92 protein-coding genes, 1 tRNA gene and 2 pseudogenes (1 of these 95 only partly in view) are annotated in these 113,223 nt (G+C 72.5%); 38 read left to right on the forward strand and 57 right to left on the reverse strand.

Annotated elements, in window-relative coordinates; genetic code table 11:
* Positions 1–115: 115 nt before the first annotated feature.
* Entirely contained in the window at positions 116–967 is an 852-nt protein-coding gene (locus ACZ6C1_RS16225) for a hypothetical protein (protein WP_469241488.1), read from the reverse strand.
* A gap of 5 nt (positions 968–972) precedes the next feature.
* Complete coding sequence (locus tag ACZ6C1_RS16230; protein ID WP_469241490.1) at positions 973–1,578, reverse strand: papain-like cysteine protease family protein; 606 nt, start codon at positions 1,576–1,578, stop codon at positions 973–975.
* A gap of 223 nt (positions 1,579–1,801) precedes the next feature.
* On the opposite strand from ACZ6C1_RS16230, the gene ACZ6C1_RS16235 reads away from it, so the two are divergent.
* On the forward strand, positions 1,802–2,740 hold the full coding sequence (locus ACZ6C1_RS16235) for a hypothetical protein (RefSeq protein ID WP_469241492.1): 939 nt from the start codon (positions 1,802–1,804) through the stop codon (positions 2,738–2,740).
* Between the two features lie 108 nt (positions 2,741–2,848).
* Here ACZ6C1_RS16235 and ACZ6C1_RS16240 read toward each other — a convergent pair whose 3' ends face one another.
* Positions 2,849–3,277 (reverse strand): Rieske (2Fe-2S) protein, encoded by a 429-nt coding sequence (locus ACZ6C1_RS16240; RefSeq protein ID WP_469241494.1) that lies wholly within the window; start codon positions 3,275–3,277, stop codon positions 2,849–2,851.
* A 666-nt stretch (positions 3,278–3,943) separates the two neighbouring features.
* Between ACZ6C1_RS16240 and ACZ6C1_RS16245 the strand changes: the two genes are divergently transcribed.
* Positions 3,944–5,206, forward strand: a complete 1,263-nt coding sequence (locus tag ACZ6C1_RS16245) for a PfkB family carbohydrate kinase (RefSeq protein WP_469241496.1) — start codon at positions 3,944–3,946, stop codon at positions 5,204–5,206.
* Positions 5,207–5,436: 230 nt separating this feature from the next.
* Here ACZ6C1_RS16245 and uvrA read toward each other — a convergent pair whose 3' ends face one another.
* Positions 5,437–8,433, reverse strand: coding sequence for an excinuclease ABC subunit UvrA (uvrA, locus tag ACZ6C1_RS16250; protein ID WP_469241498.1), 2,997 nt, complete (start codon positions 8,431–8,433; stop codon positions 5,437–5,439).
* 191 nt (positions 8,434–8,624) lie between these two features.
* On the opposite strand from uvrA, the gene ACZ6C1_RS16255 reads away from it, so the two are divergent.
* The 3 genes from ACZ6C1_RS16255 to ACZ6C1_RS16265 all read left to right on the forward strand — a co-directional run bounded on the left by ACZ6C1_RS16255 (position 8,625) and on the right by ACZ6C1_RS16265 (position 11,366).
* Positions 8,625–9,308 carry a maleylpyruvate isomerase family mycothiol-dependent enzyme gene (locus ACZ6C1_RS16255; RefSeq protein WP_469241500.1) on the forward strand — a complete coding sequence of 228 codons (684 nt, stop codon included), beginning with the start codon at positions 8,625–8,627 and terminating at the stop codon, positions 9,306–9,308.
* Positions 9,309–9,317: 9 nt separating this feature from the next.
* Positions 9,318–9,974, forward strand: a complete 657-nt coding sequence (locus ACZ6C1_RS16260) for an MBL fold metallo-hydrolase (protein WP_469241502.1) — start codon at positions 9,318–9,320, stop codon at positions 9,972–9,974.
* A 108-nt stretch (positions 9,975–10,082) separates the two neighbouring features.
* Positions 10,083–11,366, forward strand: coding sequence for an MFS transporter (locus ACZ6C1_RS16265; protein WP_469241910.1), 1,284 nt, complete (start codon positions 10,083–10,085; stop codon positions 11,364–11,366).
* A gap of 12 nt (positions 11,367–11,378) precedes the next feature.
* On the opposite strand, the gene ACZ6C1_RS16270 is transcribed toward ACZ6C1_RS16265, so the two are convergent.
* From ACZ6C1_RS16270 to ACZ6C1_RS16295, 6 genes are all read right to left on the reverse strand, one after another.
* On the reverse strand, positions 11,379–11,681 hold the full coding sequence (locus tag ACZ6C1_RS16270; protein ID WP_469241504.1) for a hypothetical protein: 303 nt from the start codon (positions 11,679–11,681) through the stop codon (positions 11,379–11,381).
* A 140-nt stretch (positions 11,682–11,821) separates the two neighbouring features.
* Positions 11,822–12,820, reverse strand: a complete 999-nt coding sequence (locus ACZ6C1_RS16275) for a TerC family protein (RefSeq protein ID WP_469241506.1) — start codon at positions 12,818–12,820, stop codon at positions 11,822–11,824.
* A gap of 245 nt (positions 12,821–13,065) precedes the next feature.
* Entirely contained in the window at positions 13,066–15,054 is a 1,989-nt protein-coding gene (locus tag ACZ6C1_RS16280) for a TerD family protein (RefSeq protein ID WP_469241508.1), read from the reverse strand.
* A gap of 107 nt (positions 15,055–15,161) precedes the next feature.
* Positions 15,162–15,740: a TerD family protein gene (locus ACZ6C1_RS16285; protein ID WP_469241510.1), complete on the reverse strand. Its 579-nt coding sequence runs from the start codon at positions 15,738–15,740 to the stop codon at positions 15,162–15,164.
* Positions 15,741–15,877: 137 nt separating this feature from the next.
* The gene (gene uvrB, locus ACZ6C1_RS16290; protein ID WP_469241512.1) at positions 15,878–18,028 is read right to left on the reverse strand and encodes an excinuclease ABC subunit UvrB; all 2,151 of its coding nucleotides are present in this window, start codon (positions 18,026–18,028) and stop codon (positions 15,878–15,880) included.
* A gap of 79 nt (positions 18,029–18,107) precedes the next feature.
* The gene (locus ACZ6C1_RS16295) at positions 18,108–18,980 is read right to left on the reverse strand and encodes an MHYT domain-containing protein (protein WP_469241514.1); all 873 of its coding nucleotides are present in this window, start codon (positions 18,978–18,980) and stop codon (positions 18,108–18,110) included.
* Positions 18,981–19,242: 262 nt separating this feature from the next.
* Here ACZ6C1_RS16295 and ACZ6C1_RS16300 point away from each other — a divergent pair, with 262 nt between their 5' ends.
* Positions 19,243–19,785 (forward strand): methylated-DNA--[protein]-cysteine S-methyltransferase, encoded by a 543-nt coding sequence (locus tag ACZ6C1_RS16300; RefSeq protein ID WP_469241516.1) that lies wholly within the window; start codon positions 19,243–19,245, stop codon positions 19,783–19,785.
* 89 nt (positions 19,786–19,874) lie between these two features.
* Positions 19,875–21,158 (forward strand): MFS transporter, encoded by a 1,284-nt coding sequence (locus ACZ6C1_RS16305; protein ID WP_469241912.1) that lies wholly within the window; start codon positions 19,875–19,877, stop codon positions 21,156–21,158.
* Between the two features lie 74 nt (positions 21,159–21,232).
* Here the strand turns inward: ACZ6C1_RS16305 and ACZ6C1_RS16310 are convergent, their stop codons facing one another.
* On the reverse strand, positions 21,233–21,589 hold the full coding sequence (locus tag ACZ6C1_RS16310; RefSeq protein ID WP_469241518.1) for a cupin domain-containing protein: 357 nt from the start codon (positions 21,587–21,589) through the stop codon (positions 21,233–21,235).
* 335 nt (positions 21,590–21,924) lie between these two features.
* Here ACZ6C1_RS16310 and ACZ6C1_RS16315 point away from each other — a divergent pair, with 335 nt between their 5' ends.
* Both ACZ6C1_RS16315 and ACZ6C1_RS16320 read left to right on the forward strand, forming a co-directional pair.
* Positions 21,925–22,833 carry a pseudouridine-5'-phosphate glycosidase gene (locus tag ACZ6C1_RS16315; protein WP_469241520.1) on the forward strand — a complete coding sequence of 303 codons (909 nt, stop codon included), beginning with the start codon at positions 21,925–21,927 and terminating at the stop codon, positions 22,831–22,833.
* On the forward strand, positions 22,830–23,798 hold the full coding sequence (locus ACZ6C1_RS16320; RefSeq protein WP_469241522.1) for a carbohydrate kinase family protein: 969 nt from the start codon (positions 22,830–22,832) through the stop codon (positions 23,796–23,798). Before ACZ6C1_RS16315 ends, ACZ6C1_RS16320 begins: the two co-directional genes overlap by 4 nt.
* Here ACZ6C1_RS16320 and ACZ6C1_RS16325 read toward each other — a convergent pair.
* From ACZ6C1_RS16325 to ACZ6C1_RS16335, 3 genes are all read right to left on the reverse strand, one after another.
* Positions 23,795–24,427 carry a nucleoside/nucleotide kinase family protein gene (locus ACZ6C1_RS16325; protein ID WP_469241524.1) on the reverse strand — a complete coding sequence of 211 codons (633 nt, stop codon included), beginning with the start codon at positions 24,425–24,427 and terminating at the stop codon, positions 23,795–23,797. The two genes, ACZ6C1_RS16320 and ACZ6C1_RS16325, sit on opposite strands and share 4 nt — an antisense overlap.
* A gap of 156 nt (positions 24,428–24,583) precedes the next feature.
* Complete coding sequence (locus ACZ6C1_RS16330; protein WP_469241526.1) at positions 24,584–25,075, reverse strand: cupin domain-containing protein; 492 nt, start codon at positions 25,073–25,075, stop codon at positions 24,584–24,586.
* 107 nt (positions 25,076–25,182) lie between these two features.
* Positions 25,183–25,836 carry a winged helix-turn-helix transcriptional regulator gene (locus ACZ6C1_RS16335; protein WP_469241528.1) on the reverse strand — a complete coding sequence of 218 codons (654 nt, stop codon included), beginning with the start codon at positions 25,834–25,836 and terminating at the stop codon, positions 25,183–25,185.
* 85 nt (positions 25,837–25,921) lie between these two features.
* Between ACZ6C1_RS16335 and ACZ6C1_RS16340 the strand changes: the two genes are divergently transcribed.
* Positions 25,922–27,133: a pyridoxal phosphate-dependent aminotransferase gene (locus tag ACZ6C1_RS16340; RefSeq protein WP_469241530.1), complete on the forward strand. Its 1,212-nt coding sequence runs from the start codon at positions 25,922–25,924 to the stop codon at positions 27,131–27,133.
* A gap of 361 nt (positions 27,134–27,494) precedes the next feature.
* Here ACZ6C1_RS16340 and ACZ6C1_RS16345 read toward each other — a convergent pair whose 3' ends face one another.
* Positions 27,495–28,232, reverse strand: a complete 738-nt coding sequence (locus tag ACZ6C1_RS16345; protein ID WP_469241532.1) for a DUF7873 family protein — start codon at positions 28,230–28,232, stop codon at positions 27,495–27,497.
* A 69-nt stretch (positions 28,233–28,301) separates the two neighbouring features.
* Here ACZ6C1_RS16345 and ACZ6C1_RS16350 point away from each other — a divergent pair, with 69 nt between their 5' ends.
* Positions 28,302–28,451, forward strand: a complete 150-nt coding sequence (locus tag ACZ6C1_RS16350) for a hypothetical protein (RefSeq protein WP_469241534.1) — start codon at positions 28,302–28,304, stop codon at positions 28,449–28,451.
* A 1-nt stretch (position 28,452) separates the two neighbouring features.
* Positions 28,453–29,121: a DUF2293 domain-containing protein gene (locus tag ACZ6C1_RS16355; protein ID WP_469241536.1), complete on the forward strand. Its 669-nt coding sequence runs from the start codon at positions 28,453–28,455 to the stop codon at positions 29,119–29,121.
* 16 nt (positions 29,122–29,137) lie between these two features.
* Here the strand turns inward: ACZ6C1_RS16355 and ACZ6C1_RS16360 are convergent, their stop codons facing one another.
* The 5 genes from ACZ6C1_RS16360 to ACZ6C1_RS16380 all read right to left on the reverse strand — a co-directional run bounded on the left by ACZ6C1_RS16360 (position 29,138) and on the right by ACZ6C1_RS16380 (position 36,570).
* The gene (locus tag ACZ6C1_RS16360) at positions 29,138–29,911 is read right to left on the reverse strand and encodes a chaplin (protein WP_469241538.1); all 774 of its coding nucleotides are present in this window, start codon (positions 29,909–29,911) and stop codon (positions 29,138–29,140) included.
* A 197-nt stretch (positions 29,912–30,108) separates the two neighbouring features.
* A complete protein-coding gene (locus ACZ6C1_RS16365; protein ID WP_469241540.1) occupies positions 30,109–31,383 on the reverse strand; it encodes an SWIM zinc finger family protein in 1,275 nt (424 codons plus the stop codon).
* The gene (locus ACZ6C1_RS16370) at positions 31,380–34,211 is read right to left on the reverse strand and encodes a DEAD/DEAH box helicase (protein WP_469241542.1); all 2,832 of its coding nucleotides are present in this window, start codon (positions 34,209–34,211) and stop codon (positions 31,380–31,382) included. The genes ACZ6C1_RS16365 and ACZ6C1_RS16370 overlap by 4 nt, the downstream gene beginning before the upstream one ends.
* 158 nt (positions 34,212–34,369) lie before the next feature.
* Entirely contained in the window at positions 34,370–35,752 is a 1,383-nt protein-coding gene (locus ACZ6C1_RS16375; protein WP_469241544.1) for a carboxylesterase/lipase family protein, read from the reverse strand.
* Positions 35,753–35,874: 122 nt separating this feature from the next.
* Entirely contained in the window at positions 35,875–36,570 is a 696-nt protein-coding gene (locus ACZ6C1_RS16380; RefSeq protein WP_469241546.1) for a class I SAM-dependent methyltransferase, read from the reverse strand.
* A gap of 117 nt (positions 36,571–36,687) precedes the next feature.
* Here ACZ6C1_RS16380 and ACZ6C1_RS16385 point away from each other — a divergent pair, with 117 nt between their 5' ends.
* Positions 36,688–36,954 (forward strand): DUF6343 family protein, encoded by a 267-nt coding sequence (locus tag ACZ6C1_RS16385; protein ID WP_469241548.1) that lies wholly within the window; start codon positions 36,688–36,690, stop codon positions 36,952–36,954.
* A gap of 29 nt (positions 36,955–36,983) precedes the next feature.
* Here ACZ6C1_RS16385 and ACZ6C1_RS16390 read toward each other — a convergent pair whose 3' ends face one another.
* The 4 genes from ACZ6C1_RS16390 to rpsA all read right to left on the reverse strand — a co-directional run bounded on the left by ACZ6C1_RS16390 (position 36,984) and on the right by rpsA (position 40,956).
* On the reverse strand, positions 36,984–37,376 hold the full coding sequence (locus ACZ6C1_RS16390) for a tetratricopeptide repeat protein (RefSeq protein WP_469241550.1): 393 nt from the start codon (positions 37,374–37,376) through the stop codon (positions 36,984–36,986).
* Between the two features lie 131 nt (positions 37,377–37,507).
* Positions 37,508–38,131 carry a dephospho-CoA kinase gene (coaE, locus tag ACZ6C1_RS16395; protein ID WP_469241551.1) on the reverse strand — a complete coding sequence of 208 codons (624 nt, stop codon included), beginning with the start codon at positions 38,129–38,131 and terminating at the stop codon, positions 37,508–37,510.
* A 31-nt stretch (positions 38,132–38,162) separates the two neighbouring features.
* On the reverse strand, positions 38,163–39,101 hold the full coding sequence (locus ACZ6C1_RS16400; RefSeq protein ID WP_469241553.1) for a PAC2 family protein: 939 nt from the start codon (positions 39,099–39,101) through the stop codon (positions 38,163–38,165).
* Positions 39,102–39,453: 352 nt separating this feature from the next.
* Entirely contained in the window at positions 39,454–40,956 is a 1,503-nt protein-coding gene (gene rpsA / locus ACZ6C1_RS16405; protein WP_392714135.1) for a 30S ribosomal protein S1, read from the reverse strand.
* 351 nt (positions 40,957–41,307) lie between these two features.
* Between rpsA and ACZ6C1_RS16410 the strand changes: the two genes are divergently transcribed.
* On the forward strand, positions 41,308–42,102 hold the full coding sequence (locus tag ACZ6C1_RS16410; protein WP_469241555.1) for a class I SAM-dependent methyltransferase: 795 nt from the start codon (positions 41,308–41,310) through the stop codon (positions 42,100–42,102).
* The gene (gene hrpB / locus ACZ6C1_RS16415; RefSeq protein WP_469241914.1) at positions 42,102–44,579 is read left to right on the forward strand and encodes an ATP-dependent helicase HrpB; all 2,478 of its coding nucleotides are present in this window, start codon (positions 42,102–42,104) and stop codon (positions 44,577–44,579) included. The genes ACZ6C1_RS16410 and hrpB overlap by 1 nt, the downstream gene beginning before the upstream one ends.
* Here the strand turns inward: hrpB and pgfA are convergent.
* The 3 genes and pseudogenes from pgfA to ACZ6C1_RS16430 all read right to left on the reverse strand — a co-directional run.
* Positions 44,572–45,531 (reverse strand): annotated as a pseudogene (pgfA, locus tag ACZ6C1_RS16420) (cell envelope lipid trafficking protein PgfA); the annotation flags it as partial. The gene hrpB and the pseudogene pgfA sit on opposite strands and share 8 nt — an antisense overlap.
* 14 nt (positions 45,532–45,545) lie before the next feature.
* Positions 45,546–45,686, reverse strand: coding sequence for an SPW_0924 family protein (locus ACZ6C1_RS16425; RefSeq protein WP_469241557.1), 141 nt, complete (start codon positions 45,684–45,686; stop codon positions 45,546–45,548).
* Between the two features lie 146 nt (positions 45,687–45,832).
* Entirely contained in the window at positions 45,833–47,557 is a 1,725-nt protein-coding gene (locus ACZ6C1_RS16430; RefSeq protein WP_469241559.1) for a lytic transglycosylase domain-containing protein, read from the reverse strand.
* Positions 47,558–47,762: 205 nt separating this feature from the next.
* Between ACZ6C1_RS16430 and ACZ6C1_RS16435 the strand changes: the two genes are divergently transcribed.
* Positions 47,763–48,587, forward strand: a complete 825-nt coding sequence (locus ACZ6C1_RS16435) for a DUF4184 family protein (protein WP_469241561.1) — start codon at positions 47,763–47,765, stop codon at positions 48,585–48,587.
* An 85-nt stretch (positions 48,588–48,672) separates the two neighbouring features.
* Here the strand turns inward: ACZ6C1_RS16435 and polA are convergent, their stop codons facing one another.
* The gene (polA, locus tag ACZ6C1_RS16440) at positions 48,673–51,327 is read right to left on the reverse strand and encodes a DNA polymerase I (protein WP_469241916.1); all 2,655 of its coding nucleotides are present in this window, start codon (positions 51,325–51,327) and stop codon (positions 48,673–48,675) included.
* A 191-nt stretch (positions 51,328–51,518) separates the two neighbouring features.
* Between polA and ACZ6C1_RS16445 the strand changes: the two genes are divergently transcribed.
* The 8 genes from ACZ6C1_RS16445 (at position 51,519) to ACZ6C1_RS16480 (ending at position 62,323) form a co-directional block, all read left to right on the forward strand.
* Positions 51,519–53,801: an FdhF/YdeP family oxidoreductase gene (locus ACZ6C1_RS16445; RefSeq protein ID WP_469241563.1), complete on the forward strand. Its 2,283-nt coding sequence runs from the start codon at positions 51,519–51,521 to the stop codon at positions 53,799–53,801.
* A gap of 63 nt (positions 53,802–53,864) precedes the next feature.
* A complete protein-coding gene (locus ACZ6C1_RS16450; protein ID WP_469241918.1) occupies positions 53,865–54,371 on the forward strand; it encodes a PaaI family thioesterase in 507 nt (168 codons plus the stop codon).
* Positions 54,372–55,753: 1,382 nt separating this feature from the next.
* On the forward strand, positions 55,754–55,933 hold the full coding sequence (locus tag ACZ6C1_RS16455; protein WP_469241565.1) for a hypothetical protein: 180 nt from the start codon (positions 55,754–55,756) through the stop codon (positions 55,931–55,933).
* Positions 55,934–56,368: 435 nt separating this feature from the next.
* Entirely contained in the window at positions 56,369–57,601 is a 1,233-nt protein-coding gene (locus ACZ6C1_RS16460) for a branched-chain amino acid ABC transporter substrate-binding protein (protein ID WP_469241567.1), read from the forward strand.
* Positions 57,602–57,695: 94 nt separating this feature from the next.
* Positions 57,696–58,625, forward strand: a complete 930-nt coding sequence (locus tag ACZ6C1_RS16465) for a branched-chain amino acid ABC transporter permease (RefSeq protein WP_469241569.1) — start codon at positions 57,696–57,698, stop codon at positions 58,623–58,625.
* Between the two features lie 7 nt (positions 58,626–58,632).
* Positions 58,633–60,459, forward strand: coding sequence for a branched-chain amino acid ABC transporter permease (locus ACZ6C1_RS16470; protein ID WP_469241571.1), 1,827 nt, complete (start codon positions 58,633–58,635; stop codon positions 60,457–60,459).
* On the forward strand, positions 60,456–61,610 hold the full coding sequence (locus ACZ6C1_RS16475; RefSeq protein WP_469241920.1) for an ABC transporter ATP-binding protein: 1,155 nt from the start codon (positions 60,456–60,458) through the stop codon (positions 61,608–61,610). The genes ACZ6C1_RS16470 and ACZ6C1_RS16475 overlap by 4 nt, the downstream gene beginning before the upstream one ends.
* Positions 61,607–62,323 carry an ABC transporter ATP-binding protein gene (locus ACZ6C1_RS16480; protein ID WP_064073040.1) on the forward strand — a complete coding sequence of 239 codons (717 nt, stop codon included), beginning with the start codon at positions 61,607–61,609 and terminating at the stop codon, positions 62,321–62,323. The genes ACZ6C1_RS16475 and ACZ6C1_RS16480 overlap by 4 nt, the downstream gene beginning before the upstream one ends.
* A 57-nt stretch (positions 62,324–62,380) precedes the next feature.
* Here ACZ6C1_RS16480 and ACZ6C1_RS16485 read toward each other — a convergent pair whose 3' ends face one another.
* Positions 62,381–63,037 carry an ANTAR domain-containing response regulator gene (locus ACZ6C1_RS16485; RefSeq protein ID WP_469241573.1) on the reverse strand — a complete coding sequence of 219 codons (657 nt, stop codon included), beginning with the start codon at positions 63,035–63,037 and terminating at the stop codon, positions 62,381–62,383.
* Positions 63,038–63,131: 94 nt separating this feature from the next.
* Here ACZ6C1_RS16485 and ACZ6C1_RS16490 point away from each other — a divergent pair.
* Positions 63,132–63,214: transfer RNA gene (locus tag ACZ6C1_RS16490), tRNA-Leu, on the forward strand.
* Between the two features lie 85 nt (positions 63,215–63,299).
* Positions 63,300–64,012 (forward strand): annotated as a pseudogene (locus ACZ6C1_RS16495) (helix-turn-helix domain-containing protein).
* Between the two features lie 8 nt (positions 64,013–64,020).
* On the opposite strand, the gene pyk reads toward ACZ6C1_RS16495, so the two are convergent.
* Both pyk and ACZ6C1_RS16505 read right to left on the reverse strand, forming a co-directional pair.
* Positions 64,021–65,451, reverse strand: coding sequence for a pyruvate kinase (gene pyk / locus ACZ6C1_RS16500; protein WP_469241575.1), 1,431 nt, complete (start codon positions 65,449–65,451; stop codon positions 64,021–64,023).
* Between the two features lie 120 nt (positions 65,452–65,571).
* A complete protein-coding gene (locus ACZ6C1_RS16505) occupies positions 65,572–66,273 on the reverse strand; it encodes an SIMPL domain-containing protein (protein ID WP_469241577.1) in 702 nt (233 codons plus the stop codon).
* Between the two features lie 132 nt (positions 66,274–66,405).
* Here ACZ6C1_RS16505 and ACZ6C1_RS16510 point away from each other — a divergent pair, with 132 nt between their 5' ends.
* Positions 66,406–68,193 carry a 5'-nucleotidase C-terminal domain-containing protein gene (locus ACZ6C1_RS16510; protein ID WP_469241579.1) on the forward strand — a complete coding sequence of 596 codons (1,788 nt, stop codon included), beginning with the start codon at positions 66,406–66,408 and terminating at the stop codon, positions 68,191–68,193.
* Here ACZ6C1_RS16510 and ACZ6C1_RS16515 read toward each other — a convergent pair.
* The 5 genes from ACZ6C1_RS16515 to ACZ6C1_RS16535 all read right to left on the reverse strand — a co-directional run bounded on the left by ACZ6C1_RS16515 (position 68,190) and on the right by ACZ6C1_RS16535 (position 75,317).
* Complete coding sequence (locus ACZ6C1_RS16515) at positions 68,190–69,623, reverse strand: lysine N(6)-hydroxylase/L-ornithine N(5)-oxygenase family protein (RefSeq protein WP_469241581.1); 1,434 nt, start codon at positions 69,621–69,623, stop codon at positions 68,190–68,192. The two genes, ACZ6C1_RS16510 and ACZ6C1_RS16515, sit on opposite strands and share 4 nt — an antisense overlap.
* Positions 69,620–71,122: a pyridoxal phosphate-dependent decarboxylase family protein gene (locus ACZ6C1_RS16520; protein WP_469241583.1), complete on the reverse strand. Its 1,503-nt coding sequence runs from the start codon at positions 71,120–71,122 to the stop codon at positions 69,620–69,622. Before ACZ6C1_RS16520 ends, ACZ6C1_RS16515 begins: the two co-directional genes overlap by 4 nt.
* A gap of 260 nt (positions 71,123–71,382) precedes the next feature.
* The gene (pepN, locus tag ACZ6C1_RS16525) at positions 71,383–73,866 is read right to left on the reverse strand and encodes an aminopeptidase N (RefSeq protein ID WP_469241585.1); all 2,484 of its coding nucleotides are present in this window, start codon (positions 73,864–73,866) and stop codon (positions 71,383–71,385) included.
* A 234-nt stretch (positions 73,867–74,100) separates the two neighbouring features.
* A complete protein-coding gene (locus ACZ6C1_RS16530) occupies positions 74,101–74,418 on the reverse strand; it encodes a chorismate mutase (protein WP_469241587.1) in 318 nt (105 codons plus the stop codon).
* Between the two features lie 11 nt (positions 74,419–74,429).
* Entirely contained in the window at positions 74,430–75,317 is an 888-nt protein-coding gene (locus ACZ6C1_RS16535) for a helix-turn-helix domain-containing protein (RefSeq protein WP_469241589.1), read from the reverse strand.
* 129 nt (positions 75,318–75,446) lie between these two features.
* Between ACZ6C1_RS16535 and ACZ6C1_RS16540 the strand changes: the two genes are divergently transcribed.
* Positions 75,447–77,189, forward strand: coding sequence for a glycoside hydrolase family 35 protein (locus tag ACZ6C1_RS16540; RefSeq protein WP_469241591.1), 1,743 nt, complete (start codon positions 75,447–75,449; stop codon positions 77,187–77,189).
* Positions 77,190–77,229: 40 nt separating this feature from the next.
* On the opposite strand, the gene ACZ6C1_RS16545 is transcribed toward ACZ6C1_RS16540, so the two are convergent.
* On the reverse strand, positions 77,230–78,033 hold the full coding sequence (locus tag ACZ6C1_RS16545) for a S1 family peptidase (protein ID WP_469241593.1): 804 nt from the start codon (positions 78,031–78,033) through the stop codon (positions 77,230–77,232).
* 428 nt (positions 78,034–78,461) lie between these two features.
* Between ACZ6C1_RS16545 and ACZ6C1_RS16550 the strand changes: the two genes are divergently transcribed.
* Both ACZ6C1_RS16550 and ACZ6C1_RS16555 read left to right on the forward strand, forming a co-directional pair.
* The gene (locus ACZ6C1_RS16550) at positions 78,462–79,355 is read left to right on the forward strand and encodes a hypothetical protein (protein ID WP_469241595.1); all 894 of its coding nucleotides are present in this window, start codon (positions 78,462–78,464) and stop codon (positions 79,353–79,355) included.
* A gap of 57 nt (positions 79,356–79,412) precedes the next feature.
* Complete coding sequence (locus ACZ6C1_RS16555) at positions 79,413–80,891, forward strand: ankyrin repeat domain-containing protein (protein WP_469241597.1); 1,479 nt, start codon at positions 79,413–79,415, stop codon at positions 80,889–80,891.
* A 199-nt stretch (positions 80,892–81,090) separates the two neighbouring features.
* On the opposite strand, the gene ACZ6C1_RS16560 is transcribed toward ACZ6C1_RS16555, so the two are convergent.
* The 3 genes from ACZ6C1_RS16560 to ACZ6C1_RS16570 form a co-directional block, all read right to left on the reverse strand.
* The gene (locus ACZ6C1_RS16560) at positions 81,091–81,372 is read right to left on the reverse strand and encodes a barstar family protein (protein WP_469241599.1); all 282 of its coding nucleotides are present in this window, start codon (positions 81,370–81,372) and stop codon (positions 81,091–81,093) included.
* Positions 81,373–81,382: 10 nt separating this feature from the next.
* The gene (locus tag ACZ6C1_RS16565) at positions 81,383–81,769 is read right to left on the reverse strand and encodes a guanyl-specific ribonuclease (protein WP_469241601.1); all 387 of its coding nucleotides are present in this window, start codon (positions 81,767–81,769) and stop codon (positions 81,383–81,385) included.
* An 80-nt stretch (positions 81,770–81,849) separates the two neighbouring features.
* Positions 81,850–82,935 carry an ArsR/SmtB family transcription factor gene (locus ACZ6C1_RS16570; protein WP_469241603.1) on the reverse strand — a complete coding sequence of 362 codons (1,086 nt, stop codon included), beginning with the start codon at positions 82,933–82,935 and terminating at the stop codon, positions 81,850–81,852.
* A gap of 120 nt (positions 82,936–83,055) precedes the next feature.
* On the opposite strand from ACZ6C1_RS16570, the gene ACZ6C1_RS16575 reads away from it, so the two are divergent.
* Positions 83,056–84,294, forward strand: a complete 1,239-nt coding sequence (locus ACZ6C1_RS16575; protein WP_469241605.1) for an alpha/beta hydrolase family protein — start codon at positions 83,056–83,058, stop codon at positions 84,292–84,294.
* On the opposite strand, the gene ACZ6C1_RS16580 is transcribed toward ACZ6C1_RS16575, so the two are convergent.
* On the reverse strand, positions 84,291–85,259 hold the full coding sequence (locus ACZ6C1_RS16580; protein WP_469241922.1) for an SDR family oxidoreductase: 969 nt from the start codon (positions 85,257–85,259) through the stop codon (positions 84,291–84,293). The genes ACZ6C1_RS16575 and ACZ6C1_RS16580 overlap by 4 nt on opposite strands.
* A gap of 196 nt (positions 85,260–85,455) precedes the next feature.
* Positions 85,456–86,220, reverse strand: coding sequence for an SDR family oxidoreductase (locus ACZ6C1_RS16585; RefSeq protein WP_469241607.1), 765 nt, complete (start codon positions 86,218–86,220; stop codon positions 85,456–85,458).
* A gap of 63 nt (positions 86,221–86,283) precedes the next feature.
* Here ACZ6C1_RS16585 and ACZ6C1_RS16590 point away from each other — a divergent pair, with 63 nt between their 5' ends.
* From ACZ6C1_RS16590 to ACZ6C1_RS16605, 4 genes are read left to right on the forward strand one after another with little or no spacing between them, the layout of a single operon-like run.
* The gene (locus tag ACZ6C1_RS16590; protein ID WP_469241609.1) at positions 86,284–87,045 is read left to right on the forward strand and encodes an enoyl-CoA hydratase family protein; all 762 of its coding nucleotides are present in this window, start codon (positions 86,284–86,286) and stop codon (positions 87,043–87,045) included.
* Positions 87,042–87,893: a CoA transferase subunit A gene (locus ACZ6C1_RS16595; protein WP_469241610.1), complete on the forward strand. Its 852-nt coding sequence runs from the start codon at positions 87,042–87,044 to the stop codon at positions 87,891–87,893. Before ACZ6C1_RS16590 ends, ACZ6C1_RS16595 begins: the two co-directional genes overlap by 4 nt.
* Positions 87,872–88,612, forward strand: a complete 741-nt coding sequence (locus ACZ6C1_RS16600) for a CoA-transferase subunit beta (protein WP_469241612.1) — start codon at positions 87,872–87,874, stop codon at positions 88,610–88,612. The genes ACZ6C1_RS16595 and ACZ6C1_RS16600 overlap by 22 nt, the downstream gene beginning before the upstream one ends.
* A complete protein-coding gene (locus ACZ6C1_RS16605; protein WP_469241614.1) occupies positions 88,612–89,673 on the forward strand; it encodes an NAD(P)H-dependent flavin oxidoreductase in 1,062 nt (353 codons plus the stop codon). The genes ACZ6C1_RS16600 and ACZ6C1_RS16605 overlap by 1 nt, the downstream gene beginning before the upstream one ends.
* 228 nt (positions 89,674–89,901) lie before the next feature.
* Here ACZ6C1_RS16605 and ACZ6C1_RS16610 read toward each other — a convergent pair whose 3' ends face one another.
* From ACZ6C1_RS16610 to ACZ6C1_RS16630, 5 genes are all read right to left on the reverse strand, one after another.
* Positions 89,902–91,503: a DEAD/DEAH box helicase gene (locus ACZ6C1_RS16610; protein WP_469241615.1), complete on the reverse strand. Its 1,602-nt coding sequence runs from the start codon at positions 91,501–91,503 to the stop codon at positions 89,902–89,904.
* A gap of 105 nt (positions 91,504–91,608) precedes the next feature.
* Positions 91,609–91,812: a cold-shock protein gene (locus tag ACZ6C1_RS16615; protein ID WP_005318814.1), complete on the reverse strand. Its 204-nt coding sequence runs from the start codon at positions 91,810–91,812 to the stop codon at positions 91,609–91,611.
* Positions 91,813–91,987: 175 nt separating this feature from the next.
* On the reverse strand, positions 91,988–93,145 hold the full coding sequence (locus ACZ6C1_RS16620) for an acetyl-CoA C-acetyltransferase (protein ID WP_469241617.1): 1,158 nt from the start codon (positions 93,143–93,145) through the stop codon (positions 91,988–91,990).
* 10 nt (positions 93,146–93,155) lie between these two features.
* Complete coding sequence (locus ACZ6C1_RS16625) at positions 93,156–93,773, reverse strand: TetR/AcrR family transcriptional regulator (protein ID WP_469241619.1); 618 nt, start codon at positions 93,771–93,773, stop codon at positions 93,156–93,158.
* 15 nt (positions 93,774–93,788) lie between these two features.
* Positions 93,789–94,571 carry an SDR family oxidoreductase gene (locus tag ACZ6C1_RS16630; RefSeq protein ID WP_469241621.1) on the reverse strand — a complete coding sequence of 261 codons (783 nt, stop codon included), beginning with the start codon at positions 94,569–94,571 and terminating at the stop codon, positions 93,789–93,791.
* A 46-nt stretch (positions 94,572–94,617) separates the two neighbouring features.
* Here ACZ6C1_RS16630 and ACZ6C1_RS16635 point away from each other — a divergent pair, with 46 nt between their 5' ends.
* Both ACZ6C1_RS16635 and ACZ6C1_RS16640 read left to right on the forward strand, forming a co-directional pair.
* A complete protein-coding gene (locus ACZ6C1_RS16635; RefSeq protein WP_469241622.1) occupies positions 94,618–95,733 on the forward strand; it encodes an acyl-CoA dehydrogenase family protein in 1,116 nt (371 codons plus the stop codon).
* Positions 95,733–96,725 (forward strand): acyl-CoA dehydrogenase family protein, encoded by a 993-nt coding sequence (locus ACZ6C1_RS16640; protein ID WP_469241624.1) that lies wholly within the window; start codon positions 95,733–95,735, stop codon positions 96,723–96,725. The genes ACZ6C1_RS16635 and ACZ6C1_RS16640 overlap by 1 nt, the downstream gene beginning before the upstream one ends.
* Positions 96,726–96,787: 62 nt before the next feature.
* Here ACZ6C1_RS16640 and ACZ6C1_RS16645 read toward each other — a convergent pair whose 3' ends face one another.
* The 5 genes from ACZ6C1_RS16645 to ACZ6C1_RS16665 form a co-directional block, all read right to left on the reverse strand.
* Positions 96,788–97,264: a pyridoxamine 5'-phosphate oxidase family protein gene (locus tag ACZ6C1_RS16645; RefSeq protein ID WP_469241626.1), complete on the reverse strand. Its 477-nt coding sequence runs from the start codon at positions 97,262–97,264 to the stop codon at positions 96,788–96,790.
* Positions 97,265–97,319: 55 nt separating this feature from the next.
* The gene (locus ACZ6C1_RS16650; protein ID WP_469241628.1) at positions 97,320–97,754 is read right to left on the reverse strand and encodes a hypothetical protein; all 435 of its coding nucleotides are present in this window, start codon (positions 97,752–97,754) and stop codon (positions 97,320–97,322) included.
* 94 nt (positions 97,755–97,848) lie between these two features.
* On the reverse strand, positions 97,849–98,406 hold the full coding sequence (locus tag ACZ6C1_RS16655) for a HutD/Ves family protein (protein ID WP_469241630.1): 558 nt from the start codon (positions 98,404–98,406) through the stop codon (positions 97,849–97,851).
* Positions 98,403–99,119: a vWA domain-containing protein gene (locus tag ACZ6C1_RS16660; protein ID WP_469241632.1), complete on the reverse strand. Its 717-nt coding sequence runs from the start codon at positions 99,117–99,119 to the stop codon at positions 98,403–98,405. Before ACZ6C1_RS16660 ends, ACZ6C1_RS16655 begins: the two co-directional genes overlap by 4 nt.
* A 23-nt stretch (positions 99,120–99,142) precedes the next feature.
* Positions 99,143–104,971 carry a WD40 domain-containing protein gene (locus ACZ6C1_RS16665; protein ID WP_469241634.1) on the reverse strand — a complete coding sequence of 1,943 codons (5,829 nt, stop codon included), beginning with the start codon at positions 104,969–104,971 and terminating at the stop codon, positions 99,143–99,145.
* Positions 104,972–105,018: 47 nt separating this feature from the next.
* On the opposite strand from ACZ6C1_RS16665, the gene ACZ6C1_RS16670 reads away from it, so the two are divergent.
* Positions 105,019–106,221, forward strand: coding sequence for an SLC13 family permease (locus tag ACZ6C1_RS16670; RefSeq protein ID WP_469241635.1), 1,203 nt, complete (start codon positions 105,019–105,021; stop codon positions 106,219–106,221).
* Positions 106,222–106,261: 40 nt separating this feature from the next.
* On the opposite strand, the gene ACZ6C1_RS16675 is transcribed toward ACZ6C1_RS16670, so the two are convergent.
* The 5 genes from ACZ6C1_RS16675 to gltB form a co-directional block, all read right to left on the reverse strand.
* Entirely contained in the window at positions 106,262–107,113 is an 852-nt protein-coding gene (locus tag ACZ6C1_RS16675) for an inositol monophosphatase family protein (RefSeq protein WP_469241637.1), read from the reverse strand.
* Positions 107,094–107,714 carry a hypothetical protein gene (locus ACZ6C1_RS16680; protein ID WP_469241639.1) on the reverse strand — a complete coding sequence of 207 codons (621 nt, stop codon included), beginning with the start codon at positions 107,712–107,714 and terminating at the stop codon, positions 107,094–107,096. Before ACZ6C1_RS16680 ends, ACZ6C1_RS16675 begins: the two co-directional genes overlap by 20 nt.
* 10 nt (positions 107,715–107,724) lie before the next feature.
* Complete coding sequence (locus tag ACZ6C1_RS16685) at positions 107,725–108,678, reverse strand: hypothetical protein (protein WP_469241640.1); 954 nt, start codon at positions 108,676–108,678, stop codon at positions 107,725–107,727.
* A 534-nt stretch (positions 108,679–109,212) separates the two neighbouring features.
* Entirely contained in the window at positions 109,213–110,673 is a 1,461-nt protein-coding gene (locus tag ACZ6C1_RS16690; RefSeq protein ID WP_469241641.1) for a glutamate synthase subunit beta, read from the reverse strand.
* Positions 110,666–113,223, reverse strand: the 3' portion of a protein-coding gene (gltB, locus tag ACZ6C1_RS16695; protein ID WP_469241642.1) for a glutamate synthase large subunit. 2,002 nt of this gene lie beyond the right edge of the window; only the last 2,558 of its 4,560 coding nucleotides appear in the window; its start codon lies beyond the right edge, outside the window — the gene reads right to left on this strand; the stop codon is at positions 110,666–110,668. The genes ACZ6C1_RS16690 and gltB overlap by 8 nt, the downstream gene beginning before the upstream one ends.

Consider the following 113,223-nt stretch of genomic DNA (forward strand, 5'->3'; position numbering starts at 1 on the left):
TCCCCCCCCCCACCCCCCCCGCGCCCCCCCCCCCCGCCCCCCCTCCGCCCCCCCCCCCCCCCCCCCCCGGGGTGGGTGGCCCGGCCGGACACCGGGCCCGCGGGTGGGGTGGGGCTCAGCCCCGGCGGCGACGCAGCCGCAGGGCGCCGGTCAACGCGAGGGCCGCGGCGGCCAGGGCGGCGGCCCGGACGGTCCCGGCGGTTCCGCCGGTCCCGGCCGCCCAGACGGCCCCTCCGGCCCCTCCGGCCCCGGGGTGCGGTGCCCGGGCGGGCGCCGGGGCCCCGGCGAGGGCCGGGCCGGCGGACGCGGGCGGGCCGGGTGCGTCCGGTACCGCGCCGGCGGGCCCTCCGTACCCGCCGGCGCCGCCCTTGTGCGCGTACGCCGTGCCGGGGATCTTGTCCCCGTACGCCGCCGCCACCCTGTCCCGGTAGGCGGCGAGCGTGGTGCCTCGGGAGCCCACCGCGCGTACCGCGTCCTCGTCCAGCGGGAGAACCTCGCCGCCCTTGTGGACGTACCAGGCGTCGATCTGGGGTTCCCGGAACACCGTCCCGCCGGCCAGGCGGCGGGCGCCCTCCTTCGCGTACCGGACCTCGTCGTCGCCGGTCGCGATGTTCACCACCTGCCAGCCCTTCGCGCCCTGGCGGGCGGTCCACACCGACGCCTTCTGTCCGTCCGAGGACACCGCCCCGGCGGCGTGGAACTCGACGCGGGCGACCGGCGCCCCCTTCCTGCCCGCCACGAAGTCCGGCGACAGGACGCGTACCGGGACCGTGGGGCCCTCGATACGGGGCTGGGCGGCGGCCCGCGTCACGGCGCCGTCGCGGGCGAAGAACCGGGAGAGCGTGTCGAGGGTGGCGGGTGCGGTGACCGCCGCCCCCGGGGTGTCGGCGGCGGTGGCCGTGGGGGCGGCCAGAAGCAGCAGGGCGGGGGTGAGCGCGGCTGCTGCCAGGAGACGGCGTGGGGTCATGGCGCTCACGCCCCTATCCGGTAGAGCGAGTGCGTCCAGGAGAAGGAGTCGTTGTCGACGTACCAGGCGTGCGACGCCCAGTTGTAGCGGTCGCTGGAGGGCCATGGATCGCCCCAGTACACCCAGCTGTTGGCGTCGTCGTACCCGTGGATGACATGCATGTGTCCACCGCCGCTCGCCCACTGGATACGGGTTTCGACGGGACGGTTCGCGTTGATCTCGGTCTGGACGGTGGAATAGCGCAGCCAGCCGTCGACGTACGAGCCCGGGCTGACGCCGGCCCAGCGCAGCCCGTTCTGGACGTTGCCGAGAGTCGCCTGCCAGTTCGGGCAGTCGTAGCCCTGCTGCCGGTTGAAGGCGGCGTTGCAGAACTGGTTCTGGGAGTAGGAGCGGCCGAACCAGGTGGCGATGGTGTTGCCACCGGCGGCCCAGCACCAGTTGGTCTTCGCCTGCGCCTGCATGGTGATGTTCAGGCGCTTGGCGGCGAGTGCCGTCGCGGAGTGGTCCTCGGCGGTGGCGGCGGTCACCGGGAGGAGGGTGGTCGTGGCGGCGAGGAGCACCCCGAGGACGAACTGCCTTGTCCGTCCCGGGGAGTTGTTCGGGTTGCGCATCGCGTTCCTCCGACTGGGGATGTGGGGAGGGAGGATCGCGTCCGGACGCTGCTGGGAGCATCGATCGTTGTCGGTGGCAGGTCAACACGCTTCAATGCGGGGTGACACCGCGCTGTGAACGCCACTGGTTGACGAGTGAACGGATCCCCGCCCCCACCAGCCCGCCCGTCGCCACCGGCCCGGAGTCGTACCGCCCCGTCGTGAACGTTCACCGAGGACTCCCATGGCACACACCGAGACCGACCTGGCGCAGATCCTGCACACCGGCCCGTTCCACCTGGCGCTGCGCGCGGCCCTGGCGGTGCGCGGGCTGCCGCTCCAGCGGGTGCAGCACCATCTGGCGCACCGCGGTATCAAGGTCGGCGTGACCAGCCTCTGCTACTGGCAGCAGGGTGCCCGCCGTCCACAGCGGCCGGAGTCACTGAAGGCGGTGCGGGCCCTGGAGGAGCTGCTCCAGCTGCCCGGCGAGTCGCTGATCCGGCTGCTCGGCGACCCGGTCGCGGGCACGGAGGGACCGGCTGCTCGGGCACGGCCGGCGGCCCGTTCGTACCGCTCCCTGCTGGAGGTCTCCGGCGCGGTGGAGCAGCTGATCGCGGAACTGGAGGCGCCCGCGGACGGCGGGCTGCACACGGTGGGGCACCAGGAGCGGGTACGGATAGGCGCCCGGCGGGAGCTGGTCGGGCGGGAGTCGCAGCAGGTGGTACGGGCGCACCGGGACGGCGTCGACCGCTACCTGGCCATCCACCACGGGGACCCCGGCTGCGACCCGGAGCGGGTGGTCGTGCGAGCGGGCGAGAACTGCCGTACGGGACGGGTGCGGCGGCACGGGGGCACCGGCGTGGTGGTCGCGGAGCTGCTGTTCGACGCGCGGCTGCGGGCGGGCGAGACGTACCTCTTCGGGTACGGCTTCGAGGACGGCACCGGCGGGGTCAGCGGCGAGTACGTGCGCGGCTTCAGCTTCGCGGGCGGGCAGTACGTCCTCCAGGTGCGGTTCCACGAGGACGCCCTGCCGGTACGGTGCCGGCGTTTCGCGCAGACGGCGGCGGGCGCGCCGCGCGGTGCCCGCAGCGACCTGACGCTGAGCGGGCGCCACCGTACCGTTCACTTCGTGGAGCAGGGCGTCCGGCCGGGGATCCTGGGGATCGACTGGGACTGGGACTGATCGACTGGGTCTGAGACTGATCGACTGGGCCTGGGCCGGGGCCTTCCGGGGCCTGGGCCGGGGACTGGGCCGGGACAGGGGCCTACGGGGGCCTGGGACTGAGCGGGACTACGCGTCCGGGCCCGCGACCAGCCTGCCGCCGGTCACCCTGACCGGCACCTCGGGGAGAGCGGCGGTGGCCGGCCCCTTGAGGGCCTGGCCGGTGGTCACGTCGAAGCGGCTGCCGTGGCAGGGGCAGTTGCCCTCGGTTCCCTCGACCTTGTCGAACACGCAGCCGGCGTGGGTGCACTGGGCGCTGAACGCCTTGTACTGGCCCTTGGCGGGGCAACTCACCACGAGGCGCTGCTCACGGTAGAGCTTGGCGCCGCCGACGGGTACCGCGTCCGCGGCACCGAGGTCGACGGGAGCGGTCGGGGTGGGAGCCTTCGCGTGGCCGAGCTTCGACTCGGTGGAGCAGGCGGCAGCGCCGAGCCCGGCGGCACCGGCGAGTGCGGCACCTTTCAGCACGGTACGGCGGGCGGTCGGCTGGCCGGGCATGGGGGCTCCACGGTGGGCTGGGGGGTATCGGTGACGGAACCGACGATACCGGCGTAGATCGGCGGCCTTTCGCCGGGGTTCGGGGTGGGGGTGAGGGGCGAGTGCGGGTGTGGGGTTCGGAGGGCGGGGGTCGGGGGGCGGGGCGAGGGTGGGGTGCCTGGCGGGGCCTGGCGGGTGCGGGGCCGGGGGCCCGGTGCGGTTCGGGGGCGAGGGGTCGGGGTCGGGGCGAGGGCGGGGTGCCTGGCGGTGCGGGGGGGTTCAGGGCGGGGCGGGGGTCCGGCCGGGTCCGGCCGGGAGGCCTGGCGGGTGCGGGGCCGGGGTGCCCGGTGCGGTTCGGGGGGTGCCTGGCTGGTGCCGACCCGGGGCCGGTGGCGGGGGCGTGGCGGCGGGATCGGACCCAGGGGCCGGGGCGTACCCGGCGGGCGCGGGGGGCCGGCGGAGGCGAGCGTTCGGGCGCGGGGTGCCTGGCGGAGCGATCGGAGCCGGGGGTGGGGCCTGCCCGGCGGGCGGGCGGGCGGCCGGCCCGGGGCCTTGGGGGTACCTGGCGGGGGCGGGGCGTGGCCGGCGGAGGGCTCGGGCATGGGGGCGCGGGGGCAACGCGCGGGGCGGGGTTCGGCAGGGTTCCGGGGTGTCGTGGGGCGGGGCGCATGGGTTACGTTCGGGCTCGTGATCGTCGCCGCCGGAGAGTCCCTGATCGACCTCGTCCCCGACGCGCCGCCGGGGGCCGGGCCGCTGTCGGCCCTGGTCCCGCGCCGGGGAGGCGGCCCGTACAACACGGCGGTGGCACTGGGCCGGCTCGGCGCCGAGGCCGCCTTCTGTTCCCGGGTCTCCACGGACGCGTTCGGTGAGGCGCTGCTGGACGGGTTGCGGGCGGCGGGTGTCGCGACGGGGCTCGTACAGCGAGGCACCGAGCCGACGACGCTGGCGGTGGCCTCGGTCGGGGCGGACGGCTCGGCGGGGTACTCCTTCTACGCCGAGGGCACGGCCGACCGGCTCTTCGAGCTGCCCGAGCGGCTGCCCCTCGCGGTCCGGGCCATCGCCTTCGGCACCTGCTCGCTGGTGCTGGAGCCCGGCGCCGGCGCGTACGACGCGCTGCTGCGGCGGGAGGCGGGGCGCGGGGTGCTCACGCTGCTGGACCCGAACGTCCGGGCGGGGCTCATCCCGGACGCGGATGCCTACCGGGAGCGGTTCGTCGGCCGGCTGCCCCATGTGTCGGTACTGAAGCTCTCCGAGGAGGACGCCCGGTGGCTGGGCGGTTCGCCGGAGGAGTGGCTGGCGAAGGGGCCGTCCGCGGTGGTGCTGACCCGGGGCGCGGAGGGGCTGACGGTGTTCACGGGCGAGCTGACCGTGTCGGTGCCCGCGGTCCCGGTGGCGGTCGCCGACACCATCGGCGCGGGCGACACGGTGAACGCGGCGCTGCTGCACGGTCTGGGTTCCCGCGCTCCGTCCGACCTGGACGCCGCCGCCTGGACGGACCTGCTGTCCTTCGCGGCCCGCGCGGCGGCCGTCACCTGCTCCCGTCCGGGGGCGGAGCCGCCGTACGCCGCGGAGCTGGTGACGGCGGATTCCGTGGTGCCGTTGCACGGTGTCCCGACGCTCGTCTGCGTGCCCGACGGCCCGCCGCTGGACGGTCGGCAGGCCGCACTGGACCTGATCGGTGAGGCTCTGGGCCGGGCGGCGGAACTGGTCGCCGTGCCGGTGGAGCGGCTCGGTAAGGACTTCTTCTCGCTCGGCACGGGCCTGGCGGGCGAGGTCGCGCAGAAGTTCGCGGACTACCGGCTGCGGCTGGCGGTCATCGGGGACGTCTCCTCCCATGTGGCGGGGAGCACGTCGCTACGGGACTTCGTCCGTGAGGCCAACCGCGGCACCCACATCTGGTTCGCCGACACGTTCCCCACCCTCGCGGCCCGCCTGGCTCCCCGCCCCTAGGGCCACAGGGCAGCCGCGCCTCTGACGCCGTCCCCGTCGGCACGGGCGGTGCCCCAGGCCGCGACGCCGGGCCGGGGGCGTCCTCACGTGCGGCACACCGGGGCCGTCCGGCCGAGGTACCGCGCCCGCCGCGCGCCCGCCCGGTCCCCGGCCGCAGAATCGCACCGCCCCGGGCGTGAACCCGGGGCGGTGCGATGCCGGAGGCAGCCGGGACGGCCGGCCGTGACCGGTCAGGACTTGGCGGCGCGGGCCGTCTGCTTCTTCGGCTTCGTCGTCTTGGCCGTGGCCGTCTTGCGGGCCACGCCGTCCGCCGCCGAAACGGTCTTCTTGGCGGTCGTCCGCTTGCGCGCCGCCGGAACCGCCGGGGCCGCGTCGCTGATGCGGTCCGCGCCGAGGATGTCCCGGAGGAACTTGCCGGTGTGGCTGGCCGGGACGGCCGCGACCTGCTCGGGCGTGCCCTCGGCGACCACCAGGCCACCGCCGCTGCCGCCCTCGGGGCCCATGTCCACGACCCAGTCGGCCGTCTTGATGACATCCAGGTTGTGCTCGATGACGATCACCGAGTTGCCCTTGTCGACCAGGTTGGACAGAACCGTGATCAGCTTCGAGATGTCCTCGAAGTGGAGACCGGTGGTCGGCTCGTCCAGGACGTACACCGTGCGGCCCGTGGACCGCTTCTGCAGCTCGGACGCCAGCTTCACACGCTGCGCCTCACCACCGGAGAGCGTCGGCGCGGGCTGGCCGAGCCGGACGTACCCGAGGCCGACCTCGGTGAGGGTGCGCAGGTGGCGTGCGATCGTCGGGACGGCCTCGAAGAAGTCCAGGGCCTCCTCGATCGGCATGTCCAGCACCTCGGCGATGGACTTGCCCTTGTAGTGGACGTCCAGCGTCTCCCGGTTGTAGCGCGCCCCGTGACAGACCTCGCACGGGACGTACACGTCCGGCAGGAAGTTCATCTCGATCTTGATGGTGCCGTCACCGGCGCAGTTCTCGCACCGGCCGCCCTTGACGTTGAAGGAGAACCGGCCCGGAAGGTATCCCCGGACCTTCGCCTCCATCGTCTCGGCGAACAGCTTGCGGACGTGGTCGAAGACACCGGTGTACGTCGCCGGGTTGGAGCGTGGCGTGCGGCCGATGGGCGACTGGTCGACGTGGACGACCTTGTCGACCAGGTCGTCGCCGTCCACGCGCGTGTGCCGCCCGGGCACGGACTTGGCGCCGTTGAGCTCACGCGCCAGGTGGGTGTACAGGATGTCGTTGACCAGGGTCGACTTGCCCGAGCCGGACACACCGGTGACCGCCGTGAGGACACCGAGCGGGAAGGAGACGTCGATGTCCCGCAGGTTGTTCTCGCGGGCGCCGTGCACGGTCAGCCGGCGCGACGGGTCCACCGGGCGGCGGACGTCCGGGGTCGGGATGGACCGCTTCCCGGCCAGGTACTGACCGGTGATGGAGTCCTTGTTGGCCAGCAGCTGCTTCAACGGGCCGGAGTGCACGACCTTGCCGCCGTGCTCGCCCGCGCCGGGGCCGATGTCGACGACCCAGTCGGCCACCTTGATGGTGTCCTCGTCGTGCTCCACGACGATGAGCGTGTTGCCCATGTCACGCAGCCGAACCAGGGTCTCGATCAGCCGGTGGTTGTCGCGCTGGTGCAGGCCGATGGACGGCTCGTCCAGCACGTACAGCACACCTACCAGACCGGAGCCGATCTGGGTGGCCAGCCGGATGCGCTGGGCCTCGCCACCGGAGAGCGTGCCGGCGGCGCGGTTCAGCGACAGGTAGTCCAGGCCGACGTCGACCAGGAAGCGCAGCCGCTCGTTGACCTCCTTCAGCACCCGCTCGGCGATCTTCTTGTCGCGGGCGTTCAGCTTCAGCTCGCCGAGGAAGTCGGCGCACTCGCTGATGGACATCGCGGAGACCTCCGCGATGGACTTCTCCATGACCGTGACCGCGAGGACGATCGGCTTCAGGCGCGTGCCCTCACAGGTGGGGCAGGGCACCTCGCGCATATAGCCCTCGAAGCGCTCCCTGCTGGAGTCGCTCTCGGCCTCGCTGTGCCGCCGCTTGACGAAGGAGACGGCGCCTTCGAAGGCGGGGGTGGTGTACGCCCGCTCGCGGCCGTACCGGTTGCGGTAGCGGACCTCGACCTGGGTCTTGTGCCCGTACAGCAGCGCCTTCTTGGCGCGGGCGGGCAGCCCGGCCCAGGGGATGTCGGTGCGGAACCCGAGGGCCTGGGAGAGCCCGCCGATCAGCCGCCCGAAGTACTCCTTGGTGTGGCCGTGCGACCAGGGGTGGATGGCGCCCTCGTCGAGGGACCGCTCCTCGTCGGGGACGACCAGCTCCGGGTCGACCTCCATACGCGTGCCGATGCCGGTGCAGTCGGGGCAGGCGCCGAAGGGCGAGTTGAAGGAGAAGGAGCGGGGCTCCAGCTCCTCGAAGGACAGGTCGTCGTACGGGCAGTACAGGTGCTCCGAGTACATCCGCTCGCGCTCGGGGTCGTCCTCGGGGAGGTCGACGAAGTCGAGCACGACCATGCCGCCGGACAGGCCCAGCGCGGTCTCGACGGAGTCGGTCAGCCGCCGCTTGGCGCTGTCCTTGACCGTGAGGCGGTCGACGACCACCTCGATGGTGTGCTTCTCCTGCTTCTTCAGCGTGGGCGGCTCGGCCAGCTGGATGGTCTTCCCGTCCACCCGCGCCCGGCTGTAGCCCTTGGTCTGGAGGTCGGAGAACAGGTCGACGAACTCGCCCTTGCGCTCGCGCACCAGCGGCGAGAGCACCTGGAAACGGCTGCCCTCGGGCAGCTCCAGCACCCTGTCGACGATGGCCTGCGGCGACTGGCGGGAGATGGGCCGGTGGCACTCCGGGCAGTGCGGCTTGCCGATGCGCGCGAAGAGGAGACGCAGGTAGTCGTAGACCTCGGTGATGGTGCCGACCGTGGAGCGCGGGTTGCGCGAGGTGGACTTCTGGTCGATCGAGACGGCCGGGGAGAGGCCCTCGATGAAGTCCACGTCCGGCTTGTCCATCTGGCCGAGGAACTGCCGGGCGTAGGAGGAGAGCGACTCGACGTACCGGCGCTGCCCCTCGGCGAAGATCGTGTCGAACGCGAGGGAGGACTTGCCCGACCCGGAGAGCCCGGTGAAGACGATGAGGGAGTCACGCGGGAGGTCGAGCGAGACGTTCTTCAGATTGTGCTCGCGCGCGCCACGGACGATGAGACGGTCGGCCACGCCGGTCCGCACCTTTCTTGAGAGAAGCGGGGGCACAGCCCCCGTCCCAGACTGTTCAAGCCTACGGGGGGCCGCCAAATGGATGTCTGTCTTTCAAGGATGCCTCCACCGAGCGTATAGCACGCGCATTCGATTTCCGGCCTCGCGCTGCCACCTTCACCCGATCGTGTGGCGGCGCTAGGGTCAGCAGCATGATCGACCATGCGCATGACCTGGCCTCTGTACGTGAGGCGACCGACCGGCTGCTCACCGCCGCCGCCAAACTCGACGACGCCGCCGTCGCCGCGCCGTCCCGGCTGCCGGGCTGGACCCGTGGTCACGTCCTGGCCCACCTCTCACGTAACGCCGACGCCCTCGTGAATGTTCTCCGGGGTCGCCCGATGTATCCCAGCGCGGAGGCGCGCGACGCCGACATCGAGCGCGACGCCCCCCGGCCCCTGGCCGCCCAGCTCGACGACGTCCGGGACAGCGCCGCCCGGTTCCAGGCCGAGGGCGACGCGCCGGCCGACTGGGACCGCACCGTGGAGCTGCGCAACGGAGTGACGGACCGGGCCGCACGGGTACCCTTCCGCCGTCTCGTCGAGGTGGAGCTGCACCACGTCGACCTGGGCATCGGCTATGAGCTGGAGGACCTGCCGCAGGAGTTCACGGAGCGCGAGATCGCGTTCCTGGCGGACCGCTTCACCGGCCATCCCACCGTGCCCCCGACCCGCCTCCTGGCCGCCGGCAAGGAGTGGCGCACGGGCGGCGGCGAGGGCGCCGAGGTGACCGTCTCCGGCCCGGCGCCGGACCTCGTCGGCTGGCTCGCGGGCCGCCGCGACGGGGCGGCCCTGGAGGTCACCGGCGGCCCCCTTCCCGTACTGCCCCCGCTATAGGCTGGGTTCATGACGTACAGCGGAGCGGTGAAGGTCGGCGGGCCCGCCGATGTGCACGAGCTGACGGACCTGATGGTCTCCAAGGTCGCGGTCGGGCCGATGGACAACAACTCCTACCTGCTGCGCTGCCGGGCCACCGGCGAACAGCTGCTGATCGACGCGGCGAACGAGCCCGCGACACTGCTCCGCCTGATCGGTGACGACGGCATCGCGTCCGTCGTCACCACCCACCGGCACCGCGACCACTGGGACGCGCTGGCCGAGGTGGTGGCGGCCACCGGGGCCCGTACGTACGCCGGGAAGTACGACGCCGAGGGCATCGACGTCACCACGGACGTCCCCGTCGACGACGGGGACACGATCCGGGTCGGCCGGGTGGAGCTCACCGCACGGCGGATGGTGGGGCACACCCCCGGTTCCATCGTGCTGATCTACGACGACCCGCACGGCCATCCGCACGTCTTCACCGGCGACTGCCTCTTCCCCGGCGGAGTCGGCAACACGTGGAAGGACCCCGACGCCTTCGCCAGCCTGATCCTGGACGTCGAGACCAAGCTGTTCGACGTCCTGCCGGACGAGACCTGGATCTACCCCGGCCACGGCAAGGACACCACGCTGGGCCAGGAGCGCCCGAAGCTTCCCGAGTGGCGCGAGCGCGGCTGGTAGACACTCCCGTACGCCTCCCCCGCGCCCCCGTAACCCAGGGGCGCGATGGGTAGTTGGCGCGGCATGCGCCACAGTCTTCATCCGGATACGCCCGCGCGTACCCCCTCCATGGTGCGGCTCGCCGCCGCCTCCCTCGCCGGCACGGCCGTCGAGTTCTACGACTTCTTCGTCTACGGGACCGCTGCCGCGCTGGTCCTGGGCCCGCTGTTCTTCCCGACCTTCTCGCCGCTCGCCGGAACGCTGGCGGCTTTCGGGACGTTCGCGGTCGGCTTCCTCTCCCGTCCGCTCGGGTCGGCGCTCTTCGGGCACATCGGTGACCGGTACGGGCGGCGTCCGGTGATGTTCGCCTCCCTGATCCTGACCGGCTCGGCGACCGTCGCGGTGGGGTGCGTGCCGTCGTACGCGACGCTCGGCGTGGCCGCTCCCGTGCTGCTGCTGGTGCTGAGGTTCCTCCAGGGGCTGGGGCTCGGCGGGGAGTGGGGCGGGGCGGTGCTGCTGACGGCGGAGCACGCGCCCGCGCGGCGGCGCGCGCTGTGGGCGAGCTTTCCGCAGATCGGCCCCTCGGTCGGGTTCCTGCTGGCGAACGGGGTGATGCTGGCGCTGTCGGCGGGGCTGAGCGACGCCCAGTTCCGGGAGTGGGGGTGGCGCGTGCCGTTCTGGGCGGCGGGGCTCCTGGCGGCCGGTGGGCTGCTGCTGCGCACCTCGCTGACGGAGACGCCCCAGTTCCGCGAGCTCGCCGAGAGCGGGAAGCGCGCGGCCTCCCCGCTGGTGGAGGTGGCGCGGGACCACTGGCGGCTGGTGCTGCTGACGGCGGGCGCGCTGGCGGTCGGGTACGCGATCTTCTACGCGGTGTCCACGTGGGCGCTGGCGTACGGCACCGAACAGCTCGGCGTGAGCCGCACGGTGATGCTCGGCTGCATCATGGCGGCGGTGGCGATCAAGGGGGTGGTCACCCCGTTCGCCGCGATGCTGGGCGACCGTTACGGGCGGCGGCCGATGTGCCTGATCGGCTGCGCGGCCGCCGCTCTGTGGATGTTCCCGATGGTGGGGCTGCTCCACACGGCGCGGCCACTGCTGATGTTCCTGGGCTTCACGGGCGCGCTGCTGGCGTTCATCACGATGTTCGCCGTGGTCGCCGCGTACCTGCCGGAGCTGTACGAGCCGAGGGTGCGCTGCACCGGCGCGGCCGTCGGCTACAACCTGGCGGGCGTCGTGGGTGGAGCGCTGACACCCCTCGTGGCGACGGCCTCGGCAGACGGCTCGGGGCCGCCATGGGGCGTTGCCGCGTACCTGACGGCGATCGCCCTGCTCAGTCTGGGCTGCTTCGCCCTGCTGCCGGAGACACTGCCCGAACCGGCCGTCGAACCGGCGAGGGAGTCGGCAGCCGTATGAGAGGTCCGGCAGTCAGCGCAGGCTGTCCTGCGCCACGAGGTCGCAATTGGTGAAGGACGGCGCTCGGGTGCAGAGGGCGGCGATCCGTTCGGCCATGTCCGTGGTCTCGGGGTCTTCGCTGTTACGCATGGCCTCCTCGTAGGAGTCGAACTGGATGACCACGAGGTAGCGGTCGGCGTTGTCCCGGTCCCGCAGCAGGAGGCGGTGGGTGGGACCGCCGGGCCGGCCCGACATGTCGGCCCTGCGCTGCTCCAGCAGCGCCTCCATGTCGTCGATGCGTTCGGTCTCGAAGTCGATGATCTGCGCGAACTTCATGCCGTTCTCCGCGTGCGCCGGGCCCCGGGGGTCGGGGCGCTCACCGTCAAAGCAAGCACCGGCCGGGGCGGCCCGCAATGCGGGCGCCCCGGCCGGTGCCGTTGCTCCGGTGCCGCGCCGGTGGCGTGGCGCCGCCCGGGTCAGGCCTCGACGCTGTCCTTCGGGGCCTTCTCGGCCCCTTCGGCGGCCTCGCGCTCCGCCTGCTTCTTGGAGGCGATCAAGCTGGTGATCGTGGTGATGATCAGGACACCGCAAATGACCGCGAGGGAGAACGGGATGGAGATCTCGGGCACGTGCACCTCGGACTCGTGCAGGGCGTGCAGCACCAGCTTGACCCCGATGAAGCCCAGGATCACCGACAGGCCGTAGCTCAGGTGGACCAGCTTCTTCAGCAGGCCGCCGATGAGGAAGTAGAGCTGCCGCAGACCCATGAGGGCGAAGGCGTTGGCGGTGAACACGATGTACGGGTCCTGGGTCAGGCCGAAGATCGCGGGGATGGAGTCCAGCGCGAACAGGACGTCCGTGGTGCCGATGGCGAGCATGACCACCATCAGCGGGGTCAGCACGCGCTTGCCGTTGACGCGGATGAAGAGCTTGGTGCCGTGGTACTTGTCGGCGACACCGAAGCGGTTCTCGATGGACTTGAGGAGGCGGTTCTCCTCGAACTCCTCTTCCGGCTCGTCGGCCCGGGCCTCCTGGATCAGCTTCCAGGCGGTGTAGATCAGGAACGCGCCGAAGATGTAGAAGACCCACGAGAAACTGGCGATGATCGCGGCGCCGGCGGCGATGAATATCGCGCGGAGCACCAGGGCGATCAGCACACCGATCAGCAGCACCCGCTGCTGCAGGTGGGTCGGCACCGCGAACTTCGCCATGATCAGGACGAAGACGAAGAGGTTGTCGACACTGAGCGACTTCTCGGTGATGAAGCCGGCGAAGAACTCGCCGGACGCCTGGGTCTCACCGAAGACGAACAGGCCGAGGCCGAACAGCGCGGCCAGGACGATCCAGACGACCGTCCAGATTCCGGCTTCCTTGACCGACACGTCATGGGGCTTGCGCCCGATGAAGAAGTCGACCGCGATCAGGGCGGACAGACCAAGAATGGTCGCCACCCACAGGCTCATTGAAACGTCCACTGCGCCTCCGGCGTCGTACGGCTACTGATCAGCGTCGTCGCTGCCGGAGGTCTCTTCCACCCGGGCGACCCGGCATCCGTCACCAGGTCAGACCACGGGCCGGCGCCCCGGGACCGGTCTTACGTCCGACCGTCCGTACTGACGGGCACGCCGCGCACGGGAGTACTCCCCTCCGCACCAAGAACGTTACCGTAAAGACCAAAGAAAGGTAAAGGGAAAAGTAAAAGAAACACCAAGTCCGCAGGTCAGCGACGCCAGTTGGTTCGGGCGCCGACCACCTGGGACAGGACCTGGTGCAGGACACCACTGCCCGGGGGCAGCCGAGGCGGCTCATAGGTCCAGGCGTGACCCACCCATGGGTCGGCCAGGTGGTCGTCCGGGACGGGCGTCAGGCGCAGCAGCGACCGCCAGAGGGGATCGAGCACCGGTCCGTAGGCACCGGCCTCCTCGCGGTCGGCGACCATCAGCAGATGGACGCCCACCGCCGGGCCCTCGTCCGCCAGGTAGCGCAGCTGGGTGACGGCCCGGTCGTCGAAGCCGTGCGGGAAGTCGTTGACGATCAGCAGTTGGTGCGCGGTGTCCAGGTCCGGCGGGAGCGCGTCGGTCGCACCGCCGCTGACGGCCATGCGCACCAGCTCCACCCGCTGCGTGAGACGCGTGAGGACCGAGGCCACTCCCGCCGCCCCGGTCGCCGGCGGCGCGGCGAGCACCCCGGAACCGGTCAGCGGGGCGAGCGAGGCGGCCGCCGAACCCGCCGGGTCGATGACGTGGACGGCGTACTCACCCACCGGGTGGACCGCCAGCAGCCGTGTCACGTGCAGGACGGCCGTGTCCATCGCCATCCGGCGCAGCTCGGCGTCGTCCGTCATGAGGGCGGCCTCGGAGCCGGAGCGGCCGCTGTCCACCCACAGGCCGCGCTCCAGCGGGAGCCGGACCAGCATCGGGATGCGCAGCTCGGGTCGCTCGGGGAGGTGGAGGTCACCGAGGCGCAACGCCATCGCGGACTCCCGGGGGACGCGGTAGCCGTGCCAGACCGGGTTGTCCCAGTCGGCGTACGCGACGGGAAGGGCGGGCGTGACGACCTCGGACTCGGCGGTGAGCTGCGCGAGGTCCCGGTCGAGCGCCTCACGCGCCCGGGCGGTCAGCTCGTCGCACTTCGCGCGGGCCGCCGCGCGGGCGGCGTCGCCGGCCGAGCCGATGCGGCTGCGCGGGTCGGACAGGACGCGGTCGAGCTCCTGGTCCATGCGGGACTCCGCGAAGTCGACGGCGCTGCGGTACGCGGCGGTCGTACGGGCCAGATCCTCGAACATGCCCCAGACCTGGTTGTACAGGCGCTCGTCCATGGTCCAGCCGGTGGCGTCCCCGGCGACCGGCGGAGCGGGCTGCCCAGCCTGTGCCGGGTGGGCGGGCGGTGGCGGAACGGCGGGCTGAGCCGCGGGCCGGCCCGTGTCGGCGCCCATGGGCGGCGGGGCGGCGGCCCTGCGGCGCGGGTGGGCGTAGTCGATGGGCCCGCCCGGCGTAGCCCCGGTGGTGGTGGCCGCGCCGGTGTCGGCGGCCAGGTCACCGGGGGCCGTTTCGCCGGGGCCCGTGGCGCCGGGCGCGCCGGACGCGGTCAGCGGGGCACTGTGCCGGGCACGGTCCCCCTCGGCGGTACGGGGCGGAGGTGCGGCCACCGACCGGGTCATCCCCGTCGCGACCGCTTCTTGAATGGTCGCCGCGAGGTCGGCGGCCCGGTCGAGGCCCTGGTCGGCGAGCATCGCGGCGAGCCCGCCCGCGTACCCCTGGCCGACGGCGCGCATCTTCCAGGCGCCCTGGCGGCGGTACAACTCCAGGGCGACGACGGCGGACTCGGTGTCCAGACCCGTCATGGTGTAGCCGGCGACCCCGGTGCCGTCCAGGGCGGTGACCGCCGCGAAAGGCGCCGCCACGGCACCGAACCGGGCCGGGCCGGCGGGACCGTCGGGCAGGGCGAGGAGCACCGTCACCCGGTGGACCGCCTCGGGCAGGGCGTCGAGATCCACGGCGAGCCGGTGCTCGGCGGCCGCCTGCCGGGACACTTCGAGGCCCGGCAGCGCGGGCGAGCCGGGGTGGGCGACCCACTCGGCGCCGGCGACCGTGCCGTTCTCGTCGCCGAGCGTGGCACCGGCGATGACCGGTGCGCCGGCCGTCACCCGGATCTCGAGTCGGGTGTGGGGAAGCGGATGGTTCTGTCCCCTGACCAGCTCGGCCGTCATGCCTGTGTCCCCTCGGTGCTGCGGTGCCTCGGTGGTGCCTCGGTGTGAACCGCAGCTCCCGGCGGCCTGGCCTCCGGGAGCTGCGGGTGTGTGCGTGTGCCGTGCGCCTACAGGTGCGGCAGGATGAACGGCATCAGGTCCTGGAACGTACGGCCGTTGGCCGAATTGCCCAGAGCCGTCATCTGCCAGCCCGTACCGGCCCGGTGCACCTTGGCCATGATCTGCGCGGTGTACTGGCCACCGCCGTCCAGGGTGTAGCGCGCGAGCTCCTGGCCGTTCGTCTCGTCGACGATGCGGCAGAAGGCGTTCTGGACCTCCTGGAACGTCTGGCCGGTGAAGGAGTTCACCGTGAAGACGATCTGGTCGATGTGGACCGGAACACGCTGCAGGTCGACGAGGATCGCCTCGTCGTCGCCGCCCTGTCCCGCGCCACCCACCAGGTTGTCACCGGTGTGGCGGACGGAGCCGTCGTCACTCACCAGGTGGCGGAAGAAGACCACGTCCACGGGCTGCTTCTCGGCGAAGAGCACCGCCGAGGCGTCCAGGTCGACCTCCCGGGTGCGAGAGCCGAACAGACCGCGACGCGGAGCCGCCTGCCACCCGAGCCCCATCCGCACCGCGGTGAGCGTACCCCCGTCGCTCTTCTGCAGGCTGATGGCCTGGCCCTTGGTCATGTTGACCGTCACGCGCTGTCCCCTCTCATTGCGTACTCCCGCGACCGTCTGAAGAGTGCGGTTGCCAGCACCCTACGCAGGGGCGGCGACATGACATCAGGCCAGGCCCGCTTTTGTGGCGGTGTTGCAACACACCGGCTGCCGCGGCGTCAGGCGATGCCCGCCTCCTTCATCTGCCGCAGCTCCTTCTTCAACTCGCTGACCTCGTCCCGCAACCGTGCCGCCACCTCGAACTGCAGCTCGGCCGCCGCCGCTCGCATGCGGTCGGTCATCTCCTCGATGATTCCGGCCAGTTCGGCCGCCGGGCGGTCGCTGACCAGCGCGCCCTTCGCGCCCGCCTTGCCTCCCTTGGCTCCTGCCCTGCCGCCCTGCGCGGCCTTGGAGCCGAGCGAGGGGACGGGGGCCTTGGCGCCCTTGCCGTCCTTGGACTGGCGGTAGCCGGTGCCGAGCAGTTGCTCGGTGTCGACCTCCTCGCGCGCGATGGTCGCGACGATGTCGTTGATCTTCTTGCGCAGCGGCTGGGGGTCGATGCCGTTGGCCTTGTTGTACGCGACCTGCTTCTCGCGCCGGCGGTTGGTCTCGTCGATGGCCTGCGCCATGGCCGGGGTGATGGTGTCCGCGTACATGTGGACCTGACCGGAGACGTTCCGCGCCGCGCGCCCGATGGTCTGGATCAGCGACGTGCCGGAGCGGAGGAAACCCTGCTTGTCGGCGTCGAGGATGGCCACGAGGGAGACCTCGGGGAGGTCGAGACCCTCACGGAGCAGGTTGATGCCGACCAGGACGTCGTACTCACCGGCCCGCAGTTCGCGCAGCAGCTCGATCCGGCGCAGGGTGTCGACGTCGCTGTGCAGGTAGCGGACCTGGATGCCCAGTTCCAGGAAGTAGTCGGTGAGGTCCTCGGCCATCTTCTTGGTGAGGGTGGTGACCAGAACCCGTTCGTCCCGCTCGGTGCGCAGGCGGATCTCGTGGACCAGGTCGTCGATCTGGCCCTCGGTGGGCTTGACGACGACCTCGGGGTCGACCAGGCCGGTGGGGCGGATGATCTGCTCGACGAAGCCGTCGGAGCGGGAGAGCTCGTACTGTCCGGGTGTGGCCGACAGGTAGACGGTCTGCCCGATCCGCTCCTGGAACTCCTCCCACTTCAGTGGCCGGTTGTCCAGCGCGGACGGCAGCCGGAAGCCGTGGTCGACGAGGGTGCGCTTGCGGGAGGCGTCGCCCTCGTACATGGCGCCGATCTGGGGCACGGTGACGTGCGACTCGTCGATGACGAGCAGGAAGTCCTCGGGGAAGTAGTCGAGGAGGGTGTTGGGCGGGGAGCCGGGCTCGCGGTCGTCGAAGTGCATCGAATAGTTCTCGATGCCGGAGCAGGAGCCGATCTGGCGCATCATCTCGATGTCGTACGAGGTGCGCATCCGAAGTCGCTGGGCCTCCAGCAGCTTGCCCTGCTTCTCGAGCTCGGCGAGGCGCTCCTCCAGCTCCCGCTCGATGCCGTTGATCGCCTTCTCCATGCGCTCCGTCCCCGCCACGTAGTGGCTGGCCGGGAAGACGTAGAGCTCCTGGTCGTCGCTGATGACCTCGCCCGTGAGCGGGTGGAGGGTGGACAGTGCCTCGATCTCGTCGCCGAACATCTCGATCCGGACGGCGAGCTCCTCGTAAACCGGGAAGATCTCGATGGTGTCGCCGCGCACGCGGAAGGTGCCACGGCTGAACGCCAGGTCGTTGCGGGTGTACTGGATGTCGACGAAGCGGCGCAGCAGCTGGTCCCGGTCGATCTCCTCGCCGACCTTGAGGGGCACCATCCGGTCGACGTACTCCTGGGGCGTACCGAGGCCGTAGATGCAGGACACGGAGGCCACGACCACGACGTCCCGGCGGGTCAGGAGCGAGTTGGTGGCGGAATGGCGCAGCCGCTCGACCTCCTCGTTGATCGAGGAGTCCTTCTCGATGTAGGTGTCCGACTGGGGTACGTACGCCTCGGGCTGGTAGTAGTCGTAGTACGAGACGAAGTACTCGACCGCGTTGTTCGGCAGGAGCTCGCGGAACTCGTTGGCCAGCTGGGCGGCCAGCGTCTTGTTCGGCGCCATCACGAGGGTGGGGCGCTGGAGCTGCTCGATCATCCAGGCGGTCGTCGCGGACTTGCCGGTGCCGGTCGCACCGAGGAGGACCACGTCCTTCTCGCCCGCGCGGATGCGCCGGGAGAGGTCGGCGATGGCCGTCGGCTGGTCGCCGCTGGGCTGGTAGGGGCTGACGACCTCGAAGGGCGCCACCGAGCGTTCGATCTTGGAAACGGGCCGCATGAATCCACCGTACGACCCGGCACTGACAGTCGGGGGCCGAGCGGGGGTACGAGCCGTCTCCGGGCGGTGTCCGCGACCGTCAGTGGTCGAGGCTGCGCTCCCGGCGGCGTGGCCGGCGGACCGGTGACCGGACGGCCGGCTCGGCGTAGGAGCGGCCCTGCCACGAGGCGGGCACGCCGGGGCGGCGAGGGGCCGGGAGTGCGGGCCGCTTCCGGGTTCGGTCGCCCATCACCAGGAGCGGGTCGAACATGACCACGACGCCGGCGAGGAGCAGGAACACCGCCGGACCGACCAGCATGGGGCCGAGGAGCGAGGTCGCGGTGTCGCCGCCCGTGGCGGGCCCGTCGCCGTGCAGGTGCACGCGGACCGCGGCCATGCCCGTGTAGTGCATCCCGGTGACCGCGACACCCATGCCCAGGCTGGCGCCGAGGCTGGGCAGGAAGCCGTGCACCGAGACGGCCGCCCACAGCGCGGAGGTCGCCGCCACGACCGCGATCACGACGGAGAGGGCGACGGTGGGGGTGTCGTACTGGAGCCGGCCGGGGAGGCGCATTCCGGCCATGCCCAGGTAGTGCATGGTGGCGATGCCCAGGCCGGTGAGGGTGCCGCCGGTGACCAGCGCCATGGCGGTGGCGCCCCGGTACCCGACGATGAAGATCCCGATGCCGACCATCACGATCGCCACGGCGAGGCTGGCGAACGTGATGGCGGGGTCGTAGCCCACCGGCGCCTCGTGGACGGTGAAGCCCATCATCGCGATGAAGTGCATGGTCCATATGCCCGAGCCGATGGAGGTGGCACCGAGGGCCAGCCAGCCGAGCCTGCGGATGCCGTGCCTGCCCAGCGACCTGATGGTGCAGCGCAGCCCGAGGGCGCCGCCCAGGCACGCCATGACAAAAGCGGCCACGGGAGTGACGAGGCCATAGCTGAATCCGTCGACTGTGCCCTGCATGCCCGTACGCCCTTCGCTCCTTGTGCCCCGCCGTCCGGGAGCCTCGCGCCCGAGCCGCGGCGCCGATGGTGCCATGTGTACCCGCTGGTACGGGGCCGAGGCTATGGCGCATCGACGACCGAACGAATATTTGCAAGGAGATGTGTCGACATAAGGGTTCCGGCGAGGCGGCCGGGGCCGACTCCCGCACATGACCCACACACTTTCGGCCGCTTCCCGCCGTGGCGGAGCGTTGTCAGTGGCCGGTCGTACGGTGGTCGGCATGGACAGCAACGGGCAGTTCGTGGAGTGGGCCGTCATGGGAAGCGACATCGGTCCGCTGTTGCTCGCAGCGACGGGCGAGGGCCTGGTGAGCGTGGTGTTCCACGCCGGCGACGCGGTGCGTGACCGGGCGCTGAAGCGGCTGGAGGGGCAGCTCGGCGCGGAGCTGGTGGAGAGCGCCACGGGGCGGCTGAGCGAGCCGATACGCGCGTTGGAGGCGTACTTCAGCGGTGGGCTGCGGGAGTTCGGACTGCGGCTGGACTGGTCGCTGACCGCCGGGTTCAACCGGCAGGTGCTGCGAGAGCTGGCCACCGGGGTGCCGTACGGCACGGTCGTCGGGTACGGGGAGCTGGCCGGCCGGGTGGGGCAGCCCGGAGCGGCGCAGGCGGTGGGTGCCGCAATGGGCGCCAATCCGCTGCCGGTGGTGGTGCCGTGCCACCGGGTGGTGGAGAGTGACGGGGGGATCGGCGGATTCGGTGGAGGACTGGAGACCAAGCGCCGGCTGCTGGCGCTGGAGGGGGTGTTGCCGCAGCCGCTGTTCTGACACCTCTCCGACCACTTTTCCGATCATGTAAGGGGTGGCACACTTCTCCGGTGACTACAGACCCCGACATATCCGGGACCTCAGGGCCGGTGACGACGCCTCCTTCCGGTGCCGGTGGCGCCGCCGCGGGCTCGACGTCCGTCGTGCCCGCCGATCTGCCCGCCCTCCGGCGGCGGATCTCGGCCGTCCTCATCGCCGGCCAGATCCTGGGCGGGCTGGGGGTGGCGACCGGGATCGCACTCGCCTCCGTGCTGGCCCAGGAGGTGAGCGGCACGGAGGCGCTGTCGGGGCTGGCGCCGACCGCCACCGTCGCCGGGACGGCGTTGCTGTCCATGCCGCTGGCCGCGCTGATGACCTCGCGGGGACGGCGGCCCGGGCTGGTCCTGGCGTATGTGATCGGGGCTGCCGGGGCGGGTGTGGTCGTGCTGGCCGCGGTCATCGGGAGCTTCCCGCTGCTGCTGGCCGGGATGGCGGGGTTCGGTGCCGGGTCGTCGGCCAACCTCCAGGCGCGGTTCGCCGCTGCGGACCTGGCGGAGCCGGAGCGACGCGGGCGGGCCATCTCCACCGTGGTGTGGGCGACGACCATCGGGGCCGTACTGGGCCCGAACATCGCCGCACCGGCCGGGCGGAGCGTGTCCGGGCTCGGGATACCGGAGGCGGCCGGGCCGTTCCTCTGGGCTGCCGGGGTGTTCCTGGTGTCGGCGGCGGTGGTCGCGGTCCTGCTGCGGCCCGATCCGTTGCTGACCGCGCGAGCGCTGGCGGCCGGCACCGAGGAGGCCGACCGGCCCGAGGGCCGGTCTCTGCGGGCCGGTGTGCGGGCGGTGCGGGAATCGCCGCGCGCGCGGCTGGCGCTGGTCACCGTGGCGGTCTCGCACACCGCGATGGTCTCGATCATGTCGATGACCCCGGTGGCGCTCAGCCACCACGGGGCGGGCATCACGCTGATCGGGCTCGTCATCAGCGGTCACATCGCGGGCATGTACGCGTTCTCACCCGTGATGGGCTGGCTGTCGGACCGTCTCGGCCGGCTGTCCGTGATCGGTCTGGCCGTGGGTCTGCTGGCCGTCGCCGCACTCCTGGCCGGCACGGCCGGGGCGAGCCACGGGCAGACCGCGGCGGGGCTGTTCGTGCTGGGGCTCGGCTGGTCCGCGGGGCTGGTCTCCGGCTCCGCGCTGCTGACCGACTCCGTGCCGCAGGCCGCCCGCGCCGCCGTGCAGGGTCTGTCGGACCTGACCATGAACACGGCGGCGGGCGTCGGCGGGGCGGCCGCCGGCCTGGTCGTCGCCCAGGCGGGGTACGGCTGGCTGAACGCGGTCGGGGCGCTGCTGCTGCTCCCGCTGGCCGCTCTGGCGCTACGGGGGAAGCGCGGCTGACACGACCGGGCGGCCCGGCCGGGCGGGCGGCGGGCCCGCTCCGGGCGCCGGGTACGGCCTCGGGCGCCGGGGCGTCAGAGGCAGATGTGGTACGCCTTGCGCAGGGTCTCGTGCACCGTCCAGGTCGTACGGTCTCCCTCGCGCAGCACGCACGCGTCGCCCGGGCCGAGCTCCAGGGTGTCGCCGCCCTCGACCTCCACGGTGGCGCGCCCGCTGACGACCACGAACAGCTCGTTCGCCTCGGTGTCGGTCACCACGCCCGGCGTGATCTGCCAGATGCCGCGAAGCTGCGTCCCGTCGGCCGACTCCCAGAGCACCTTGCCGGACACCACCGGGTCGCCGGAAACGATCTGGTCCGGGTCGAGGGGCTCGGGCTCCAGCTCGGCGTCGGGTATGTGCACGGCAAAGGAAGGTCGCTCAAGGGTCGTCATGGCCGGTGACTGTAGCGGGGCCCTGCGGCCACCTCGCGACCGGCTCGGGACGGAAACCACCGTCACCAAGCCCGGTGCCGTGGCATCGGGGCCGTAACGGGGCGCCGGGGCCGTGCCCGTGGCACCGGGGCTGTGCTCGTGGCGCCGAGGCCGTGGTGCGGGGCCCTGCACGGAGCCGCGCCGTGGGCCGAGGCCGCGGCGCCGGGGTCTGGGGGCGGAGGCCGCGGCGCCGGGGCCTGGGGGCGGAGGCCGCGGCGCCGGGGTCTGGGGGCGGCGGGTCCATCTGCCGCCCGTCCGGACGTTTGCGCGGGCCGCCGCCGCGCCAGGGATGGGACATGCCGGAGACCACAGTGACGTTGTCGGAAGAGGTACGGGAGGCGCTGGCGGCGCGCCGGCCCGTTGTCGCCCTGGAATCGACGATCATCGCGCACGGCCTGCCCCGCCCGCGGAACCTGGCCGTGGCGGAGGAGTTGGAGGCCCTCGTCAGAGCCGGTGGAGCCGTTCCCGCCACGGTCGCCGTGCTGGACGGCGTGGCGCGCGTCGGGTTGGACAAGAAGCAGCTCGAGCGGGTCGCGGCCGATCCCGGCGTACGCAAGCTGGGCCATCGCGACCTGGCGCCCGCCCTGGCGGCGGGGGCGAGCGGTGCGACGACGGTCTCGGCGACGGCGTTCCTGGCGGCGCGGGCGGGCATACGGGTCTTCGCGACCGGTGGGCTCGGCGGCGTGCACCGTGAATGGGCGCTGACGCAGGACGAGTCGGCGGACCTGCGGCTGCTGGCGCGGACACGGATCACCGTGGTGTGCGCGGGGGTCAAGTCGATCCTGGACGTGCCCGCGACACTCCAGCGGCTGGAGACGCTGGGCGTGGGGATCCTCGGGTACGGGACGGAGTACTTCCCCGGTTTCTACCTGGCCTCCTCCGGCGAGCCGGTCGACTGGACGGTGCGGTCCCCGGAGGAGGTGGCGGCGGTGATACGGGCGCAGGAGACCCTGGGCGGCCCGGAGGCGGCGCTGATCGTCGCCAATCCGGTGCCGGAGGACGAGCAGCTGGACCCGGAACTCCACGACCGGGTGCTGGCACGGGCGCTGGAGGAGTGCCGGGAGCGGGGGGTCACCGGGCAGGCGGTGACGCCGTTCCTGCTGGAGTACCTGATGCGGCACACCGACGGGGCGTCCCTGGAGGCCAACCTGGCAGCGGTGCGGGGCAATGTGCGGCTGGCGGCGCGTATCGCGGCCGCGCTGTGAGCGGCGCGCTGCTCGTGGTCGGGGACGTGGTCACCGACGTGGTGGCCCGGCACCGTGCGCCGCTCGCCCCGGCGACCGACACGGCCGCCGAGATCCGGACGCTGCCGGGCGGGGCGGGGGCGAACGTGGCGTGCTGGGCGGCGTGTTGGGGCAGCACGGACGTGCGGATCCTGGCGCGGGTGGGCACCGACTGGGCGGCCTGGCACGAGGAGCGGCTGCGGCGAGCGGGGGTGCGGCCGTTGCTGGTACGGGATCCTGGCGCGCCGACCGCGACGGTGGTCGCGCTGGTGGACGCGGCCGCCGAGCGGACGTTCCTCACGGACAGCGGCGCGGCCCTGCGGCTGGAGGCTGGCGACTGGTCGCCAACTCTGCTGGACGGGGTGTCCCATCTGCACCTGTCCGGGTATCTCTTTTTTGCCGGGACCAGCCGCGAGACGGCGCGGCTGGCCCTGGCGACAGCACGGGAGCGGCGCGTGCGGGTGAGCGTGGACCCGGCGTCAACCGGGTTCGTCTCGGAGCTCGGCGTGGACCCGTTCCTGGCGGCGCTGGAGGGCGTGGAGCTCCTCCTGCCCAATGCCGATGAGGCGGCGCTGCTGACGGGCCTGGCCGACCCGGTGGAGGCGGCAGCCGCGCTGAGTCGCCGTTTCTCGCTCGTCGTGGTGACGACCGGCGCCGCAGGAGCCCTGGTCGCCGAGTCGGGGCGGGTCGTCGCGCGGGTCGGGGCCCCGGTGGTCCGGGCGGTCGACTCCACGGGCGCGGGCGACGCGTTCACCGGCGCTCTCCTGGCGGCGCTGCTGTCGGGTGCGGACCCGGTCACGGCGGCGGAGGCGGGCTGCCGCGCCGGGGCCATGGCGGTCACGGTGCTGGGCGGCCGCCCGACGGCGGGTGACGAGGGCGGGACGGCCGGGGACCCGGCTGCGGGCCAGGGCCCTCGAGCGCGGCATGATCCGAAAGACACGTCCTAGGGCAGGTCCGTCCAGGCCGGGTGGCGGGGGTCGTCGGTGCGGACGACGACGTCGGCCGTGTCCGTGGGGGTGACCTCGGCCTCGTACCGTTCGAAGGCCGGGAGCGTCCACGGCTGCTCGGTGCGGCGGGCCAGCGCGCCCGGTGAGAGGCGCAGGTGAACCGTGAGGTCGAAGGGGAACCAGTGGCCGAGCAGGAACGGCCCGTGCAGGACCAGTACCCCACCCGGGGCCAGCGTCCGGTAGGGGCTGCGGGTCGCCCGGTCCGTGGCGGGGTCCCACAGGTCGGGCAGCACCCGCCCGCTGCCGTCCGGCTCGAGTGGCCCGAACACCTCCCGCCACAGGGCGCCGGTGTCGAACCAGCTGCTGTAGTACGAGTCGGCGTCTTCCTTGCCGTACTCGTACCGCAGCGACGCCGGCCGCAGGAACCCCTCCGTTCCCACCGTCATCACCGCCCGCCCGCGCAACCGCAGAGCGTCCGCCAGCAGCCCGGCCGGGTGGGCGGGCCGGGCGGCGGGCGCCCCGTCGACGGCGACCTTCAGCCACGGCCCCCCGTCCGCCGGGCTCAGCCCGTCCACGTGCGTGGCGAGGGCGTCGGCAAGGCGTTCCCAGGTGATCGGTTCGAATTTCACGCCCTCATGCTGCCCCAGCAGACCGAGGGCGTGACCTTCCTGGGGGTAGGCGCGAGCGTCGACTCACTCGGCCCCACCTGCGGGCGCTCCCCCACCTGCGGGCCGGCGCTCCCCCACCTGCTGCGGGCCGGCGCTGTCCCGACCCGCCCCCGGGTTCTACTCCTGTGCGCACTCCGGCGGTTCCTCGTCCACCGACAGCGGAGCTCCGGCGGGCAGCAGGTAGGTCACGTACAGCACGACCGGTTCACTGCCGAGGTTGCGCCCGATGTGGCGGTGGCGGTGTCCCGCCGGTTCGACGAAGACCTGGCCCGCGCTGTACTGCTCGACCGAGCAGTCGTCCAGGGTCCGGGTCAGTGACCCCGACTTGACCACCACGATGAGCTCGCCGGGGTGGTTGTGCCAGCCGGTGGAGCCGCCGGCCTCGCCCGTGACGGTCCGTACGACGACGTCGGTACGGCCGGGCGGTGACTTGATCTTCAGCTTGCCGTCGGACGTCCCACTGGCGAGTACGGTGCCGGTCACCCCGTCGCCGGGTGTGGCGAGGGCGCCGGACGGCACCGCCGCGAAGGCGAGGACACACCCCGCCACCACCAGTGTCTTGCCGATCCCCGCCCGCGTACCCATCTTCGTCCTCGTCCCCGTCCCCATGGATCCCCTCCAACGCCTGGTGATTTCACGCCAGTTCGCGCAATGGGGAACTTTGTCACGCATCTGTCGCCGAGTCGGTGGATTCGCAGGAATTGGTACAGGATGGGTCAGATCGGCCTTGTGGTGCCCCTGAGGGCCCTCGCCAGAGCGCCTTCCCCCTCGACCTCGATACGCCCTGACTTCACGCCTTCATCGACCGGCATGTCCCCGCGCGCCACGGTCACGCACGTCGCGGCGTCCATCCGCAGACGGGCGTCCGGAGCCTCGTCCGCGGGGCCGTCGGCGTAGGCCGCGCCACCGTCCGCACCGCCCACCCGGACGTGGAACGTCCCCTCGTCGAGCCGGACTTCCACCACTCCCGGACCCATCGCCACCGCCTCCAGGGCGTCCAGCAGCGGGATGGCGAACCAGTGCGCCCGCACCGCGTCCGTGGGCCGGGGTTCGTCGAGCGCCCGGGCACCCCAGGCGGCCAAGGCCCGGAGCACGGGGAGCAGGTCCCGGCCGTGCTCGGTGAGTTCGTACACGTACGCGGAGGCGGGCGGCGGGAGGCGACGGCGGGTCACCAGATCGTCCCGCTCCATGTCCTTGAGCCGCGAGGCCAGCATGTCCGTGCTGACGCCGGGCAGATCGGCGTGCAGGTCGGTGTAGCGGCGCGGCCCGGCGAGCAGTTCACGGACGATCAGCAGCGTCCAGCGGTCGCCGACGTCGTCGAGGGCACGGGCGGCGGCGCAGTACTGGTCGTAACGTCGGCGTCGTGGCATGCGACGCAGTCTAGACAACTTGTTGGACTTTCCAAGCTCGAACTTGGTAAAACCAAGCAACACCATTTCTGGGAGGTCGTCGCGCATGGAGTTCCGGCAGTCGAGCAAACTCAGCGAGGTCTGCTACGAGATCCGCGGCCCGGTGATCGAGCAGGCCAACGCGCTGGAGGAGGCCGGCCACAGCGTTCTGCGCCTCAACACCGGCAACCCGGCCCTCTTCGGTTTCGAGGCGCCCGAGGAGATCGTCCAGGACATGATCCGGATGCTCCCGCAGGCCCATGGCTACACCGACTCCCGCGGGATCCTCTCCGCCCGCCGCGCCGTCGCGCAGCGCTACCAGGCCCTCGGCCTCCCGGACGTCGACGTCGACGACGTCTTCCTCGGCAACGGCGTGTCCGAGCTGGTGTCGATGGCGGTCCAGGCCCTGCTCGAGGACGGCGACGAAGTACTCATCCCGGCACCCGACTTCCCCCTGTGGACCGCCGTCACCACCCTCGCCGGCGGCCGGCCCGTGCACTACCTGTGCGACGAGTCCGCCGACTGGTACCCCGATCTGGACGACATGGCGGCCAAGATCACCGACCGCACCCGGGCCGTCGTCATCATCAACCCCAACAACCCCACCGGCGCGGTCTACCCGCGCGAGATCCTGGAAGGCATCCTCGATCTCGCCCGCCGCCACGGCCTGATGGTGTTCGCCGACGAGATCTACGACCAGATCCTGTACGACGGCGCCGTCCACCACACGGCCGCCTCCCTCGCCCCCGACCTGGTCGTCCTGACCTTCTCCGGTCTGTCGAAGACGTACCGCGTCGCCGGCTTCCGCTCCGGCTGGCTCGTCGTGACCGGGCCGAAGCAGCACGCGCGCAGCTACCTGGAGGGGCTCACGATGCTCGCCTCCATGCGCCTGTGCGCCAACGCGCCTGCCCAGTACGCCATTCAAGCCGCCCTCGGCGGCCGCCAGTCCATCCACGACCTGACCGCCCCCGGCGGTCGCCTCCACGAGCAGCGCGACAGGGCGTGGGAGAAACTCAACGACATCCCCGGCGTCTCGTGCGTCAAACCCAAGGGCGCGCTGTACGCGTTCCCGCGCCTCGATCCGAAGGTGCACCGCATCCACGACGACGAGAAGTTCGTCCTCGACCTGCTGCTGCGCGAGAAGATCCAGGTCGTCCAGGGAACCGGTTTCAACTGGCCGCGCCCGGACCACTTCCGCATCCTCACGCTCCCCCACGCCGACGATCTCGACGCGGCGATCAGCCGGATCGGCCGCTTCCTGAGCGGATACCGCCAGTAGCCCGGAAAAGGAGCGGGCCCGGGGGCGTAGCCGGCCCCCGGGCCCTGTGGATACCGCTCACATCACACGCCGGCACCGTCGGACCCGGATCAATCGTCATGTCGCCGCGTCCTGCCTTTAGACGACCGCACATCGAGCTGCGCGGGCCGGAGTCGAACCGGCATTTCGACGCACCGGGGTCCAGGCCCGGTCGTACCGGCGATGAGCGGCGAATGCTGAGTCTGGAGCAATAGTCTGAGTCTGAGGGCGGCCCTTACCGGAACCGCTCCGTCACGACAAGCTTCAGCTTCAGCTTTGCGCTCCTCGCGCACCCCGGCCCACATGTGCGCGGGCCGGGGAGTTCATGGGTGTGGCGTGCGGGTCACCCGAAAAGGTAGCCGAACACGGCGTCGCCGACGCGCTGGTCGGTGACCTCCGCGCTGTTCGCCTCCTCGCGGGCGAACTTCACCGCCTGCTGGAGCTTGTCCACCCGCTCCAGCAGCTCGTTGACGCGCCGCGCGGGCAGCGCGCCGGAGAACTTCACGGTGGTCCAGTACCCGACGGGGACGTCCTCGTAGTAGACCTCGACCTGGGCCGGGTGCTTGTCGGTCGCCTCCGCCTTCACATGGTTGCGCGGCACCTTCTTCGTCCGCACCGTCCGTACCGGCTCGGTCTTCCACGCGTCGGTCGACGGGTCCTGGCTCCACGACTCGGCCGCGTCGAGCACCGGCAGCTTGCGGAGGAAACCGGCTATGTCCGTCAGCTGCTTCTCCAGGAAGAGGAGATACGCGACAGGGGCCTGGCTCACCAGCACGCGCCCGTCGACGGTGACATCCGCACGGGCGGTGCAGTTCGCCCAGTCCTTGGTGGCGGTGACGTCGAACAGCCTCGTCAGCGTCTTCGCCGTGTCCCGCAGCACGTCCTCCGCCTTGACCTGGACGAGGGTGGACTCGGGCGGCAGCTGCTCCCCTTCCTCGTCCTTCGGCTGGTACGTACGGGCGATGCCCGCGAGCAGGGCGGGCTTCTGCAGCCCGTGGTGCGCCGCGGCCAGGTCCTGCTGCGCCTTGGCCTTGACGCCCTTCTCAACGGCGATGATCTGATTGAGTTTTGTCGTTGCCACGGGGGAATTCAATCAGCACCGGTGTGCCTGGATCGAATGATTTTAGGAGTGACGAGGAGGGCCCTCGAGGTGACGCACCGCATGCACGAGGCGAAGGACGAAGCGGACGACGAGGCGAAGGACGAAGCGAAGAACGTCGCGGAGCGGGAGCGGCGTTCGCAGGAGGCCGTCGAGGCGCCGGCCGCGTCCCTCGGGGCCGCGGCACCGAGCGTGTGCTGACATGGCGGGCCCGGGGGTGGCGGCCCCGCTCGTGGTGATCGAGCCTCGGGGGCGCCGCCACTGCGCGGAGTGCCGCGGCGGACCGCTCGCACGGATGGTCCTCGAGTTCAACGCGCCGCTCTGCCTCGACTGCGCGGACCTCGGCCACCTGGTCCACCTGCCACGCGGCGACGCGGCACTCACCCGCCGGGCCCGGGAGGCGAGCGGCCTGTGGGCGGTGGTCGTACGGCACAACCGGCGCCGTACACGGTACGAACGCCAGGGCATCCTCGTGGAGGAGGCCGCCCTCGCGCGGGCCGAGGCGGCGTGCCTGGCCGACGCCGAGGCGCGGGCCCGCCGCCGGGCGCGGGACGCGGTGCGCCGGGCGGCCGAGGACGTGCGGTTCAGGGCCGCGCTGGGCGCCGAGATCCTGCGCCTGTTCCCCGGCTGCCCGCCGGAGCGTGCCGCGGAGATCGCGGCGCACGCCGGAGAGCGGGGGAGCGGCCGGGTGGGCCGTACGGCCGCGGGGCGCGCACTGGACGAGGGCGCGGTCACCGCGGCGGTACGGGCGTCGGTGCGGCACCTCGACACCGAGTACGACGCCCTGTTGATGCGCGGTGTCCCCCGCCGCCAGGCGCGTAACCGCGTGGCACCGGTCATCGAGTCGGTGCTGACCGCCTGGCGGCGGTGACCTTCGGCCGGCTCGCTCAGGTGCGGTCGGCCGTGAGGCGGAAGCGGCGGTAGAGGAGGCCACCGCCGAGCACGAGGCCCATGGCGGCGGGCACTCCGACACCGATGAGGCCGGCGCCGGAACCGGTCTCCGCCAGCGACGTCAGGCTGGTCTGCGGGAGCGGGGCGGGGGCCTGGTCGGCCGGTGCGGGGGCCGGGGCGGCGGGCTCGTCGGGGTCGGGCGCGACGGGCTCTGCCGGCTTGGTCGGCTTCGTCGGCTTCGTCGGCTTGTGAGGCGTGGCGGGCGGCTTGCTGCCGCCGTTGCTCGAGGCGTTGCCGAACGCGGGGTTGAGGATGCCGACGACGCTGACGGAGTTGCCGCTGACGTTGACCGGCAGGTCGACGGGCAGCTGGATGCCGTTGCCGGAGATCACGCCGGGCGACTTCACCGCGGTGCCGTCCGCCGAGGCGCCGCCGCCTCCACTGCCGTTCGTGCTGCCGCCCTTGCCCCCCTGGCCACCGTGCTTGCCGTGCGCGGTACCCGGGCGGTCCTTGTGGTGGTGGCCGCCGCCCTTGTTCTCGCACGTGTTGCCGGCCGCGGGGTTGAGCAACCCGACCACATTGACCGTGTTCCCGCAGACGTTGACCGGGACGTCCACCGGCAGCTGCACGGCGTTGCCGGAGATCAGCCCCGGCGAATCGGCCGTGGCGCCGGCCGCGTCGGAGTCGGCGTGCGCGTATCCCGCCGCCAGAGCGAGCGCGCCGCCCGTGGCCATCAAGGTGACCAGACCATTTCGGCGAGTATGCCTCATGGCTTCCTGCCTTCCGGAGACTTTCACGGGCACCCGCCCGCACCGGAATTAACGCGTTACAGCCGAGTGGGGTTATGACGCATCCGCCATTCACCCCATCGAGTGGCGGCCCAATCGAACCCTCACATGGTCTTTACCAGGCGTCCCCCTGGCCACCGGGGAAGAGGCGCCGACGGAGCCCATGTGCGTCCTGGCTCTCAGCGCTCCAGCAGGTCCGTGAGCGCTCCGACCGGGTCGGCGTCAGGGGTGCCTCGGGGCCACCAGTCCTCGCGGTCGGGGTCGGACTCGTACCCGTACCAGAGGCCGTCGCGGCCGTAACGCAGTTGCAGCGAGCGGCTGGAGAGGCGATTGCGCCAGGGACGGAAGTGCGGGAGGTCGGCGGCGATCAGCGCGGGGCGGGCGCGGTCGAAGGGGCCGGCGGGCGGGTCCCACGGCTCCTCCAGGACGGCGAGCCCGGCCGGTCCGCCCTGGCGCCAGGCGGCGACCGCGCGCGCCAGGTCGGCGGGGGTGCGGTCGAGGGCGGCGGCGAGGTCGCGGTACAGGGCGCGGGTGGATGCGGTCAGGCCGGATCCGGGGTGGGCGGCGGCGAGACGGACGGCGTCCTGCCAGGGGGTGAGGGCGGCGACCGGGTCCTGGCCGGTGGTGAGGAACGTGTGTGCGCGGGCGGCCGCCTCCGTGGCCAGCATCTCCAGGGCCAGCGGGTCGGGGGCGTCCGGATCCTCGGGGTAGAGGGGCGGGCGCCCCGGCCGGTCGGGCGCGGGGAGCGGCGGCGGCAGGGTGGTGGCGGGCGGGGCCAGGACCGCCGCGCGGGCGGGCACGGTGGGCAAGGGCGGGGGCGCGGCGCTGGTTTCGGCCGCCTCGTGGGCGGCGTTGCGATGGCTGAGCGCCGCGAGGATCTCCTGCTCGCCGCGGCCGCGCATCAGGAACAGCACGAACGGGTCCTCGTCGAGGAGCCGGGCCGCCTGGTAGCAGAGGGCGGCGGCGTGCTTGCAGGGATAGCCGTGGTCGGGGCAGGAGCAGTCCGGGACGAGGTCCCCGGGCCCGGGCAACAGGTCGACCGCCGCGGCCAGGGCGTGCGGCACGTCCTTGTCGAGGAGCGCCGCGATGTGGTCGGGGCGGGCCGCGGCGGCGTCCAGGAACCGCTCCCAGTCGTCGTCGCCGAGGACCCGCAGCCGGATCTCGGTGCGGTACGGGCGGGGCCGGCTGCCGTGGACGTACGCCGTGACACGGCCCGGTGTCACGGTGATCGCGTCGACGTGCCCGGTGGCGGCATACGCCCGCCCGCGGGCCAGGCGTGCCGGGTCCAGGGCGGTGTCCTCCAGGGCCTCCACCCAGGCGTTGCCCCACCAGGTGGCGGCGAACTTCCCGTCGGCGCCCTGGGCGGGGGCGAGCTGCGGGAACGTACGACGGCGGTCGTCGTGCAGCGGGAGGCGCCGGGAGCCGGGGCGTGAGCCGGGGCGGTGCGGGCTCATGACAGCCTCCTCAGCGACACGAGGTCGGCCAGCTCGCGGTCGGTCAGCTCGGTGAGGGCGGCCTCTCCGGAGCCGAGGACCGCGTCGGCCAGGGCGCGCTTGGTGAGCAGCATCTCCGCGATGCGGTCCTCCACCGTCCCTTCGGCGATCAGCCGGTGCACCTGCACGGGCTGGGTCTGGCCGATGCGGTAGGCCCGGTCGGTGGCCTGCTCCTCTACGGCCGGGTTCCACCAGCGGTCGTAGTGGACGACATGACCGGCCCGGGTGAGGTTGAGGCCGGTGCCGGCGGCCTTGAGGGACAGGACGAACACCGGGACCTCGCCGGACTGGAACCGGTCCACCATGCGCTCCCGCTCCGCCACCGGCGTCCCGCCGTGGAGCAGTTGGGAGGGGACCGCGCGGGCCGCGAGGTGGGCCGTGAGCAGCCGGGCCATGCTCACGTACTGGGTGAAGACCAGCACGGAGCCGTCCTCGGACAGGATCGTGTCGAGCAGTTCGTCGAGGAGGGCGAGCTTCCCCGAGCGGCCGGCCAGCCGTGCGGGCTCTTCCTTGAGGTACTGGGCGGGGTGGTTGCAGATCTGCTTCAGGGACGTCAGCAGCTTCATCACCAGCCCGCGGCGTGCGATGCCCTCCGCGCCCTCGATCTGCGCCATCGTCTCGCGCACCACCGCCTCGTACAGCGAGGCCTGTTCGCGGGTGAGGGGGACGGGGTGGTCGGACTCCGTCTTGGGCGGCAGCTCGGGCACGATCCCCGGGTCGGACTTCTTGCGGCGCAGCAGGAAGGGGCGGACGAGCCGGGCGAGCCGCTCGACCGCCTCGTCGTTCTCGATCTGTTCGGCGTTCTCGACGGCGCGTGCGTGCCGGGAGCGGAACGCCTTGAGCGGGCCGAGGAGGCCGGGGGTGGTCCAGTCGAGCAGGGCCCACAGCTCGGACAGGTTGTTCTCGACGGGGGTGCCGGTGAGGGCGACGCGCGCGGGCGCGGGGATGGTGCGGAGCGCCTTGGCGGTCGCGGAGAACGGGTTCTTGACGTGCTGGGCCTCGTCGGCGACGACCATCCCCCACTCGTGGCCGGCCAGTTGGCCGGCGCTGGTGCGCATCGTGCCGTAGGTGGTCAGCACGAAGCCGCCGTCGAGGCCGTCCAGGGTGCGGTCGGCGCCGTGGAAGCGGCGCACGGGGACGCCGGGGGCGAACCGGGTGATCTCCCGCTGCCAGTTGCCCAGCAGGGAGGCCGGACAGACGACGAGGGTGGGGGCCCGGCGGGCACGGCGCAGATGGAGGGCGATGAGGGTGACGGTCTTGCCGAGGCCCATGTCGTCGGCGAGGCAGCCGCCGAGTCCCAGGGAGGTCATCAGATCGAGCCAGGCCAGGCCGCGCAGTTGGTAGTCGCGCAGGGTCGCGTCGAGGCCGGGCGGCGGGGCGACGGTGCCGGGGCCCGCCACGAGCCGGTCGCGCAGCGCGGCGAGCGCGCCCACGGGGACGGCCTCGACCGTCTCCCCGTCCACCTCGGCGGTGCCGCTGAGTGCCACGGCGAGCGCGTCGACGGGCTCCAGCAGGCCGAGCTCCCGCTTGCGCGCCTTGCGTACGAGGGCCGGGTCGACGACCACCCACTGGTCGCGCAGCCGCACGACGGGGCGGTGCGCCTCGGCGAGGGCGTCCATCTCCCGCTCGGTCAGCGGGTCTCCGTCCAGCGCGAGCTGCCAGTTGAACCTCAGCAGTTCCTCACTGTCGAAGAACGCCGTGCCGTCGGTGGCCGAGCCGGGCGCGGGCCGGACGACCGCGGCGGCGGTGAGCGACCGGGCCAGTTCCCTGGGCCAGTGCACGGTCACACCGGCCGCGCCGAGCCGGGTCGCGGCGGGGCCCAGCAGCTCGTACAGCTCGTCCTCGGTGAGCGACAGGACGTCGGGGACGTCCCGCTCCAGCAGGCGGGCCAGCGGCGTCCAGACCCGGGCGGCCCGCCGCAGCGCCAGTACGGCGTCGATGCGGGCACGCGGCCCGAAGTGCTCGGCGCCCTCCCCCGCCCACAGGGCCGCCGCGTCGACGACCAGGGTGGGGTCGGCGAGGCTGTGGACCTGGATCAGCGCGGCGGCGGCCTGCCGTTCGTCGCCGCCCTCGGGGGTCGTGTCGAACAGCTCGTACCCGGACAGGTCGAGGCGGAGGGAGACGCGGACCCCGGCGTCCATGCCCGCCGCCGCCTCGGCGGCCCAGGCACGCGCGCGGGGCAGGTGCTGCGGGGCGGGCGCCGCGAACGGTTTGCCGGCGGCGTAGGCGGCGGCCGGTGTGCGGGGCAGGGTGTCGGCGACCGCGTCGAGGAACGCCCGCACGAGGGCTTCCGGCTCGGGGAGGCGGAGGGGGCGCGAGCCGGGGACGGGCACGGCATGGGCTTCGTACGGCATCGCCGCCGCGACCGCCCGGAGGTGGGCGATGTCGTCCGCGTCCAGGGGCCCGGCCCGCCAGGCGTCCAGGTCGTCCGAGGTGAGCCCCGGCAGCAGTCGGCCGCGCCCGGCCAGGTGCAGGGCGTGCAGGGCGGCCGCGCCCCAGCAGGCGGCTGCGGGATGCGCGGCCGGGTCGTGCCGCGCGGTGACCAGCAGGGGCAGGGCGTCGGCGACCGGCAGGATCACCGCCGGCACGGTCCGGCTCCGCACCCCGGCCCCGTGGGCCCGCACGACGGTGATCGTCCCGGACCCGGCTTCCGCCCCGGCCCCGTCTTCCGACCCGCCCACCGGCGGCAGGGGGCCGCCGTCCGGGGACCAGAAGGCGACCCGGCCCTCGCGCGGGAGCGCGGCGGGGAGGAAGACGGCGGCACAGGTGTGCGGCGGCCGCTGCCCCATGGCCGGTCACCTCCCCTCACGCTGGTCGTGTCGTGGATCTACGACCTTACGGCGGGGGTCTGACAATCGGCTCGAGCCCCGTCAGCGCAGCCCCTCCCACAAGGCCCGCTCCGCTCCTCGTGGGTCCTCGGCCACGCCCGCTCCGGCGTCGTCGAAGATCATCGTCGTGCGGGTCCGGAGGTCGTACGCGGCCCATCCGGGTCGCCGGTCGTGGCGAACGCCACCCATGCCCCGTGCATCGCGTCCGCCACCGCCCGGGCCGGGTCCTGGCCGATCATCGGCGCGTAGGCGGGGTCGTCGAGCCGGTCGAAGACGTACGCCAGCTCCCCGGCGTGGCAGGCGCCGAGCCGCCCGTCGAAGGCGGAGGAGCGCCGCGCGAACTCGTACATGTAGGAACCCGGCACCGACTCGGCCAGCCTGATCGCCGGAATCCGGTAGAACCAGTCGGTCACCATCGCGTCGAAAATCTCCCCGGGCGAGGCGCCGTCGGGCCGCGCCTCGCGGTAGACGGGCAGGGCCTTGTCGGGTTCGAGGCCGTACGCCCGGGCCGTGGCCCGGAGTTTGGCCTCCGGCAGGAGGTCCAGCCGCCCGGTGGGGACCAGGAAGAGCCGGTACTCCTCGCGGTTGCTGCCGACCAGCAGGTCCACCGGGCAGTCGGGCCCCGGCAGGGGAAGGCCGTCGATCACGGGCTCGAAGGGCATCGCGTTGAGCGCCGCCTCCCCCCACAGGGCGGGGTCGGGGCGGGCGCCGATCTCACCGCGCAGTTCCGACTGGGCGGTGAGGAGCCTGTCGAGCGGTACGGCGGCGAAGGCTTCGGCCGTCGGTTCCACCGCCAGCTTCTCGGCGAGGCGGGCGGTGATCCGGCGGGCCGACGCGGGGCGGAGGAAGTGGTGCGCCGCCCCGCTCTGCAGGATCGCCCGGTGGAACAGGCCACGCGCCCGGGGCTCCCCCAGCAGGACGCCGATGCTCATCGCGCCGGCCGACTCGCCGAAGAGGGTCACCCGGTCCGGGTCGCCGCCGAAGTTGGCGATGTTGTCGCGTACCCATTCGAGCGCCGCTATCTGGTCGAGCAGCCCCCGGTTGTCCGGGACGCCGTCCAGGTGCAGGAACCCGTCCGTGCCGATGCGGTAGTTGAGCGACACGAACACCACGCCGTCCCGCGCGAAGGCACTGCCGTCGTACGCGGACGACGACGCCGACCCGTTGGCGAACGCCCCGCCGTACAGCCACACCATGACCGGCAGTCGGGCGCCGGGGCCGGGGGACGGGGTCCACACGTTGAGGTTGAGGCAGTCCTCGCCGGGGACGGTCGTTTCGGGGAGGAGGGCGTCGAAGGGCGGGGTGTACGGGGCCTTCGGCGGGGTCGGGCCATGGGCCGTGGCGTCGCGTGCGCCGCTCCAGGCGCGGGGCGGGGCGGGTGGCCGGAAGCGCAGGGGGCCGAAGGGCGGTGCGGCGTAAGGGATGCCGAGGAAGGAGGCGGTCCCGTCGGCCGAGGCGTTGCCCCGTACCGCGCCCTGCCTGGTCATGCACACCGGTCGCATGGAGGTCCCTTCGTCGTGGTGCCTCTCTCGTACCGTGCCGCCCTTCCCCGCGTAAAGGCCGCCGCCGGCTCGCGCTGCCGTGGAGGTGGGCGGGGCGGGGCGGCCGGGGGACCGTCCCGAACTCATCGGTGCGCCGGCCGTGCCCGTACCCAGGTGCCGTCGTCCGTCAGATACGTGTCGACGGCGAGCCCGGCCGCGTCCAGGCAGTCCTCGAAGTCCTCCTTCGTCAACGGCCGGGACAGGAAGGTCTGCGTCCAGCGGGCGTCGGGGAAGACGTACTCGCAGACCACCGAGTTCACCCCGTCCCCGACCGGTTCCGCCGACGTGATGCGCACCGTGCAGCCGGACGGGTCCTCACGCTCCCGTGGGACGCGGGTGTGCCAGTCGACGCCCTCCCGCTGGATCAGTACGCATCCGTCGTCCGCGACGTGCCGCCGGCAGGCCGCGAGCATCCCGTCGCGCACCCGCCGGTCACCGGTGTGCACCAGGAACGACGCGAGCAGCACGACGTCGAACCGCTCCTCCAGGTCCAGCGCCTCGATCGGGCTCCGTACGGTCCTGATGCCGGGGACCCGCTCGCGGACCCGTTCCAGCATCTCGGCCGACTCGTCCACGGCGGTCACCTCCAGGCCGCGTTCGACCAGGGGCCGGGTGATCCGGCCCGCCCCGCTGCCGAGTTCGAGCAGCGTCGCGTTCGCCGGCACGGCGGCGGCGACGATGCCGGGCTCGGCGCCCGCGACGAGCCTGCTGTACAGGTCGACGGCACAGCCGTCCGGGGTGATCGCACCGGGCCCCGTGCCCCGGTGTCCGTCACGCACACGTCCACTCATGTGCCCTGAACGGCCGGCGGCAGGGGCCCGTTCCCGTCCCGGTCCTCGATCGGCCTGATCGAACAGGGCCGGGACGGGTACCCGGCGGAGCGGAGAGCGATCACCATGCGCAGACGTACCGGCAGTGAACCGAGAACCGCACGAAGCCCCCTCCGCATCCGCTTCTGGCTGGGGGTGTGGGGCCTGATCTGGGCGGGCGCCGGCACGGCGGCCTTCGCCCTGGCCGGGCGCCCCGGCTGGGCCGTGGCGTGCGGGCTGCTGGCCGTGGTCGTCCTGGTCGACCTCGTGGTCATCCGCCGCCACATCCGCCAGGGCCCGCACTACCAGCCGGGTCGCGACGTCCCCCCGTACGAACCGGACGACCGCTGGTAGCGCCCCTCAGGGGTGCGGGCCGACGGCGGTCACTCCTCGGGGGGTACCTCGTCCGGGAAGTCGACCGGGAAGCGCGCCGCCTCCAGGTACTCCGGCTTCGGCTCGAGGGCGGCGGCCAGCCGGAAGTGGCGCTTGGCCTGCTCGGGGCGGCCGGAGCGCTGGAAGGTGCGGGCCAGGGCGAAGTGCGCGAAGGCGTTGTCCGGCTCGCGCTCCAGGACCAGCTCGAACTCCAGCTCGGCGGGTCGAAGCTGGGCCGCCGCGAAGAAGGCCCGCGCGCGGAGCAGGCGGGCGGCGGTGTTCTCGGGGTGGGCCGCGATCACGGAATCGAGGAGCTTGACGGCCCCGCGCGGGTCCCGGGCGGCGAGCAGCCGCTCCGCCGCGCGGTAGTCGATGACGTGGGTCTCCGGGTTGGTCTCGGGCACGCTCACATCCTTCCCTCGCTGCGGCGGTTCAACATGGACGGCAGGGGCGGTATTCCTCCGGCCCGCCGGGGAGCCACCCCGGGCCCGTCCCCGCCCTCCGGTCCCCCGGCGTCTCTCCCGTACCGGCACGCTCATGCCTCCGGTTCGGCCGGCGGAGCCGCGGCGGCCCGTTCGGTGAGCCGCTCCCAGACCTGGCGCACCTGGGGCTCCAGGTCCTCCAGCGGGCCGTCGTTGTCGATGATCAGGTCCGCGACGGCTCGCCGCTGCTCCCGGGTGGCCTGGGCGCCCATCCGGGCGCGGGCCTCGGCCTCGGTCATGCCGCGCAGCCGTACCAGCCGGTCGAGCTGGGTCCCGGGCGACGCGTCGACGACCACGACGACGTCGTAGATCGGCGCCAGGCCGTTCTCGGTGAGGAGTGGTACGTCGTGGACGACCACCGCGTCGGGCGCGGCCGCGGCTTCGAGTTCCGCCGAGCGGGCGCCGACGAGGGGGTGGACGATGCGGTTCAGCGTGGCCAGCAGCTCGGCGTCGGAGAAGACGATCGAGCCGAGCCGGGGGCGGTCGAGGGTTCCCTCGGCCGTGAGGACGTCCGGTCCGAACGCCGCGACGACGGCCGCGAGCCCGGGCGTTCCGGGCTCGACGACCTCGCGGGCGATCTTGTCGGCGTCGACGACCACCGCCCCGTACGAGGACAACAGCCGCGAGACCTCGCTCTTCCCGGCGCCGATTCCGCCGGTCAACCCAACCTTCAGCATGGGCGGAAGCCTAGGCCTTGCGGGGCGGCCCCTAGAGGTCGCCCTCCCGCTCGGCCAGGAACCGTTCGAACTCGCGGCCGAGCTCGTCCGCCGACGGCAGATCCACCGGTTCGGCGACCAGGTTGCCGCGCGTCTCGGCGCCGGCCATCGCGTCGTACTGGTGCTCCAGTCCCTGGACGAGCGCGGTCAGCTCCTCGTCGCCCTCGCCGATCTGGCGCTCGATCTCGGTCTGGGTGCGCTGGGCCTGCGTACGCAGGGTGTGGGCAATGCCGGGCACGACCAGGCCGGTCGCCGCGGTGATGGCTTCCAGGGCGGTCAGTGCCGCGTCCGGGTAGGCGGACCGGGCGACATAGTGCGGCACGTGGGCGGCGACACCGAGCACGTCGTGTCCGGCCTCCATCAGCCGGTACTCGACCAACGACTCGGCGCTGCCCGGTACCTGTGCCTCGTCGAACGGGCTGCGGTGCCCGGGCATCAGGTCGGTGCGGTTGCCGTGCGGGGTGAGGCCGACGGGGCGGGTGTGGGGCACGCCCATGGGGATGCCGTGGAAGTTGACCGAGAGCCGCACCCCGAGCCGCTCGACGATCTGCCGTACGGCGACGGCGAACCGCTCCCACTCCACGTCCGGCTCGGGACCGGACAGCAGCAGGAAGGGTGCCCCCGTGGCGTCCTGGACGAGGCGGACCTCGATGGCCGGCACCTCGTACCCGGTCCAGCGGTCGCGCCTGAAGGTGAGCAGCGGACGACGTGCCCGGTAGTCCACGAGCCTGTCGTGGTCGAAGCGGGCCACCACCTGGTGGGGCAGCGAGTCCAGCAGGCGGTCGACGATCTGCTCGCCGGTCTCCCCCGCGTCGATGTATCCGTCGAAGTGGTAGAGCATGACCAGGCCGGCCGACTCCTGTGCCAGAGCCATGTCGACGACGGCCAGGCCCTTCGGCTCCCATGCGTACAAATCCTGCGGATCAAGCACGATTACCGCTCCTCCTCGTGTTCGTAGGGAAGAACGTCACTCGCCGTACCGGCATTCCCCACCCAGGGCCCCTGCGGCATTCCCCCGGACCGGGAGCGCCGGGTGGGCCCTTGGGTCCGGACCCGTCGTTCACGCCCCACCACCCCACGTCGTCGTGCCGGACGACGGTGTATGCGGACAACACCCGCACCGGTGGCCGCGGCCTGGTCGCCCCGGGGGTGCCGGTCACGGGCTGAACGGCCGCAAGGCCGGCCACACGCGAGTCAGCACACGACTGAGGCCCGCCCCCTTCATGGGGACGGGCCTCAGTGCTGACTAGCTACTGCTCCTGCTCAGCGAGTGAGCCGGAGGTTCAGCTCTGGCCGCCGGCCAGCTTCTCGCGGAGGGCAGCCAGGGCCTCGTCCGACGCCAGGGCGCCGGAGTTGTCGTCCGACTCCGAGGAGTACGAGCCACCGGAGGCACCCGCCGGGGCACCGGCCGGAGCGGCGGCGCCACCCTCGGCAGCGGCGGCCTCGTCGGCCTCGCGGGACTTGATGACCTGGGCCTGGTGCTGCTCGAAGCGCTGCTGCGCCTCGGCGTACTGGGTCTCCCACGCCTCGCGCTGGGCCTCGTAGCCCGGCAGCCAGTCGTTGGTCTCCGGGTCGAAGCCCTCGGGGTAGATGTAGTTGCCCTGGTCGTCGTACGACGCGGCCATGCCGTACAGGGTCGGGTCGAACTCGACCGACGCCGGGTCGGCACCGAAGGACTCGTTGGCCTGCTTCAGCGAGAGGCTGATGCGGCGGCGCTCGAGGTCGATGTCGATGACCTTGACGAAGATCTCGTCGTTGACCTGGACGACCTGCTCCGGGATCTCCACGTGGCGCTCGGCCAGCTCGGAGATGTGGACCAGACCCTCGATGCCCTCGTCCACGCGGACGAACGCACCGAACGGAACCAGCTTGGTGACCTTACCCGGGACGACCTGACCGATCTGGTGCGTACGGGCGAACTGCTGCCACGGGTCCTCCTGGGTCGCCTTCAGCGACAGGGAGACACGCTCGCGGTCCATGTCCACGTCGAGAACCTCGACGGTGACCTCCTGGCCGACCTCGACGACCTCGGACGGGTGGTCGATGTGCTTCCAGGACAGCTCGGAGACGTGGACCAGACCGTCCACGCCGCCCAGGTCGACGAACGCACCGAAGTTGACGATCGAGGAGACGACGCCGGAGCGGACCTGACCCTTCTGCAGGGTGGTGAGGAACGTCTGGCGCACCTCGGACTGGGTCTGCTCGAGCCAGGCGCGGCGGGACAGGACCACGTTGTTGCGGTTCTTGTCCAGCTCGATGATCTTCGCCTCGAGCTCCTTGCCCACGTAGGGCTGGAGGTCGCGGACACGACGCATCTCGACGAGGGAGGCCGGCAGGAAGCCACGGAGGCCGATGTCGAGGATGAGACCACCCTTGACAACCTCGATGACGGTGCCGGTGACGATGCCGTCCTCTTCCTTGATCTTCTCGATGGTGCCCCAGGCACGCTCGTACTGGGCGCGCTTCTTCGAGAGGATCAGGCGGCCTTCCTTGTCCTCCTTCTGGAGAACAAGGGCCTCGATCTCGTCGCCGACCTTGACGACCTCGTTCGGGTCGACGTCGTGCTTGATCGAGAGCTCGCGGCTCGGGATGACACCTTCGGTCTTGTAACCGATGTCGAGCAGGACCTCGTCCCGGTCGACCTTCACGATGACGCCGTCGACGATGTCGCCGTCGTTGAAGTACTTGATCGTCTCGTCGATCGCGGCGAGGAAGGCTTCCTCGTTACCGATGTCGTTGACCGCAACCTGCGGGGTGGTGGCGGTGGTCTCGGTGCTGCTCGTCATGTGGGAAAGGGCTCCGGTACGGACATTGAAGTCGTAGGTACTGCTACGCCGAGAGCCCGTATCGCAGCTGAAGAAGCCGGACAGCCAAGGAAGCGCCCATCCCCGCCAGGGGAGGCGCCTCGACAACCGAGGGGACATACAACAGATGCGAGCGCGACCTGCTCCGTCTGAGGCGCGCAGGCCCGCAGCGCAACCTTTAGCATACGGGGACGGCCGGACACGGTCAATGCGCGAAGGCGCACACCCGGGGCAGAACGTCGCATACCCGGCACAATTAAGGTTTCCCAAGGCCATCGTGGCCGCGGCTGCCGCATGTGCGGGAGCCGTGCGCAACCTACAACGGCGGGCGGGATGATCCAAGAGTACGAGCCTGAAGCCACTCGGCGCCACGCCGGTGACGCGGAGAGCAGCCGGGCGAGCCGGGGCTGGTGGGACCGGCACGCGGACGAGTACCAGAGCGAGCACGGGGCGTTCCTCGGGGACGACCGGTTCGTATGGGGGCCGGAGGGGCTGGACGAGGCCGAGGCGGGGCTCCTGGGGGACGTCGCCGGGCTCGACGTGCTGGAGATCGGCGCCGGCGCCGCCCAGTGCTCCCGCTGGCTGGCCGCCCGGGGGGCCCGTCCCGTGGCGCTGGACCTGTCCCACCGGCAGCTCCAGCACGCGCTCCGCATCGGTGACGAGGTGCCCCTGGTGGAGGCCGACGCCACCGCGCTGCCCTTTCGGGACGGCTCCTTCGACGTGGCGTGCTCGGCGTACGGGGCGGTGCCCTTCGTCGCCGATCCGGTGCGGGTCTTCCGGGAAGTGCACAGGGTGCTGCGGCCGGGCGGGCGATGGGTGTTCTCGGTGACCCATCCGCTGCGGTGGGCCTTCCCCGACGAGCCGGGGCCGGAGGGCCTGTCCGTCTCGGCCTCCTACTTCGACCGCACCCCTTATGTGGAGCAGGACGAGGAGGGGCGTGCCGTGTACGTCGAGCACCACCGGACCGTCGGGGACCGGGTGCGGGACGTCGTCGCGGGCGGCTTCCGCCTGGTCGACCTGGTCGAGCCGGAGTGGCCGGCCTGGAACACCCAGGAGTGGGGCGGCTGGTCCCCCTTGCGCGGCCACCTGATCCCGGGCACGGCGATCTTCGTGTGCGAGCGCGCGTGATGCGGCTGCGGGACGAGGCCCTCGCCCTCCCCGTACGTACCGCCCTGCCCGCCCTGGAGCGGGCGCTGGAGGGGCACGGGGCCGCGGTGCTGTGCGCGCCTCCGGGGACGGGAAAGACGACCCTGGTGCCCCTGGAGCTCGCCCGGGCGGGCGCGCGCGTGGTCGTCGCCGAACCACGGCGGATCGCGGCGCGGGCGGCCGCCCGGCGGATGGCGTGGCTGCTGGGCGAGCAGGTCGGCGGCCGGGTGGGCTTCACGGTGCGCGGCGAGCGGGTCGTGTCGCGGGAGACGGTCGTCGAGGTGGTGACGACGGGTGTGCTGCTCCAGCGGCTCCAGCGGGACCAGGAGCTGGCCGGGGTGGACGTGGTGATCCTCGACGAGTGCCACGAGCGGCACCTGGACGCGGACACCGCCGCCGCGTTCCTGCTGGACGTACGGGCGGCGCTGCGGCCCGAGCTGCGGCTGGTGGCCGCGTCGGCGACGACCGACGCGGAGGGCTGGGCGCGCCTGCTGGGCGGCGCTCCGGTGGTTCGGGCCGAGGGCGTGGCGCATCCGGTGGAGGTGGTGTGGGCTCCCCCGGCCCGGCCGGTGCGGCCGCCGCACGGGATGTTCGTGGACCCCGCACTGTCGGCGCACGTGGCGTCGGTGGTGCGGCGGGCGCTGGCGGAGCGCGAGGGCGACGTCCTGTGTTTCCTGCCCGGTGTCGGGGAGATCGCGCGCGTGGCGGGGCTGCTGTCGTCCGTGGACGCGGAGGTGCTCCAGGTGCACGGGCGGGCGCCGGCGGCCGTGCAGGACGCGGTCCTCTCCCCCGGCCGCGGGCGGCGGGTGGTGCTGGCGACGTCGGTGGCGGAGTCGTCGCTGACGGTGCCGGGGGTGCGGGTGGTGGTGGACTCGGGGCTGGCGCGTGAGCCGCGCGTGGACCATGCGCGGGGTCTCGGCTCGCTGACGACGGTGCGGGCGTCCAGGGCGGCCGCCCGGCAGCGCGCGGGCCGGGCGGGGCGCGAGGCGCCGGGCGTGGTGTACCGGTGCTGGACGGAGGCGGAGGACGGGCGCCTGCCGCGGTTCCCGGCACCCGAGATCCAGGTGGCCGACCTGGCCGCCTTCGCGCTCCAGGCGGCCTCCTGGGGTGACCCGGACGCGGCGGGCCTGGCGCTGCTGGACCCGCCGCCCGCGGGCGCCATGGCCGCCGCGCGCTCGGTGCTGACGGCGATCGGCGCGGTGGACTCGGCGGGCCGGGTGACCGGCCGGGGCGTGACGATGGCCCGGCTGGGCCTGCACCCGCGGCTGGCCCGCGCGCTGCTGGACGGGGCGCCGGTGGTCGGCGCGCGGCGCGCGGCGGAGGTGGTGGCCCTGCTGAGCGAGGAGCCGCCGCGCGAGTACGGCGACGACCTGGCGGGCGCGTGGCGCACGGCGCGGCGCGGCGGCGACGCGTACGGGGCGCGCTGGCGGCAGGAGGCGCGGCGCCTGGCGCGGCAGCTGGACGGCGCCGGGGCACCGGAGGCGGACCTGCCGGACGACGCCGTCGTCGGGACGGTCACGGCGCTCGCGTACCCGGAGCGGGTGGCGCGGGCCCGGGGCGAGGGGGCGTTCCTGATGGCGTCGGGGACGGGCGCCGAGCTCGGTGAGGGGTCCCGGTTGCGGGCGGCTCCCTGGCTGGCCGTCGCCGTCGCGGACCGGCCCGCGCACGCCGCTTCCGCGCGCGTGCGGCTGGCCGCCGTGGTGGACGGGGAGGCCGCGCGGTCGGCGGCCCGGCATCTGCTCGTGGCGGGTGAGGAGGTGCGCTGGGAGGACGGCGACGTGGTCGCGCGGTCGGTGGAGCGGCTGGGCGCCATCGAGACGGCCCGGCGCCCGCTGAGGGACCCGGACCGCGCGCTCGTGCGCGTCGCCCTGCTGGACGGGCTGCGTCGCGACGGGCTGGGGCTGCTGCGCTGGTCGCGGGAGGCGGAGGAGCTGCGCCGGCGGCTGGCGTTCCTGCACCGGGTGGTGGGCGCGCCGTGGCCGGACGTGTCGGACGCCGCGCTGCTGGACCGTACGGAGGAGTGGCTGGAGCCGGAGTTGTCGCGGGCCCGGCGCGGGGCGGACCTGGCGCGGATCGAGGCGGGGCAGGCCCTTCAGCGGCTGCTGCCGTGGGCGACCGGCGACGCGGCCCGGCTGGAGGAACTGGCGCCGGAGCGGATCGAGGTGCCGAGCGGGTCACGGGTCCGCGTCGAGTACGGCGGTGAGCAGCCGGTGCTGGCGGTAAAGCTCCAGGAGATGTTCGGGCTCGCGGAAACGCCCTCCGTCGCGGGCGTTCCGGTGCTGGTGCACCTGCTGTCGCCGGCCGGGCGCCCCGCCGCCGTCACGGCGGACCTGGCGTCCTTCTGGCGCGACGGGTACCGCTCCGTACGCGCGGAGCTGCGGGGGCGCTACCCGAGGCATCCGTGGCCGGAGGACCCGACGGCGGCGGAGCCGACCCGTCGGACGAACGCGCGGCGCTGACGGCCGGGCGGCGGCGTGCGCGTGCCTCCAGCCACAGGGACAGCGCCGCCAGTCCCGTACCGAGGAGCAGGAAGCCCCAGGGCAGGTGTGACGTCATCAGCAGGACCAGGCGGCGCTGGGAGCGCACCAGGTCGACGGTGTGGTCGAGGTAGTCCTCGCGCATCTTCACGTGTCCGGCGAAGGCGGTGACCTTGTCGCGGCCGCCGAGCAGGGTTCCGCCGCGCAGTTCCTCGCGGTGGATCTCCTCGCCGTTGACGGGGGCGCCGGTGACCGGTTCGACCCAGAACATGCGCGTGGTGGTGTACCAGCGGGTGGTGCCGGTCTGCTGTTCCAGCTTCGACGCGTCGATGCCCGGCAGGGGCATCTTCTTCGGGTACGGCACCTTCGTCCAGGGGACGGTCTGTTCGAAGTAGTAGACCTCCAGGCCGCGGAAGGTGCGGCTGCCCTTGTAGTGGATGGGCGCGGAGGTACGAGTCTGGGCGTCGAAGTAGGCGTAGTCCCGTTTCTCGGTGAGGAAGGGCCACTTGAACTCGATGCCCTCGCGGCGCACCGGGTCGCCGTCGACCGACTCACCGGTGGCGTGGACGGGTGCCTGGGTGTGGGCGTCGAAGATGTAGCGCTCGGGGATCTGGGACACCATCGAGCCGTCGGGGCCGGTCACATGCGACAGGGCGTCCCATACGACGACGTCGCGGCCCGCGTGGCGTTCGATCCTGCGGGACTCCTCGACGTTGCCCTTGAGGGTCTGGACGATGGTGACCTTCTCGACCCGCTCGGCCTTCATGGTGTCGTACTTCAGGAGCGTGGCCGGTTTCGCCTCCAGGACCATCTCCTGGTACTGGCCTGCCGGGATCTTCGCCAGCCTGGGGAAGGCGTACCACCGGAGGGTGGGGGCCATGGCGGCGAAGAACACGGCGAAGGAGAGGAGTACGAGGGCGGCTCTGCGGCGCATGGCGGGTGCCCCTCCTACTTCTTGGGGCCGGGGACCGTGGTGAGCAACGGCCGGGGCGAGGTCTCGCCCTCGGGGGCCGGGTTCGTCACGGCCAGGAGCAGCACCAGGAGCAGGACCGGGGCCAGGCCCATGGCGGTGGCTGCAAGGACGCGCATGGGACCGGCCTCCCACCTGATACTCCGTCAGATGGCAGGCACGGTAGCAATGGCGGCGCGAGATGAGAACACACGTCACACCGCCCCACCGGACGGGGTGGGGCGGTGTGCGCGGCGCTCGCGTCCGACCGGGTGCGGAGGGCCGGTCAGGCGACCTTGAGCTCGACGGTCAGGGTCGCGCCACCGGTGGTGGTGAGGCGGAGCAGGAACGTGCCGGTCTGGCCGTCCGCGAAGACCTTCGGAAGCGTGAGCAGACCGTTCGCGTCGGTCGTCAGGCCTTCGAGGGTGCGCACCGGGTTGCCCTCCGCGTCCTTGAAGAAGGGCCCCTTGTCGTTGACGGTCGCGTCGTCCGCCGACTTGATCATGGTGGCGGTCAGTGCGACGCCGGAGGCGGCGGCGCCCTTGTACGTCGCCTTCACCTGGACCTGGTCGGCGAACTCCGCCTCGGGACGGGCCGTCAGCTCCTTGGCGTCCGTCCTGGCCAGGGCGTCGGCCTGGCGGGCGGTGACGGTCGCCGCGTACTCGACCGGAGTGAGCGTGCGGCCCACCACGGTGGCCCGGACGGTGAACTCACCGGTCCGCTCGCCCGCCTGGAGCGCCGGGGCGGTGGCGGTGCCGTCGGCGCCCGTGAGGACGGTGACGGCGGTGGCCCCGCCGGGGAAGCGGGAGTCGGTCTCGCCGGTGATCGTGAACCTCACCTCGGCCCGGGCCACCGGCTTGCCCGCCAGGTTCAGCGCCGTCACGGCGGGGCGCTGCGTGAACACGGCGCCGGCCGTCGCGGTCAGCTCTCCCGTGCCGGCGTCCTTGATGCGCGCGACCGTGGCGGAGGGCGACGGGGAGGGTGTGGGGGTCGCGGGCGGAGTCGGCTCGGGCGTCGGCGTGGGGCTGGTCGTCGGCGGCTTCGGGGTCGGCGTACCGCCACCGTTGCCGGGCGGCGGGGTCGGCTTGGGGGTGGCCGTCGGGGGCGTGACCGACGGGCTCGGAGGCGGCGTCGGGGTCGGCGTGGGCGTGGGCGTGGGCCTGGGGCTCGGGTCGGTGTCGTTGTCGCTGCGGTCGACCGGCAGGACACCCGTGCCGTCGGGCACCTGGTGGCTGTTGTTCTTGTAGTACTCGAACCAGGACAGAACCGTACGCAGGTACTCCGTCGAGCGGTTGTAGCTCAGGATCGCCTTGTCCAGGTCCGCCTTCACCGCGAGGTCGCGGTTGTTGGCGCACAGGTACATGCCGGCCGCCTGGGCGGCGTCGTAGATGTTGTTCGGGTCCTTGCGGCCGTCGCCGTTGGCGTCCTGGCCCCAGCTCGCCCAGGTGGAGGGGATGAACTGCATGGGTCCGACCGCGCGGTCGTGGGTGGTGTCCCCGTCGTAGGCACCGTTGTCGGTGTCGGAGATGTTGGCGAACCCGACGCCGTTGAGGACGGGGCCGAGGATCGGCGTGAGGGTGGTGCCGTCGGCGCTGACACGGCCGCCGCGCGCCTGCCCGGACTCGACCTTGCCGATGCCGGCGAGGAGCTGCCAGGGGAGGTTGCAGCCGGGGTCGTTGCTCTTCAGGTGCTGCTCGGCCTGCTTGTACGCGGCGAGCACGGTCGCCGGAATGCCCGCCTCGGCGGGGCCCGTGACGACCGGAGTCGTGGGGGCGCCCGGCTTGGTGGGGGTGTTGAGCGGCGGCAGGTCCGTGTAGTAGGGGGAGTTGCCGGTCGCGGAGCCGTCGGGCGAGGGCGACGACACGTCCGACAGCGGCTGGTCGGCCCCGCCTCCCTCGGAAGGAGGCATCACTCCCGGCGCCTGTGAGGCGGAGAGCGCCGCCACCGCCGCCGCGGCCACCGCTGTGCTGGTGGCTCCCTTGCGCAGTCGACGGCCGATGTGCGCTGCCATACGTCTGGTCCCTCCCCGGTGGCTGCCCTTCGCGCTCCCCAGCGCGGCGACTCAGGCGACCCTACGTCAACTCGGCGCTCCTGGACACCGCCACCTGACCGCTTTTCACGCTTTCGTCACCTCTGCGTCGTCCGGAATCCGGTGAGCGAACGTCACGCATACTGGGCGCCATTGACCTGAGGTACGCATCGGGGGAACGACAGCAATGCCATTCACACTCAGCCACGCCGCGGCGGTCCTGCCGGGGATACGGAGGTCCGGCACCGCACGGGGGCCACTCGTCGCGTCAGCACTCGTCATGGGCTCGTTCTCGCCCGACATGACGTACTTCGCGGACACCGCGATCCCGGGGGCGATGCTCTTCGGGGACGTCACGCACAGCCTGTGGGGCGTCCTGACCGTCGACGTCCTGATCACCGCGGCGCTGGTGGCGGTGTGGCTGATGGTGCGTGAGCCACTGCTGGCCCTGGTGCCCGCCCGCCGGCAGGGGCAGGTGCACGCCCTGGTACGGGGGGAGTCCTGGCGGGAGCGGCACCCGGCGGGGCTGGCGGTCCGGTTCTACGTCTCGGCCGTCATCGGGGCGGCGACGCATGTGGTGTGGGACCTGTTCACGCACGCCGACCGGTGGGGCACGGAAGTGTTCCCGGCGCTCGGGGCGGTGGTGGCCGGGTTCCCCGTGTACCTCTACGCGCAGTACGGCGGCTCCGCCGTCGCGCTGGTGGTGCTGGTGTGGTTCGTGGGCGGCGCGCTGCGGCGCGTCCCGCCGGAGGCGGCCGGGCGGGCTCCGGCGTCGGTACCGGTGCTGGACCGGCGGGGCCGGTTGCTCGCGGCGGCGCTGCTCGGGGCGTGTGTGGTGGCGGGGATCGCCCACCGGTGCGCCCGGTGGTACGCGTACTGGGGGCGGATCGAGACACCGCTGGACATCATCCCCACGGCGTGCTTCGGCGCGGGGGCCGGGCTGGCGGCGGGACTGCTGCTGTACGGCGCGGGGATGCGGCTGCGGACGGCGGGGCGCCGGCCGGTGGGGTAGGGACGCGCCCGCCCCGAGGGAGCCGGGACGGAGTGCGGGACGGCAGCGCCCCGGCCGCCCCTGAGGGGGGCCGGGCCGCGTCGCTTCAGTGTGCCGCGGAGTCCCAGTCCGGGCCCACGCCCACCGAGACGTCCAGCGGGGCGCGCAGTTCCACCGCCGAGGACATTTCGCGGCGGACGAGCTCCTCGACACGCTCGCGCTCGCCCGGGGCGACCTCCAGCACGATTTCGTCGTGGACCTGGAGCAGCATCCGGGTGTTGAGGCCCGCCTCCCGCAGTACCCGGTCCACATTGAGCATCGCGACCTTCACGATGTCGGCGGCCGTGCCCTGGATCGGGGCGTTCAGCGCCATCCGCTCGGCCGCCTCACGGCGCTGGCGGTTGTCGCTGTTCAGGTCCGGCAGGTAACGGCGGCGGCCGAGCATCGTCTCCGTGTACCCGGTGGCACGCGCCTCGTCGACGACCCGGCGCAGATAGTCACGCACACCGCCGAACCGCTCGAAGTACGTGTCCATCAGGGCACGCGCCTCGCCCGCCTCGATGTTCAGCTGCTGCGAGAGGCCGAAGGCGGACAGCCCGTACGCCAGGCCGTACGACATGGCCTTGATCTTCCGGCGCATCTCGGCGTCGACGGCGGACCGCTCCACCGAGAACACCTGGGAGGCGACCGTGGTGTGCAGGTCCTCGCCGGAGGTGAACGCCTCGATCAGGCCCTCGTCCTCCGACAGGTGGGCCATGACCCGCAGTTCGATCTGGCTGTAGTCGGCCGTCATCAGGGACTCGAAGCCCTCGCCGACCACGAAGCCGTGCCGGATCGCGCGGCCCTCGTCGGTGCGGACCGGCACGTTCTGCAGGTTGGGGTCCGTGGAGGACAGACGGCCCGTCGCCGCGACCGTCTGGCTGAAGGTGGTGTGGATCCGGCCGTCCGCCGCGATCGTCTTGATCAGGCCCTCGACCGTGGAGCGCAGCCGGGCCTGCTCGCGGTGACGCAGCATGATGACCGGCAGCTCGTGCTCGGTCTGGGCGGCCAGCCACGCCAGCGCGTCGGCGTCCGTGGTGTAACCGGTCTTGGTCTTCTTCGTCTTGGGGAGGTTCAGCTCGCCGAAGAGGACTTCCTGGAGCTGCTTGGGCGAGCCGAGGTTGAACTCGTGCCCGACCGAGGCGTGCGCCTCCTTCACCGCCTGCTGGACCGCCCCCGCGAACTGCTGCTCCATCGCCTCCAGATGGGCGCGGTCCGCGGAGATGCCGTGCCGCTCCATCCGGGCGAGCAGCAGGGAGGTGGGCAGTTCCACATCGTGCAGGAGCTCGGTCGCGCCGACCTCCCCGAGCTTCTCGCCGAACGCCTCGCCCAGGTCGAGGACCGCGCGGGCCTGCGCCATCAGGGCGTCGGCCTCGGCCTGCTCGTCCGTGCCGAAGGCGAGCTGCCCGTCGGCGGCGGCGGGGGCCAGCTCGCGGTGCAGGTACTCGACGGACAGGGCGTCCAGCGCGAAGGACCGGCGGCCGGGCTTGACCAGGTAGGCGGCGAGGGCGGTGTCCATGGTGATGCCCTCGATGTGCCAGCCGTGCTCGGGGAAGACCCGCAGCGCCTCCTTCGCGCTGTGCATGATCTTCGGACGGCTCGGGTCGGCGAGCCAGGCCGCGAAGGCCTTCTCGTCGGCCTCGTCCAGCTGGGTCGTGTCGAACCAGGCGGCCTTGCCGTCGGCGGCGGCCAGCGCGACCTCGCTGACATTGCCCACGCCCAGGGCCCACGTCGCGACGGTCGCCACACCGAGCGGCCGGCCGCCGTGCTGCTCCAGCCAGTACGCCAGCTCGCCCGCGCCCAGGACCGAGCCGTCCAGCTCGACACCGGCAGCGGTCGCCGGCGCCTCTTCCTCCTCCGCGCCCGGGTCGACCGCGAGGAGCCGCTCGCGCAGACTCGGGTTACGGATCTCCAGGACCTCCAGGAACCCCTTCAGCGCCGTCCTGTCGTACGGCCGGCGCTCCAGGTCCGCGACGGACTTCGGCAGCTCCACGTCACGGACAAGCTCCGTCAGGTGACGGTTGAGCTTGACCGACTCCAGGTGGTCCCGCAGCGCCTGGCCGACCTTGCCCTTGACCTCGTCGGCGCGCTCGACCAGCTCCGCGAACGAACCGAACTGATTGATCCACTTCGTGGCGGTCTTCTCACCGACCCCGGGGATGCCCGGCAGGTTGTCCGACGGGTCACCGCGCAGGGCGGCGAAGTCCGGGTACTGCGAGGGAGTCAGTCCGTACTTCTCCTGGACCTTCTCCGGGGTGAAGCGGGTCAGCTCGGAAACACCCTTGGTGGGATACAGCACGGTGATGTGGTCGGAGACCAGCTGGAAGGAGTCACGGTCACCGGTGACGATCAGCACCTCGAAGCCCGCCGCCTCCGCCTGGGTGGCCAAGGTGGCGATGATGTCGTCGGCCTCGAAGCCTTCGACCGCGAACCGCTCCGCGTTCATGGTGTCCAGCAGCTCGCCGATCAGCTCGACCTGCCCCTTGAACTCGTCGGGCGTCTTGGAGCGGTTCGCCTTGTACTCGGGGAAGTCCTCGGAGCGCCACGTCTTGCGGGACACGTCGAACGCCACCGCGAAGTGCGTGGGCGACTCGTCGCGCAGCGTGTTCGCCAGCATCGACGCGAAGCCGTAGATGGCGTTGGTCGTCTGGCCGCTCGCGGTGGTGAAGTTCTCCGCGGGCAGCGCGAAGAACGCCCGGTACGCCAGGGAGTGCCCGTCCATGAGGAGCAGGCGCGGACGGATGTCGTCGGTCTTCTTCGATGCTGTCTCTACCACGGGGACGATCCTGCCACGGACCACTGACAATCCCGACCGAGCGAGCCTTGAGTCCACCGCTGTCGGTGCGACGTGACAGGATCGTGAGACGTACAACGAAGTCGTCCGTCGGACATGACCGCTCAAGGGAGAGCGCGATGGCCAGCAAGCCGCCCGCAGGTGACCCGGTCCAGGACGCGCCGCAGGTCGCGCCGCCCCAGCACGCCGCCGCGGGCCTCCCCGCGATCGGGCACACGCTGAGGATCTCCCACCAGCAGATGGGCGTGCGCCGCACCGCGCGCACCCTGCTCAAGGTCAATCAGAAGGACGGCTTCGACTGCCCCGGCTGTGCCTGGCCGGAGGGCGACAAGCGGCACATCGCGGAGTTCTGCGAGAACGGGGCGAAGGCGGTCGCCGAGGAGGCGACGCTGCGCCGGGTCACGCCGGAGTTCTTCGCCGCTCACCCGATCACGGACCTCGCCACCCGCAGCGGGTACTGGCTGGGCCAGCAGGGCCGCATCACCCACCCCGTGTACGCGGCGGAGGGTTCCGACCGGTACGAGGAGGTGAGCTGGGAGCGGGCCTTCGCGATCATCGCGGAGGAGCTGACGGCACTCGGCTCCCCCGACGAGGCCGTCTTCTACACCTCGGGCCGCACCAGCAACGAGGCCGCGTTCCTGCTCCAGCTCTTCGCCCGCGAATTCGGCACCAACAATCTTCCGGACTGCTCCAACATGTGCCACGAGTCGTCCGGCTCGGCGCTCACCGAGACGATCGGCATCGGCAAGGGCAGCGTCTCGCTGGAGGACCTGCACCAGGCGGACCTGATCATCGTGGCCGGGCAGAACCCGGGCACGAACCATCCCCGGATGCTGTCCGCCCTGGAGAAGGCCAAGGCCTCCGGCGCGAGGATCATCTCGGTGAACCCGCTGCCCGAGGCCGGCCTGGAGAGGTTCAAGAACCCGCAGACCCCCCAGGGCATGATCAAGGGCGCCGCCCTCACCGACCTGTTCCTGCAGATCCGCATCGGCGGCGACCAGGCCCTGTTCCGGCTGCTGAACAAGCTGATCCTGGAGACCGACTGCGCGGTCGACCGCCGTTTCGTCGACGAGCACACGCACGGGTACGAGGAGTTCGCGGCCGCCGCCAAGGCCGCCGACTGGGAGGAGACCCTCGCCGCCACCGGCCTGCGGCGCGACGAGATCGAGCGCGCCCTGCGCATGGTGCTCGCCTCGGAGCGCACCATCGTCTGCTGGGCCATGGGCCTCACCCAGCACAAGCACTCCGTGCCGACCATCCGCGAGGTGGTCAACTTCCTGCTGCTGCGCGGCAACATCGGCCGCCCCGGCGCCGGGGTCTGCCCCGTGCGCGGCCACTCCAATGTGCAGGGCGACCGCACCATGGGCATCTTCGAACGCCCCTCGGCCGGCTTCCTCGACGCGCTCGACAGGGAGTTCGGGATCACCTCGCCCCGGCACCACGGCTTCGACGTCGTCCGCGCCATCCAGGCGCTGCGCGACGGCAGGGCCAAGGTCTTCTTCGCCATGGGCGGCAACTTCGTCGGCGCCACGCCCGACACCGAGGTCACCGAGGCCGCCATGCGGCGCGCCCGGCTCACCGTCCATGTGTCGACCAAGCTGAACCGGTCGCACGCGGTCACCGGCACGCGCGCGTTGATCCTGCCCACGCTGGGCCGCACCGACAAGGACGTACAGAAGAGCGGCAAGCAGTTCGTCACGGTCGAGGACTCGATGAGCCTGGTCCACGCCTCGCGCGGCAACCTGCCGCCCGCGAGCCCGCACCTGCTGTCCGAGCCGGTGATCGTGGCGCGCATGGCGCGGGCGGTCCTCGGCGAGGCGTCGGCCACCCCGTGGGAAGAGTTCGCACACGACTACGCCACGATCCGCGACCGCATCGCGCGGGTGGTTCCCGGCTTCGAGGACTTCAACGCCAGGCTCGCGAAGAACCCCGGCGGCTTCGCCCTGCCGCACGCCCCGCGCGACGAGCGCCGCTTCCCGACGAAGACCGGCAAGGCGAACTTCACGGCCGCCCCCGTCGAGTACCCCAAGGTCCCCGAGGGGCGGCTGCTGTTGCAGACACTGCGCTCGCACGACCAGTACAACACCACGATCTACGGCCTGGACGACCGCTACCGCGGCATCAAGGGCGGCCGCCGCGTGGTCCTGGTCCACCCGGACGACGCCCGTGAGCTGGGCCTGGCCGACGGCGCGTACACCGACCTCGTCAGCGAGTGGACGGACGGCACCGAGCGCCGCGCGCCCGGCTTCCGCGTCGTCCACTACCCCACGGCGCGCGGCTGCGCCGCCGCGTACTACCCGGAGACCAACGTCCTGGTGCCGCTGGACTCGACCGCCGACGTCAGCAACACCCCCGCCAGCAAGTCCGTCATCGTCCGTCTGGAACAATCACCCTCCGCCTGAGCGTTTGCTTAGGCAGCACGGCAGACCAGGGACATGACCGCACGACGATCGGAGCCGGGCCCCATGGGCGAGCAGACACAGGTGAAGTTCCCGCAAGAGATCATCGACGAGTACGCCTCGCTCGGTGTGGACCTGCCCGCCCTCTTCTCCGCCGGGCACCTCGGCAACCGCATGGGGGTGCAGATCGTCGAGGCGTCCCCCGAGCGGGTCGTCGGCACCATGCCGGTCGAGGGCAACACCCAGCCCTACGGGCTCCTGCACGGCGGCGCGTCCGCCGTCCTCGCCGAGACCCTCGGCTCGGTCGGCTCGATGCTCCACGGCGGCAGCTCCAAGATCGCCGTGGGCGTGGATCTGAACTGCACCCACCACCGGGGCGTCCGCAGCGGACTGGTGACCGGCGTGGCCACCCCCGTCCACCGGGGACGCTCCACGGCGACGTACGAGATCGTCATCACCGACGAGCAGGACAAGCGGGTCTGCACCGCCCGCCTGACCTGCCTGCTGCGTGACGTCTCCGCCAAGGACGCGGACAACGTCCCGGGAGCGTCCGCTCCCGGCACCACGGTCTGACCCTCCCGCGCACTCCCGTGCCGGCCGGCGGCACCCCACCCCGGCCGGCCCGCACCCCCGCCCGCCCGGTCGGCCCGCAGCCCGGACCCCGGCCGGCCCGCACCCCCAGGCGCACCGCACCCGCCCCCGGAGCGCCCACGGCGCCTCCGCGGGGGGACCGACCCCAGGCCCGCCCGGCCGGCCCGCAGCCCGGACCCCGGCCGGCCCGCACCCCCAGGCCCCGGTCGGCCCGCACTCCCAGGCCTTCGGTCGGCCCGCACCTCCCGGGCCTTCGGCCGGCCCCGCACCCCCAGGCGCACCGCACCGCCCACGGCGCCTCCGCGGGGGGCGCACCACCCGGACCCCGCACCCGACGACGCGCCCAGGCCCCGGATCCGCCCCTCGGCGCGACGCCCCGGCAGCCCTCGGAGCCACGCACCTGTCCGGCCCGCCGACGCGCCCGACCCCGGATCCGCCTCCTCGGCACCCCCGTCAGCCGGACCGGCCACCCCGCCGGGATCGTCTCCCCTCCGCGCCCCCGGAATGTGTCCACCCCTTGGACACGCCACATAAAGGCGTCGTAACGAACACATGGCGTCCACGGGCTCCGGAACGCCGCATGGAACAGACCCGCAGGCACTCTGCGCCCCTTACCCCTCGACCCCTCCACTCACCTCCGCACCCACTCCCCGAGGCCTCCGGACCACAGCCCCGAGGGAGCCCGCCCACGCCGCCCCCGCGAGAGGTTTCCGCAGGCCGCGGGGGTCGGTGTCCTCCCCCTGCCGTACCACTCCGCCTCCGTCGCTGTCCGTTGCCGTCCCCGGCCCGCCCGCCGCTGAACGCACCCGCGCGAGACGCGGCCCTCCGGCGCCCCTCCCCCACGCTCCGCGGCGCGCCCGGTCCGCCGGCCGCCCTCGGAATCGGCACGCGGCGGCGTCGGCCGGAGCGGCGCGGCGGCGCCGTCCCGAGGGGCGTCCACGCGGCGCACCCCGCACGCGCAAACCGGTCGATCGCGGCAAAGCCCCCGCTCCCGGGCCCCGAGGGCAGGACGAGGCCACCGGAAGAGCACACACCTTCCACGGCTTGCGCACGAGTCGCACCGGACCGTCTCAACCCTCCGCCGCTCACGCACAGTTGATGACGCCGGCCACTGGCCGGGGCTCCGGCCACGCCGTACCGTCGGCTGCATGAGGCCCGGCGTACCGCACCGTGGACGACGACACGCGCCACCGCTCGCCCTGCTCGTCTCCGCCGTCCTGCTCGTCGGCTGCGACTCCCGGCCGCGGATCGACGAAATTCCCAACTCCCCCTCACCACGCACTACTTCACCTATCGAACTCTGTGTCTCTCTCATCGGACACTGGGCACGTGAAGAGCTGGCAGGGCGCGCCAAAGGGGACTTCATGCAGAAGGGTCTCTCGGGTGGTCAGAACGAGATCCTCAAGGCGGTCGTGGCCGAGGCCCGTGCAGAGCTCCGGCGCACCGGCGCGGGCGGCGCCGAGAGGGTGATCGAGGGGGAGACGAACCGGCGGTGCGAGGAGCGCCACAGGGGCGGCGGACCCACCGGCCACCCCTGGCAGTGAGGGCGACAAGCAACGGTCGATCGTCACTCTGCGTAATATGCGGGCGGGTGGATGATCATGCTCCAGGAGGGGCTCCGGGCGCCCCGAGGGGTCTGTGATCGGCCGTTCTGGATCACCCCCGCACGAGCCCCGCGTAAGTACCAAGAATGACCCAAGCCCCTTAGCGGAACTGGGCGTTCTCGACATGTGAGAAGAACGCCGGATCATCACCGAAGGGTGTAGGCGCCACGCATCGGAAACGTTTGGCCACGGCATAACAAGAGAGTCACATCCTGCCGCTGGCGCTCCCCGTGCCGCCCCGGCTGCCCTTAGAGTCACGGCCAGTCACCGCGCCGCCGGGCGCGTCAACTGCACGGCCGTACCACTCCATGTACGGCCCGGCGCTCGACACGGCTCCTCGACCCGAGGAGACCGCGCCAGGGAAAGGACCCCTTCGTGCGACAGCGTTCGTTGCTCATACTCACCGCAGTGCTCACGACCGGAGCACTGTCCCTCACCGCCTGTGGCTCGCGCGACGACAAGGGTGGGGACTCCGCCGGAGGTGGCGGCACCACCGTCGTCATCGGCGTGGACGCGCCGCTGACCGGCGACCTCTCCGCCCTGGGCCTCGGTATCAAGAACTCGGTGGACCTCGCCGCCAAGCAGGCCAACGAGAAGAAGTACGTCGACGGCGTCACCTTCAAGATCGAGGCACTCGACGACCAGGCGCAGCCCTCCTCGGGCCAGCAGAACGCCACCAAGCTGGTCGCCGACAAGGACGTCCTCGGTGTGGTCGGCCCGCTGAACTCCTCCGTGGCCGAGTCCATGCAGAAGGTGTTCGACGACGCCAAGCTCGTCCAGGTCTCGCCCGCCAACACCAACCCGGCCCTGACCCAGGGACAGGACTGGAACGGCGGCACCAAGAAGCGGCCGTACGCCTCGTACTTCCGCACCGCGACCACGGACGCCATCCAGGGCCCCTTCGCGGCGCAGTACCTCTTCAATGACGCCAAGAAGAAGAAGGTCTTCGTCGTCGACGACAAGAAGACCTACGGCGCCGGACTCGCCGCCACCTTCAAGGCCGAGTTCACGAAGCTCGGCGGCAAGGTCGCCGGCGAGGACCACGTCAACCCGGACACCAAGGACTTCTCCGCGGTCGTCACCAAGATCAAGAACTCGGGTGCGGACGTCGTCTACTACGGCGGCGAGTACCCCGCGGCCGGCCCGCTGAGCAAGCAGATCAAGGCGTCCGGCGCCAAGATCCCGCTCATCGGCGGCGACGGCATCTACAGCGCCGAGTTCATCAAGCTCTCCGGCAAGGAGGGCGTGGGCGACCTCGCCACCTCCGTCGGTGCCCCGGTCGAGACCCTCCCCTCGGCCAAGGAGTTCGTGGCCAACTACAAGAAGGCCGGCTACAAGGAGGCCTTCGAGGCCTACGGCGGCTACTCCTACGACTCCGCCTGGTCGATCATCGAGGCCGTCAAGAAGGTCGTCGACGACAACGGCGGCAAGCTGCCCGACGACGCCCGCGCCAAGGTCCTCGAGGCCATGAAGGGTGTCTCCTTCGAGGGCGTGACCGGCAAGGTCTCCTTCGACGAGTTCGGCGACGCGACGAACAAGCAGCTCACCGTCTACCGCTACGAGGGCGGCGCCTGGAAGCCCGTGAAGTCCGGCACCTACTCCGGCTGATCACGACTCCGCATCACATCCCTGGCCGCGCGGGACGCTGCACAAAGCGCCCCGCGCGGTGTCACATCCGGCGAAAGACTTCGGAGGACCTGCGGTGAACGAACTGCCGCAACAGCTGGTCAACGGCCTGCTACTCGGATCGATGTACGGGCTGGTCGCCATTGGCTACACGATGGTCTACGGCATCGTCCAGCTCATCAACTTCGCCCACGGCGAGATCTTCATGACCGGTGGCTTCGGCGCACTCACGGTCTGGCTGATACTCCCCGGCGGCACCACCATGTGGCTCGCCCTGCCACTCATGATCATCGGCGCGATCATCGTCGCCGTCACCATCGCGGTCGGAACCGAACGTTTCGCCTACCGGCCCCTGCGAGGGGGTCCACGCCTGGCCCCCCTCATCACCGCCATCGGCATCTCGCTGGCGCTCCAGCAGGCGGTGTGGGCCTGGTACCCGGGAGCCACCTCCTCGCTCACCTTCCCCGAGATCCCCGGCGGTCCCTTCCACCTCGGCAGCGTCACCATCCAGACCGGTGACGTCTTCCTCCTGACCGCGGCGCCCATATCCATGGCCGTCCTCGGCTACTTCGTCATGAAGACCCGGACCGGACGCGGCATGCAGGCCACCGCCCAGGACCCGGACACCGCCAAGCTCATGGGCATCAACACCGACCGCATCATCGTGGTCGCCTTCGCCCTCGGAGCCGCCTTCGCCGCCATCGGAGCCGTCGCCTACGGCCTCAAGTACGGCGAGGTCAACTTCCGCATGGGCTTCATCCTCGGCCTCAAGGCGTTCACCGCGGCCGTCCTCGGTGGCATCGGCAACATCTACGGCGCCATGATCGGCGGCCTCGCCCTCGGCCTCGCCGAGACCCTCGCCACCGCCTTCATCGCCGACATCCCCGGCATGCAGCAGCTCGGCGGCCAGTCCTGGGCCGACGTCTGGGCGTTCGTACTCCTCATCCTCGTGCTCCTCTTCCGGCCCCAGGGCCTCCTGGGCGAGCGCGTCGCGGACAGGGCGTGACACCACCATGACCACACAGACCACCACCGCGGACACCCCGCACACCACCACGACCGACGAGCGCACCGGGCTCATCGCCCTGCCCCCGCACATCGCGCGGGCCACCGCCACCGCAGGTGGCGCGCTCACCGTCGTCTCCGCGTTCCTGGCCTGGACCTGGACCCCCACCTTCCCGGGGGACCTCACGTACTACGGCTACCCCGGCGGCCTCCAGTGGCTCGTCCTCATCGGCGGCGCCCTGACCGCCCTCTTCGGGATCGCCTCGTACGGCGTCAAGGGCACCCGCTGGCTCGTGCCCGCCGGTGCCGACTCCGCCATCAAGCTGTCGGCCCTCGCCGCGTTCGTCACCGGCTGGTACACGATCATCGCCATCAGCGTCCAGCTCGGCGGCCTGATCAACCTCGAGCCCGGCGGCTGGGTCATGGGCCTCGCCACCCTGGCGAGCCTCATCGGCGCCCTGGCCCTCCCCTTCGAACGGCCGCACCTGCTGCCCGCCGACCCCGAGGACACCGGCTGGGACCAGTTCAAGCACCGCGCCGGCAACCAGTGGGCCACCGTCAAGGCCGCCTTCGCCACCGGACCGATCACCCCGGCGCGCAAGCTGCCCGGCTACGTCGAGATCCTCATCATCACCGCCGTGCTCGCCCTCGGCCTCACCGTCTTCACCTACGGCATCGGCACCGAGTACGACGAACTGTTCCTCGGCTTCCTGATGACGGCCGGCTTCGGCTTCGCGGCACTCGCCAAGGCAGGCCTGATCGCCCGCGTCTCCGTGCTCACCGCACGGCACCGCAACGTGGCCATGATCGGCGCCTTCGTCGCCGCCGCGGCCTTCCCGTTCACCCAGAGCGACGACCAGTACGCCACCATCGGCGTCAACATCCTGATCTTCGCCACCGTCGCCCTCGGCCTGAACATCGTCGTCGGCCTCGCCGGTCTCCTCGACCTCGGTTACGTCGCCTTCCTCGGCGTCGGCGCCTACGCCGCGGCCATGGTCTCCGGCTCCCCCTCCTCGCCGTACGACGTCCACCTGCCCTTCTGGGCGGCGATCCTCGTCGGCGCGACCGTCTCGATGATCTTCGGTGTCCTCATCGGCGCCCCGACGCTCCGGCTGCGCGGCGACTACCTCGCCATCGTGACCCTCGGCTTCGGTGAGATCTTCCGGATCACCGTGCTCAACCTCGACGGCACGTCCGGCCCCGACGTCACCAACGGCTCCAACGGCATCTCCTCGATCCCGAACCTCAACATGTTCGGCTTCGACTTCGGCGCCGTCCACACCATCGGTGGCTTCACCATCGGCCGGTTCGCGAACTACTTCTTCCTGATGCTGCTGGTCACCCTGATCGTCGTCGTGGTGTTCCGCCGCAGCTCCGAGTCGCGCATCGGCCGCGCCTGGATCGCCATCCGCGAGGACGAGACCGCCGCACTCGCCATGGGCATCAACGGCTTCCGCGTCAAGCTCGTCGCCTTCGCCCTCGGTGCCACCCTCGCGGGCCTCGCCGGCGCCGTCCAGGCCCACGTCACCTACACCGTCACCCCCGAGCAGTACCAGTTCGCCCACGTGGTCCCGCCCAACTCGGCCTTCCTGCTGGCCGCCGTCGTCCTCGGCGGCATGGGCACCATCAGCGGACCGCTCGTCGGCGGCGCACTGCTCTTCCTCATCCCCAACAAGCTGCAGTTCCTCGGCGACTACCAGCTCTTCGCCTTCGGCGTCGCGCTCGTCCTGCTGATGCGCTTCCGCCCCGAGGGAATGATCCCCAACCGCCGCCGTCAGCTCGAATTCCACGAGAACGAGGAAGCGCCCGCCACCCTCACCAAGGCAGGTGCCTGAACATGACCACCACCACGACGGCCACCACGGCCAAGGCTCCGGCTCCTGGCGAAACCGTCCTCGACGCCCGCGGTGTCACCATGCGCTTCGGCGGCCTCACCGCCGTGCGCTCGGTCGACCTCACGGTCAAGAGCGGTGAGATCGTCGGCCTCATCGGACCCAACGGCGCCGGCAAGACCACCTTCTTCAACTGCCTCACCGGCCTCTACATCCCCACCGAGGGAGAAGTCCGGTACAAGGGCCAGGTCCTGCCGCCCAAGTCCTTCAAGGTCACCGCCGCCGGCATCGCCCGGACGTTCCAGAACATCCGGCTCTTCAGCAACATGACCGTGCTGGAGAACGTCCTCGTCGGCCGCCACACCCGCACCAAGGAAGGCCTCTGGTCGGCCCTCCTGCGCGGCCCCGGCTTCCACAAGGCCGAAGCCGCCTCCCGCGCCCGCGCCACCGAACTCCTCGAGTTCGTCGGCCTCGGCGCCAAGGCCGACCACCTCGCGCGCAACCTCCCCTACGGCGAGCAGCGCAAGCTCGAGATCGCCCGCGCACTCGCCAGCGAACCCGGCCTGCTGCTCCTCGACGAGCCGACCGCCGGCATGAACCCGCAGGAGACCCGCGCCACCGAGGAACTGGTCTTCGCCATCCGGGACATGGGCATCGCCATCCTCGTCATCGAGCACGACATGCGGTTCATCATGAACCTCTGCGACCGCGTCGCCGTGCTCGTCCAGGGCCAGAAGCTCGTCGAAGGCGACGGCCAGACCGTCCAGCGCGACGAGCGCGTCATCGCCGCCTACCTCGGCGAGCCCTTCGAGGGCGAGCCCGGCGAGGCGGAGGCGGCGGAAGTCGCCGCCGCGGAGGAAGCGGCCGAAGCCGCGGACAGCGCGGACGCGGACGCCCAGGACGCCGCCGACGCCGACGCCGACGCTTCGGACGACACCGACGCGGACACGGACACGGACGCTTCGGACGGCACCGACGCGGACGAGGGCGCCGACACGGACGCTTCGGACGCCGACGCCGACGCGGACGAGGCCGACGACACCGACACCTCGGACGACACCACCGGTGACGGCGACACCGACCGCACCACCTCCCCGACCACCGCCGCCGAAGCCTCGGGCACCTCGGGTACCGGCAAGGAGAACGACTCATGACCGCCCTGCTCGAAGTCGAGGACCTGCGCGTCGCCTACGGCAAGATCGAAGCCGTCAAGGGCATCTCCTTCACCGTCGACGCAGGCGAAGTCGTCACCCTCATCGGCACCAACGGCGCCGGCAAGACCACCACCCTGCGCACCCTCTCCGGGCTGCTCAAGCCGGTCGGTGGCCAGGTCAAGTTCGACGGCAAGCCCCTGAGGAAGTACCCCGCCCACAAGATCGTCTCCTTCGGGCTCGCCCACTCCCCCGAGGGGCGGCACATCTTCCCCCGCATGACGATCGAGGACAACCTCCGCCTCGGCGCCTTCCTCCGCAGCGACCGGACAGGCATCGAGAAGGACATCCAGCGCGCCTACGACCTCTTCCCCATCCTGGGCGAACGCCGGAAGCAGGCCGCCGGAACCCTCTCGGGCGGTGAGCAGCAGATGCTCGCCATGGGACGCGCCCTGATGTCCCAGCCCAAGCTGCTCATGCTCGACGAGCCCTCCATGGGCCTCTCCCCGATCATGATGCAGAAGATCATGGCGACCATCGCCGAGCTCAAGGCCCAGGGCACCACCATCCTGCTCGTCGAGCAGAACGCCCAGGCCGCGCTCTCGCTCGCCGACCAGGCCCACGTGATGGAAATCGGCAAGATCGTCCTCTCCGGCTCCGGACGGGACCTCCTGCACGACGAATCCGTCCGCAAGGCCTACCTCGGCGAGGACTGAGCCGGACACACGAGAGGGCCCACCCGGCGACGGGTGGGCCCTCTTCGTGCGTACGCGTTACTGGCCCTTGGCCGCCTTCTTCTCCTCGGCGTCCTCGATGACCGCCTCGGCCACCTGCTGCATCGACATCCGCCGGTCCATCGACGTCTTCTGGATCCACCGGAACGCCGCCGGCTCCGACAGCCCGTACTGGGTCTGCAGGATGCTCTTCGCCCGGTCCACCAGCTTCCGCGTCTCCAGCCGCTGGGAGAGGTCCGCGACCTCCTTCTCCAGCGCCTTCAGCTCCGCGAACCGCGACACCGCCATCTCGATCGCCGGCACCACGTCGCTCTTGCTGAACGGCTTCACCAGATACGCCATCGCCCCCGCGTCCCGCGCCCGCTCGACCAGGTCGCGCTGCGAGAACGCGGTCAGCATCAGGACGGGCGCGATGGACTCCTCCGCGATCTTCTCGGCGGCGGAGATGCCGTCCAGGACGGGCATCTTCACGTCCAGGATGACGAGGTCCGGCCGGTGCTCCCGCGCCAGCTCGACGGCACGGGCACCGTCACCGGCCTCACCGACGACCGAGTAGCCCTCTTCCTCGAGCATCTCTTTGAGGTCGAGGCGGATGAGGGCCTCGTCCTCGGCGATGACGACACGGGTCGTCAGCGGCGGGACGTGCGACTGGTCGTCGTCGGCGGCGTCGGGCTGGGGCGACTCGGGGGCGGTCACGTGGGCTCCTCGTTCCAAGGCAGGTACAGCTCTCCATGAGCCTACCTAGCTGTCAGGGATCATGGGCACCGGGTACACTCCGACAAGACACTTCGCCGGGTTGGTGGAACGGTATACACGGAGGTCTCAAACACCTCTGCCCGAGAGGGCTTGCGGGTTCGAGTCCCGCACCCGGTACAGCGCACCAAAGCGGATGTTCCCGTTCCCGTGAGCATCCGCTTTTTGCTGCTCACCGTGACGTTCACTCACGCAGAGTGGTCGCATGCGCTTTCACGGCACAGCAGTGCGACAAGAGACCCTGACGCTCCTGCGCGGCGGCGCAAGGAACGCGGAGGTGGCGCGACGGCTCGACGTACCCACCGGGACGGTCGCGTACTGGCTCCACGTGGATCGCACGAAGCGCGGGGAGTGTCCGGGCGAGCACAACCCGGAGTGCCCACGTTGCGACGGGCGGGACCTCGACCCAGCCGCCTATTCCTACCTTCTGGGCTTGTGTCTCGGGGACGGTCACATCAGTCACTACTCGGCTCACCGAGTACCCAGCCTCATGCGGTGTGCCGGGTTCGCCGCACAGGCTGCCGCAACGTGAAGGTCTACTCGAAGCACCTGGAATGCCTCTTCCCCCAGCACGGCCCGGGCAAGAAGCACGAGCGCCGTATCGTGCTCGAAGACTGGCAACAGCGGATCGTCGACGAGCACCCCTGGGAGTTCGTCCGGGGGCTCATCCATTCCGACGGGTGTCGGATCACGAACTGGACCACGCGCCTCGTGGGCGGGGTGCGGAAGCGGTACGAGTATCCGCGGTACTTCTTCGCCAACGTCTCGGACGACATCCGGCGGCTGTTCACGGACACCCTCGACACGCTGGGCGTCGAGTGGACGCACTGCACGCGGAACGGCAGTCCCCACAACATCTCGGTCGCCCGACGCGCGTCCGTGGGGTTGATGGACGCGCACGTCGGGCCGAAATACTGAGGGGCGGGTTACGCCAGGGGTTCGCCGATGTGGTGTACGCGCACGAGGTTCGTCGAGCCGGAGACGCCCGGGGGTGAGCCGGCAGTGATGATGACGACGTCGCCCTTCTGACAGCGGCCGATCTTCAGCAGGTGCTCGTCCACCTGGGCCACCATCGCGTCGGTCGAGTCGACGTGGGGGCCGAGGAAGGTTTCCACGCCCCAGGTGAGGTTGAGCTGGGAGCGGGTGGCCGGGTCGGGGGTGAAGGCGAGCAGGGGGATGGGTGAGCGGTAGCGGGAGAGGCGGCGGACGGTGTCGCCGGACTGGGTGAAGGCGACGAGGTACTTGGCGCCGAGGAAGTCGCCCATCTCCGCTGCGGCGCGGGCGACGGCTCCGCCTTGGGTGCGGGGCTTGTTGCGTTCGGTGAGCGGTGGCAGGCCGCGGGCGAGGAGGTCTTCCTCGGCCGCTTCGACGATGCGGCTCATGGTGCGGACGGTTTCGATGGGATAGCGGCCGACGCTGGTCTCACCGGAGAGCATGACGGCGTCCGTGCCGTCGATGACGGCGTTGGCGACGTCGCTGGCCTCGGCGCGGGTGGGGCGGGAGTTGTCGATCATCGAGTCGAGCATCTGGGTCGCCACGATGACCGGCTTGGCGTTGCGCTTGGCGAGTTTGATGGCGCGCTTCTGGACGACGGGGACGTGTTCGAGGGGCATTTCGACGCCGAGGTCGCCACGGGCGACCATGATGCCGTCGAAGGCGGCGACGATGTCGTCGATGTTGTCGACGGCCTGGGGCTTCTCGACCTTCGCGATGACGGGTACGCGACGGCCTTCTTCGTCCATGACGCGGTGGACGTCCTCGATGTCGCGTCCGCTGCGTACGAAGGAGAGGGCGATGATGTCGGCGCCGGTGCGCAGTGCCCAGCGGAGGTCTTCGACGTCCTTGTCGGAGAGGGCGGGGACGGAGACGGCCACGCCGGGGAGGTTGAGGCCCTTGTTGTCGGAGACCATGCCGCCCTCGAGGACGGTGGTGTGGACGCGGGGGCCGTCGACGGTGGTGACTTGGAGGGTGACGCGGCCGTCGTCGACGAGGATGCGTTCACCGGGGGTGACGTCGGCCGCAAGGCCTTCATAGGTGGTGCCGCAGGTGTGGCGGTCGCCTTGGACGCCGGGTTCGACGGTGATGGTGAAGTCGTCGCCGCGTTCAAGGAGTACGGGTCCTTCGCGGAAGCGTCCGAGGCGAATCTTCGGGCCTTGAAGGTCGGCGAGAATGCCGACGCTCCGGCCGGTTTCGTCGGAGGCTTTGCGTACGTGCTGGTAGCGCTCCTCGTGGTCGGCGTAGGTGCCGTGGCTGAGGTTGAAGCGGGCGACGTCCATTCCGGCTTCGACCAGTGTCTTGATCTGGTCGTATGTGTCGGTGGCTGGGCCCAGGGTGCAGACGATTTTGGCTCGGCGCATGGTTCGACCCTATGGCTTACCGACGGGTAGAGATTTCGTCCCGCGTGACTACTCAACAACCTTTCGATGAAGCGTTATTGACAAGTGTTGAATGTGTGCGGGGGGCTGCTCTGATGAGCGTCAGAGCTGGGGCGGATGCATGGTGAAGCGGGCGTTGACCTGTGCGGTGACGATCTGGCGCTGGGGTTCCAGGTCGAGGGGCGGAGCGGCCGATTCGGTGGCGTCGGCGGCGGCGAAGGCCATGCGGGTGCCGCCGGAGGCGGGCGGGAGGTAGGGGCCGGCGTTCTCGGCGCCGAGGTCGGCGAGTTCGACGAGGGCGGCGAGCCGGGTGCCGAGGGCTTCGGCGTAGGCGCGGGCGCGCTGGACGGCTTCCCTGACCGCTTGGCGGCGGGCTTCGTCGTGGGCGGGTGAGTCGGGACGCAGGGCCCACCAGGGGCCGTCGACGCGGGTGAGATCGAGGTCGGCGAGGCGGGTGGTGAGTTCGCCGAGGGCGGTGAAGTCGGTGAGTTCTGCGGTGATGTGGACGCTGCCGTGGTAGGCGCGGACGCGTTCGGCGCGGCCGTGGCGGGTGAGTTCGGGGGTGATGGAGAAGGCGCCGGTCTGGAGGTTCTCGACGGCGTCGCCGAAGGACTTGATGAGGTCGAGGACGGTGGTGTTGCGGCGGGTGAGGTCGTCGAGTGCGGTGCGCCGGTCGGTGCCGCGCGCGGTGACGGTGATACCGACGCGGGCGATCTCGGGGTCGACTTCGAGGTGGGCCTCGCCGCGTACCGCGACGCGGGGGGCCTGGGGGGTGCCGTAGGGGAGGTCGGTGGGCTGGGTCATGGCTGGGGGTCCTTCGTTCGGGGTTCCCACTCTTTCGTAGGTGGTCATCGGATCGAAACCTGTCGGGGCTGTTGCGGGGGGCGTGTCTACGCCAGAATCTACGCGCGTCATGCACTGAACGAAGGAGATCACATGCCGCTGAATCGTAGGACTTTCCTGGGCACTTCGGCCGTGGCCGGTGCCGGTGTGGCGATCACCGGCGCGGTCGGCACGCCGGCCGCGGCGACGCCCCGGACCAGGCGGTACTCCTTCACCGTCATGGGTACGACGGACCTGCACGGCAATGTCTTCAACTGGGACTACTTCACGGACAGGGAGTTCGACGACAAGGCGCACAACGATGTCGGTCTGGCGAAGATCTCCACACTGGTGGAGCGTGTGCGGCAGGAGAAGGGGCGCCGCAACACGCTGCTGATCGACGCGGGTGACACGATCCAGGGCACCCAGCTCTCGTACTACTACGCCAAGGTCGACCCGATCACGGCCACGCGGGGTCCGGTGCACCCGATGGCGCAGGCGATGAACGCGATCGGGTACGACGCCGCGGCGCTCGGCAACCACGAGTTCAACTACGGCATACCGGTGCTGCGGAAGTTCCAGGAGCAGTGCGACTTCCCGCTGCTGGGTGCCAACGCGCTGGACGCGAAGACGCTGCGGCCGGCGTTCCCCCCGTACAGCATGCACCGGCTGTGCACGCCGTTCGGCCGGGATGTGCGGGTGGCGGTGCTGGGGCTGACGAACCCGGGTATCGCGATCTGGGACAAGGCGAACGTGAGCGGCAGGATGGTGTTCCCGGGGCTGGAGGAGCAGGCCGCGAAGTGGGTGCCGAAGCTGCGTTCCATGGGCGCGGACGTGGTGATCGTGTCGGCGCATTCCGGGTCGAGCGGGACGTCGTCGTACGGGGACCAGTTGCCGTACATCATCGAGAACGCGGCCGGTCTGGTGGCGGAGCAGGTGCCGGGGATCGACGCGATCCTGGTGGGCCACGCGCACACGGAGATCCCCGAGTACCGGGTGACCAACAAGGAGACCGGCAAGGACGTCGTGCTGTCCGAGCCGCTGAAGTGGGGGCAGCGGCTGACGCTGTTCGACTTCGACCTGGTGTGGTCGAAGGGCCGCTGGACGGTGGAGAAGGTCGGCGCGCAGGTGCTGAACTCGAACACCGTCGAGGAGGACCCGGAGATCGTCAAGCTGCTGGGTGACGAGCACCAGAAGGTCGTGGCGTACGTCAATCAGGTCATCGGAACGTCGACGGCCGTGATGTCCACGACCGAGGCGCCGTGGAAGGACGAGCCGATCATCGATCTGATCAACCACGTCCAGGCCGAGACGGTGAAGGCGGCGCTGGCAGGTGGCGAGTACGCGTCGCTGCCGGTGCTGTCGCAGGCGTCGTGCTTCTCCCGTACGGCGCGGATCCCGGCCGGGCAGGTGACCATCAAGGACGCGGCCGGGCTGTACCCGTTCGAGAACACGCTGGAAGCGCGGCTGCTGACGGGCGCGCAGCTGAAGGACTACCTGGAGTTCTCGGCGCGGTACTACGTGCAGACTCCGGCCGGCGCGCCGGTGGATCCGGCGAAGCTGACCAACGCGGGCGGCACACCGGACTACAACTACGACGCCGTGTACGGGCTGACGTACGAGATCGACATCGCGAAGCCGGCCGGGGCGCGGATCGTGAACCTGTCGTTCGAGGGGAAGCCGATCGACCCGGCGGCGCGGTTCGTGCTGGCGGTCAACAACTACCGGGCGTCCGGTGGCGGTGCGTTCCCGCATGTGGCGGCGGCCAAGCAGCTCTGGGCGAACTCGGACGAGATCCGGAACACCATCATCCAGTGGGTGAAGGCGCAGGGAACGGTCGACCCGGGCCGGTTCGCGTCGGTGGACTGGAAGCTGACCCGGGACGGCGTGCCGGTGTTCTAGCGCGAGTGGCGCGCGTGGGGAGTGCGTGCGGGAGGCGTCTGGCGGGGAATGCCGGGCGCCTCCTGGCGTTCGAGGCCGAAGGTGGTGAAGGCGGTGCGGCGTGGGAGCGGGTAGGGCTCCTTGCCGGTGAGGTGGTTGAGGATGGTGGCGCTGCGCCAGGCTGCCAGGCCGAGGTCGGGTGCGCCGACGCCGTGGGTGTGGGTCTCGGCGTTCTGTACGTAGAGGGAGCCGGTGACGGAGGGGTCGAGGACGAGCCGGTGGTGGGCGTCGACGCGGGGGCGGTCGGCGGAGTCGCGGCCCAGGTAGGGGTCGAGCCCGGCGAGGATGCGGCCGAGGGGGCGTTCGCGGTAGCCGGTGGCGAGGACGACGGCGTCGGTGGTGAGGCGGGTCCGGGTGCCCTGGTGGATGTGTTCCAGGTGCAGTTCGACCCTGGTGGTGGCCAGCCGGCCGGCGGTGCGGACGCGGACACCGGGGGTCAGGACGGCGTCGGGCCAGCCGCCGTGGAGGGTCCGGCGGTAGAGCTCGTCGTGGATGGCGGCGATGGTGTCGGCGTCGATGGCTTTGTGGAGCTGCCATTGGCGCGGGACGAGGTCGCTGCGTACCGGTTCGGGGAGTGCGTGGAAGTAATGGGTGTAGTCGGGGGTGAAGTGCTCCAGGCCGAGTTTGGAGTACTCCATGGGGGCGAAGGCCTCGGTGCGGGTGAGCCAGTGGATCTTCTCGGCTCCGGTGGGGCGGGTGCGGAGGAGGTCGAGGAAGATTTCGGCGCCCGACTGGCCGGAGCCGATGACGGTGATGTGCTCGGCCGCCAGGAGACGCTCGCGGTGGTGGAGGTAGTCCGCGGAGTGGATGACGGGGACGGCCGGCTGATCGGCGAGGGGGCGCAGGGGTTCGGGGATGTGGGGTTCGGTGCCGACGCCGAGGGCGATGTGGCGGGTGTGGGTGCGGCCGAGGGCTTCGGCTTCGCCGTCGGCGCCGAGTCGGGTGTAGTCGACTTCGAACAGGTCGCGTTCGGGGTTCCAGCGGACGGCGTCGACCTGGTGGGCGAAGTGGAGGCCGGGGAGGTGGTCGCTGACCCAGCGGCAGTAGGCGTCGTATTCGGCGCGGTGGGTGTGGAACCGCTCGGCGAAGTAGAAGGGGTAGAGGCGGTCGCGGCCGCGCAGGTAGTTGAGGAATGACCAGGGGCTGGTGGGGTCGGCGAGGGTGACGAGGTCGGCGAGGAACGGCACTTGCAGGGTGGAGCCTTCGATGAGCTGGCCGGGGTGCCAGCGGAAGGCGGGGCGCTGCTCGTAGAAGGCGGTGTCGAGGCCTCCGGGTACGCCGTGGGCGAGGGCGGCGAGGGAGAGGTTGAAGGGGCCGATGCCGATGCCCACCAGATCGTGGGGCTGGTCGGGGTCGCGCTGCGGGGCGCGCTGGGGTGTGCTGCCGGTCATCGGGTGGTGCTGCCTTCCACGAGTGCGGTGAGTGCTTCCAGGTGCGTGGGGGTGGTGTGGGGGTTGAGGAGAGTGGCCTTGAACCAGAGGCGGCCGTCGGCATGGGCGCGGCCGAGGACGGCGTGGCCGTGGGTGAGGAGGTCACGGCGGGTGGCGGCGACGGCGTGGTCGGTGGCCCGGGTGGGGCGGAAGAGGACGGTGCTGAGGGGGGGGCGTTCGTAGAGGTCGAGGCGGGGGTTCTTGTCGACGAGGTCGGCGAGCTGTTGGGCGGTGTCGCAGACACGGTCGACGAGGTGGCCCAGGCCGGTGCGGCCGAGGGCGCGGAGGGTGACGGCGATCTTGAGGATGTCGGGGCGGCGGCTGGTGCGCGGGGACCGGCCGAGGAGGTCGGGGAGGCCGGCGCGGGTGTCGTCGTGGGGGTTGAGGTAGGGGGCGGTGTGGTTCAGGGCGTCGAGCAGCGCGGTGTCGGGTACGGCGAGGAGGCCGGCGGCGACCGGTTGCCAGCCGAGTTTGTGCAGGTCGAGGGTGACGGTGCGGGCGCGGTCGAGGCCGGTGAGGAGGTGGCGGCGGGCTTCGCTGAACAGGAGCGGGCCGCCGTACGCGGCGTCGATGTGGAGGGCGGCGCCGTGGGTGTCGCACAGGTCGGCGATCTCGGGGAGCGGGTCGATGCTGCCGGTGTCGGTGGTGCCGGCGGTGGCGGTGACGAGGAGCGGGCCGCGGAGGTCGGTGAGGACGGCGGCGAGGGCGGTGAGGTCGATCGTGCCGCCGGGGGCGGGGACGGTGACGGGTTCGGGGAGGCCGAGGAGCCAGGCGGCGCGGTGGACGGAATGGTGGGCGTTGGCGCCGCAGACCGTCTGGAGGGTGGGCCCGTGCTGTTCGCGGGCGAGGAGCAGCGCCAGGTGGTTGGACTCGGTGCCGCCGGTGGTGACCAGGGCGTCGGGGTGCGGACCGGTGGGGTGGGTCTCCGCGGCGAGGGCGCTGGTGACGAGTTGTTCGAGGGCGGAGGCGGCGGGCGCCTGGTCCCAGGAGTCCATGGACGGGTTGAGGGCGGAGGCGGCCAGGTCGGCCGCGGCGGCCAGCGCGAGCGGCGGGGTGTGGAGGTGGGCGGCGCAATGCGGGTGTGCCGGGTCGGCGGCGCCGTGGGCGAGGGCGGTGACGAGGGTACGGAGGGCTTCCTCGGCGCCGGTGCCCGTGTCGGGCAGGACGTCGGCGTGGGCGCCGTGAGCACGAGTGCGGGCGTCGTGAGCGGGGGCGGTCGCCTCCTGCGGCCCGCCGCGTGGGTGGCCGCCCGCGCCGTCGCGGAGGGCTTGCCGCAGGTGGGCGGTGACGGCTTCCGGCCCGCCCGGCGGGAACGGTCCGCCGCGTGAGGAGGCGCCGTCGCGGAGGGCGTCGAGCACGGTGCGCAGGAGCGGCTGCAGCGCGTCGGCGCCGTCGGCGCCTCCGGCGAGGGGCGGCGTGCCGCACGAGGTGCTCGACGGGGTGCTCCACGGGCTGCTCATGCTGCCAGCGTGGCCCGCTACGGCGAAATGCGGTTGCGGTGCGGGGCGATCACAACCCGAAAGGGGGACGGGGGGATGGCAGGCCGGGCGGCGCGTGCTATGGGCTCTTGGATCCTCGGGCCCATGGATCCTCGGGCCCATGGATCCTCGGGCCCATGGGTCCTTTGGTCCTTGGGTCCTTGGGTCCTTGGGTTGCGGCTTGGGAACCGGGCCGGTGCCCCGCCCGGCCGGAGTCCGGCCGGGGCGGGGCCTGGTGGTCGTCAGGCCTTGCGGACGCGGAGCGCGCGGCGCAGGTCGTCGATCTGGTCGATGAGTTTGCGGCGGAGGGCCGGGAGGAGGTTGTCGGACGCAAGGTGCTCTTCGGCCAGGCCGAGGTGGGCGGCGTCGACGGCGTGGGCGGGGAAGGCGAAGCGCCCGGCGGCTTCCGCGATGGCGGGGCCGCGGCGGTCGGCGAGGGCGGTGGCGTCGGGGTAGAAGCGGGGGACGTACTCCCGTACCAGCTCGGCCTGTTCGGGCTGCCAGAAGCCCTGGGCGGTGGCGGTGAACAGGTAGTTGGAGAGGGTGTCGGAGGTGAACATGCGGTCCCAGGCGGCCGCCTTCGCCTCGGCGGTGGGCAGGGCGGCCCGGCAACGAGCGGCGCCTTCCTGGCCGGTGGCGCTGGGGTCGCGGTCGAGTTCGGCGGCGATGGCGGCCTCGTCGGTGGCGCCGAGGACGGCGAGCCGGGCCAGGATCCGCCAGCGCAGCTCGGGGTCGAGTTCGGGTCCGCCGGGGACGCCGCCCTCCTCCAGCCAGCCCTGGAGGGTGCCGGGCCGGGTGGCGGCGTCGATGAAGTGGCGTACGGCGGTGAGGCGGAGGCCCGGGTCGCTGCCGTCCTCGGTGCGCCGGATGAGGTCGCGGGTGAGGTCGGTGAGCAGGGCGAGCGCGGCGGGCCGGGCCTCGGCGGTCACGTACCGGTCGGCGATGTGGGCGGAGGCGAAGCCGAGGACGCCCTGGACGATCGCGAGGTCGCTCTCCTCCGGGAGGTGGGCGCGGGCCGTCTCCAGGTAGGCGACGGGTTCGAGCTCGCCGTCGCGGACCATGTCGCGCAGGGAGTTCCACACGACCGCCCGGGTGAGGGCGTCGGGGATGCCGGAGAGGGTGCGCAGGGCGCGTTCCTCGGAGTGCTCGTCGAAGCGGACCTTGGCGTAGGTGTGGTCGCCGTCGTTGAGGACGACCAGTGCCGGGCGGGGGCCGGGGAGGTGCGCCGCGGTGTCCTGGGGGACGTCGATCTCCAGGCGGTCGCGCAGGACGAGGCGCCTGCTGTCGGCGAGGTCGTGGTCGTACACGCCGGCGGTGATGCGGTGGGGCCTGCTGCCGGTGCGGGTGACGGTGAGGGTGCCGCCGGCCCGGTCGTACGCCGGGGTGAGCGTGTCGACGCCGGTGGTGCGCAACCATGTCGCGGCCCAGCCGTGGACGTCCCGCTCGGTGGCGGAGGCGAGGTTGTCGATGAAGTCGGCCAGGGTGGCGTTGGCGAACTTGTGGCGGGCGAAGTGGGTGTTGATTCCGGCGAGGAACTCCTTCTCCCCCATCCAGGCGACGAGCTGGCGGAGGGCGGAGGCGCCCTTGGCGTAGGAGATGCCGTCGAAGTTGAGCATCGCGGAGGCGGTGTCGGGGACGGCGTCGGGGTCGGGGGCGACGGGGTGGGTGGAGGGGCGCTGGTCGGCGTCGTATCCCCACGCCTTGCGGGCGACGCCGAAGTCGATCCAGGTGTCGGGGAAGCGGCTGGTGGCCTCGTTGATGATCTGGTAGCCCATGTACTCGGCGAAGGACTCGTTGAGCCAGATGTCGTCCCACCACTTCAGGGTGACGAGGTCGCCGAACCACATGTGGGCCATCTCGTGGGCGATGACCATGGCGCGGGTCTGGCGCTCGGTGACGGTGACGGCGGAGCGGTAGACGAACTCGTCCCGGAAGGTGACGAGGCCGGGGTTCTCCATGGCCCCCGCGTTGAATTCGGGGACGAAGGCCTGGTCGTAGGAGTCGAACGGGTAGGGCTCGTCGAACTTCTCGTGGTACCGGTCGAAGCACTGCCGGGTGACGTCGAGGATCTCGTCGGCATCGGCGTCGAGGTACGGGGCGAGGGAGCGGCGGCAGTGGATGCCGAAGGGCAGTCCGGCGTGCCGGGTGCGGATGGAGTGCCAGGGGCCGGCGGCGACGGCGGCGAGGTAGGTGGAGATGAGGGGGGTGGGGGCGGCCTGCCAGCGGCCGTCACCCTGGTGGGTGGTGATGCCGTTGGCGAGGACGGTCCAGCCGTCGGGGGCGGTGACGGCGATCTCGAAGACCGCCTTGAGGTCGGGCTGGTCGAAGGCGGCGAAGACGCGCTGGACGTCTTCCATGAACAGCTGGGTGTAGACGTAGGTCTCGCCGTCGCTGGGGTCGGTGAAGCGGTGCATGCCCTCGCCGGTGCGGGAGTAACGCATGGCGGCGTCGACGCGGAGGGTGTGTTCGCCCTCGGTGAGGGTGAGGGACAGCCGGTTGTCGGTGAGGGTCTCCGGGTCGAGGGGGGCGCCGTCGAGGGTGACGGAGCGGAGGGTGGCCGGCTTGAGCTCGACGAAGGTGTTCCCGGTGGTGCGGGCGGTGAAATGGATGACGGTGGTGGAGTCGAACGTCTCGTCGCCGGTCGTCAGGTCGAGGTCGACCGTGTACCGGTGGACGTCGAGGAGCCGGGCTCGGGTCTGCGCTTCGTCGCGCGTCAGTACGGGCATGGGGCCATGCTGCCCGATGGGGTGGGGGCGGCACACGGGGGTTCTTCTCACGGCTGATCGGGGGGCGGCGTGAGGCTGCCCGGTGTGGGGCGCCGGGTGTGGGGGGCCGGGTGTGGGGGGCCGGGTGTGGGGGGGGCCGGGTGGTGCGGGGGTGCCCGGTGTTGGGGGGCGGGGTGTGGGGGTGCCCGGTGGGGGCGGTGCCTCGGGGCCCGGACCGGCCCGTGTGGTCCCGGCTCAGGGGGTCTGGGAGCCGCCCGCGATCGTCTCGTGGTGGCGGATGACCTCGGCGATGATGAAGTTCAGGAGCTTCTCCGCGAAGGCGGGGTCGAGGTTGGCGCTCTCCGCGAGCTGCCGCAGCCGGGCGATCTGGCGTGCCTCACGGGCCGGGTCGGCCGGGGGCAGGTGGTGGCGGGCCTTGAGGTGGCCGACCTGCTGGGTGCACTTGAAGCGCTCGGCCAGCATGTGGACGACCGCCGCGTCGATGTTGTCGATGCTTTCGCGCAGCCGGTTCAGCTCGGCGCGGACGGAGTCGTCGGTGTCGCTGGTGCTCATGGTGAGCGAGCTTAGACGTGTCCCGTGATGATCGTCGGGGGGTGTTCGGCATCCGGGATCCGGGTGCTCCAGCCGCCGGGGACGGTGCGGCCCTGCTGTTCACGGAAGCGCACCGGGGCGGTGCCGACACGGCGGGTGAACAGGCGGGAGAAGTAGGCGGGGTCGTCGTAGCCGACGCGGCGCGCGACGGCGGCGACGGGCAGCTCGGTGCCGGCGAGGAGTTCCTTCGCGCGGCCCAGCCGGATGCCGAGCAGGTAGTCCTTGGGGCTGCAGCCGGCGCCGCGGCGCACCGCGGTGCGCAGTTCGGCGGGGGTCATTCCGTGCCGGGCGGCGTGTTCGGCGACCGACAGGGGCTGAAAGGCGTCGCGGGCGAGGGCGTCGAGGACGAGGTCGCCGTCGGCGTTGGTGTCGGCGCGGGCGCGGCGCAGGGCGACGAGCAGTTCGTGGACGGCCGCGGAGGTCTCGACCTCGAGGAGCGGGTTGCCGCGCCGGGCGGCCCGGGCGACGCGGCCGATGACGGAGCGGGCGGGGCCGGCGTCGGCGAGGGGGACGACGGGGCGGTCGGGCTCGATGTAGCCGAGCTCGGTGTAGGTGGTGGTGACCGGTCCGGTGAAGTCGACGAACCCCTCGTCCCAGCCGGTGGCGGGGTCGGGTGCGTAGTGGTGCGGGACGCCGGGGGTGAGCCAGAGCAGGGCGGGTGCGGTGACGGTGGTGCGCCGCCCGTCGGGGTGCCGGTACCAGCCGCCGCCCCCGTTGATCACGACGGCGACGTGGTGGTCGAGGGTGCGGGGGCCGACGGTGGGCAGGGCGCCGTGCTGGAGTCCGACGCCGAGGCAGACCAGGCCGAGGCGCTGGTGCAGCGGGCTGGGCGTGAAGAAGCGCATCCAGGTGTGGTACATCCCTCGACCTCCCCGGTGAAACGTTCCGGCGCGCGTGCGTCCAAACAGCGCCGATCTTTGTCCATGGACCCGCCGACCGCCAGAGGGCGACAGTTGGTCGCAGTACGTGACCAGGAGATGGGTGGGTTCGTGGCCGAGTTCACGGTGGGTGAGCGGGATTTTCTGCTGGACGGCAGGCCGGTGCGGGTGCTGTCGGGGGCGTTGCACTACTTCCGGGTGCACGAGGAGCAGTGGGACCACCGGCTGGCGATGCTGCGCGCGATGGGCCTGAACTGTGTGGAGACGTACGTGCCGTGGAATCTGCACGAGCCGGAGGCGGGGCGTTACCGGGACGTGGCGGCGCTGGGGCGGTTCCTGGACGCGGTGCACTCGGCCGGGTTGTGGGCGATCGTGCGGCCGGGTCCGTACATCTGTGCCGAGTGGGAGAACGGGGGGCTGCCGCACTGGCTGACGGGGCGGGTGGGACGGCGGGTGCGGACGGAGGACGCGGAGTACCTGGTGCATGTGCACCGGTGGTTCCGCACGCTTCTGCCGCAGGTGGTGGCGCGGCAGGTGGACCGGGGTGGTCCGGTGATCATGGTGCAGGCGGAGAACGAGTACGGGAGTTTCGGTTCGGACCGGGGCTATCTGCGGTACGTGGCGGATCTGCTGGAGGCGTGCGGGGTGGGCGTGCCGCTGGTCACGTCGGACGGGCCGGAGGACCACATGCTGACGGGCGGGTCGATCCCGGGTGTGCTGGCAACGGTGAATTTCGGGTCGGGGGCGCGGGCGGCGTTCGAGGTGTTGCGCCGGCACCGGGCGCGGGGGCCGTTGATGTGCATGGAGTTCTGGTGCGGCTGGTTCGATCACTGGGGCGACGCGCATGCGGTGCGGGACGCCGGGGACGCGGCGGCGGCTCTGGCGGAGGTGCTGGAGTGCGGGGCGTCGGTCAACGTCTACATGGCGCACGGGGGGACGAACTTCGGCGGGTGGGCGGGGGCGAACCGGTCCGGTGCGCGGCACGACGGGCCGCTGGAGGCGACGGTGACGTCGTACGACTACGACGCCCCGGTCGACGAGGCGGGTCTGCCGACGGCGAAGTTCTGGGCGTTCCGGGCGGTGCTGGAGCGGTACGCGGCCGGTCCGCTGCCGCCGGTTCCGGCGCCGCCGGTGCGGCTGGCCGGGCCCGTGGTCGCCCCGCTCGGGGAGTGGGCGCCGCTGGACGGCGTGCTGGAGGCGCTGGGCGACGAGGAGTGGGACGGGCCGGTGCCGCCGTCCTTCGAGGAGCTGGGCGTGGACCGGGGCGTGGTCCGCTACCGGCTGGAGGTTCCGGGGCCGCGGCCGCCGTATCCGCTGAGGGTGACGGGGCTCAGGGACCGGGCGGTGGTGTACGTGGACGGGGTGCGGGCGGGTGTGCTCGACACCGAGGACGCGGTGCTGGCCGAGCCGGTGGCGGGGCCCGCGGCGGTGGAGCTGTGGGTGGAATCGCTGGGGCGGGTGAGTTACGGGCCGCGGCTCGCGGAGGGCAAGGGCGTGACGGGCGGGGTGCTGCACGAGCGGCAGTACGTGCACGGGGTGCGGGCGCGGGGGCTGCGGGTGGACGCGTTCACGGCGGACGGGGTGGCGAAGGTGCCGTTCACGCCGGTGTCGCGGGAGGGTGCGCCGGGCCTGTACCGGGGGGTGGCGGAGGTGTCCGGTGCGGGGGACGCGGCGCTGGAACTCCCGGGCTGGACACGGGGGTTCGTGTGGCTGAACGGGTTCTGCCTGGGGCGGTACTGGGGGGTGGGGCCGCAGGAGTCGCTGTTCGTGCCTGGACCGGTGCTGCGGGAAGGGGCGAACGAGGTCTGGGTGCTGGAGCTGGAGGGCGCCGGGGCGGCCGTACGGCTGGAGTAGCGGGAAGGGGGCAGGCCCCGCCGGGCCTGCCCCCGTGCAGCTAGAGGGTCGCCGCCGCGGACTTGATGGCGGAGGCGAAGGTGGACACCTCGGTGTAGACACCGGGGTAGTCGGGCCGTGCGCAGCCCTGGCCCCAGCTGACGATGCCGACCTGTATCCAGGCGCCGGCGTTGTCACGGCGGAACATCGGGCCGCCGGAGTCGCCCTGGCAGGTGTCGACGCCGCCCTGGGCGTAGCCGGCGCAGATCTCCTCGCCGGGCACGAGGTCGGAGCCGTACGACTGCTGGCAGCTCGCGTCCGAGACGAACGGCACGGTGGCCTTGCGCAGGTAGCGCTGCTGGCCGCCGCCTTCTCGGGTGGCGCCCCAGCCGGCGACGGTGAAGGTGCCGCTGTTGTACGCGGTGTTCGTCGCGATGTTCAGCGTGGGCAGGTTGATCGGCCGGGCGAGCTTGATCAGCGCCCAGTCCTTGCCCTTCCCGTTGTAGCCGGGCGCCTGGAGGACCTTGGTGGAGCGGACCTTGATGGCGCTGGAGCTCTGCAGGTCCACGACACCGGCGGTGGCGGTGATGCTGGTGTTGTTGCCGGAGCCACTGACGCAGTGGGCGGCGGTCAGCACGATCTGCTGGGTGAGCAGGGAGCCGCCACAGCCCATGGAGAGGCGGACCATCCACGGGAACTCGCCTTGTGCGGCCTGGGTTCCTCCGACGACGGGCTGGGGGGCCGCGGAGGCGGTGGTGGGCTGGAGGCTGACCGCGGCGAGGGCCACGGCGGCGGCAGCCGCGCATCTCTTGAGGGTGCGAAGAAGCTTGTTCAACTGTCTGCCTTTCGTGGGGGGTTGAACCATGCGCGCATGGCGGGGGTCCGTGCCGCGAGGCAGCTCAATGACATGGTCCCGTCAAGGCGTGTCCCGGATTATCCGGAGGCCGCCGGAGGGACCACAAGGCGGCGTTTTCGGCCACCCGCCGACACCTGGGCGACCGCCCCACGGCATCCCCGGCAGGACGTCCCACGGCACCCCGGCAGGCCGTCCCACGGCACCCTGGTGGACCTCGACCGGCACGCGCGGTGAACCTCGCCGGCACCCCGGTGGACCTCGACCGGCACGCGCGGTGGACCTTGCCCGGCACGCCGGGGGGACCTCGCCCGGCACCCCCGGGGGACCTCGCCCGGCACCCCCGATGGACCTCGCCGGCGCCGCCCCGGTTGCCCTCGCCCGGCGCGCGCGGGCCCTTACAGTGGAGGAGGGTCGACGTCGCACATGGGGGTAGGGACGTGGCGAACGGCAGTGAGGTCGTGCACGGCTACCCGCACCTCGACACCGTGCGGGCGGCGATCACGGCCCTGTACCGGCGGGTGACCCAGGAAGGGCTGTACGCCTACGCCACCAGCGTCGCCCCCGCCGACGTGGCCTTCGCCGAGGACGACGACCTCCACCTGGGCGCGCAGCGGGTCGCCCACGCACTGGTGCAGCAGCTACGGCTGCCGGACGCGCGGATGATCGTCGGCTTCCGGGAGATGACGCACGCGGCGAGCGTCGAACTGGCGGCGGGCCCCGAGTACTTCATCGAGCTGAACGACCGCTTCCGTACACACCGCCGGGACATCGGGGCGGCCCTCGCCCACGAGATCACCCACGTACTGCTGCACCGGCTCGGCCTGAGCTTTCCCGGCACGCGGGACAACGAGATCCTGACCGACACGGTGACGACGTACCTCGGGGCCGGCTGGCTACTGCTGGACGCGTACCGCGAGGACGGCGTGTCGAGCCAGAAGCTGGGCTATCTGACACCGGAGGAATTCGGATACGTCCTGGCCAAGCGGGCGCTGGTGTTCGGCGAGGACCCGTCGCCGTGGTTTACCAGCCCCCGGGCGTACGTCGCGTACACCGACGGCCGGGCCCGGGCACTGCGCGACGGCCGGCAGCCACCGCTGACCGCGGCGGGCTGGGCGGGACGGCACCGGTACGCCAAGGACCGCCGCAACGCACGGGACCACCCGGGGGCCACCACCGGACTGCCGTACGCCTTCGAAAGCGGCGGGCAGGACGCCGGGCTGCGCGTCTCGTTCCCCTGCCCCACCTGCCAGCAGCGCATCCGGGTTCCGGTACGGGGGCGGGTGCGGGCCCGCTGCGGGCTGTGCCGGACGGTACTGGAATGCGACACATAAGACGCCCAGGACGAAATCGACTTGGCGGGGCGGGTGCCGACGGGTGAGGGTCGGACCATGACCAGCGAGGTGGAAGACCTGTTCGAAGCCGTCCACGGCGGCGACGAGGACACGGTGGTACGGCTGTTGCGGGCGGACGTCCCGGCCGAGGCGGCCGACGGGGAAGGGCGGACCGCCCTGTACGAGGCCGCGGTGAACGGCCGGGCGGGGATCGTCCGGCTGTTGCTCGCCGCCGGGGCGGACCCGGGCCGGGCGAGCGGGGAAGGCGACGGTGACCTGCCGTTGTGCGGCGCCGCGTGCGGTGGGCACACCGGCGCGGTGAGGGCGCTGCTCGCCGCGGGGGCGGGACCGGACCAGCGCGAGGAGTTCGGGTTCACCGCGCTGGCGTGGGCGGTGCGGCAAGGGTTCGCCGACACCGTGGAGGCCTTGCTGGAGTACGGGGCCGACCCCGGCCTGCCCGGTCCGGCGCCGGGCGGAGAGCTGCCGCTGGTCGCCGCCGCCCGGCGCGGCTCGCCGTCGGTGGTGCGGGCGCTGCTGGCGGGCGGCGCGCCCGGCCGGGAGGACGCTCTGCGCGAGGCCCGGCGGTGGACCGGGACGGATGTGGCGGAGGCGCTGCGGCGGGACCTGGCCGAGGCGTACGGGCCGGACGGGTACGAGGTCGTGACCCGCCGCGTACCGGAGGACGGAGGGGTGACCGTCGTCGTGGAGCTGCTGCGGGACGGGGTGCCCGGGCCGGGCGCCGAACAGCAGACCGGCCACGCGGCGATCGCCACGCTCCTGGAGGAGGCGCTGGGCATCCGTGCCGGTCACGAGGAGCTGGCCGGGCGGGCCCTGCGCTGCGGCGACCCGGGACAGGACGACTGGACCGAGGCGGTGCGGGCGCTGTGCCTGCGCGGCGACGAGGAGACGTTCGGGGCGGCGGTCACCTGGGCGGCGAGCGACGACCCCCTGCGCCGGGCCTTCGCGGTGGACGTCCTCGGCGGCCTCGGCTCCGGCGCGGCGCGGGCGTTGCCGGTGCTGCGGGAGGTGGCGCGGGAGGCGCGGGACGCGGAGCTGGTGGCGGCCGTCGTGGGCGCGCTCGGGCGGCACGGCGACCCGGCCGCGCTGCCGGAGGTCCTCCGGCACGCCGGACACCCGGACGCCGGCGTACGGCGCGGGGTCGCCGTCGCGCTCACCGGGCTGGTGCCGGCCGGCCACCGCGAGGGCGTGGAGGCGCTGATCGGACTGAGCCGCGACGCGGTCCCCGAGGTGCGCGACTGGGCGACCCTGGCGCTCGCCGAGGTGCCGGACGACTCCCCGGCCCTCCGGGAGGCCCTGGCCGCCCGGCTCGACGACCCCGACACGGATACCGCCGCCGAGGCCGCCCGGGGCCTGGCGAAGCGTCAGGACTACCGTGCCCTGGAGGCGTTGGCCCGCATCCTGGGCGGCGCGGCGCCGGGCAGTTCGGTGCGCGGTGTCGCCGAGGGCGCCCTGGAGCACGTACGGGACGCGCGCGCCAGGCGGCGCCTGGAGCACACCCTGCCGCGCCGCCGCTGACCGCCGGGTCGGGCGCCGCGGGCGGCGCGCCGAGGACTCCCGCCGGTGGGGCGTGCGGCCGGGGCGCGCCGCCGGGCCCGGGGCTCAGGACAGCCGGAGCGCCCTGGCTCCGGGCCCGGGGCTCAGGACAGCCGGAGCGCCCTGCCGCAGGGCCCCGGACGTCAGCGCGACCGGAGCGCCCTGCCCTCGGGCCCGGACGTCAGCGCAGCCGGAGCGCCCCCGGTGCCCGCTCCTCGATGATCTCCACGAGCTCGTCGAAGAGCGCAGGCCCGAGGGCGCGGCGCGAGACGTCGTGATCGCGCCACTCGATGGTGAAGTCGCCATCCTCCGGCGTACCGAAGCCGCCGCTGAGGCAGTCCGCGAAGGCGTCCCGGTTGTGGCCGAAGTAGCCGCCGGGTCCGGCCACGGCTTCGCCGACGGCCCGCCAGAAGCCGTCCGGCCCGGTGACCCGGCGGCCCTCGATCACGTACAGGGTCGGCATGACGGCGGGGTCAGCAGGTGTGGTCGACGAGGGCGAAGGACTCGTAGTGGTCGGCGGTGTAGTAGTCCTCCCGGTCGGCGTCGCCGGTGACGACGCGTCGGGCGCCGCGCGTGTCGGAGCCGGGGGTGACGACGGTGTACTCGTGGTAGTAGCCGGTGGTCCGGCTCGGCAGGATGCCTTCGCGGTTCTGGAAGACGGTGCCGTCCTGCGGGAAGGGGTAGGGGCCGCCGGACTCGATGAGGTCCAGGGTGTCGTGCGCCTGGGACGGCAGGGCGGAGTGGCAGATGTCTCCGACCGCCGCGATCGTGGCGGGGGCGGCCGTGGCCGGCCCGGTGAACAGGGTGGACAGCAGCGCGGCGGCGCCGGCGAAGAGGGTGAACCGTGGGGGGATTCGCATACGCCGATGATGACGCGTGTAGATGTGGGCACGTCAACGCCAACTGGGCGGTGTTCCCCGGATGTTGACGCCCTGGACACTTACGGGGTGAGACGGTGAAGGTCTCCTGCGTACGCCGTGTCCGCCCCGCCCTCGCGGACCGCCGCGGTCCGCCGTGTCGCCGTCGCCGGTGTGCCGGCCGGGGACGGCCCCGCGTGACGGCTCACCAGCAGGCTGCCCAGCGCGGTGCGCCGGTGCCGTACGGACTTGCCCTCGCGGACCGTGGTGATCAGGCCGGCGCCGCGCAGGGCTGCGGTGTGGGCGGACACGGTGGCGTTGCTGACGCGCAGCCGCCGGGCGAGCCCGCCGGTGGTGTGCTGTTCGGCGAGGAGGAGCAGGATGTCCAGGCGGGTGCGGCCGAGGACCGAGGCCAGGGAGTCGTGCGTGCCGGCGTCCGCCGAGGGCAGGGGCGGCAGGCCCGGACCGGCGGGGCAGGTCAGGCCGAGGGGGCCGCCGGGCGGATCGGCGAGGAGGGGTCGGCCGGTCCAGTGGAAGGTCGGCAGCAGGAGCAGGCCACGGCCGTTCAGCTCGACGGCGCGCTCCTCCGGGGCCTCCCACTCCCACACCGCGTCGCGCATCCGGCTGCCGGGGACGAGGTCGGTGAGCGCGGCGCCCAGGCCGTGCTCGGCCACGGTCAGGGCGTGGCGGGTGAACTCCGCCCGGTGCAGGTCCTGCACCACGTTCCACACCGGGCGCAGCACGCTGCCGAACGCCGCGTGCTGGGCGCGGCGCAGGAGCCGCCAGGCGTCGCCGTCGCCCCGGCGCAGGTCATGGATCCAGGGCGGGGCGGGTGCGGTGGGGTGGGCGTACACGCGCTCCAGCTCGGAGCGGACCAGGCCTGGGCGGGTCGCCCGGACGGTGTCCAGGGCGTCCTCCAGGCTGTCGTCGAGCACGTCGAGGAAGCGGGGCGCCCGGCCCGCGGGGGCCAGGTCCCCCAGCGGTCCGGCCGTCGCCGGGAGGGAGGTGAGCAGCCGCCGCTTCCAGCGGCCGAGGAGCAGGTCACCGGCGGGGCGGGGCCCGGGGTGGAACACCGTCATGAAGGCGGCGTTGAGCTCCTGCAGCGGGGCGGGCCGGGCGGAGAACCGCACACGGGAGAAGTCGGCGGCGGTGAAGTGGATCCTGATCACTACGCTCCCCGGCGGCGGCGCGCCATCGTTTCGGGCTGAGCCTCAACGATCGCCCGGACTGCCCTTCGCGCGCCAGCATGCGGGCACAGCTCACCACGGACCATGTGCAAGGGGAGAGTCATGTTCGATGCCGGAATGGACCGGCGGACCGTCGCCAAGGCGGCCGCGCTCGCGACGGCCTCACTGCTGTTCGGCGGCGGTACCGCGTCGGCGAGAGGCGATGTCATCTTGAGGCTGTCGGCGCCGACCGGGCCGTTCCCGGTCGGCGTCACCACGCTGTACCTGGTCGACCGTGACCGGAGTGACCCGTGGGACCCCACGATTCCGGTGCGGGAGCTGATGGTCACGGTCTTCTACCCGGCCCGTACGGTCCGGGGTTACCCGCGTGCCCCGCAGATGACCGAGTGCGCCGCGAAGTCGTTCGCCGGGCTCGTGCCCTTGCGCGTGCACCCGGAGTTGCCGGAGTCGGGGGTGGACTGGGCGGCCACCATGACGCACGCGCACGTGGGGGCGCCCGCGCGTCCGGTGCGCCGGCCGGTCGTGCTCTACAGCCCGGGCGGCGGGGACGCCCGCACCCTGGGGACCGGGGTCGCCGAGGAACTGGCGAGCCGGGGCCATGTGGTGGTGACCGTCGATCACCCCGGGGACGCCAGCGAGGTGGAGTTCCCCGTCACGACGCCGTACCGGAAGACCCTCCTCCGCTCGACCGTCTTCCGGGGCGGCCCGCGGACGGACCCGGGGCTCTTCCGCACCATGATCGGCACTCGGGTCGCGGACGTCCGGTTCGTCCTCGACCGGCTGGAGGCCCTGGCGGCCGGGCGGAACCCCGACGCCACGCGACGCCCGCTGCCCGAGCACCTCGGCCGGGCGCTGGACCTCCGCCGAGTGGGCGTCTACGGCCACTCGGCGGGCGGCACCACGGCGGCCCAGGCACTGTACGAGGACCGGCGCATCGCCGCCGCGGTCGACCTGGAGGGCTACCTGGACCACCCGCCCCAGGTGCCGGGCGGGGCCGGCGAGCTGTTCCCGGTCGCCCGGTACGGGGTGGACCGGCCGCTGCTCCTGCTGCACACCGACGGCTTCCCCGACCGGCGGGGACTGGAGCCCTCCTGGTCGGCCCTGTGCAGCCATCCGGGCGGGAGGGTGCGCCGTGGGCGGCTCGACGGCGCGGCCCACGCCGTGTTCACCGACTACGCCGCCATGGCGCCCCAGTTGCAGGCGGCCGGGTTGATGACCTCGGAGGAACGGATCCTGCTGGTCGGGGCGGCGGACCCGGCCGAGTCGGTGCCTGCCGTACGGGGCGAGGTGTGCGCGTTCTTCGCCCGGCACGTGCCCGCCCGGGCGGAGGGGCGGCACTAGGGCGTGGCCGGGTCCGTCCCGTACACCGGGAGCGGGGGCGCCGCCGTGGCCAGCAACGCGCGGACCGTTTCCCCCGCTTCGGCCGGGCGCCGGCGGGCGGGCTTCTCGGCGCTGGGGCCGGGGCGCCAGCCGTCCATGACGGTGATGCGGCCCCCTTCCGCCTCGAAGACCCGGCCGGTGACGCCCTCGCAGGCCGGGGAGCCGAGCCAGACGACGAGCGGGGAGACGTTCTCCGGCGCCATGGCGTCGAAGCCGTCGTCGCGGGGGGCCGCCATGGTGGCGGCGAAGGTGTGCTCGGTCATCCGTGTACGGGCGGCCGGGGCGAGGGCGTTGACCTGGACGCCGTAGCGGCCGAGCTCGGCGGCCGCCACGAGGGTGAGCGCGAGGACGCCCGCCTTGGCGGCGGCGTAGTTGGCCTGGCCGACACTGCCCAGGAGACCGGCTCCGGAGCTGGTGTTGACGACGCGGGCACGAGGCGGACGGCCCTCCTTCGCCTCGGCGCGCCAGTGGGCGGCGGCGTGCTTCAAGGGCAGGAAGTGGCCCTTGAGGTGGACGCGTACGACGGCGTCCCAGTCGTCCTCGTCCAGGTTGACGAGCATGCGGTCGCGCAGGAAGCCCGCGTTGTTGACGAGGGTGTCCAGCCGGCCGAAGGCGTCGAGGGCGGTGGTGACGAGGGAGGCGGCGCCGTCGGTGGTGGCGATGTCACCGCTGTGCGCGACGGCTTCACCGCCCGCGGTACGGATCTCCTCGGCCACCCGCTCGGCGGGGCCGTCGGCGGCCGGGGCTCCGTCGAGGCCGACGCCCAGGTCGTTGACGACCACGCGGGCGCCCTCGGCGGCGAACGCCAGGGCGTGGGCGCGGCCCAGACCCCGTCCGGCCCCGGTGACGGCCACGACACGCCCCGCGCAGATCCCGGCTCCCTCCGCGCCACGGACGCGCCCGGCACTCCGCGCACCACCACCCACCCCCGCACCCCCGGCGCCCCTCGCACTCCCGGCGTCCCGCGCACCACCGGCCCCGACCGCACCACCACCCGCCCCGGCGCCCCCGGCACCCCCCGCACCACCCACCCCAGCGCCCACAGCGCCCTCCGCCCCTCCGGCACCCTCCGCGCCACCGAAGGCTCCCGTGCTCCCGGAGGTGTTTCCGGTGTCCGTCATGTCAGACCTCCCTGTTGGCGGTTGCGGCGTCCAGGAAGGCGGGCCGTTCGCCGCCGCCGTGGACGAGGAGTGACGCGCCGGTGATGTAGGCGGCGCGGTCGGAGGCGAGGAAGACCGCCGCGCCGCCGACGTCCGACGGCTCGGCGAGCCGCCCCAGCGGGACGGTGCGCGCGACGGCCTCGACGCCCGCGTCGTCGCCGTAGTGCAGGTGGGCCAGCTCGGTGCGGACCATGCCGGGGACCAGCGTGTTCACCCGCACCTCCGGGGCCCACTCCACGGCCATCGAGCGGGCCAGGCTGTCCAGGCCCGCCTTGGCCGCGCCGTAGGCCGCCGTGCCGGGCGAGGGTCGCGTCCCGCTCACGCTGCCGATCATGACGACGGAGCCGCGGGTGGCGCGGAGGTGTTCGTAGGCGGCGAGACAAGCCGTGAGGGGGGCGAGCAGGTTGAGCTCCAGCACGCGCGCGTGCCGCTCGACGGCACCTTCCGCCAGGGGGCGGTACGGCGTGCCGCCCGCGTTGTTGACCAGGACGTCGAGGCGGCCGTGTGCGGCGACGACGGCCGCGAACAGGCTCCGTACTGCGGCCGGTTCCCGCAGGTCGACGGCCCGGAATTCGGCGTGCCGCCCGGCCTCCTCCACCGGCTCCTGCGGGGGGTGGCGGGCGCAGACCACGACGTGGGCGCCCGCCGCGAGGAACGCCCGGGCGATGCCCGCGCCGACGCCTCGGGTGCCGCCGGTGACGACCGTGACTCTCCCGTCCAGCTCCATCCGCTGCTACCTTCCCCGAAGAACACCTAACAAATGTTTGGTGGAAAGGTAGCTGATCCGCTCATGGGTGTCTCCACCACGAGCCCCGACCAGGGCATCGCACGCGTCACCGTCGACTTCCCGCCCGTCAACGCCCTGCCCGTGCGCGGCTGGTACGAGCTCGCCGACGCCGTCCGAGCGGCCGGGCGCGATCCGGCCGTCCGCTGCGTGGTCCTGGCCGCGGCCGGGCGCGGCTTCAACGCGGGCGTCGACATCAAGGAGTTGCAGCGGGACGGCCCCGACCGCAGAGCGCTGAGGGGGGTGAACCGGGGCTGCGCGGAGGCGTTCTCGGCGGTGTACGAGTGCGAGGTGCCGGTCGTGGCGGCGGTGCACGGCTTCTGCCTCGGCGGCGGCGTCGGGCTCGTCGGCAACGCGGACGCGATCGTCGCCTGTGACGACGCGGCCTTCGGGCTGCCCGAGCTGGACCGGGGCGCGCTCGGCGCCGCCACCCACCTGGCCCGGCTGGTCCCCCAGCACCTGATGCGGGCGCTGTACTACACCTCGCGCACCGTCACCGCCGCCGAGTTGCACGCCCATGGGTCCGTGTGGCGGGTCGTGCCGTGCGACGGACTGCCGGCCGCCGCCCTGGAGCTGGCACGGGAGATCGCCCGCAAGGACGGTGGCCTGCTGCGGCTCGCCAAGGCCGCCATCAACGGCATCGACCCCGTCGACGTACGCCGCAGCTACCGCTTCGAGCAGGGTTTCACCTTCGAGGCGTCCCTGAGCGGGACCGCCGACCGCGTACGCGACACCTTCGGGGAGACCGGGAAGGAGGGGGCGTCGTGACCGACAAGACCATGACACCCGACGAGGCCGTCGCGCGGCTGCGCAGCGGCATGACGATCGGGATCGGCGGGTGGGGCTCGCGCCGCAAGCCCATGGCCCTGGTGAGAGCACTGCTCCGGTCCGGGATCACCGATCTCACGGTGGTCTCGTACGGCGGCCCCGACGTCGGCCTCCTCGCCGCCGCCGGACGCGTCCGCAGGCTCGTCGCCGCGTTCGCCACCCTCGACTCCATCCCGCTGGAGCCGCACTTCCGGGCCGCCCGCGAGCGCGGCGCCCTCGCCCTGACGGAGCTCGACGAGGCGATGTTCATGTGGGGCCTGCACGCCGCCGCCCACCGGCTGCCCTTCCTCCCCGTCCGCGCCGGTCTCGGCTCCGACGTCATGCGGGTCAACCCGGACCTCCGTACGGTGAGGTCCCCGTACGAGGACGGCGAGGAGTTCACCGCCGTACCCGCGCTGCGCATGGACGCCGCCCTCGTCCACGTCAACCGCGCCGACCGTCTCGGCAACGGCCAGTACCTGGGCCCGGACCCCTACTTCGACGACCTGTTCTGCCAGGCCGCCGACACCGCGTACGTCTCGTGCGAACGGCTCGTCGAGACCGCCGAGCTCACCAAGGACGCCGCCCCGCAGACCCTGCTCATCCAGCGCCAGTACGTCACCGGCGTCGTCGAGACCCCGAACGGGGCCCACTTCACCTCCTGCGCCCCCGACCACGGGCGCGACGAGGCGTTCCAGAAGCTGTACGCGACGACCCCCTGGCCCGAGTTCGCCGACCGCTTCCTGTCGGGCGGCAGCGAACACGCCTACCAGGCGGCCGTCCAGGCATGGCGGGAGGAACGGAAGTGACCGTGTCCCGTGCGGAGTACTGCGTGATCGCGTGCGCCGAGGCATGGCGCGGCGACGGCGAGATCCTGGCCAGCCCCATGGGGCTCATCCCCTCCCTCGGCGCCCGCCTCGCCCGGCTCACCTTCTCCCCCGACCTGCTGCTCACCGACGGCGAGGCGATGCTCGTCCGCCCCGACGGCACGGTCGAGGGCTGGCTCCCCTACCGCCGCCACCTCGCCCTGGTCACCGGCGGCAGACGGCACGTGATGATGGGCGCGAGCCAGCTCGACCGGTACGGCAACCAGAACATCTCCTGCGTCGGCGACTGGGCCCAACCCACCCGCCAGCTCCTCGGAGTGCGCGGCGCGCCCGTCAACACCCTCAACAACCCCACCAGTTACTGGATCCCCCGCCACTCCCCCCGTGTCCTCGTCGAGCGCGTCGACATGGTGTGCGGGGTCGGGTACGACCGCGTCCCTCCCGGCGCCGCCCGGTTCCACCGCGTCCCGCGCGTCGTCAGCGACCTCGGCGTCTTCGACTTCGCCACCCCCGACCGGTCCATGCGCCTCGCGTCGCTGCACCCGGGTGTCACCGTCGAGCAGGTCGCGGCGGCCACGGGGTTCGCGCTCGCCGTCCCCGACGACGTCCCCTGCACCCGCGAGCCCACCGCCGCCGAACTCACCCTCATCCGCGAGGTCCTCGACCCGCACGGCACCCGGGACCGGGAGGTCGTGGCCTGATGGAAACGGCCCTCACCCGGCTGACCGGCGTCCGCTACCCGATCGTGCAGACCGGCATGGGCTGGGTCGCCGGGCCACGCCTGGTCACCGCCACGGCCCGCGCGGGCGCCCTGGGGATCCTCGCCTCCGCGACGATGACGACCGACGAGCTGCGGGCGGCGGTGCGGAAGGTGAAGTCCCGTACGGATGCGCCGTTCGGCGTCAACCTGCGGGCGGACGCGGCCGACGCGCGCGAGCGGGTGCGGATCGTCGTCGACGAGGGCGTACGGGTCGCCTCGTTCGCCCTCGCGCCCTCGCGGGAGCTGATCGCCGAGCTGAAGGACGCGGGTGTGGTGGTCGTCCCGTCCGTCGGCGCCCGCCGCCATGCGGAGAAGGTCGCGGCGTGGGGCGCGGACGCGGTGGTCGTGCAGGGCGCCGAGGGCGGGGGGCACACCGGTGAGGTGGCCACCTCCGTCCTGCTGCCGCAGGTCGTGGACGCGGTGGACATCCCGGTCGTCGCGGCGGGTGGGTTCCACGACGGGCGCGGGCTGGTGGCGGCTCTCGCGTACGGCGCGGCGGGCATCGCCATGGGCACCCGGTTCCTGCTGACCTCCGACTCACCCGTTCCCGACCCGGTGAAGGCCGCCTATCTGGCGGCGACGGTCACGGACGTCACGGTGACGACCGCCGTCGACGGTCTGCCGCACCGCATGCTCCGTACCGACCTCGTCGCCTCCCTCGAACGGGCGGGCCGCGTCCGGGCGTTGACCGAGGCGGTGGGGCGGGCGGCACGGTTCCGGAAGCTGTCGGGCCTGTCGTGGTGGCGGCTGGTCCGGGACGGGCGGGCCATGAGACACGGCAGGGACCTGTCGTGGAGCCAGGTCCTGCTCGCCGCGAACACACCGATGCTCCTGCGGGCGTCCATGGTCGAGGGCCGCACCGACCTGGGCGTCATGGCCTCGGGGCAGGTCGCGGGGGTGATCGAGGACCTCCCGAGCTGCGAGGACCTCGTCCGGCGCGTCATGTCCGAGGCACAGCGCGTGCTCCGTTCCCTGCCCCCGGCCGAAGGAGTCGGGCCATGACCCTGACGACGCCCAGGCGCGCGCATCCGAAGCAGGCGGGGCCGATGCGGAACCCGGACCTGCTCGCCTGTTGCGGGAGGTACGGACGGAGTACCGGCACGCGGTGCCGGCGGCGGTGTCGGAGGTGTACGGGGCCTGTACTGGTACCCGACCGCCCGGCCGGGCCCGGACCACCGCACACTGGCGGCGCTCCGGGCCCGGCTGGTCGGCTGAGGCGGGACCGGGGCGCTACGCGGCGGTGCGGCGTCCGCCGCGACCGGCGGGGCGGCCCGTGCCGCCACCCTGGCCGCCGCCCGTGGCGGTGCGGCCCCGGCGGCGCGAAGCCCCTGCCTGGGTGCTCGCGGCGGCGGCCGTGGCGGCGTTGCCGGATCCGGTGCCCTGGCCGCTGCGGCGGGGACGGCGGCGGCCGGGCTTGCCGGAGTTGTCCGAGGCCGGCTGGGCCTGCTGCGGGACCTCGATGGTGACCGGGACGCCGGACGGCTCGCGGGCGCCGGTGAGCCGGGCCAGCTCCTCGTCGGACGACTTCACCCGGGCGGTGCGCGGGGTGATGCCCGCGTGGGACATCAGCCGGCTCATGTCGCGCTTCTGCTCGGGCAGGACGAGCGTGACGACGCTGCCGGACTCGCCGGCGCGGGCGGTGCGGCCGCCGCGGTGCAGGTAGTCCTTGTGGTCGGTGGGCGGGTCGACGTTCACGACGAGGTCGAGGTCGTCGACGTGGATGCCACGGGCTGCCACATTGGTCGCGACCAGCGCGGTGACCTGGCCGTTCTTGAACTGGTCCAGGGTCCGGTTGCGCTGCGGCTGCGAGCGGCCGCCGTGCAGGCCCGCGGCGCGCACGCCGCTGGCGAGGAGCCGCTTGACCAGCCGGTCCACGGACCGCTTGGTGTCCAGGAAGAGGATGACCCGGCCGTCGCGGGCCGCGATGCGGGCGGTGACGGCCTTCTTGTCGGTCTCGTCGGCGACGTACAGCAGGTGGTGCTCCATGGTGGAGACCGCTCCCGCCGACGGGTCGACGGAGTGCACGACGGGGTCGGTGAGGAACATCCGCACCAGCCGGTCGATGTTCTTGTCGAGCGTGGCGGAGAACAGCATGCGCTGGCCGTCCGGCTCGACCTGCTTCAGCAGCGCCGTGACCTGCGGGAGGAAGCCCATGTCGGCCATCTGGTCGGCCTCGTCCAGGACGGTGACCGACACCTGGTCGAGGCGGCAGTCGCCGCGTTCGATCAGGTCCTTGAGGCGGCCGGGGGTGGCGACGAGGATCTCGGCGCCGCGGCGCAGCGCGCCCGCCTGGCGGCTGATCGACATGCCGCCGACCACGGTGGCGAGACGCAGCTGCACGGAGGTCGCGTACGGGGTCAGGGCGTCGGTCACCTGCTGCGCCAGCTCGCGCGTGGGGACGAGGACCATCCCGAGCGGGGCCTTGGGCTCGGCGCGCCGGCCGGCCGTGCGGGCGAGCAGGGCGAGGCCGAAGGCGAGGGTCTTGCCGGAGCCGGTGCGGCCGCGGCCGAGTATGTCGCGGCCCGCGAGGGAGTTCGGCAGGGTCGCGGCCTGGATCGGGAACGGCTCGGTGACACCCTGGGCGGTGAGCGTCTTTAGGAGGGCGGCCGGCATGTCGAGGTCGTCGAAGGCCGCGACCGGGGGGAGCGCGGGGGTGGCGGATTCCGGCAGGGTGAATTCGCGCGGGGGCGCGAGGGTGGCGCGGTTGCCCGTGCTGCGGGCGGGCGCCTTGCCGTTTCCGGCCGTCCGGCCGTTCGAGGAGCGCGTGGAAGCCACGTTTCCGGTCCTCGCGGGGCGCTTACGGGCGGGGCGTTCGGATCGAGTCGTCGTCATACATTTGCCTTCCTTGGGCCTGAGCACAGCGCAAGCCGGGACCCGCACCTGCGACTGCATGGTGCGGGTCCCGGCTGCGAGATACCGGTGATGCGTATCCGGTGATCAGGCGGGGAGGATGTTCTCCGCCTGCGGGCCCTTCTGGCCCTGCGTGACGTCGAAGGTCACCTTCTGGCCTTCCTGGAGCTCACGGAAGCCCGAGGTGGCGATGTTGGAGTAGTGGGCGAAGACGTCGGCGCCGCCGCCGTCCTGCTCGATGAAGCCGAAGCCCTTTTCCGAGTTGAACCACTTCACGGTACCGGTGGCCATAATTTTCTCCTGATGGTGTCGGGGCCCCATCCGGAGAAAGCCGGTAAAACAATAATGCGCCTGAGGATCATTCCCGTCAGGCGCACATAAAGTTCATGGGTACCAAAACTGCAACGTGGACAACCGTAGCACACCATCCCGGCGGGCCGACCGCAACAGGGCACGCCATGGATCTCTACAGCGTTTCGATGATCGTCACGTTCGCCTGGCCGCCGCCCTCGCACATCGTCTGGAGCCCGAACCGGCCGCCGGTGCGCTCCAGTTCGTGCAGGAGCGTGGTCATCAGGCGGGCGCCCGTCGCGCCCAGGGGGTGGCCGAGCGCGATGGCGCCGCCGTTGACGTTCACACGATCGGGGTCGGCGCCGGTCTCGGCCATCCAGGCGAGGACGACGGGGGCGAACGCCTCGTTGATCTCGACGAGGTCGATGTCGCCGATGGTCATCCCGGCCTTCTTCAGGGCGTGCGCGGTGGCGGGTATGGGTGCCGTCAGCATGCGGATGGGGTCCTCGCCGCGTACCGAGAGGTGGTGGATGCGGGCCCGGGGCGTCAGGCCGTGCGCGGCGACGGCCCGCTCGCTCGCCAGCAGCAGGGCCGCCGCGCCGTCGGAGACCTGCGAGGAGCAGGCGGCGGTGACGGTGCCGCCCTCCAGGACGGGCCCCAGACCGGCCATCTTCTCCAGACTCGTGTCCCGGCGCGGGCCCTCGTCCGCCCCGACCGTCCCGTACGCCACCGTCTCGCGCGCGAAGCGCCCCTCGTCGAGGGCGCGGACCGCCCGCCGGTGCGAGGTGAGCGCGTACTCCTCCTGGTCGGCCCGGGTGATGCCCCATTGCCGGGCGATCATCTCGGCGCCGGCGAACTGGTTGACCGGGGCGTCGCCGTACCGGGCCCGCCAGCCCTCCGAGCCGGCGAAGGGCCCCTGGTCGAGGCCCAGCGGCAGGGCGGCCTGCCGGGAGGCGTAGGCGATCGGGACCATGGTCATGTTCTGTGTGCCGCCCGCCACGACGAGGTCCTGGGTGCCGGACATGACCGCCTGGGCGGCGAAGTGCACGGCCTGCTGCGAGGAGCCGCACTGCCGGTCGACGGTGACGCCCGGCACCTCCTCCGGCAGCCCGGCCGCCAGCCAGGCCGTACGGGCGATGTCACCGGCCTGCGGGCCGACGGTGTCCAGGCAGCCGAACACCACGTCGTCCACGGCGGCGGGGTCGATGCCCGAGCGGGCGACCAGCGCCTTCAGGACGTGGGCGCCGAGGTCGGCGGGGTGGACGGCGCCCAGGCCGCCTCCGCGCCGGCCGACGGGGGTGCGTACCGCTTCGACGATGAATGCCTGGCCCATCACCACTCCTCTAGGTTCGTACGGCGATACCGTCCAGCACCATCGACAGGTACTGGCGGGCGATCTCCTCGGGGCTGTGCAGGCCGCCCGGCCGGTACCAGGACGCCGCCACCCACACGGTGTCGCGCACGAACCGGTAGGTGAGGCGGACGTCCAGGTCGGCGCGGAAGACCTTGGCGGCGACGCCGCGCTCCAGCGTCCCGAGCCACGCCTTCTCGAACTTCGCCTGGGAGTCGGAGAGGTACTGGAAGCGCGGCTGGGTGGCGAGCTGGCGCCACTCCTTCTGGTAGATGGCGACGGCGGCGCGGTGGCGGTCGATCTCGCGGAACGATTCGGTGACGAGCGCCTCGATGGTCTCGCGCGGCCCCAGCCCGGCGGCGAGGACGGTGTCGTACCCGGTCCACAGTTCGTCGAGGAAGTCGGTCAGGATCTCGTCGACCATCGATTCCTTGGAGTCGAAGTGGTAGTAGAGGCTGCCGGCGAGCATGCCGGCCTCGTCGGCGATCTTCCGTACGGTGGTGGCGTTGTACCCGTGCGCGGCGAACACCTCGGCCGCGGTGGCGAGGAGTTCGGCGCGCCGCTCGGGCGCGGGGGCGGTCACCTGGGGCTTCTTCGTCTGCTTCGGCACGGGGACATTGTGGGCCTACGCGTGCTGGCTGCTGACGGACACGGTCTCGCCGGTCATGTACGAGGCGTAGCCGCTGGCGAGGAAGACGATCACGTTGGCGACCTCCCAGGGCTCGGCGTACCGCCCGAACGCCTCGCGCGCGGTCAGTTGCTCCAGCAGTGCGGCGGAGGTGACCTTCACCAGGTGCGGGTGCATCGCCAGGCTCGGCGCGACGGCGTTGACGCGGACGCCGTACGGGGCGGCTTCGAGCGCCGCGCAGCGGGTGAGTGCCATGACGCCCGCCTTGGCGGCGGCGTAGTGGGCCTGCCCCGCCTGGGCGCGCCAGCCGACGACGGAGGCGTTGTTGACGACGACCCCGCCGCCCGGCTGGTCGCGCAGCAGCCGGAGCGCCGCCCGGGTGCAGCGGAAGGTGCCGTTCAGCGTGACGTCCAGGACGCGGCCCCACTGCTCGTCGGTCATGTCGGCGAGGTGCGCGGTCCCGCCGAGACCGGCGTTGTTGACGACCACGTCCAGTCGGCCGTGGAGCCGTACCGCCTCCGCGAACAGGGCCTGGACCTGGGGCTCCTCGGTGACGTCACAGGGCTGGGCGGCGACGGCAGCGGGCCCGAACTCCTCGGCCAGCGCCCGTTCGGTCTCCTTCAGGCGGCGGGTGTGGGCGTCGCTGATGAGGACCCGCGCGCCCTCCTCCAGGAAACGGCGTGCGGTGGCGCCGCCGATCCCTGCTCCCGCGGCCGCGGTGACGACGGCGGTACGTCCGGCCAGCAGGCCGTGAGCGGGGACGTACTCGACGCTCTTCATGACCGTACGCTAACCTGCCAAACGCTTGTTAGGGAAGGGGAGCGCGATGGACGAGTCCCTCGGAGCCTTCCGGGCCGAGGCCCGTGACTGGCTGGCCGCCCACGTACCGCCCGAGCCGCTGCCGTCCCTGGAGACGGCGGAGGGCTTCGAGGCGCACCGCGCCTGGGAGGCGGAGCTGCACGCGGGCGGCTGGTCGGTGGTCGACTGGCCGGAGCGGTACGGCGGGCGGGGGGCCGGGCTCTTCCCCTGGCTGGCCTTCGAGGAGGAGTACTGGGCGGCGGGGGCGCCCGGCCGGGTCTCGCAGAACGGCATCAGCCTGCTCGCTCCGACCCTCTTCGACCACGGCACCGAGGAACAGCGTGACCGCGTCCTGCCGCCCATGGCGAGGGGCGGGACGGTGTGGGCGCAGGCCTGGTCCGAACCCGAGGCCGGTTCCGACCTCGCCTCCCTGCGCTCCCGGGCGGAGCGCACGGACGGCGGCTGGCTGCTGTACGGGCACAAGACGTGGTCGTCGCGGGCCGCGTTCGCCGACCGCGCGTTCGGGATCTTCCGTACGGATCCGGCGGCTCCCCGCCCGCACCAGGGCCTGACGTACCTGATGTTCGGGCTGCGGGAACCGGGGGTGACCGTGCGGCCGATTCCGCGGCTGGACGGCAAGCCGGCGTTCGCCGAGCTGTTCCTGGACGGGGTGTTCGTCCCGGACCAGGACGTGATCGGCGCGCCCGGCGACGGCTGGCGGATCGCGATGTCGGCGACCGGCAACGAGCGGGGCTTGATGCTGCGCTCCCCCGGCCGCTTCCTGGCCGCCGCCGGCCGGCTGGTGCGGCTGTGGCGGGAGCGCGGCCGGGACGCGGCGGCGCGCGACCGGGTGGCGGACGCGGTGATCGGGGCCCGGGCGTACCAGCTGTTCACGGAGCTCGCCGCGTCCGCCGGGTCCGGGACGGGCCCCGCGTCCAGCCTGAACAAGGTGTTCTGGTCCGAGTACGACATCGCCCTGCACGAGACGGCGCTCGAACTGCTCGGACCGGAGGGCGAGTTCGACGGCTCCTGGTCGGAGGGGTACACCTTCGCGCTCGCCGGGCCCGTCTACGCCGGGACGAACGAGATCCAGCGGGACATCATCGCCGAGCGGCTGCTCGGCCTGCCGAAGGGCCGCCGCTGATGCGCCTGCGCCTGACGGACGAGCAGCGGGAGTTCGCCCGGTCGCTGGACGCGATGCTGACCGCGTCGGACACCCCGTCGGTGGTGCGCGCGTGGGCGGCCGGGGACCCGGGCCCGGGGCGGGCGCTGTGGGCGCGGCTGGCCGGGGCCGGGGTGTTCGCCCTCGCGGTGCCGGAGGAGTACGAGGGCGGGCTGGGCCCCTTGCCGCTGGAGGTGGCACTCGCGCTCGTGGAACTGGGGCGGCACGCGGTGCCCGGTCCGGTGGTGGAGACGGTCGCGGTCGCGGCGCTGCTCGGTCGGCTCGGGGACGGCGGGCCCGCCGAGCGGTTGCTGCCCCCGCTCGCGGCGGGGGAGCTGACGGCGACGCTGGCGGACGGGCCGGGGTACGCCCTGGACGCCGACCGGGCCGGTCTGGTCCTGGTGGTGGCCGGCGACGAACTGCGGGTGGCCCCCGGACACGGCCCCGTCCGGGTGAGCGCCGATCCGGCGCGGCGGCTCGCACGGCCCGCCCCGGGCGGAGAGGTGCTCGCGGCGGGGCCGCACGTGGCGGCGGCGGCGCGGCACGCGGCGAACTGGGCGGCGCTGGCGACGGCCGCGCAGGCGCTGGGCGTCGGGTACGCCTTGCTGGACCGGACGGTGGCGTACGTGAAGCAGCGCACCCAGTTCGGGGCGCCGATCGGCTCGTTCCAGGCGGTCAAGCACCGGCTGGCGGACACCCTGCTGGCGCTGGAGTTCGCCCGCCCGCTGCTGTACGGGGCGGCGCTGTCGGCGCGTACCGCCGATGTGGCGGCCGCCAAGGTGACGGCCGGGGAGGCGGCGTACGGGGCCGCCCGCACCGCGCTCCAGCTCCACGGCGCCATCGGCTACACCGAGGAGCTGGACCTGGCGCTCTGGCTGCGCAAGGCGCGCCCGCTGCGGGACGCGTGGGGCACGCCCGCGTGGTGCCGGGAGCGGGTGCTGGACGGTGACCCTTCGGCCGGGCCTCCCCGGTGACCGCCGGGTCAGCGCATCCAGGTGCCCGCCGCGCATTCGGAGGCTGGCACGGGCCGGTCGCGCTAGTCGTTCCCGCGGCTGACCGTGCGCAGCGGCTCCCCCGGGTGCCACACCTGGACGACGAGCCGGTCGCCCTCGACCGAGGTGCGCACCACCTCGGTGAGCTCCGCGCGGAACAGGTGGAACGGCTGCGGCGCGCCCACCTCGCCCGCGAGCCGCGCCACCGTGTCCGGGTCGGTCACCTCGACGGCCCGGCCGCCGACGCGTACGTCACCGCCGCCCATGTCCGTGCCGCTGCCGGGGTTGGCCTGGAGGGCGAACCGCGGGTCGCGCATCAGGTCCTGGGCCTTGCGGGACCTCGGCATCATGCCGAGCCACAGCTCGCCGGAGCGGAACGTCACCTCCAGCCCGGTGACGCGGGGGGAGCCGTCCTTGCGCAGGGTGGCGAGGACGTGGTGCGTGTACGCCGCGAAGCGCTGCGAGACGGTCTCGGCGAAGTCCGGCTCCGCCGCCCGGAAGTCTGCCCAACTGAAAGCCATGGCCCCATGCAACCGCCGATACCCGACACCTCCTGTCGGGTATCGGCGGCGGGAATCAGAAGGTGAGGGACGGGTTGTACGGGTTGAAGCTGGTGTACCGCGTCTCGCAGTGGTCGGGCGTCCCGGCCTCCCTCCGGCACAGGGTCATCGTGACGCTCTTGATGCCGCTGGGGTCGGTGGCCCGGATGTTCCGGAAGTCGGCGGTCGTACCGCAGCCCCGGGTGTTGTGCCTGTCGTCCGACGCGAGGGTGGTGCCGGAGCCCGTCCGGATGGTGAGGGTGGCGTAGACGGACTTGTCGTCGCACGTCTGGTCGGCGACGGCGAGCGTTCCGTCGTGGAAGGAGTTCCGGTCGACCCAGGTCACCTGGATCCGGGTGCGGTCGCCCCAGCTGGCGGTGATGTCTCCACTGGACGTGGTCGCCCAGCCCTGCCCGGCGGCTGCCAGCGTGAGCGCGGTCGCGGCGGCGACGGTGAACCCTGCACGGCGCATGTGAATGTCTCCTGTCGGTGGCCGACCCCGAGGTGCAGCACTACCCGCGGGGCGCTGCCGGTCACGAGGGGCCGGGCACAATCACACGGCCGGCTCAGCCCGTTCGGCCGAGCGTGACGATCGCCGCGTACCCGTCCGTGCGTACGGACGGCCCGGGGGCGTCGCACAACACCGCGTCGTACCGCCCCAGTTCCACGCCCGCGACCTCCGCCGGCGCGTCCAGGGCGACGACGAGCACCGTCGTGTCCGGCGCAACCGGGACGGGCAGCCCGCCCCGTACGACGGCGACGGCCGCCGTGACCGCGCCGCGCTTGTGCATCACGTTCAGGTTGACGACGGGACCGGCGAGGAGCCGCCCGTGGGTGGGGACGTCGCCGGGGAAGGGCCGCGGGAGGTACCGCTCCGCGAGGAGGCGCCGCCCACCTGCCACGAGGTGCATGCCCCTGCCGTCCACGACGGTCAGGATCCGCTCCGTACCGGGGAAGGCGGAGAACGGCCCGTCGGCGCCGACGTCCGCGAGGCTCACCCGCCACTCGAAGCCGTCCGTGCCGGCACGCTCCGGCGAGGCGGCGATCTCACGCGTGACACCGCCGCCGTTCTTCCACGGCGCCGCCGTCCGGTCGGCCGCCCGCAGCACCCGCACGGCGGTCATCGGACGATGCCCTGGGCGCGGGCGGCGGCGAGCCAGGCGGGGAACTCGGCGACCAGCCGGTCGTACAGCTCGGCGTCGGGTACGCGGCGCGGGTCGGTACCCGCGTGGAAGAAGCCCGCGTTGTCGACACAGCGCTTGGCGGGGACGGCCAGCTCGTCGAGCTTGCGGAGGAAGTCGAACTGGCGGCTGTCGGGGTCCCCGAAGCCGATGAACTGCCAGAACAGCGGCAGCTTCGCCGCTTTGCACAGGTGGCGTTCGGCCGCGAGTTTGTTGATGGGGCCGCCGTCCGTCTGGAAGACGACGAGTGCCGGGGCGGTGGCGCCGCTGTCGAGGTAGTGGTCGATGACCGCGTCCATGGCCAGGTGGTAGCTGGTCTTGCCCATGTGGCCGAGCCCCGCCACGATCCGGTCGATCCGGCCCCGGTGGTCGGCGAGCGCGATGTCGGTCTCGGCGTCGATGTCGGTCGAGAAGAAGACCACCGGGACGCGCCCGTCGTCGTCCAGGTTGGCCGACAGGCCCAGCACCCGGTCGGCGAGCGCCTGGACGCTGCCGTCCTTGTAGTACGGCTTCATCGACCCCGAGTAGTCGACGACCAGGTAGACCGCGGCGCGTTCACCGCTCAGCCCGTGCTTGCGCAGGGAGACGCCCGCGCTCTTGTAGAGGCTCACCAGGGCCGGGGCGGTCTCTTCCATCTTCCGGAGGCTGATCGGCATACGGGGAGACTATGCGATGACCGTCACAGCTCCTCCCCGAGCGGGAGACGGCGTACGCCCGGCAGGTACTCGTCCAACTCCCCCGGCTGGAACCGGTACATGCCCACGACGTGCCAGAACTCGCCCGCCACGTCCCCTTCGTACTTGTAGCCCCCGGACGGGGTGAGCGCCGCCCAGCCGCCCGGTACGCCGATGAGGGTGGCCCGCGGTGACGGCTCACCGCCTTCGAGCGGCAGGTCCCACAGGCGAACCGTGCCGTCCTCTGCTCCGCCGGCCAGCGCCGTGCCGTCCGGGCTGAACGCGACCGAGAGGACCCGGCCGGTGTGGCCGGTCAGTTCGGCGAGCCGGGCTCCGGTGTCGGCGTTCCACAGGACGATCGTGCGGTTGTCCCCGGCGGCTGCGAGGACCGGGCGGGAGGGGTGGGCGGCGACGGTCCACAGTTTGCCGCCGCCCGCGCGCAGCCTCAGCCGCGGTTCGCCGTCCCGCCAGACGATGGCGGTGCCGTCCCAGGAGACGCTGGCGAGCCACGCGTCACCGGGGCCGAAGGCCACGCCGTACACCCGGTCCTCGTGGCCGGGCAGTTCCGCGAGCAGCCGCCCTTGGCGCCCCTCCCAGAGCCGTACGTAGCTGTCGTCGCAGCCGGTTGCCAGAAGGTCGCCGTCCGCGCGGAACGCGATGGAGCGCACCCGGCCCCGGTGCCGGTCGAGGGTGGCGATGCGGGCGCCGGTGGAGCGGAACCAGAGACGGACGGTGTCGTCGTCGTTGGCGGTGGCGAGGAGGTCTCCGGCGCGGTTGAAGGCCAGTGCCCAGATGTGCTCGGTCTCCGCGTCCAGCTCGCGCAGGAACTCCCCCTCCTGGTTCCACAGGTACACGCCGCCGTCGCTGCTGGCGGTGCCGAGGACGGGGCGTCCGGGGTTGAAGGCCGCCGAGACGAGCCGGTCGCCGCGCCCGGTCAGCTCCGCGGTGCGGCAGCCGGTGCGGGTGTCCCACAGGCGCACGGCTCCGTCGCTGCCGCAGGAGGCGAGGCGCGTACCGTCGGCGCTGAACGTGACGTCGCTGACGCGCCGTCCGTGACCGCGCAGGATGCGTTTGCCCTGGCCGGAGGCGGCCTCCCAGATCTGCGCGCCGCCGTCGTTGCCCACGGTCAGAAGCTGGGCCTCGTGCGGGTGGAAGGCACACGCCCAGGCCGAGCCCCGGTGCGGGGTGGGCCGGCGGGCGTGGAGGGTGACGACATGGCCCTGCCGGGGAGTGCTGGTGACGGTCCACAACCGGACCGCGCCGTCGCTGTCGCAGCCGGCGAGCAGTTTGCCGTCGCCGCTGAACAGGACCTGGTAGAGCGCGCCGGAGCAGCGTTCCAGGCTGCCGAGCGGGGTGCCGACGGCCGGGTCCCACAGCCGGACCTGCCCGTCGGTGCAGCCGCTGACGAGCAGCCGTCCGCCGGGGTGGAAGTCGAGGGTGTAGACCCGTCCGGTGTGCCCGGTGAACTCGTGCAGCAGCCGGCCGTCGCCGGCGTGCCAGACGCGGACGGTCCCGCCCTTGTCGCCGGTGGCGATCAGCGTGCCGTCGGCGCTGTGGCGCACCCGGTAGGCGGCGCCGGTGTGTCCGGGCAGCTCACGTTCGCAGGCCCCGGTCTCCAGGGACCACATCCGTACGTCGGCGGCGGCGTCGCCCGTGACGAGGGTGCGGCCGTCGGGGCCGAACACGGCGGTGTAGACGGGCGCGAGGTGGCCGGGCAGCCGGTGCACGGGCTCACCGGTGGCCGTGTCCCACACGGTGACCAGGCCCTCGGCGTCCCCGGTGGCGAGCCGGGTTCCGTCCGCGCTCAGCGTGACCGGCCACACCCCGTCGGGGTGGACCTCCAGGCGGTGGCGGCACTCGCCGGAGACGGGGTCCCAGAGGCGTACGACGCCGTCGGAGCCGCCGCTGGCGATGACGCCGGGGCCGTGCTTGACGGCGTACACGCGTCCCTCGTGCCCTTGGAGGGTGCGCAGCGCGCGGCCGCTGTCGGTGTCGCACACGAGGATGCCGCCGTCCTCGCTGCCGACGAGGAGGAGTTCGCCGTCGGGGCTGTACGCGATGGGTTCGGGCAGCCGGCTGGTGCGCATGCCGTAGCCGTAGGGGACGCCGACGGAGGAGGGGCGGAAGCCTGCGTCGACGGGCATGCCGGGCGCGATGGCGGCGGTGCGCAGTTCGGGGGCGGCGCGGGTGGTGTCGTCGATGACGGGGTCGATGAGGGCGGCGCGGTGCCAGCGGCTGCGGGTGAGGCGGGCCTCGCGCAGGTCGGTGCGGGTGAGGCGGGCGCGGCGGAGGTTGGCGCCGGTGAGGTCGGCACCGCGCAGGTCGGCCCGGTCCAGGCGGGTGCCGACGAGGCGGGCGTCGGTGAGGTCGGCCTGACGGAGGTTGGCGCCGACGAGGCGGGCGTCGGTGAGGTCGGCACCGGTGAGGTCGACACCGGAGAAGTCCCGGTGGGACAGGTCCTCGCCGACGAGGCGGGCGCCGCGCAGGTCGGCGTGGGCGGGTACGCGGAGCCGGTCGCCGATGCGGACGGCGTTGGCCCGGGCGGTCTCGCTGACGCCCGTACGGCCGTCGAGGGTCTCGTGGACCCAGTTGACGCACCGCTCATGGTCGGCGAGGTCGCAGAAGAAGTCGATGGACAGGCGGCTGAGCCTGCGGGACCGGAGCAGGCCGTCGTGCCCCCGGTCGAGGCGGCGGGCGGCCTCGCGGGCGATCAGCCACTCCTCGACCGACCTGTGGATGAAGTGGAACAGCCCGTCGTCGTTGCGGACGAGGAGGCTTCCCGCGCCGATGGCGTGGCCGAGTTCCTGGCCGGTGTGCGGTGCCTGGGTCAGGCGGTTGAGGACCGCGGCGACGGCGTCGGTGAGTTCGTCGAGGCGGAGCGCGGTGCGGCCGGAGTCCCACAGGCGCAGGGCGAGTGCGGTGACGGCGGCCCAGAGGTCGTCGAGCGTGAGTCCGGCCGGTGAGCCGGGGCCCTTGCGGGCGCGGTCGGCCTCGAACTGGAGCCATGAGGTGAAGATCTCCTCGTAGAGCCGGGCGGGGCTCAGGGCGCGCCCGGCCCCGGCGACGGCACGCAGCCGGTCGGTGCCGAGCTGGGCGACGAACGACAGCAGCCGGGGGTTGCGGCACAGGACGAGGAGGTCCGGGATGTTGTGCAGGAGCTGGAAGCGGTGGGCGGCGGCCTCCTCGTCGCCGTACGTCTTGACGAGGTAGGCGCGGATCTGCTGGGGGGTGAAGCCCTGGACGGACAGGATGCGGCGCTGGGGCAGCAGACCCACGCGTTCGCCGAGTGCGGTGAGGACCTGCTCGTGGGACTTGAAGTGCTGGGTGCGGCTGGAGACGACGATCTTGGCGTTGTCGACGGCGGCGTCGAGGAGGACCTGGAGGTGGTCGGCGGCACCGTCGTAGCTGACGCGGTTGACGAGTTCGTCGAAGCCGTCGAAGAGGAGGACGACCCGGCCCTGGGCGAGCATGTAGCGCAGTGCGCGCAGGTCGATGGTGTCGACGTCGTGGCCGGCGAGGTGGGCGGCGACGAGCCCTTCGAGGCTGTGGGCGCGGTCGAGGGCCTTGAGCGGGATGAGGATCGGGGTGAGGTGCGGGAGTTCTTCGGGGATGCGGCGGGCGAGCTCGCGCAGCGCGAAGGTCTTGCCGTGGCCGAAGTCGCCGAGGAGGAGGACGAAGCGGCCGTGGTCGGCCTCCAGGAGTTCCAGCAGGTCCTCGACGAGGTTGTCGTGCTCGATGCCCGGGTCCCCGTCGGGGCGGTCGGCGTCGCGGTAGCGCTGGGGGAGGTAGCGGACGGGGGCGTAGCTGTCGCTGGCGAGGAGGCGGCTGGTCTGGGCGGCGACGTAGCCGCGCAGGTCGAGCAGGCCCTGGAATTCGAGGAAGCTGCGGATCCGGATGCCCTGGCGGACGGCGCGGTCGCGTAAGGCCTGGGCGGGGGCGGGCCCGTCGTGGACGAGTTCCGCCTCGACGCCGGGTCCGGTGGCGTGGAGCTGGGCGAGGAACCGGTCGAGCTGGTCGTCGGTCGGGGTGCCGGGGTGGACGGCGATCCGCAGTTGGCGGACGACTCCCTCCTCGCGCCAGGTGACCATGATCTGGGTCATGTCACCGGGGGTGCGGCGGGGCACGTCCCGCAGCCGTACGCCCTCGCGGCGGGCGAGGCACACCTCTTTGACGCGCTCGGTGAGCGAGTCGGGGGGCTCGGTGAACGGAGCGTCGTCGTGGACGGGTTCGGGGTCGGCGGCGCTGGTGACGGGGGTGTCGGCGGCGGGGAAGACCCGGCCGGCGCGGGGCCAGGTGCCGGGGAACGTCTCGGGGCCGGTGCGGCCGCGGTCGTACCAGCGGGTGATGCCGTCGGCGGCGACGCGCAGGAGCTGGAAGCGGGCGGGGGCGGCGGCGCCGAGGAGGGGCAGGCCCGCGGCGGGGTCGGCGCCGGTGCCGGGGAGCCTGCTGTGGCTGGGGACGGTGCCGGTGGTGCGGGGGCCGCCGGTGGGGCCGTGCAGGAGCAGGTGGAGGCGGGGCGCGGCGAGGTCGGTGAGGGTGGCGGTGTCGTCGAGGGCGCCGGGCCCGCCGTCGGCGTCACCGGGGCGGGTGGTGCGGGTGAGCGGGTGGCGCAGGGCGCCGATCCGCAGCCAGCCCTCCTCCTCGTAGCCGCGCAGCGCCTCGGCGAACCAGGCGGCCTGGTCGCGGCCGATGTGGCCGTACTGGTCCTCCAGGCGGTGGCTGTAGGCGATGGAGGAGTTGAACCCGGCGACGACGGTGCTCAGTTCGGGCACCGGGAAGAGGGTCCAGGGCTGGTCGCTGTCGAAGACGGTGTCGAGGCCGTGGTAGAAGCTGCGGAACAGCCGGGTGTAGTGACGCCACTTGGGCCAATACGGGGGCTGTGGTGCGACCTCGTCGGCCTCGCAGGTGTGGAAGTAGGCGCGGCACGCGGACTGGTTGACGTCCTGGGCGCCGGGGATGATGACGACGCGCTGCGGCGGCAGGTCGAGCAGGGAGCGTACGGAGGTGAGGAAGGCGAGGGCCTGGTCGCATTCCCGGGGGCTGCCGGAGGCGGTGAGGTCACCGGTGACGACGAGCAGGTCGGGGGCGGGCGCGCCGCTGTCGCGCAGCACGATGAGGTCGCCGCGCAGTTCGCGCCGCAGGGTCTCCGGTTCACGGCCGCGCCCGAAGTCGGGCCCGGCGAGGTGGAGGACGGTCACGGCGTCCTGGACGGCGGAGCTGTGCGGTCCCTGCGGGTAGCGGGGCGCTTTCTGCGGCCGCCTGCGGCCGGCCCAGCCGGGGCCGCCGATCCACCGCTGGGCGGGCAGCCGGGTCTCGGGGGTGACGGGCTGTCCGGTGGTGCGGGCGGTGGCCGCGTCGCCGGGGTAGCCGGGGCGGCGGGCGGGGCGGGCGTGGCCGTCGAGGGCCTGTTCCACGCGGGCGAGGAGGAGGGAGCGGGCGGCCGAGACGTCCTCGACGCCGACGAGGTCGACGTAGGTGATGGTCGCCAGCAGCCCCTCGACGGGGATGTCGTCCACGCGGACGGTGAGCAGCCGCCGTTCGGGGGCCTCGGGGTCGGCGCGGAGGGCGGCGGTCCACTCCATCCGGCCGTACGTGGACCGTTCGTAGTGCCTGGAGAGGACGGCGATGACGGCGGCGGACTCGCTGACGCCGCGGTCCATGAAGTCGATGAAATTGCTGCCCGGTACGAAGTCCCAGGCCTGCACGACGGTGCGGTATCCGGCCTCTTCCAGGGTCCAGGCGATCCAGGACGCCCAGGCCTCGTCGGCCGGTGAATAACTGATGAAGAAGTCCAACTCGGTTGTGCGGCGCCCGGTTTCCTCACCCCTCAGCATGTGTCCACATTAGGCCTCGGTGGGGTGCGATGTCCGGGGGAAAATCTATGCTAATTTCCGTGACTCTCCTCAGACGCCTGCATCCGCTCGACTGGCTGGCCGCGGCGCTCCTCGTCATGGGACTGGTCGCGGTCGCGACGGGCCTGCTGCCGTCCGGCCCCGCCTCGGACGTGCTGGCCAGGATCGGGCCGTTGCTGGTGTTCCTGGCGACGGTGATCGTGCTGGCGGAGCTGACGGGGAAGGCCGAGGTCTTCGACGTGGTCGCCACGTGGGTGGCGCGGGCCGGGAAGGGCAGTTACGCCCTTCTGTTCGGGTTGTGCGTGGTGTTCGCGTCCGTCACCACGATCACCCTCAATCTGGACACGACGGCCGTGCTGTTGACGCCGGTGATGCTGGCGCTGGCGACCCGGGTGGGTATCGCGGCGGTGCCGCTGGCGATGACGACGGTGTGGCTGGCGAACACGGCCAGCCTGCTGCTCCCGGTGTCCAACCTGACGAACCTGCTGGCCGCCGACCGGGTGGCGCTGTCGCCGTCGCAGATGGCGGCGGTGATGTGGCCGCCGCAGGTGGCGGCGATCGTGGCCACGATGCTGTGCCTGTGGGTGTTCTACTGGCGGCGCGGCCGGCGCGGTGAGGAGCGGTACGTCCCGCCGGAGCCGCCGCGCCCGGCCGATCCGGTGCTGTTGAGGGTGTGCGCGCTGGCGTGCGGCGGGTTCCTGCTGGTGCTGCTGGCCGACCTGGTCCCGTTGTGGGCGGCGTCGACGACGGCGGCCCTGGTGGTGGGTGTGGCGTTCGCACGCCGGCGCCGCGAGGAGCTCCGGTGGTCGTTGGTGCCGTGGCGGCTGCTGGTGCTGGTGCCGGGGATGTTCCTGGTGGTGGAGACGGTGAGCGCGCTGGGCATGGACCGGATACTGGCGTCGGCGATCGGCGCGCAGGAGGGTCCGCTGGGTGTGCTGCGCACGGCGGCGGTCGGGGCGGGGTTCTCCAACGCGCTGAACAACCTCCCGGCGTACGTGGCGGGTGAGGCCGTGGTGCCGCTCGGCCACCAGGAGCAGTTGCTGGGGCTGTTGATCGGGGTCAACGTGGGTCCGCTGGTCACCCCCTGGGCGTCGCTGGCGACGCTGCTGTGGTTCGAGCGCTGCCGCTGGCACGGCACGCGGATCGCGCTGGGCCGGTTCATGGGGACGAGCCTGGTGCTGGCGGCGACGGGCACGGTGGCAGCGACGGTGGCACTGGCGGCGACGGCGTGACGGTGTGCGTGCCCTCCGTGCGTCGGCGACGGCGTGACGGTCATGTCCTCCGCAGCGCGGCGGCCACTTCTTCGAGTACGTAGGTGAGGGTTTCCGCACGGGCGGCGACGAAGCTCCGCCCGGAGTCGGGGCCGGTGAAGCCGGGCCGGAACGGCGCGCCGCGCAGGGTGCGCAGCTCCGCGCCCGCCTCGGCGGCGATCAGTGCCCCGGGCGGCAGGTCGACGCCCTCGGCGCGGTAGCCGACGAACCCGTCGATGGTGCCGCGCGCCAGCAGGCTCCAGCCCAGCAGCGGCGCCCACAGTTGCAGGACGCGCCGGCAGCGCCGCTCCAGGGCGCCGCGCAGGGCCGTCGCGGTGGGGTCGCCGCGCCCCACAGCGTGGCCCTGCGTCCAGGCGAGCACGGGCCCCGGTCCTGGCAGGGTGCCGCGCGGGCCGCGCAGCCGCAGGCCGTCGTCGGCGTGGGCGCCCTGGCCGGTGACGGCGTGCCAGGTGCGGCCGGTGACGGGCTCGTGGACGACGCCGAGGACGGGGGTGTCCCCGACGCACAGTCCGATGCCGACGACGTATGCGGGGAGCCCGATCGCCACGTTGTTGCTGCCGTCCAGCGGGTCGACCAGCCAGGTGCGGCCGTTGCCCGTGTCCAGCAGCCCGGCCTCCTCGGAGAGGATCCGGTCGTGCGGGAAGTGGCGGCGCAGCCGGGTGAGGATCAGCTCCTCGGCGGCGAGGTCCAGGTCGGTGACGACGTCGCCGTGGGCGCCCTTGGTCCGTACGGCCCTGGCGTCGGCGAAGTGGCCGCTCAGCAGCCGTCCGGTCGCTTCGGCCGCGGCGACGGCCACTCTCCGCTCGGCCGCGAACGGGGGGCGGCGGCCGATGTCAGGCACGGCGCTGTGCATGGATCCTCCCCAGGGCCGTACGCACGGCCCGCATGGTCGCCTCGGTCCCGTACAGCCGGCGGACCGTGCGGCGCGGCGGCCCGTCGAGCGGGCCGAGCGACAGGTCCCGTCCGCCGGGCAGGGACCGTCCGAGGACGAGAGTGGCGGCGGTCCGGCCCGGTGTCACCACCGTGGTGTGGAACTCGCCCGCGCCGAGGGCGTACGTCTCCCCCGCCGGGCTGTGCTCGACGGGGCCCTCCTCGCCGCGCACCAGGCGTGCGGTGGGCCGTATCTCGTCCACGCCGTCGGGGCCGCTGTGCACCTCGAAGACGCGGTGCGTGGGCGCGTCGGTGTCGTCCCGTACGTGTACGTGTACGTTGCCGACCTCGCCGTAGAGGACGTGACTGCGCAGCTCCCAGCTGTGGGCGTGCAGCGGCGGGACCTCGGCGGTGGGCCGGGCGTCGCCGAAGAGGTGGAGGCAGACGCCGTCGGGTCCTTCTCTCAGCAGCGGCAGGCACAGGAAACCCAGCGGGTGCCGGACGGCCGGCAGGTCCCGCTTCCCCGAGGCGATCTCCTCGAGAACGGGTACGAAGGTGTCCACATGAGTGCGCATGGGGTCCATGGCCGGGGGTTCACCTCCCGTAGGGGTCCTCTGCGTGCAGGGCCTTGGCGATGACCTCGCCGACGTCGGCGTCGGTGAAGGTCCGGGGCAGCGGGAGCGCCAACGCGTCGAAGAGGGCGCGCACTTCGTCGACGGTGGGCGACAGGCTGAGCAGGGTGGCGTTGCGCAGGTCGACCGAGCCTGCCTGCTCGCGGCTCTGGTGGAGCTCCGTCAGGTAGTAGTCGTACAGCGGCTGGCCGCGCTTGACCTGGAGGTTGACCCGGGAGGGATCGTCCTGGGTGATGATCAGGCTGGAGTCGGACAGGTCGAAGCGGAGCGTGGGCACGGTCGACGACAGGTGGACGCTGATGTCGAGGGTGGTCAGCTGCATACGGAACCAGCAGGCGGCGAGGACGGTCGCGTACGACTCCTTGCGGGCGCGGCCGGCGGTCCACATGTCGCCGCCGTGGGCGCTGTTCCCGGAGAACATCCGGCGGAACTGGGCGTAGGCGTTGCAGGCCTGTTCGTCCGCCGGGTTCAGGATTTCGATCTTGACGTTGAGCTGGGAGCGGTTCTCCTTGGCGGCGCGGACGCACTGGGGGAGGGTGACGGCTCGGAGATATGTTCCGGTGCCGCCCTTGAAGTACCAGAGGTTGGTGCCCTGCCGGGCTTCGCGGAGCGCCTCGCGGACCTCGTTGCCGGCCAGGGAGCGGACCATGGTGAGGTCCTCGATGGCCCGGCGGGTGCCCGCCATGGCCTCCTGGATGGCGTGCGGGCGGCGGGTGCGCTCCGAGAGCGAGCCGACGGCGAGGGCACCGAGGACCACGAGGGTGGCGCCGGAGGCGAAGTCGGACTCGATGAGCTGGTCGCCGAAGATGTCCAGGAAGCCGACGGTGAGGCCGATTCCGGCCGCGAAGACCACCTCGAAGTTGCGCAGTGCGAAGGCGACCGCGCGCTCCAGCCGGTTCGTGCGCGCCGACGACATGGGCGCTCCCCCTCCCCCGATCGGGAGACCGATCGTAGGAGACGCGGGGCGCCGCCCGACAGGGCGCACGTGGCGCACACAGGGCGCAGCGCCTGCCAAGGTCCGGTCGGGGACACGGCAGACGCTGCTGTGTTCCGCACGCCGTTGTACGGGACGTATGAGGGGTGCCCGGGCCGATGTGGCGGGGGCGATGATGCCGTTACCGGCGGGGGCGTCGCGCACCTCGTCGTGCGGGGCGCCCGGGGAGGGCGATGTGGGCGGGCCCGGCGTCGGCCCGGCCCCCAGACTCTACCGCGTACGGCGCCGCGTCACGCACCGCCGTCCGCGCCGCCCGCGTGCGGCGGCTCGTGCGGCGACCTGGGTGTGCGCGCCGGTCGCGTACGGCGGCGCGCGCTTCCGTACCGGCCGGGGCGGTGGCGGTGGTCCATGGGCGTCGCGGGTGGGGGCCCCGGCCGGGGGCGTCCCGCACCACACTGTGCGGGGCGCCCGGCCGGTGGGAGCCGGAGCGTGGGCGGGCGGGCCCACGCCGGTGCGTCAGACCGTGAGCGCGCGGTCCGTCGGGCGGATGGGGGCCGGCAGCTCGCTGGCGCCCGTCAGGTAGCGGTCCACACCGCGCGCCGCGGAGCGGCCCTCGGCGACGGCCCAGACGATGAGCGACTGGCCGCGGCCGGCGTCACCGGCGACGAACACGCCGTCGACGTTGGTCGCGAAGTCGGCGTCGCGGGCGATGTTGCCGCGCTCGTCGAGCTCCAGGCCGAACTGCTGGACCAGGCCGTTGGACTGGTCGGTGCCGGTGAAGCCCATGGCGAGGGTGACCAGCTGGGCCGGGATCTTCCGCTCGGTGCCCGGCTTCTGCTCCAGCTTGCCGTCCTTGAACTCGACCTCGACGAGGTGGAGGAACTGGACGTTGCCGTCCTCGTCGCCCTCGAAGTGGGTGGTGGAGACGGAGTAGATCCGCTCGCCGCCCTCCTCGTGGGCCGAGGTGACCTTGTAGAGCATGGGGAAGGTCGGCCACGGCTGGTTCGCGTTCCGCTCCTCGCCGGGGCGGGGCATGATCTCCAGCTGGGTGACGGAGGCCGCGCCCTGGCGGTGGGCGGTGCCCACGCAGTCCGCGCCGGTGTCGCCGCCGCCGATGACGACCACGTGCTTGCCCTCGGCGGTGATGGGGGGCGCCACGAAGTCGCCCTCCTGCACCTTGTTGGCGAGGGGCAGGTACTCCATCGCGAAGTGGATGCCCTTGAGGTCCCGGCCCGGGACCGGCAGGTCGCGCGAGACGGTGGCTCCGGCGGCGATGACGACCGCGTCGTACCGCCTGCGCAGCTTCGCGGCGTCGATGTCGACACCGATCTCGACCTCGGTGCGGAACTTGGTGCCCTCCGCGCGCATCTGCTCGATGCGCCGGTTGATGTGCACCTTCTCCATCTTGAACTCGGGGATGCCGTACCGCAGCAGGCCGCCGATGCGGTCGGCCCGCTCGTACACGGCGACCGTGTGGCCGGCGCGGGTCAGCTGCTGGGCGGCGGCGAGGCCCGCCGGGCCGGAGCCGATGACGGCGACGGTCTTGCCGGACAGCCGCTCCGGCGGCTGCGGGGTGACGTCACCGGAGTCCCACGCCTTGTCGATGATCGAGACCTCGACGTTCTTGATGGTGACGGCGGGCTGGTTGATACCCAGCACACACGCCGCCTCGCAGGGCGCCGGGCACAGCCGCCCGGTGAACTCCGGGAAGTTGTTCGTGGCGTGCAGCCGCTCGGAAGCGGCCTGCCAGTCCTCGCGGTAGGCGTAGTCGTTCCACTCGGGGATCAGGTTCCCCAGCGGACAGCCGTTGTGGCAGAACGGGATGCCGCAGTCCATGCACCGGCCGGCCTGCTTGCTGATGATCGGCAGCAGGGAGCCGGGGACGTAGACCTCGTTCCAGTCCTTGACGCGCTCGGCCACGGGGCGGGTCTTGGCGACCTCGCGCCCGGTGGTCAGGAAGCCCTTGGGGTCAGCCATTGGTCGCCGCCTCCATCATCTTCTCGGTGGTCTCCTGCTCGGAGAGACCGGCGAGCTCAGCGGCGTCCTTGGCGGCGAGCACTGCCTTGTACGTGGTCGGGATGATCTTGCTGAACCGGGAGACCGCGGTGTCCCAGTCGGCAAGGAGCTTCTCGGCGACGGTCGAGCCGGTCTCCTCGTGGTGGCGGCGCACGACGTCGTGCAGCCACGCCTTGTCGGTCTCGTCCAGGGCCTCGATCGCGCCGAGGTTGCCGGAGTTGACGTTGTCCCGGTCGAGGTCGATGACGTACGCGACGCCGCCCGACATACCGGCCGCGAAGTTGCGGCCCGTCTCGCCGAGGATCACCGCGTGACCGCCGGTCATGTACTCGCAGCCGTGGTCGCCCACGCCCTCGGAGACGACCAGCGCGCCGGAGTTGCGGACGCAGAACCGTTCGCCGGTGCGACCGCGGAGGAAGATCTCGCCGCCGGTCGCGCCGTACGCGATGGTGTTGCCCGCGATGGTCGAGTACTCGGCGAGGTGGTCGGCGCCCCGGTCGGGGCGGACGATCACACGGCCGCCGGACAGGCCCTTGCCGACGTAGTCGTTGGCGTCGCCCTCCAGGCGCAGCGTGATGCCGCGCGGCACGAAGGCGCCGAAGGACTGGCCGGCCGAGCCGGTGAAGGTGATGTCGATGGTGTCGTCGGGCAGGCCCGCGCCACCGAACTTCTTCGTCACCTCGTGGCCGAGCATGGTGCCGACCGTCCGGTTGATGTTGCGGATCGCGACCTGGGCGCGGACCGGCTGGGCCTCCTCGGCCGAGGACGCGCCGAGCGCTTCGGCGGCCAGCTCGATGAGCTGGTTGTCGAGCGCCTTCTCCAGGCCGTGGTCCTGCTCGACCAGCGCGTGGCGCACCGCGCCCTCGGGCAGCTCGGGCACGTAGAACAGCGGCTCCAGGTCCAGGCCCTGCGCCTTCCAGTGCGTGACGGCACGGGTGGTGTCCAGCAGCTCGGCGTGGCCGACGGCCTCCTCCAGCGTGCGGAAGCCCAGCTCCGCGAGGAGCTCGCGCACCTCCTCCGCGATGAACTGGAAGAAGTTGACGACGTACTCCGCCTTGCCGGAGAACCGGTCGCGCAGCACCGGGTTCTGGGTGGCGATGCCGACCGGGCAGGTGTCCAGGTGGCAGACGCGCATCATGACGCAGCCGGAGACGACGAGCGGCGCGGTCGCGAAACCGAACTCCTCGGCGCCGAGCAGCGCGGCGATGACGACGTCACGGCCGGTCTTGAGCTGGCCGTCGGTCTGGACGACGATCCGGTCGCGCAGGCCGTTGAGCAGCAGGGTCTGCTGGGTCTCGGCGAGGCCGAGCTCCCAGGGGCCGCCCGCGTGCTTCAGCGAGGTGAGCGGCGAGGCGCCCGTACCGCCGTCGTGGCCGGAGATGAGCACGACGTCCGCGTGGGCCTTGGAGACACCGGCGGCGACCGTGCCGACGCCGACCTCGGACACCAGCTTCACGTGGATGCGGGCGGCCGGGTTGGCGTTCTTGAGGTCGTGGATCAGCTGAGCCAGGTCCTCGATGGAGTAGATGTCGTGGTGCGGCGGCGGGGAGATCAGGCCGACGCCCGGGGTGGAGTGCCGGGTCTTGGCGACCCACGGGTAGACCTTGTGGCCGGGCAGCTGGCCGCCCTCGCCGGGCTTGGCGCCCTGCGCCATCTTGATCTGGATGTCGTCCGCGTTGACCAGGTACTCGCTCGTCACACCGAAGCGGCCGGAGGCGACCTGCTTGATCGACGAACGCCGCGCCGGGTCGTACAGGCGCTCCGGGTCCTCGCCGCCCTCACCGGTGTTGGACTTGCCGCCGAGCTGGTTCATGGCGATGGCAAGCGTCTCGTGCGCCTCCTGGGAGATGGAGCCGTACGACATGGCGCCGGTGGAGAACCGCTTGACGATCTCGGACGCCGGCTCGACCTCGTCGATGGGGATCGAGGGGCGGTCGGACGTGAAGCCGAACAGGCCGCGGAGCGTCATCAGGCGCTCGGACTGCTCGTTCACCCGGTCCGTGTACTTCTTGAAGATGTCGTAGCGGCCGGAGCGCGTGGCGTGCTGGAGGCGGAAGACCGTCTCCGGGTCGAACAGGTGCGGCTCGCCCTCGCGGCGCCACTGGTACTCGCCGCCTATGTCCAGCGCGCGGTGCGCGGAGGGGACACCGGAGGCGGGGTACGCCTTGGCGTGGCGGGCGGCGACCTCCTTGGCGACCACGTCCAGACCGGCGCCGCCGATCTTGGTGGCGGTGCCGTTGAAGTACTTCTCGACGAAGGCCTCGTCCAGGCCGACGGCCTCGAAGACCTGCGCGCCGCGGTAGGAGGCGACGGTCGAGATGCCCATCTTGGACATGACCTTCAGGACGCCCTTGCCGAGGGCGTAGATCAGGTTGCGGATCGCCTGCTCGGGCTCCAGGCCCTCGACGAAGGTGCCGGCGCGGACCAGGTCCTCGACCGACTCCATGGCGAGGTACGGGTTGACGGCGGCGGCGCCGTAACCGATCAGCAGCGCGACGTGGTGGACCTCGC

The organism is Streptomyces sp. NPDC041796 (assembly GCF_055590785.1).

What these genes read in the sequence shown, in the direction of transcription:
- ACZ6C1_RS16270 (WP_469241504.1), bottom strand. Translation starts at nt 11,681, where the DNA reads ATGAAGTTCGCGCAGATCATCGACTTCGAGACCGAACGCATCGACGAC.
- ACZ6C1_RS16640 (WP_469241624.1), top strand. Translation starts at nt 95,733, where the DNA reads ATGCGCCTGCGCCTGACGGACGAGCAGCGGGAGTTCGCCCGGTCGCTG.
- ACZ6C1_RS16565 (WP_469241601.1), bottom strand. Translation starts at nt 81,769, where the DNA reads ATGCGAATCCCCCCACGGTTCACCCTCTTCGCCGGCGCCGCCGCGCTG.
- uvrB (WP_469241512.1), bottom strand. Translation starts at nt 18,028, where the DNA reads ATGCGGCCCGTTTCCAAGATCGAACGCTCGGTGGCGCCCTTCGAGGTC.
- ACZ6C1_RS16265 (WP_469241910.1), top strand. Translation starts at nt 10,083, where the DNA reads ATGGTGCGGCTCGCCGCCGCCTCCCTCGCCGGCACGGCCGTCGAGTTC.
- ACZ6C1_RS16520 (WP_469241583.1), bottom strand. Translation starts at nt 71,122, where the DNA reads ATGAGCAGCCCGTGGAGCACCCCGTCGAGCACCTCGTGCGGCACGCCG.
- ACZ6C1_RS16410 (WP_469241555.1), top strand. Translation starts at nt 41,308, where the DNA reads ATGATCCAAGAGTACGAGCCTGAAGCCACTCGGCGCCACGCCGGTGAC.
- ACZ6C1_RS16650 (WP_469241628.1), bottom strand. Translation starts at nt 97,754, where the DNA reads ATGCGCCGTGCAGGGTTCACCGTCGCCGCCGCGACCGCGCTCACGCTG.
- ACZ6C1_RS16240 (WP_469241494.1), bottom strand. Translation starts at nt 3,277, where the DNA reads ATGCCCGGCCAGCCGACCGCCCGCCGTACCGTGCTGAAAGGTGCCGCA.
- ACZ6C1_RS16295 (WP_469241514.1), bottom strand. Translation starts at nt 18,980, where the DNA reads ATGCAGGGCACAGTCGACGGATTCAGCTATGGCCTCGTCACTCCCGTG.
- ACZ6C1_RS16360 (WP_469241538.1), bottom strand. Translation starts at nt 29,911, where the DNA reads ATGAGGCATACTCGCCGAAATGGTCTGGTCACCTTGATGGCCACGGGC.
- ACZ6C1_RS16450 (WP_469241918.1), top strand. Translation starts at nt 53,865, where the DNA reads ATGGGCGAGCAGACACAGGTGAAGTTCCCGCAAGAGATCATCGACGAG.
- ACZ6C1_RS16635 (WP_469241622.1), top strand. Translation starts at nt 94,618, where the DNA reads ATGGACGAGTCCCTCGGAGCCTTCCGGGCCGAGGCCCGTGACTGGCTG.
- polA (WP_469241916.1), bottom strand. Translation starts at nt 51,327, where the DNA reads ATGGACGGGCACTCCCTGGCGTACCGGGCGTTCTTCGCGCTGCCCGCG.
- ACZ6C1_RS16280 (WP_469241508.1), bottom strand. Translation starts at nt 15,054, where the DNA reads ATGACGGCCGAGCTGGTCAGGGGACAGAACCATCCGCTTCCCCACACC.
- ACZ6C1_RS16330 (WP_469241526.1), bottom strand. Translation starts at nt 25,075, where the DNA reads ATGGGGACGGGGACGAGGACGAAGATGGGTACGCGGGCGGGGATCGGC.
- ACZ6C1_RS16255 (WP_469241500.1), top strand. Translation starts at nt 8,625, where the DNA reads ATGATCGACCATGCGCATGACCTGGCCTCTGTACGTGAGGCGACCGAC.
- pyk (WP_469241575.1), bottom strand. Translation starts at nt 65,451, where the DNA reads ATGCGCCGAGCCAAAATCGTCTGCACCCTGGGCCCAGCCACCGACACA.
- ACZ6C1_RS16690 (WP_469241641.1), bottom strand. Translation starts at nt 110,673, where the DNA reads ATGGCTGACCCCAAGGGCTTCCTGACCACCGGGCGCGAGGTCGCCAAG.
- ACZ6C1_RS16230 (WP_469241490.1), bottom strand. Translation starts at nt 1,578, where the DNA reads ATGCGCAACCCGAACAACTCCCCGGGACGGACAAGGCAGTTCGTCCTC.
- ACZ6C1_RS16685 (WP_469241640.1), bottom strand. Translation starts at nt 108,678, where the DNA reads ATGTCGTCGGCGCGCACGAACCGGCTGGAGCGCGCGGTCGCCTTCGCA.
- ACZ6C1_RS16675 (WP_469241637.1), bottom strand. Translation starts at nt 107,113, where the DNA reads ATGCACAGCGCCGTGCCTGACATCGGCCGCCGCCCCCCGTTCGCGGCC.
- ACZ6C1_RS16425 (WP_469241557.1), bottom strand. Translation starts at nt 45,686, where the DNA reads ATGCGCGTCCTTGCAGCCACCGCCATGGGCCTGGCCCCGGTCCTGCTC.
- ACZ6C1_RS16385 (WP_469241548.1), top strand. Translation starts at nt 36,688, where the DNA reads ATGCGCAGACGTACCGGCAGTGAACCGAGAACCGCACGAAGCCCCCTC.
- ACZ6C1_RS16615 (WP_005318814.1), bottom strand. Translation starts at nt 91,812, where the DNA reads ATGGCCACCGGTACCGTGAAGTGGTTCAACTCGGAAAAGGGCTTCGGC.
- ACZ6C1_RS16340 (WP_469241530.1), top strand. Translation starts at nt 25,922, where the DNA reads ATGGAGTTCCGGCAGTCGAGCAAACTCAGCGAGGTCTGCTACGAGATC.
- ACZ6C1_RS16510 (WP_469241579.1), top strand. Translation starts at nt 66,406, where the DNA reads ATGCCGCTGAATCGTAGGACTTTCCTGGGCACTTCGGCCGTGGCCGGT.
- ACZ6C1_RS16470 (WP_469241571.1), top strand. Translation starts at nt 58,633, where the DNA reads ATGACCACACAGACCACCACCGCGGACACCCCGCACACCACCACGACC.
- ACZ6C1_RS16430 (WP_469241559.1), bottom strand. Translation starts at nt 47,557, where the DNA reads ATGGCAGCGCACATCGGCCGTCGACTGCGCAAGGGAGCCACCAGCACA.
- ACZ6C1_RS16445 (WP_469241563.1), top strand. Translation starts at nt 51,519, where the DNA reads ATGGCCAGCAAGCCGCCCGCAGGTGACCCGGTCCAGGACGCGCCGCAG.
- ACZ6C1_RS16620 (WP_469241617.1), bottom strand. Translation starts at nt 93,145, where the DNA reads ATGGGCCAGGCATTCATCGTCGAAGCGGTACGCACCCCCGTCGGCCGG.
- ACZ6C1_RS16605 (WP_469241614.1), top strand. Translation starts at nt 88,612, where the DNA reads ATGGAAACGGCCCTCACCCGGCTGACCGGCGTCCGCTACCCGATCGTG.
- ACZ6C1_RS16575 (WP_469241605.1), top strand. Translation starts at nt 83,056, where the DNA reads ATGTTCGATGCCGGAATGGACCGGCGGACCGTCGCCAAGGCGGCCGCG.
- ACZ6C1_RS16375 (WP_469241544.1), bottom strand. Translation starts at nt 35,752, where the DNA reads ATGCGACCGGTGTGCATGACCAGGCAGGGCGCGGTACGGGGCAACGCC.
- ACZ6C1_RS16610 (WP_469241615.1), bottom strand. Translation starts at nt 91,503, where the DNA reads ATGACGACGACTCGATCCGAACGCCCCGCCCGTAAGCGCCCCGCGAGG.
- ACZ6C1_RS16235 (WP_469241492.1), top strand. Translation starts at nt 1,802, where the DNA reads ATGGCACACACCGAGACCGACCTGGCGCAGATCCTGCACACCGGCCCG.
- ACZ6C1_RS16645 (WP_469241626.1), bottom strand. Translation starts at nt 97,264, where the DNA reads ATGGCTTTCAGTTGGGCAGACTTCCGGGCGGCGGAGCCGGACTTCGCC.
- ACZ6C1_RS16505 (WP_469241577.1), bottom strand. Translation starts at nt 66,273, where the DNA reads ATGACCCAGCCCACCGACCTCCCCTACGGCACCCCCCAGGCCCCCCGC.
- ACZ6C1_RS16370 (WP_469241542.1), bottom strand. Translation starts at nt 34,211, where the DNA reads ATGGGGCAGCGGCCGCCGCACACCTGTGCCGCCGTCTTCCTCCCCGCC.
- ACZ6C1_RS16300 (WP_469241516.1), top strand. Translation starts at nt 19,243, where the DNA reads ATGGACAGCAACGGGCAGTTCGTGGAGTGGGCCGTCATGGGAAGCGAC.
- ACZ6C1_RS16480 (WP_064073040.1), top strand. Translation starts at nt 61,607, where the DNA reads ATGACCGCCCTGCTCGAAGTCGAGGACCTGCGCGTCGCCTACGGCAAG.
- ACZ6C1_RS16315 (WP_469241520.1), top strand. Translation starts at nt 21,925, where the DNA reads ATGCCGGAGACCACAGTGACGTTGTCGGAAGAGGTACGGGAGGCGCTG.
- ACZ6C1_RS16545 (WP_469241593.1), bottom strand. Translation starts at nt 78,033, where the DNA reads ATGGTTCAACCCCCCACGAAAGGCAGACAGTTGAACAAGCTTCTTCGC.
- ACZ6C1_RS16665 (WP_469241634.1), bottom strand. Translation starts at nt 104,971, where the DNA reads ATGCTGAGGGGTGAGGAAACCGGGCGCCGCACAACCGAGTTGGACTTC.
- ACZ6C1_RS16260 (WP_469241502.1), top strand. Translation starts at nt 9,318, where the DNA reads ATGACGTACAGCGGAGCGGTGAAGGTCGGCGGGCCCGCCGATGTGCAC.
- ACZ6C1_RS16535 (WP_469241589.1), bottom strand. Translation starts at nt 75,317, where the DNA reads ATGTACCACACCTGGATGCGCTTCTTCACGCCCAGCCCGCTGCACCAG.
- ACZ6C1_RS16630 (WP_469241621.1), bottom strand. Translation starts at nt 94,571, where the DNA reads ATGAAGAGCGTCGAGTACGTCCCCGCTCACGGCCTGCTGGCCGGACGT.
- ACZ6C1_RS16435 (WP_469241561.1), top strand. Translation starts at nt 47,763, where the DNA reads ATGCCATTCACACTCAGCCACGCCGCGGCGGTCCTGCCGGGGATACGG.
- coaE (WP_469241551.1), bottom strand. Translation starts at nt 38,131, where the DNA reads ATGCTGAAGGTTGGGTTGACCGGCGGAATCGGCGCCGGGAAGAGCGAG.
- ACZ6C1_RS16590 (WP_469241609.1), top strand. Translation starts at nt 86,284, where the DNA reads ATGGGTGTCTCCACCACGAGCCCCGACCAGGGCATCGCACGCGTCACC.
- pepN (WP_469241585.1), bottom strand. Translation starts at nt 73,866, where the DNA reads ATGCCCGTACTGACGCGCGACGAAGCGCAGACCCGAGCCCGGCTCCTC.
- ACZ6C1_RS16335 (WP_469241528.1), bottom strand. Translation starts at nt 25,836, where the DNA reads ATGCCACGACGCCGACGTTACGACCAGTACTGCGCCGCCGCCCGTGCC.
- ACZ6C1_RS16530 (WP_469241587.1), bottom strand. Translation starts at nt 74,418, where the DNA reads ATGAGCACCAGCGACACCGACGACTCCGTCCGCGCCGAGCTGAACCGG.
- ACZ6C1_RS16310 (WP_469241518.1), bottom strand. Translation starts at nt 21,589, where the DNA reads ATGACGACCCTTGAGCGACCTTCCTTTGCCGTGCACATACCCGACGCC.
- ACZ6C1_RS16515 (WP_469241581.1), bottom strand. Translation starts at nt 69,623, where the DNA reads ATGACCGGCAGCACACCCCAGCGCGCCCCGCAGCGCGACCCCGACCAG.
- ACZ6C1_RS16355 (WP_469241536.1), top strand. Translation starts at nt 28,453, where the DNA reads ATGGCGGGCCCGGGGGTGGCGGCCCCGCTCGTGGTGATCGAGCCTCGG.
- hrpB (WP_469241914.1), top strand. Translation starts at nt 42,102, where the DNA reads ATGCGGCTGCGGGACGAGGCCCTCGCCCTCCCCGTACGTACCGCCCTG.
- ACZ6C1_RS16660 (WP_469241632.1), bottom strand. Translation starts at nt 99,119, where the DNA reads ATGCCGATCAGCCTCCGGAAGATGGAAGAGACCGCCCCGGCCCTGGTG.
- ACZ6C1_RS16600 (WP_469241612.1), top strand. Translation starts at nt 87,872, where the DNA reads ATGGCGGGAGGAACGGAAGTGACCGTGTCCCGTGCGGAGTACTGCGTG.
- ACZ6C1_RS16560 (WP_469241599.1), bottom strand. Translation starts at nt 81,372, where the DNA reads ATGCCGACCCTGTACGTGATCGAGGGCCGCCGGGTCACCGGGCCGGAC.
- ACZ6C1_RS16670 (WP_469241635.1), top strand. Translation starts at nt 105,019, where the DNA reads ATGCTAATTTCCGTGACTCTCCTCAGACGCCTGCATCCGCTCGACTGG.
- rpsA (WP_392714135.1), bottom strand. Translation starts at nt 40,956, where the DNA reads ATGACGAGCAGCACCGAGACCACCGCCACCACCCCGCAGGTTGCGGTC.
- ACZ6C1_RS16655 (WP_469241630.1), bottom strand. Translation starts at nt 98,406, where the DNA reads ATGACCGCCGTGCGGGTGCTGCGGGCGGCCGACCGGACGGCGGCGCCG.
- ACZ6C1_RS16555 (WP_469241597.1), top strand. Translation starts at nt 79,413, where the DNA reads ATGACCAGCGAGGTGGAAGACCTGTTCGAAGCCGTCCACGGCGGCGAC.
- ACZ6C1_RS16585 (WP_469241607.1), bottom strand. Translation starts at nt 86,220, where the DNA reads ATGGAGCTGGACGGGAGAGTCACGGTCGTCACCGGCGGCACCCGAGGC.
- ACZ6C1_RS16680 (WP_469241639.1), bottom strand. Translation starts at nt 107,714, where the DNA reads ATGGACCCCATGCGCACTCATGTGGACACCTTCGTACCCGTTCTCGAG.
- ACZ6C1_RS16455 (WP_469241565.1), top strand. Translation starts at nt 55,754, where the DNA reads ATGCAGAAGGGTCTCTCGGGTGGTCAGAACGAGATCCTCAAGGCGGTC.
- ACZ6C1_RS16365 (WP_469241540.1), bottom strand. Translation starts at nt 31,383, where the DNA reads ATGAGCCCGCACCGCCCCGGCTCACGCCCCGGCTCCCGGCGCCTCCCG.
- ACZ6C1_RS16225 (WP_469241488.1), bottom strand. Translation starts at nt 967, where the DNA reads ATGACCCCACGCCGTCTCCTGGCAGCAGCCGCGCTCACCCCCGCCCTG.